The organism is Microbacterium sp. NPDC087665 (assembly GCF_044743285.1).
In the GTDB taxonomy this organism is placed as follows: Bacteria; Actinomycetota; Actinomycetes; order Actinomycetales; family Microbacteriaceae; genus Microbacterium.
On record NZ_JBIUWD010000004.1, the window covers coordinates 519,540 to 630,548 of the forward strand.

Consider the following 111,009-nt stretch of genomic DNA (forward strand, 5'->3'; position numbering starts at 1 on the left):
TCTCGATCGTGTCGCCCCGCACCCGGAAGTTTCCGCGCGAGAAGTCGACGTCGTTGCGGTTGTACTGCATCGCGATGAACTGCCGGATGAGGGCATCACGGTCATAGCGCTCCCCCACCTGCAGCGCGACCATCGCCCGCAGGTACTCTTCCGGAGCGCCGAGGCCATAGATGCAGGAGACGGTCGATACGACGATCACATCGCGGCGGCTGAGGAGGGAGTTGGTGGTGGAGTGGCGCAGTCGCTCCACCTCGGCGTTGATCGACGAGTCCTTCTCGATGAAAGTGTCGGTCTGAGGCACGTAGGCCTCCGGCTGGTAGTAGTCGTAGTACGAGACGAAATACTCCACCGCATTGTTCGGCATGAGCTCACGAAACTCGTTCGCGAGCTGCGCGGCCAGCGTCTTGTTGTGGGCGAGCACCAGGGTGGGGCGCTGTACCTGCTCCACGAGCCACGCCGCTGTCGCGGACTTGCCTGTACCGGTCGCTCCGAGGAGTACGACATCGGTCTCGCCCGCGTTGATGCGGGACGCGAGCTCTGCGATCGCCTTGGGCTGGTCGCCGGCGGGGGCGTAGTCGCTGATGACCTCGAAAGGACGGACACTGCGCGTGGGTTGCATGCTTCCAGCGTAGGCGGGACCTCGGACATCGGCGCCGTGTACGCCAGGAGCGTGACGCGCCGCACGGTCGGACGAGCGCTCCGCCCGGAGTCGTGCGGGTACCCGGACGCCCCTGGGGTCATCGGGAGCTGAGGCGCTCCCAGAGGGCATCGGTCTGCGCGTCGGTCTGCGCGATCGTTCCGGCGGTGTCGATCACGACATCGGCGATGGCGAGTCGCTGCTCATCGGGCACCTGTGCGGCGATGCGGTCACGTGCGGCCTGCTCGTCCATCCCGCGCAGCTCGACCAGGCGGCGACGCCGTTCGTCCTCGGGCGCGTGCGCGACGACGATCGTTTCCCAGGGATCGTCCACGCGCGCTTCCACCAACAGCGGGACGTCGTAGACGACGACCGCGGAAGGATCGGCCGCGAAGGCCTGCTCGAACCGCCGCTGAGACTCTTTCCGCACCGCCGGATGCACGATGGCGTTGAGCTGTGCGAGACGCTCCGGCTCGGCGAACACCTTCGCCCCCAGACCCGCTCGATCGAGCGTGCCGTCAGACGCGATGACCTCGGCGCCGAATGTGCTCGCGATGCTCTCGAGGACGGGTGATCCCGGCGCCTGAACGTCGCGGACGATCTGATCGGCATCGACGACGATCGCTCCGTGCGAGGCGAGGCGACGCGCGATGGTCGACTTCCCGGAGGCGATGCCGCCGGTGAGTGCGATGAGGGGCATGCCTCCATCCTGTCACGGCGGTACACGCAGAACGGGCCGTCACCCGAAGGTGACGGCCCGTTCTGGAGCGTGATGCTTACGCGTTGCCGCCCGAGAGCTTCTCGCGGAGAGCCGCGAGTGCCTCGTCGTCGGCAAGCGTTCCTGCACCGGTTGCTTCGCTGGAGAAGACCTGGCCGCCGAAGTCGTCACCGGCAGCAGCCTCAGCCTCGGCCGCCTTGGTGACCTGAGCCTTGTGCGCCTCCCAGCGAGCCTGGGCTGCAGCGTACTCCTGCTCCCATGCCTCGCGCTGGGCGTCGAAGCCGTCCTTCCATGCACCGGTCTCGGCGTCGAAGCCCTCCGGGTACTTGTACTCGCCGTTGTCGTCGTACTCCGCGACCATGCCGTAGAGCGCCGGGTCGAACTCGGTACCGTTCGGGTCGACGGACTCATTGGCCTGCTTCAGCGACAGCGAGATGCGGCGACGCTCGAGGTCGATGTCGATGACCTTGACGAACACCTCTTCGCCGACGGAGACGACCTGCTCGGCCAGCTCGACGTGCTTGCTGGAGAGCTCGGAGATGTGGACGAGGCCCTCGATGCCGTCTGCGACGCGAACGAACGCACCGAACGGAACGAGCTTGGTGACCTTACCCGGCGTGACCTGACCGATCGCGTGGGTACGGGCGAACACCTGCCACGGGTCTTCCTGCGTCGCCTTCAGCGACAGGGAGACGCGCTCGCGGTCGAGGTCGACCTCGAGGATCTCGACGGTGACCTCCTGGCCAACCTCGACGACCTCGGAGGCGTGCTCGATGTGCTTCCAGGACAGCTCGGAGACGTGCACGAGGCCGTCCACGCCGCCCAGGTCGACGAACGCACCGAAGTTGACGATCGACGAGACGACACCCTTGCGGACCTGACCCTTGTGCAGGTTGTTCAGGAACGTGGTGCGCGACTCCGACTGCGTCTGCTCGAGCAGCGCGCGGCGGCTGAGCACGACGTTGTTGCGGTTCTTGTCGAGCTCGAGGATCTTGGCCTCGATCTCCTGACCGAGGTACGGCGTGAGGTCGCGGACGCGGCGGAGCTCGATGAGCGAGGCCGGGAGGAATCCACGGAGGCCGATGTCGACGATGAGGCCACCCTTGACGACCTCGATGACGGTGCCGGTGACGACTCCGTCGTTCTCCTTGATCTTCTCGACGTCTCCCCAGGCACGCTCGTACTGCGCGCGCTTCTTGGAGAGGATCAGACGGCCTTCCTTGTCCTCCTTCTGGAGAACGAGGGCCTCGACCAGATCGCCGACGGCGACGACCTCGTTGGGGTCGACGTCGTGCTTGATCGAGAGCTCGCGCGAGGGGATGACACCCTCGGTCTTGTAGCCCACGTCGAGCAGAACCTCGTCGCGGTCGATCTTGACGATCGTGCCTTCGATGATGTCGCCATCGTTGAAGAACTTCAGTGTCTTCTCGACCGCGGCCAGGAAGTCTTCAGCAGATCCGATGTCGTTGATCGCGACCTGCTTGGTGGCCGGGGCGGTCGTTGCGGTAGTCATGTAGTGGGTTGTCCTTGTTGGAGGGAACTCGGGCTGGGAGCAGCAGCCGCGCACGGCCGATATCCTGCTTCACAGCGGATGGATTGGATTTCTCATCACTTGCGCACACGGATGCACGCCACAAGTGACGCTTCAGATTATCAGATGTTCGGATGCTCCGGGCATCGCTGTTTCCCGCACCGCGCTTCGCGTGTCCGGCCTCCGTGCCAGAATGACGTCCGTGACCGATCGCCTCATGCTGCTCGACACCGCCAGCCTCTACTTCCGCGCATTCTACGGAGTGCCCGACAGCGTGAAGGCGCCCGACGGGTCTCCCATCAACGCGGCGCGCGGCCTTCTCGACATCATCGCCAAGCTCGTCACCCTCTACGAGCCGACCCAGGTGATCGCCTGCTGGGACGACGACTGGCGTCCGCAGTGGCGCGTCGACCTGATCCCGAGCTACAAATCGCACCGCGTGGTCGAGGTTGTTCCCGGTGCACCCGACGTCGAGGAGGTCCCCGATCCGCTCGAGTCGCAGATCCCCCTCATCCGTCAGACCCTGGCCGCGCTCGACATCCCCATCATCGGGGTGGCCGAGCACGAGGCAGACGATGTGATCGGAACACTCGCCACACGTTCGACCATTCCCGTCGACATCGTGACGGGCGACCGCGATCTCTTCCAGCTCGTCGGTGACTCTCGTGGCGTGCGCGTGATCTACACGGCGCGCGGCATGAGCAATCTCGAGATCGTCACGGACGCGACGGTCGTCGCCAAGTACGGTGTGCTTCCCGGGCAGTATGCCGACTTCGCCACGATGCGCGGAGACGCATCCGATGGCCTGCCCGGCGTGGCAGGCGTGGGCGAGAAGACCGCCGCGACCCTGCTCCAGGCCCATGGCGACCTCGACGGCATCCGTGCAGCAGCCGAAGCCGGCGAGGGCATGAGTGCGGGCGTCCGCGGCAAGATCCTCGCTGCGTCCGACTACCTCGACGTCGCTCCGACCGTGGTCGCCGTCGCGACCGCACTCGACATCAGTGCTCCGGGCACCCGACTCCGCGCCCTCGAAGGAACCGACCTCGACGAAGCGACGTCGCTCGCAGATCAGTGGAACCTGGGCTCATCCATGACGCGGGCCATCGCGGCGATCACCCGCGTCTCCACAACGGCCTGATCTCACTCCGCCCAGGCGAGAAGCCGCTCGAGGCCCCACGTCGTCACGATCCGTGCGCTCGGGACTCCGGCTCGTTCCGCACGCTCGGCGCCGTGATCGAGCAGCGAGAGCTGCCCTGGAGCGTGCGCATCGGAATCGATCGAGAACAGACACCCGGCGCTCAGGGCGATGGCGATGAGCTCGTCGGGCGGATCCTGCCGTTCGGGCCGCGAGTTGATCTCGACGGCCACCCCGTGCTCGGCGCACGCGTCGAACACGGCGGATGCATCGAACTCCGATGCGGGTCGTGTACCTCGCTCCCCCTGAACCAGCCGGCCCGTGCAATGGCCGAGTACGTTGACGCGGGGGTGCGAGACCGCCGCGATCATGCGCTTGGTCATCGACCGGGCATCCATCCTCAGCTTCGAGTGCACGGATGCAACCACGATGTCGAGGGCGCCGAGGAGGGAGTCGTCTTGATCGAGCGCGCCGTCGTCGAGGATGTCGACCTCGATTCCGGCGAGCATCGTGAATCCTTCGCCCGATTCCGCTCGGACGAGAGGAATCTGCTCGCGCAAGCGTTCCGCCGACAGCCCGCGTGCGACACGGAGTCGAGGTGAGTGGTCGGTGATGGCTTGGTATTCATGGCCCTGCGCTCGGGCGGCGGCCGCCATCACCGCGATCGAGGTCGTCCCGTCTGACCAATCGGTGTGGGCATGGAGATCGCCGCGCAACTTCGCGCGCAGAACCGAAGTGCGCTCAGGCTCGACCTCTCCCCTCAGCTCGACGAGGTAGTCGGGCACCGCGCCGCTCTGGGCCTGCCGGATGACCGCGAACGTGGATTCTCCGATCCCGCGGCTGGCGCGCAACCGGTTCGGGTCAGCGCGCACGTCGTCGGGCAGATCTTGGAACGTCGCCGCCGCCTGCCGGAACGCCTTCGCCCGATAGCGGGACGCCCGCTCGCGCTCCAATAGAGAGGCGATCTCCAGCAGGGCGTCGACGGGATCCATGCTCACTCCGAGGTCGCGGCGAGTTCCCGGCTCACGCCGATCCATTCGTCGAGCTTCGCTGCGGCCCGCCCGTCGTCGATCGCCGCCTCGGCACGCTCGTACCCGCTCCGCAGGCGCTCGAGGATCGGGACCTGCACCTGGCCGGCATCCTGCGAGAGCTCGAACGCGACGATCCCGGCCGCCGCGTTCAGAAGAACGATGTCTCGTACAGCACCCTTCTCGCCGGCGAGCGTGCGCCGCAGAACCTCCGCGTTGTGCTCGGGAGAGCCGCCGATGAGATCGGCGAGATCGGCGACCGGGATGCCCAGATCGCGTGGGTCGAGATCGTGCTCGTGCACGTCGCCTCGCGTGACCTCCCAGATTCGGCTGTGCCCGGTCGTCGTGAGTTCGTCGAGGCCGTCATCGCCGCGGAAGACGAGCGCAGTCGCCCCGCGGGTGCGGAACACGCCGGTGATCAGAGGCACACGCTCGAGCTGCGCGACACCGACCGCGTTGGCTTCTGCGCGCGCCGGGTTGCACAGCGGTCCGAGCATGTTGAAGACCGTCGGCACGCCGAGTTCGGCGCGCACCGCGCCCGCATGCTTGAAACCGGGGTGGAACGCGCCGGCCCACGCGAACGTGATTCCCGTGCGATCGAGGATGGACGCGACGGCAGCCGGATCGAGAGAGAGCTCCAGACCGAGCGCACCGAGGACGTCCGATGATCCGGATGCGGAGCTCGCGGCCCGATTGCCGTGCTTCACGACGGGGATCCCCGTCGCGCCGATGATGATCGCGGCCGTCGTCGACACGTTGACCGTGCCGATGCGGTCGCCGCCGGTGCCCACGATGTCGAGCACGTCGGGCGAAACGGGAAGGGGAACGGCGGCTTCGAGGATCGCATCGCGGAATCCGACGATCTCGTCGATCGTCTCGCCCTTGGCGCGCAGGGCGATCAGGAAGCCGGCGAGCTGCGCCTGGGTCACGTCGCCGCGCATGATCTGCCGCATCGCCCAGGTCGACTCCCAGACGCTCAGGTCGCGGCGCTCCAGAAGAGTGGTGAGCACATCGGACCAGGTCAGGGATTCAGCCATGTGTGCGATCCTATCGGCGTTGGGAAAACGTCCATGATGTCGATGACGGATGCTCATCCGATACCTTCCCCCGATTTCCCGCGGATTCACCGACTATTCGCAGCGTTTTCTTAGGGTTACCTAAGTCAAACCCTGGCGAAACGGGACCCCCGGGTGCAAGAATCACCCCCGCCAATCGGCCATAATGGAAGGGTGACGACCTCAGCGACGTATGCCCCGGTGGCGAGAACCATTAAGCGGCCCAACCCGGTAGCTGTCGGCACCATTGTGTGGCTCGGCAGCGAAGTGATGTTCTTCGCAGGACTTTTCGCGATCTACTTCACCCTCCGCAGCACCTCTCCGGAGCTCTGGGCCGACCGCACCGAACTGTTGAACGTGCCGTTCGCCGCGGTGAACACCGCCATCCTGGTGCTCTCCTCGTTCACGTGCCAGATGGGCGTGTTCGCTGCAGAAGACCTGCAGCCGTACAAGCTCGCCAAGGGCCTGAAGAACGGCGCAGGCCGTCGCCGCCTGTTCGGCTGGGGCATGGTCGAGTGGTTCTTCCTCACCTTCGCCCTCGGCGCGATCTTCGTCTCCGGGCAGGTGTGGGAGTACGCACAGCTGGTCGCTGAAGGCATGCCCATCAGCGCAGACTCCTACGCATCCGCGTTCTACCTGACGACCGGCTTCCACGCCTTGCACGTCACCGGCGGACTGGTCGCGTTCCTCCTCGTCATCGGGCGCGCATACGCCGTCAAGAACTTCCGGCACAAAGAGGCGACGTCCTCGATCGTGGTGTCCTACTACTGGCACTTCGTCGACGTCGTCTGGATCGTGCTGTTCCTCGTTATCTACTTCCTGAAATAAGAGCGGAGCTGATCCCCGAGATGGCACGAGACAAGAAGCGCCGCTCTGGCGGTCGTCGCAGCCCACTGGCAGCGGCGGCCCTCATCGGAGCTGGCCTCATGATCACCGGCGCGGTGTATGCCGGCGCCTCCGCAGCATTCGCTGCGACCGACACCCAGGCAGCGACCACGCAGCTGACCGTGGAAGACGGCGAGAAGCTCTTCCAGGCGAACTGCGCCACCTGCCACGGCCTCGATCTGCAGGGAACGCCGAACGGCCCCAGCCTCTACGGTGTCGGTGAGCTGGCGACGGAGTTCCAACTGTCGACCGGACGCATGCCTCTGCAGATGCAGGGACCGCAGGCGCCCCAGAAGGCCCCGCAGTTCACGGAAGACCAGATCCTCGCGATCTCGTCCTTCGTGCAGTCCGAGGCCCCCGGCCCGACCTTCCCCGAGGAGCGCATCCTCGACGGTGAAGGCGATGTCGCCCACGGCGCCGAGCTGTTCCGCGTGAACTGCGCGATGTGCCACAACGTCGCCGCAGCCGGCGGTGCGCTCACCGAGGGCAAGTACGCTCCCGCGCTCACCGAGACCAGTGCTCTGCACATCTACGCGGCAATGGTCACCGGCCCGCAGAACATGCCCGTGTTCGGCGACATGAACCTGTCCAACGACGACAAGCGCGACATCATCTCCGCGTTGCTCTTCCAGCAGCAGTCCGTGCAGGTCGGTGGGTTCTCCCTCGGATCACTCGGACCGGTCTCGGAAGGCCTGTTCGTCTGGATCTTCGGCATCGGCGCGCTCGTCGCCATCACCGTGTGGATCACGGCGAAGTCCAACTGACGCTTATTCATCGAAGAGGAACGTACGAGGAGCACCATGGCACACGACGACGACTCGAAGGCTCTTGACAGGGCCTACCAGCCCTCTCCGGGGCTGGGCGTCGCAGTCAGCGACCCTGTGCAGAACCCGGGGCTGCCGCCGCACCGCGCGCGGATGACCGATAAGGATCCCCGCGCAGAGAAGGCCGCCGTCCGGACGGTCTACACCCTGTTCTACCTCTCGCTCGCGGGCAGCATCTGGGCGGTCGCCGCCTACATGCTCTTCCCGATCGAGAGTGGCGCACTCATCGACATCCGCCAGAACAACCTCTTCATCGGTCTGGGCATCGCGCTCGCGCTACTCTCCCTCGGCCTCGGAGCGATCCACTGGTCGAAGGCGCTGATGTCCGACAAGGAGCACATCGAGTACCGCCACCCCACGCGTGGCAAGGACTCGACGCGCGAGGCGGCTATTCAGGCTTTCGCCGAGGCGAACGAGGAGTCCGGTTTCGGACGCCGCACAATGATCCGCAACTCGCTCTTCGCAGCGGTCGTCGCATCGATCATTCCGGGTGTGACCCTTTTCCGCGGTCTCGCTCCGCACGCCACCCCGGAAGACCCCTACGCGGGCGACCCGGTACACCTTCTCAAGCACACGATGTGGGACGAAGGGATGCGCCTCGTCCGCGACCCGGACGGCACTCCCATCCGCGCTGCAGATGTCACCCTCGGTTCTGCATTCCACGTGATCCCCGCCGACCTGGCTGAGCTCAGCCACCACGACGGGTACCTCGAGGAGAAGGCCAAGGCCATCGTGCTGATGATGCGCCTCCGTCCGGAGCAGCTCATCGAGGCCGAGGACCGCAAGGACTGGTCGTACGACGGCATCGTCGCGTACTCGAAGGTCTGCACGCACGTCGGATGCCCCGTGGCACTGTACGAGCAGCAGACCCACCACCTCCTCTGCCCCTGCCACCAGTCGCAGTTCGATGTGACGGATCACGCCAAGGTCATCTTCGGCCCGGCCGCGCGTCCGCTGCCTCAGCTGCCCATCACCGTCGACGACGAGGGCTACCTCATCGCTCGCAGTGACTTCACCGAGCCTGTCGGCCCGAGCTTCTGGGAGCGCCATTGAGCACCGCAACGCTGTCCAAAGAGGACAAGGACAACAAGGCGCCCCTCGGCGGCCGATTCGTCGGCGCCGCGTCGAACTACATCGACGAGCGCACCAGCCTCTCCGGTTTCGTCAAGGAGCTCGGTCGCAAGATCTTCCCTGACCACTGGTCCTTCATGCTCGGCGAGATCGCCCTGTGGAGCTTCGTCGTCGTGTTCCTCTCCGGAACCTTCCTGACGTTCTTCTTCCAGGCGTCGATGGTCGAGACCCACTACACGGGTGCGTACGCCCCGATGCGCGGCATCGAGATGTCCGCCGCGCTCGAGTCGTCGCTGCACATCTCGTTCGATCTGCGTGGCGGTCTTCTCGTACGCCAGATCCACCACTGGGCTGCGCTCGTCTTCGTCGCCGGCATCGGCGTGCACATGCTCCGCGTGTTCTTCACGGGCGCGTTCCGCAAGCCGCGTGAGCTCAACTGGGTGATCGGCTTCGTGCTCTTCATCCTGGCTCTGGCCGAGGGCTTCACCGGCTACTCGCTCCCCGATGACCTGCTCTCGGGCAACGGTCTCCGCATCATCGACGGCATGGTCAAGGGCATCCCGCTCATCGGCACGTGGACCTCGTTCATCATCTTCGGTGGCGAGTTCCCGGGTACCGACATCGTCGGACGGCTGTACTCCCTGCACATCCTTCTGCTGCCGATGCTCGTCATCGCTCTGATCGTCGTGCACCTGATGCTGATGATCATCAACAAGCACACGCAGTTCGCCGGCCCCGGGCGCACGAACGACAACGTCGTGGGCTACCCGATGATGCCGGTGTACATGTCGAAGATGGGCGGCTACCTGTTCATCGTCTTCGGCACGATCGTGCTGATCGCGACGTTCTTCCAGATCAACCCAATCTGGAACTACGGACCGTACGACCCCTCCCCCGTCTCCGCAGGAACCCAGCCCGACTGGTACATCGGATTCGCCGACGGCGCTCTGCGTCTCGCACCGTCGAACTGGGATATCGTCTTCCTCGATCACACGCTGTCGCTCGGCATCCTCGTGCCCGTCGCGGTTCTGGGTCTGTTCATCGTCGCCGTCGCGATCTACCCCTTCATCGAGGCGTGGATCACGGGCGACAAGCGCGAGCACCACATCGCACAGCGTCCCCGCAACGCAGCGACCCGTACCGCCATCGGCGTGGCCGGCGTCATCTTCTACGCGGTGCTGTGGGCTGCGGCATCCTCCGACCTCATCGCGACGCACTTCATGCTCACGATGGAAGGTGTGATTCACGCCCTCCAGGCTCTTCTGTTCATCGGACCGATCCTCGGTTACTTCGTGACGAAGCGCATCTGCATCGCGCTGCAGAAGAAGGATCGCGAGATCGTCCTGCACGGATACGAGTCGGGCCGCATCGTGCGTCTCCCCGGTGGCGAGTTCATCGAGGTGCACCAGCCGGTCGACACCTACGACCGCTGGAAGCTCATCGACGTCGACGGATACGAGCCTCTCGTCGTGCGCCCGAACGCCAAGGGACGCATCTCCTGGACGGAGAACCTCCGATCCTCGATGTCTCGTTGGTTCTTCGAGGATCGACTCGCGCCGCTCACGCAGGGCGAGATCGATGCGGCTGATGCACACCAGCACCATGTCACCTCGCACAACGACGAGACCGAGACGGCCGAGATCCAGGGCGCTCACGAGCGCGCCGGATTCCCGGATGCTCCGCTCACCACGTCGGAGGATCACGTCGACGAGACGCCGAACACCCCGAGCACGGTGATCGCCACCGAGCCGGCGAAGAAGCCTCGTAAGAACAAGTCGGAGGACGGCGAGTAACGCCATTCCCCCGCATGAAAGGGCCCTGTCCACACGGACAGGGCCCTTTCATTTCCCCGTGGAAAGATGGGGGCATGACGTCTGCAGTCCGACTCATCCGTTCCGAAGTCCTCGCCGATGCGCCTTACGCTTACGCTGCCACCGCACCGGCCGGCTCCCGTCTCATCTTCCTCGCAGGCGCCTGCCCGTTGGAAGATGACGGTTCCACCACCGCACCCGGCGATTACGCCGCCCAGGCTGCCCGTTGCGTCGAGACCCTGACGGCAGCGTTGCATGCGTCCGGCGCCAACCTGGACGACGTCATCAGCACGCGCGTACTCGTCGCCTCCTCACACCAAGCAGACCTCGTCACCGCGTGGGACGTCATTCACGCGTCGTTCGGCTCTCACGACGTGCCGAGCACGCTTCTCGGGGTGACCGTGCTCGGCTATGACGACCAGTTGGTCGAGATCGAAGCGATCGCCGCGGTGAAGGACGACGAGCGATGAGCGGGGCGATTCGACACGCGGAGGCCTCCGACGCAGAGATGATCCAGTCGGTCGAGACGGCAGCGGATGCTCTGCTCATCGACGCTCTGGGGGCCTGGTCCTGGCCACCGGCGGGCGATGGCGTATCGCGCCTCGCCTCGCCGGGATTCCTCCTCGTCGTCGAAGAGGAGACCTCGCACTCCCCCGTCGGTTTCGTCCACGTCCTCGATGTCGATGGTCATGCGCACCTCGAACAGCTCTCCGTCGTCCCTTCCGCCGGCAGACAGGGACACGGTCGCGATCTCGTCATCGCAGCGCTCGAGGAGGCACGAGAGCGCGGCTACAGCCGAGTGACCCTGCGTACGTACGCAGAGGTGCCGTGGAACGCGCCGTTCTACGCTTCGTGCGGCTTCTTGGAGAGCATTCCCGAGACCCCCTTCCTGCGCGAGCTCGTCGACACCGAGTCGGCACTCGGTCTCGACCGCTACGGGCGCCGCGTGCAGATGACCGTCGAACTCGACCCCGCGGCTCGACGCTGACAGGAAAACGTGGGACGGCGTCCGTAAGACGGCGGTGACGACAGGCAGCGCACTCCTAGGCTGAGAGCATGATCGACCCAGCCGACTACTACGCCGCCAAACTCGCCTCTGAGACCGACGCCAGCGACGTCTACGCAGACATGCAAAGCGGAGCGCCCTTCGTCATCGTCGACGTGCGATCCGACGAGGCCTGGGCGCAGGGGCGCGTCGCGGGCGCGATCCACATGCACTACAGCGAGATCCCGGAGCGGGCGGCGTCAGAGATTCCCCCCGATGCACAGGTGGTCGTCTACTGCTGGAGCCCCGGCTGCAACGCCGGCGCGAAGGGCGCCCTTGCCTTCGCTCGACTCGGCTACTCCGTGCGCGAGATGATCGGCGGTTTCGAGTACTGGGTGCGGGAGGGCTACCCCGTCGAAGATGCCGACGGAATACACCGACGTCCCGTCGACCCGCTCACGGGCATCGCACGCATCCGCACACGCGCCTGACGACGATCACCCCACGACAACGAAGAAGGCCCCCGGGACGAATCCCAGCGGCCTTCTTCCGTGGTGAGGATCAGCGGGCGAAGTTGCCGCGGTAGTACTCGTAGACCCAGCCGACGATCGCGACGGCGAAGATCGCCAGGCCGATCGGCAGCAGGAAGTGACCAACAGCCAGCCCCACGACGAACACGCCAGCCGAGGCGGCGAGAACGATGGGCCACCAGGACCAGGGGCTGAACTCGCCGAGCTCGGGGTCACCATCGTCGATGTCCGACGTGAGGATGTCCTCCGGCAGCTCACCGCCCTGCGCGTTGTGCGTGCGGTCGAGGTAGAAGGCGACCATCGCGCCCATGAAGGCCGCGAAGAACAAAGCGGTCGTTCCGACCCACTCGATCCGCATCGCGAAGTTGTCGTCGGGCGTGGCGAGGATGTGCCATCCCGTGTAGACGACGCCGACGAGGGCGAAGAACGCGGTCAGGACCCACCAGAGAATGACGTTGTCGCGCATGGCTTAGTGAACCTCTCGCTCGCCGGGAGCCGTCGTGGCGAACTCCGCAGCCTCGGGGTGATTCAGGTCGAAGGCCGGGCGCTCGCTGCGGATGCGCGGGATCGACGTGAAGTTGTGACGGGGCGGCGGGCACGAGGTCGCCCACTCGAGCGATGCTCCATAGCCCCACGGGTCGTTGACCGTGACCTTCGGCGCCTTGCGTGCCGTAATCCACACGTTCAGGAAGAACGGCAGCATCGACGCACCGAGGATGATCGCACCGATCGTGGAGACCTGGTTCTGCCAGGTCCAGCCATCCGCTTCGGAGTAGTCCGCGTAGCGGCGGACCATGCCGTCGACACCGAGCCAGTGCTGGATGAGGAACGTCATGTGGAAGCCGATGAACAGCAACCAGAAGTGCACGTAGCCGAGACGCTCGTTGAGCATGCGTCCGGTCCACTTCGGCCACCAGAAGTAGAAGCCCGCGAACATCGCGAAGACGACGGTTCCGAAGACGACGTAGTGGAAGTGCGCGACGACGAAGTACGAGTCGGAGAGCGCGAAGTCCAGCGGCGGAGCCGCGAGGATGACACCGGTCAGACCGCCGAAGACGAACGAGACCAGGAAGCCCAGCGCGAACACCATGGGTGTTTCGAACGTAACCGACCCTCGCCACATCGTGCCGATCCAGTTGAAGATCTTCACACCCGTCGGAACCGCGATGAGCATCGTCATGAGGGCGAAGAACGGCAGGAGTACCGAGCCGGTCACGTACATGTGGTGAGCCCACACGGCGACGGACAGGGCGGCGATCGCGATCGTCGCGTACACGAGCGTCTTGTATCCGAAGATCGGCTTGCGGCTGAACACCGGGAAGATCTCGGAGACGATGCCGAAGAACGGCAGCGCGATGATGTACACCTCGGGGTGACCGAAGAACCAGAACAGGTGCTGCCAGAGCAGGACACCGCCGTTGGCCGGGTCGTAGATGTGCGCGCCGAGGATGCGGTCGGCGGCGGCGGCGAAGATCGCGGCAGCGAGCACCGGGAAGGCCATCAGGATGAGCAGGCTCGTGACGAGCGTGTTCCAGGAGAAGATCGGCATGCGCCACATCGTCATACCCGGTGCGCGCATCGTGATGATGGTCGTGATGAAGTTCACGGCACCGAGGATCGTTCCGAATCCGGAGATGCCCAGACCGACCATCCACAGGTTTCCGCCGACACCCGGCGAGAACGACGCGCTGGCGAGCGGCTGATAGGCGAACCAACCGAACGATGCCGCCCCCTGCGGGGTGAGGAAGCCGGCGACCGCGATGGTCGAGCCGAAGAGGAAGAGCCAGAAGGCGAAGGCGTTCAGACGCGGGAACGCCACATCCGGCGCTCCGATCTGCAGCGGGAGGATCGCGTTGGCGAACCCGGCGAACAGCGGCGTCGCGAACATCAGCAGCATGATCGTGCCGTGCATTGTGAACAGCTGGTTGTACTGCTCCTTCGTCGGGATGATCTGCATTCCCGGCGCGAAGAGCTCGGCGCGGATGACGAGGGCCATCACGCCGCCGAGGAGGAAGAAGAGCACAGAGGCGATCAGGTACATGTACCCGATGGTCTTGTGGTCGGTGGAGGTGATCCACTTGACGACGATGTTGCCCTTCTGCTCGACGCGCGAGGAGCTCATGAGAGCGGCCTGGCGTGCGGGCAGGGTCGTCGGGCGGGAGCGGTTCGCCTCGTCGGTGCGGGGTGCTTCAGTGGTCGACATGGCTTACTCCTCTCCTTCTTCGGAGTCGGTCTTCGGGGTGGTGCCGGGGAAGTTCGAGAGACGGTCGTACTCGTCGGTGATGTCTCCCGTGTTGCCCTTCTCCTTGAGCGACTCGACGTAGGCGTCGTACTCGTCCTGCTCGACGACCTTGACGTTGAAGAGCATCATCGAGTGGTACTCGCCGCAGAGCTCGGCGCACTTGCCTGCGTACTCGCCCACGCGGGTGGGGATGAAGGACCACGAGTTGTCCTTGCCGATGTACATGTCCTTCTTGTAAAGGAAGTCGATGATCCAGAAGGAGTGGATGACATCGCGAGACTGCAGGTTGATCGTGACCTTCTGGTCGACCGGGAGCACCAGCGTCGGCAGCTGCGACTGGTCGATGTTGCCGTCCTTGTCGGGCTGAGCCTGGATGCCCATGGTCCACACGGTGTCATCGTCGTCTTCGGCGTCGTACTGGAAGTCCCACGCCCACTGCTTGGCGATCGCCGTGATCTCGACGTCGGGGTCGTCCCACTTCGCCTCGATCTCCGTCTGGTCGCGAGCGGTGAAGAAGAACATTCCCAGCACGAGGATCAGCGGCACGATCGTGTAGAAGATCTCGATCGGCATGTTGTAGCGCATCTGCACCGGGAGGCCGGTCTGGCCCTTGCGGCGGCGGTAGGCGATCGCAGCCCAGGCCATGAGGCCCCACGTGATGACGCCGACAGCGAGGAGGACGATCCAGGAGTTGACCCACAGCGAGGACACTCGCTCGGTCTGGTTCGTGGCGGCGGGGCCGTCATCCACGAAGCCCGGAAGGTAGCCATTCAACTCGGTGGTGGTACATCCCGCTAGGGCCACGACTGCCACGACTCCCAGGGGGAGTGCGGCCCAACGAAGGCGGCGTTTCGAGGGCACGATGCACCTTTCAGATTGCGGACAGGGCACACCCAAGTCTAGGGCAACCTCACACCTGATTCATGCCAACCACGCAGGTTGACGAACCGTTTTCGATCAGTGGAAGCTGTCTCCACAGGCGCAGCTGCCCGCGGCGTTGGGGTTGTCGATCGTGAAGCCCTGCTCCGAGATCGTGTCCTTGAAGTCGATCGATGCGCCGTCGAGATACGGCACGCTCATGTTGTCGACGATGACCTCGACACCGTCGAAGTCGACGGTCTCGTCGCCTTCGAGGTAGCGCTCGTCGAAGTACAGCTGGTAGATCAGTCCCGAGCATCCGCCGGACTGCACGGCGACGCGAAGACGCAGATCGTCGCGTCCCTCCTGCTCGAGCAGGTTCTTCACCTTGGTGGCGGCGGCGTCCGTGAGGCTGATGCCGTGGGCCTGCGCGGGCGCAGGGGTCAGTGTGGTGTCAGAGGTCAGTGTGGTGTCGCTCATGTCGCTCCTTGTGACGGGCCGCAGTCGCACGGCTTTCCCCGCAATTCTACCGTCGCCCCCGGCGAAGTCGGCGAGATCGGGAGAGAACCGTGCGACGGACGGTCACAACGGCAGCGTGAGCGCGTTCATCCGAGCCAGGAGGAGCGCCTCGGTCGCCACCGCGTTGCGGAAGGTGTCGAGGTGGAGCGACTCGTTCGGGCTGTGGGCGCGGGAGTGCGGATCCTCGACGCCCGTGACCAGGATCTGCGCCTCGGGGAACTCGCGCACGAGGTCCGCGATGAACGGGATCGATCCCCCGACCCCCAGATCTACCGGCGCCACGCCGTAGCCGTCGCGCATCGCGTCCCTGGTCAATCCGACGGCCCAGCCGGAGGCATCGACGAGGAAGCCGTCGCCGAGGTCGACGTCGGAGAACGTCAGCTCGGCGCCGAACGGGGCGTGCGCCCGAAGGTGCCGCTCCAGAGCGTCGTAGGCATCCTGTCCGCTCTGGCCCGGCGCGACGCGCGAGCTGATCACGACGGTGACCTCGGGAAGGAGTGTGTTGGATGCGGCGTCGACACTGGTGGCGTCGATACCGATCACGGTGACGGCGGGCTTGTTCCAGATCCGGCTGAGGATCGTCCCGTCGCCGATCGGGGCGGTGCCCGGGAGCAGACCGGCCTCGTCACGCAACGTGGCTTCGGTGTACTCCGGCGTCGGGGAATCCCTCTGCACGAGTCCCTCGACGGCCACCGAGCCGTCGTCGTTCCAGAGCGTCGACAGCAACGTGACGGTCGCCATCATCGCGTCGGGCACCGCTCCCCCGAACATCCCGGAGTGCGATGCGTGGTCGAGCGTGCGGACGCGCATCGTGAAGCGGGCGTTGCCGCGCAGCGAAACTGTCAGTCCCGGTGTCACCGAGTCCCAGTTGCCCGAGTCCGCGACGACGATCGCATCGGCGCGGAGTGCCTCCTTGTTGTCGGAGAGGAACTGGGCGAACGAGCGGGATCCGTACTCCTCCTCGCCCTCGATGAACATCGCGATGCCGAGGTCGAGATCGTCTCCGATCACTTCGGACACCGCCCGGATCGAGGCGATGTGGGCCATGATTCCGGCCTTGTCGTCGGCGGCGCCGCGACCGTAGAGGCGTCCGTCGCGCACCGTCGGTTCGAAGGGCGGCGTCTCCCACAGCGCATCGTCACCGGGAGGCTGCACGTCATGGTGCGCGTACAGGAGGATCGTCGGACGCCCGTTGCGAGCCGCGCGCGTCGCCAGGACGGCGGGCTGTCCGTGCTCGTCGGTTCCGGGGATCGCCGCGCGGAGCACACGCACCTCGTCGAAGATCCCGGTGTCGCGGGCGAGAGCGGCCACCGCCTCGGCGCTGCGCTCGAGCTGCGTCTGGTCGAACGCCGGCCACGCCATCCCGGGGATGCGCACGAGATGCCCCAGGTCGGACAGCGCCGCGGGATTTCCGGTCGCCACCGCCTCGAGGATGTCGGCTTCGGGGGCAGGGGGAATCACAGCAGAGGTCATGCGAGTAATCTTAAGGTGATCCACCGTCAGCGAACCGAGGAATCTCGTGGCCACTACTCCTGTATCCCCGTCGACGAACGACGACGCCCCCGAGACGCCCGCCGTCGGAAAGGGGCGCGCAACGCCGAGCCGTGCGGAGCAGGAAGCTGCGCGCCGACGCCCGCTCGTCGCGAACACCAAGGAAGCCAAGGCTGCCGCCCGCGCCGAGCTCAACGAGCGACGCGCCCGCGCCCAGGCAGGAATGGCGGCCGGTGAAGACAAGTACCTCCCGGCACGCGACAAGGGACCGCAGCGCAAGTGGGTGCGCGACTACGTGGATTCCGGCTGGCATCCCGCCGAGTTCGTCATGGCCGTCATGGTCCTGGTGATCCTCGCGACGCTCGTGCCGTTCAGCACCCTGGTCTCGTACTACGCCTACCTCGTCATGATGGCGTACCTCGTGATCGCGATCGGCGGCATGATCCTTCTGGGCATGCGCGTGAAGCGCAAGGTCGCCGCCAAGTTCGGGCAGGAGCGCATGGAGCGGGGCCTTGGCTGGTACGCCGCGATGCGTTCGTTGCAGATGCGCTTCATGCGCCTCCCGAAGCCCCAGGTCAAGCGCGGCCAGTACCCCGCCTGAACCGACGTACAGAACGAAGACGCCTCACGCCCTGCGGGCTGTGAGGCGTCTTTCGTCTACCGGGGGATGCTCGTGCTCAGCGCTGCGCGAGCCCACGATTGATCTGCCGCGCCCACAGCGGGCCCCGGTAGAGGAACGCCGTGTACCCCTGAACGAGAGTCGCTCCGGCCGCGAGACGTTCGTCGACGTCTGATGCCGTCTCCACTCCCCCGACGGCGATGACGCAGAAGTCCTCGGGCACCGCGGCGCGGACGACACGGAGCACCTGAAGCGATCGCTCTTTGAGTGGGGCGCCGGACAGGCCGCCTGCTCCCGCCGCCTCGATGATCGCCGGATCCGTGCGAAGACCGTCACGGCTGATCGTCGTGTTGTGCGCGATGATGCCCGCGAGTCCCTCCGCCACCGCCATCTGCGCGATCGCCGTGATCTCCTCGTCGGACAGATCGGGGGCGATCTTCACCAGCAGCGGCGTGGAGCCCGACGCATCCCGCACGGCGCGCAGGAGAGGCGCGAGTGTCTCGACGGCCTGCAGCCCGCGCAACCCGGGCGTGTTCGGCGACGACACGTTGACCGCGAGATAGTCGGCGAGCGGGGCGAGGCGCGTTGCCGAGGAGACGTAGTCCGCGGTCGCGTCTTCGACGTCGACGACGCGGCTCTTGCCGATGTTCACTCCGATGACGGTGTCCGGCGCACCGCGACGCAGACGTGCCAGACGGCGGGCCGCGGCATCCGCCCCCTTGTTGTTGAAGCCCATGCGATTGACGACGGCGCGATCGGGGACGAGGCGGAACAGGCGGGGCTTCGGGTTCCCGTCCTGCGGGATGGCCGTGATCGTACCGACTTCGACGTGACCGAAACCGAGGGCGGCGAATCCCCGCACCCCGACAGCGTTCTTGTCGAAGCCCGCCGCGATGCCGAACGGCGAGGGGAACGTCAGACCCAACGCATCGACGCGGAGCGAGGGGTCGGGGGTCGTCAGAGAGCGCGTCACCCAGGCGAAGGGCGGCACTCCGAGCACTCGGATCACTGCCATGGCGGCATGATGGGCGAACTCGGGATCGAGGCGCGAGAGGACAGCGCGAAAGAGCAGCGGATACATCACTGCCAGATTACCTCTCGGAGGCGCTCGCCTTTTCGTGATCGGCGCGCAGATCGGTGATCGCCGACTCGAAGTCGTCGAGCGAATCGAATGCCTGGTACACGCTCGCGAAGCGGAGGAACGCCACTTCGTCGAGTTCACGCAGCGGACCGAGAATGGCCAGGCCGATCTCGTTCGTGTCGAGCTGTGAGACCCCGGTCTGCCGGACGGCCTCCTCGACGCGCTGCGCGAGCACGGCGAGATCTGCTTCCGTGACCGGCCGACCCTGGCACGCCTTGCGCACGCCCGAGATCACCTTCTCGCGGCTGAACGGCTCCATGACGCCGGACCGCTTGATCACGTTGAGGCTGGCCGTCTCGGTCGTCGTGAAACGACCACCGCACTCCGGGCACTGACGGCGGCGACGGATCGACAGACCGTCGTCGCTGGTTCGCGAGTCGATCACACGGGAATCCGGATGACGGCAGAAGGGACAGTGCATCTGACTAACCTACGCGGTGAATCGAGCTTCGATCGCCTCGCCGTGCGCCGGGAGCACTTCACTGTTCGCGAGCGCCACCACACCATCGCGAACGGCGGCGAGGGCGTCGCGGTCGTAGGAGATCACCTGCTGCGGGCGGAGGAAGGTGTAAGAACCGAGTCCCGGCGCGTACCGCGCCTGCCCGCCGGTGGGGAGCACGTGGTTGCTGCCGGCCATGTAGTCGCCGAGGCTGACGGGTGTCTGATCGCCCACGAAGATCGCTCCAGCGTTGGTGAACGCGGATGCCGCGGCCTCGGCATCGTGCAGGTGGAGCTCCAGGTGCTCCGGCGCGTAGGCATTGCTGAACGCCGTCGCCATCTCGCGGCCATCGACCAGGACGATGGCCGACTGCGGGCCGCTCAACGCGGCTGCAACGCGGGCGCTGTGCCGCGTCGCAGCGGCCTGTCGCTCGATCTCGGTCGCGACCGCCGTCGCCAACTCCGCGGAGTCTGTCACGAGCACGGCCGAAGCCTGCTCGTCGTGCTCTGCCTGGCTGACGAGATCGGCGGCGACGAGCCGAGCATCCGCCGACGCATCGGCGACGACCAGGATCTCGGTCGCACCGGCCTCGGAGTCCGTACCGACGACGCCGGCGACCGCGCGCTTCGCAGAGGCCACGTAGTTGTTGCCGGGGCCGGACACCACGTCGACCGGGTCGAGACCCACGGCGGGAACGCCCCATGCGAAGGCCCCGATCGCACCGGCACCACCCATGGCGTAGACCTCGCTGATACCGAGTAGCGCTGCCGCTGCGAGGATCGTCGGGTGGATCCGGCCGTCCTGATCAGCCTGCGGCGGCGAGGCGAGCGCGATCTGCGTGACACCCGCGACCTGCGCGGGGACGACGTTCATCACCACACTCGACGGATAGACGGCTTTGCCGCCGGGGATGTAGACGCCGACACGGTGGACGGGCTGCCAGCGCTGCACGATACGCGCGCCGTCACCGATCTGCGTCGTCCGCTCGGCGGGAACCTGCGCCGCCGACGCCAGGCGCACACGGCGGATCGCTTCTTCCAACGCCGCGCGCACCTCCGGCGCCAGGGACTCGAGCGCCTGGGCCAGGTGGTCGGCGGGCACGCGAATGTCGTGTCCGCTGACACGGTCGAACCGCTCCGCCTGGTCGCGGAGCGCCGTTTCCCCGAGTTCGCGGACGTCGTCGACCAGACGCGTGGCGGTGTCGAGCGCTTCTGCGCGCGCCTGGGTGGCCCGCGGCACGGCGGCGAGCATGTCTGCGGGCGAGAGCTCGCGCCCTCGCAGATCGATGGTTCGCACCGTCAACCCTTCGTGATGTCTGAGATGTCGTGGAGGTACCCGATGCGGCCGTCGTCGTGGCGTACCACGAATGCGCCGCCGCGATCTTCGATGACGAGCGCCCAGGCGTGCGGGCCGATGCGGAACAGGGGCGCGCCACGCTCATCGTGCACGTCACGTTCGGACGGCGCGAGGATCCAGAAGGGCTGCGCCACCGGTACGGGCTCGCGCGGATGCGTGGCCTCGGTGTCGATCACCGCATCGATTCGCGGCTCTGCGGCACTCTCGTCGTCCGCGACGACGTCCGTGACCTCATCCGGGTGGACCTGCGTCGGCGACGGCGAATCGATTGCGGCATCGGCGAGGAAGGACTCGATTTCACCGGTGTCCGAGATGATCTCCGGGTTGCGCGAACGTCGTGAGTACGTCGGGACATAGGCATCGTCGGAGGTCGACTGCTCGGTTCCGGTTCCTCCGCCCGACGCGTGGGCAGCGAGGGGCAACTGGTCGGGGATGTCAAAGCGCGCGATCTCATCGGTCGCGAGGTGGCCCGAGCGTTCGTCGTCGGCCACGAAGACCGGCGGAGCGGAGGTTTCCTCAGCCTCGACGACGGGTGCGGGGCTCTCTGCGGGAGCGAAGGACTCATTGGCTTCCGAGGCGGGCGCGGCGACGGTGCGCGGTCGCGCGACCACCGGGCGGACGGGGTTCGCGTTGCGATGCGCCAGTGTGACCAGGCGCCCGTGGAAGTCCTCTTTCAACGCCGGGATGAGCGGCGCGAACACGGTGAGAACCACCAGCACGAGAGCGACGAGGAGCTGCACGATCCCGGTCCAGTTCAACGTCCAGACGCCGAACTCGATGACACTCGCGATCGCGGCCCACAGGCTCGCCACCCAGGTGACAGCGGAGACCGAGAAGGCCACCGAGGCGAACTGGTCGATGCCGAGGGACCCGACACGGCGGATCCCCTCCGGGGAGAACCGTCGGAGCACGATCAGGAAGACCGCTGCGGTCGGAACGCCGATGGGGAGGATCCATTGGATTCCTGCGCCCCAGATCGACACTCCCCCGATGAGGGGGAAGAACGAGACGACGAAACCCACGAGCCAGGCTGAGACGATCAGCAGCTCTCGGAGGGTGAACCCGAGCACTCCCACCTCGGGCGTGACCTCGTCGTCGTAGAGGACGCCGTCGTCGTCGAGGAACGCGTCGTTCTCGGCATCCGCGTTTTCGGGGATATCGGTACTCATCGTCTTCCTTTCGTCATGATGCGCCACTGAACGCGCGCTTCCGACGCGTCCTGATCTTACCCGCTCAGCCCAGGCAGGCCGGTCCGAGCAGTGACTTGAGGTCACCGAAGAGATCAGCGGTCACCTTCACCGGCATCGGCACCTCGAACACCTTGGCCGTGCCGCCGCGGTGGACCCGGAGGACGACCTCGGTATCGCCGTTGTGGCGACGAAGAACCTCGGCGAGCTCGTTCATGACGCGCTCCGTGGCACGCTGCTCGGCGAGCACAAGCGCGAGCGGGCCCGCGGCGTCGAACGAGCCCACATCCGGAGCGAATGCCGATTGCGCATGGAGGTTGAGACCGTCGTCGCGTCGGGAGACTCTCCCCCGGACCGCGAGAATCGCGTCCTGCTGAAGGATGTGCTGGAACTCGGTGTAGGTCTTCCCCATGAACATCACGGTGACCTCGCCATTGAAGTCCTCGACCGTGATCATGCCGTACGGATTACCGCTCGCCTTGGCGACACGGTGCTGCACGCTCGTGACGAGTCCGGCGACGGTCACCTGATCGCCGTCCTGCAGGTCTTCCGAGTTGTTCAGGTCGTGGATCGAGATCGAGGCGTGCTTCGCGAGCGGCACCTCGAGCCCCGCGAGCGGATGGTCGGAGACGTACAGCCCGAGCATCTCGCGCTCGAAGGCGAGCTTGTCCTTCTTGGTCCATTCCGGGCGCACCGGGACCTTGGCGGGCGCCACCTCTTCGGTCCCGTCGTACAGGCTGTCGAAATCGAACCCGATCGCTCCCTGGGCCTCGTTGCGCTTGCGATCGACAGCCGCCTCGACGGCGTCTTCATGCACCTCGAGAAGCGCGCGCCGCGAATCGCCCATGGTGTCGAACGCGCCGGCTTTGATGAGCGACTCGACCGTGCGCTTGTTGGCGACGTGGAGCGGAACCTTGTCGAGGAAGTGATGGAAGGAGGAGAAACGCTCGTCTTTGCGGGCCGTGACGATCCCGTCGACGACGTTGCTGCCCACGTTGCGCACCGCGCCGAGCCCGAAGCGGATGTCGTCTCCGACGGCGGCGAAGAAGTTGATCGACTCCGAGACGTCGGGCGGAAGCACCTTGATACCCATGCGGCGGCACTCGTTCAGGTAGAGCGCCATCTTGTCCTTCGAGTCGCCGACGCTCGTGAGCAGCGCGGCCATGTACTCGGCCGGGTAGTGCGCCTTCAGATAGGCGGTCCAGTAGGAGACCACACCGTAGGCGGCGGAGTGCGCCTTGTTGAAGGCGTAGTCGGAGAACGGGAGCAGGATCTCCCAGAGCGCGTTCACGGCGCCGTCCGAATACCCGTTGGCGTGCATGCCCGCCTGGAAACCCGCGAACTGCTTGTCGAGCTCGGACTTCTTCTTCTTTCCCATCGCGCGGCGCAGGATGTCTGCCTGACCGAGCGAGAAGCCTGCCACGCGCTGGGCGATGGCCATGACCTGCTCCTGGTAGATGATCAGACCGTAGGACTCCTCCAGGATGTCGGCCAGCGACTCCGTGAACTCCGGATGGATCGGGGTGATCGGCTGCTGACCGTTCTTGCGCAGGGCGTAGTTGGTGTGCGAGTTCGCGCCCATGGGCCCGGGACGGTACAGCGCGATGAGAGCCGAGATGTCGCCGAAGTTGTCAGGCTTCATGAGTCGCATGAGCGAACGCATCGGCCCGCCGTCGAGCTGGAACACGCCGAGTGACTCGCCGCGGCCGAGCAGATCATAGGCACCGCGATCGTCGAGGGGAAGGTGCTCGAGATCGAGCTCTTCGTTCCGGTTCAGGCGGATGTTGTCGAGCGCATCGGAGATGATCGTGAGGTTGCGCAACCCCAGGAAGTCCATCTTGATCAGACCCAGAGCCTCGCACGACGGATAGTCGAACTGCGTGACGATCTGGCCGTCCTGCTCGCGCTTCATGATGGGGATGATGTCGAGAAGCGGATCGGACGACATGATGACGCCGGCGGCGTGCACGCCCCACTGCCGCTTCAGACCTTCGAGTCCGAGCGCGCGGTCGAACACGGTCTTCGCCTCGGGATCGGTCTCGATGAGCGCCCGGAACTCGCTCGCCTCCTTGTAGCGAGGGTGCGCGGAATCGAACATGCCGTCGAGCGGCATATCCTTGCCCATCACGGGCGGCGGCATCGCCTTGGTGAGTCGCTCGCCCATGCTGAACGGGAAGCCCAGGACGCGACCTGCGTCTTTCAACGCCTGCTTGGACTTGATCGTGCCGTAGGTGACGATCTGCGCCACGCGCTCGGAGCCATACTTCTTCGTCACGTAGTCGATCACTTCGCCGCGGCGACGGTCATCGAAGTCGACGTCGAAGTCGGGCATGGAGACACGGTCGGGGTTGAGGAAACGCTCGAAGATGAGGCCGTGCTCGAGCGGGTCGAGATCGGTGATCTTCATGGCGTAGGCGACCATGGAACCGGCACCGGAGCCACGCCCCGGCCCGACGCGGATGCCGTTGTCCTTGGCCCAGTTGATGAAGTCGGCGACCACGAGGAAGTACCCGGGGAAACCCATCTGCAGGATGATCCCGGTCTCGTACTCGGCCTGCTTGCGGACCTTGTCGGGGATGCCGCCGGGGTAGCGGTAGTGCAGACCCTCTTCCACCTCTTTGACGAGCCAGCTGTCTTCGGTCTCGCCGTCGGGCACCGGGAATCGCGGCATGTAGTTCGCCGCGGTGTTGAACTCGACCTCGCAGCGCTCCGCGATCAGCAGCGTGTTGTCGCAGGCCTCGGGGTGGTCGCGGAACAGCTGACGCATTTCAGCGGCGGTCTTGATGTAGTAGCCGTCACCGTCGAACTTGAAGCGGTTCGGGTCATCGAGCGTGGATCCGGATTGCACGCAGAGCAGTGCTTCGTGCGCATCGGCCTCGTGCTGATGCGTGTAGTGCGAGTCGTTCGTGGCGACCAGCGGGATGCTGAGATCTTTCGAGAGCCGCAGAAGATCGGTCATCACCCGTCGCTCGATGGAGAGACCGTGGTCCATGATCTCGGCGAAGTAGTTCTCCTTGCCGAAGATGTCCTGGAACTCGGCGGCCGCGGCTCTGGCCTGGTCGTACTGCCCCAGTCGCAGACGGGTCTGCACCTCGCCCGACGGGCATCCGGTCGTCGCGATCAGCCCCTTGCCGTACGTCTGGAGAAGCTCGCGGTCCATGCGGGGCTTGAAGTAGTAGCCCTCCATGCTGGACCGGGAGCTGATCCGGAAGAGGTTGTGCATGCCCTCGGTGCTCTGACTCCACATCGTCATGTGGGTGTAGGCGCCCGCACCCGAGACGTCGTCGCTCTTCTGGTCGGGCGAGCCCCACTGCACGCGCGTCTTGTCGCTGCGGTGCGTGCCGGGTGTCATGTACGCCTCGAGCCCGATGATGGGTTTCACACCCGCATTCTTCGCCGCGTTGTAGAACTCGAACGCCGCGAACGTGTTGCCGTGATCGGTGACCGCGATCGCCGGCATGCCGTAGTCGGCGGCCGCCTGTGTCATCGCGTTGATCTTCGCCGCACCGTCCAGCATGGAGTACTCGCTGTGCACGTGCAGGTGGACGAAGGAGTCGGATGCCATGGGTTCAAGTCTACTTTCGACCGACGACATCCGAGGCCGATGCTCACCCCAGATCGAGTCGCATCAGGACCCTCGGGAATCCGTCGAGCACCGAGCCGGTGTCGGCGACCTTCGCGAAGCCGGCGCTCTCGAACAGCGCCCGCGTCCCCACATACGCCATCGTCAGATTCACGCGCTCCGGGCCGTTGTCGACCGGGTACCCCTCGATCGCGGGCGCCCCCCGTTCGCGCGCGAACGCCACGGCGCCTTCGATCAGCGCATGGGTCAGCCCCTGCTTGCGATGCCCCGGACGGACGCGGAAACACCAGAGCGACCAGACGTCGGCCTCGTCGACGTGCGGGATCAGACGATTGGTCGCGAAGCTCGTGTCGCGTCGGGGGTGCACCGCTGCCCATCCGACGGGCTCTCCATCGAGGTAGGCGACCACCCCGGGCGGCGGGTCCTCCTGGCAGAGCTGACGCACACGATCGGCGCGCGCCGCGCCCCGTAGCGCGAGGTTCTCTTTGTTGCCGACCCGATAGCTGAGGCAGAAGCAGACGTTGGACGTCGGCTTCTTGGGACCCACCAGCGTCGCGACGTCGTCGAACTCGGTCGCCGGCCGCACCTCGATGTTCATGGCGCCAGTGTCGCTCAGCCCGGGGACATCCGCCAGAGCGACGCGCGGCTACTCGCCCCGCAGCACCGCCAGCGCGTGCTGGAAATCGTCCGGGTAGGGCGATTGGAACTGCACCCACTCCCCCGTGATCGGGTGCGCGAACCCGAGCTGGTGGGCGTGCAACCACTGTCGGGCCAGACCCAGCCTCGCCGACAGCGTGGGGTCGGCCCCGTAGAGGGGATCGCCCACGCACGGATGCCGATGGGCGGCCATGTGAACGCGGATCTGATGCGTACGGCCGGTCTCGAGGTGGATCTCCAGGAGAGAGGCACCGGGGAACGCCTCGAGGGTTTCGTAGTGGGTGACGGACGGCTTGCCATCGGGGATGACGGCGAACTTCCACGAGTGATTCGGGTGGCGTCCGACCGGTGCGTCGATCGTTCCCGCCAGCGGATCCGGATGCCCCTGCACGACCGCGTGGTAGATCTTCTCGACAGTGCGCTCCTTGAAGGCGCGCTTGAGGTTCGTGTAGGCCTCTTCGGTCTTGGCGACGACCATGAGGCCGCTCGTCCCGACGTCCAATCGGTGCACGACTCCTTGACGCTCCGCCGCGCCGCTCGTCGCGACCCGGAATCCCGCAGCAGCGAGGGCTCCGATGACGGTCGGCCCTTCCCAGCCGAGCGAGGGGTGCGCCGCGACCCCCGTCGGCTTGTCGACGACGACGATGTCGTCGTCATCGAAGACGATGCCGAGGTCCGGGACCGCGATCGGGATGATCCGTGGTTCTTCCTTCGGCTGCCATTCGACCTCGAGCCATGCGCCACCGCGCAGGCGATCGGACTTGTCGAGCGTCACGCCATCGAGGCGGACCCCACCGGCGATCGCCACGTCCGCGGCGAATGTGCGGGAGAAGCCCAGCAGTTTGGCGAGTGCGGCATCGACGCGCACACCCTCCAGGCCGTCGGGGACGGGAAGCGATCGCGATTCCACCGTCAGCGCGCGTCTTCCACCGCAGCAGCAGCCTCAGCGTCTTCGTCGGTCTCGACGGGAGCGTGATCGCGCTCCCGCGTTCCGTCGAACCGGAGGCCGAAGACGACGAGCAGCGCCACCGAGATCATGCCCGTGACGATGAACACATCGGCGATGTTGAAGATCGCCGGCATCATCCACGGCATCGAGATCATGTCGACGACATGACCGACCGGAAAGCCGGGGTCACGGAAGAGCCGGTCGCCCAGGTTTCCGAGGACGCCGCCGAGCAGGCATCCGAGCACGACGGCCCAGAGGCGGGACTTGAGCCCGAAGGCCTTCCAGACGATCACAGCGGCCACGACGGCGAGAGCGATCGTGAAGATCCAGGTCACCTCGGAGCCCAGCGAGAACGCGGCTCCGGGATTGCGGACGTAATAGAGCTGAAGGAACTCTCCGAGTACCGGAACCGGCTCCTGGTAGGGGAGGTTCTCGGTGGTGAGGTACTTCACAAACTGATCGGCGGCCAGCACGATCGCTGCGAGAATCGCAACGATCGCGCCGGCCGCCGACCGACGAAGCGGGAGACGTCGGGTCAAGACCTACGACCTACAGTCCGATCGCGGAGACAGGCGTCGAGTCCGTCGATGCCGACTTCTCGTCGAGGTCGCGGAGCTGACCCTCGATGTATCCGCGCAGCTGCGAGCGGTAGTCGCGCTCGAAGTTGCGGAGCTCGGTGATGCGCGCTTCGAGCGTGTTGCGCTCGCGCTCGAGACGAGCCGATTCCTCGCGCTGCTTGGCCTCGGCCTCGCTGCGGATGCGGTTCACCTCGTTCTCGGCGTCGGCGATGAGCTGGTTGCGCTTCGCCTCACCCTCGGCGACGTGCTCATCGTGCAGACGCTGCGCGAGTTCGATGATTCCGGCCGTGGCGGTGGCGGATCCGGACGGAGCCGGCTCCTGCGGTGCCTCGACGACGGGTGCGGGAGCGGCGACCTCGGCGGCAGGTGCCTCGACGGCCGGCTCGGCAGCGGGCGTCGCGCCAGACTCGTACGCGGCCAGCTTGGCCTTCAGCTCGACGTTCTCTTCGAGCGCCTTGCGCCACTCGATGACGATCTCGTCGAGGAAGTCGTCGACCTCGTCGGGGTCGAAGCCGTCCTTGAAGCGGACGTGCTGGAACTGCTTGGTGACGACGTCATCCGGGGTAAGTGCCATGATGGCTCCTCTTTCGATGAGTTCGGTTGCCAGTTTTTCGATATGGCATGGTCATGAAGTGGCGCGAACCCGGGGCGCGCACCTGGGAGCCAGCATAGTCCCCGCACCTCGCAGCCGCGATGTCGCGACACTCGGGTAAGGGAACTCGGCAGGCTCAGATGAAGAGGCGGACGATGTTCATCAGGATCAGCACGATGAGCATCGTGATCGCGAACCCGAAGTCCAACGACAGTGTGCCGATGCGCAGGGGCGGGATGATTCGCCGGAAGAACCGGATCGGCGGATCAGTGATCGTGTACGCCGCCTCTGCAACGACGAGTCCGAAGCCCTTCGGTCTCCACTCCCGGTTGAACAGGGGGATGTAGTCGAGGATCAGACGCGCGAAGAGCACGAAGATATACAGCAGGAGCACCAGATGAACGATGCTCGCTGCTATGGAGACCAGCTGCACGGGCTACGACTGGTCGAAGCCCGCGGACTCGGCGTCTGCGTGCGCGATTCCCCCGTGGCCCGACACTGCGATGTTCTCCGGCGAGAGCAGGAAGACCTTCGACGTCACGCGCTCGATACGACCGTAGAGACCGAGAGACAGACCGCTCGCGAAATCGATCAGTCGACGCGCATCCGCATCGCTCATCTGCGAGAGGTTGATGATCACGGGAACGCCCTCGCGGAAGCTCTCGGCGATCGTCTGCGCGTCGCGGTACTGCTTCGGGTGCACCGTCAGAATCTCGTTCACGGCGCCCACCGAAGGCTGTCGCACGGCGACGGGGCGACGCAGCGGGGTGACGGGAGCCGGAGCCGGCTCTTCACGGTCGCGGTCGCGGTCGCGCTCTCGATGAGCGCGGGCTGGCGCCTGCTGCTCTTCTTCATAGGCTTCTTCCTCGTCGGCGAGGCCGAGGTACACCATGGTCTTCTTCAGCGGGTTACCCATCGTGTCCTCCGGTTCGAACGATACGGGATGGTCTTTTTAGAGGTTAACCCCGGTCGGGGCGCGGGCCCGTGATTGCGGACCCGATTCGCAGGTGTGTCGCGCCGGCGGCGATGGCTTCGACGAAGTCGCCGGTCATCCCGGCGGAGATCCACTCGGCATCGGGAGCCACGGCACGCACGCCGTCCGACACGTCTCGCAGACGCGCGAAGGCGGATGCCGGCTCCTCATCGAGAGGAGCGACGGCCATCACTCCGCGCAGGCGCAACGACGGCAGCGAGAGGACGTGCTCCGCCAGGGCGATCGCCTGCGCGACGGGGACTCCCCCGCGTGCGACGTCTTCCGTCAGGTTGATCTGCACCAGGACATCGAGGACGTGGTCGTCGTCCGCGGCACGATGCAACGCATCGGCGAGCTTCATCCGGTCGACCGAATGCACCACGTCGGCGCTGCGTCGAATGGCGGAGGCCTTGTTGGTCTGCGCCTGCCCGATGAAGTGCCAGCGCAGATCGAGAGCCGAGAGCTCCTCCTGCTTCGCGGAGAGCTCCTGCTGGCGGTTCTCCCCCACCTCGCTCACGCCCAGGGCATGCAACTCGCGGACGAGCGATGCCGGATGGAACTTCGTGACGACGATGCGGGTGATCTCGTCGGGCTCGCGTCCGGCGAGGCGCGCGGCGTCGGCGATCTGTGCATCGATCGCCGACAGCCGCGCTCCCAGCTCGGTCACTTCAGGAATTCGGGGATGTCGATGTCGTCGTCGGCGAAGGCCGGCTCGATGCTCGTGGTCGCGACGCGCTGCGGCACCGGCTCGGCCTCGGTCTTCTCACCCGTCGACGCGGGATCCGGCTCTTCGGGGAGAGCGACCTCGGGCAGCGTCGTCGCCGCGGGACGCGACACGACCATGGGGTCGAGACGCAGCGTCGGCTCGCCGCTGTCGAATCCGGCGGCGATCACCGTCACGCGCACCTCGTCGCCGAGAGTGTCGTCGATGACCGTACCGAAGATGATGTTGGCCTCGGGGTGCGCCGCTTCCTTCACGAGGTCGGCCGCGTCGTGGATCTCGAAGATACCGAGGTTCGAACCACCCTGGATCGAGAGCAGCACGCCGTGCGCGCCTTCGATGGATGCTTCGAGCAGCGGGGATTCGACGGCGAGTTCGGCCGCCTTGATGGCACGGTCGGCGCCGCGGGCGGACCCGATCCCCATGAGGGCCGAACCGGCACCCTGCATGACGGACTTGACGTCGGCGAAGTCGAGGTTGATCAGACCGGGGGTCGTGATCAGATCGGTGATGCCCTGCACACCGGCGAGGAGCACCTGGTCGGCAGTGGCGAACGCCTCGATCATCGAGATGCCGCGGTCGCTGATCTCGAGGAGACGGTCGTTCGGCACCACGATGAGGGTGTCGACCTCTTCCTTGAGCTTGACCACGCCGGCCTCCGCCTGGCTCTGGCGGCGGCGGCCCTCGAACGAGAACGGCTTGGTGACGACACCGATGGTGAGGGCGCCGATCGATTTCGCGATGCGTGCGACGACGGGGGCGCCACCGGTTCCGGTTCCGCCTCCCTCACCCGCGGTCACGAAGACCATGTCCGCGCCGGTGAGCGCCTGCTCGATCTCTTCTGCGTGGTCTTCCGCCGCGCGGCGTCCGACCTCGGGGTCGGCGCCAGCGCCGAGACCGCGGGTCAGTTCGCGTCCGACATCGAGCTTGACGTCGGCGTCGCTCATGAGCAGCGCCTGCGCGTCGGTGTTCACGGCGATGAACTCGACTCCGCGGAGACCGAGATCGATCATGCGGTTGACGGCGTTGACGCCGCCACCGCCGACGCCGACGACCTTGATCACGGCGAGGTAGTTCTGGTTCTGGCTCATGGCCGGCCTCCGAGTTTTTCGAGCCTGGAAGTGGGTGAACCTTAAACCTCAACTAGAGGTGTAAAGTATTTCCCGGTATTGCGTTCTCTTGTTCGAAGGTATGCGCCGCATCCGCCTGCGCGCGCAGCGACACGGGCGTGTCGCCCGTTTCCCGCCGAAAGACGTCAGCCCGCGACCGACGCGTTCGGAGACGAGACGTCGATCGTGGACGCATCCGGCTTCGCCGCGAGCGTCTTGGCCAGCACATAGCCCTTGAGCGCGGACTCCTCCTCGCTCCCCCACACCACCGTGAGCCCGGTGGTGAGCGTGAGCGTCACGTCGTCGGCCGTCGTCGCGCGCACACCCGACAGCTGCGCCCGCACATCGGCGGGAAGCGAGCGGATGACCAGACCAGCGCTCTCGAACGCGGTCGAATCCACGCCACCGGCGATGTCGAGCAACGGCTGCCCCGCAGGCTGATCCGTGGTCGTGGCGAGTGCGACACCCGCGGCATCGACCAGTGTGTATCCGGCATCCGATCGGATCACTCCGACGGGTGTGCGTTCGACGATCCGCACCGTGAGATCGTGCGGGGGTCGCGCTTCGAGCGCATAGGTCTCGATGAGGGGGAATCCGACGAGGGCCGCTTTGATCTCGCTGCTGTCGACCAGAGCGAGCGGTGTGCCGATCTGACCGGCGAGGGCCGTCTCGAGCACGGCCGGATCGATCGTGGTGGCACCGACCACCGTGATCTTCTCCACCGCGAAGAGCGGGCTGTAGGCGGCAGCGACGCTGCCCCCGATCAGCAGCACCAGTGCGCCGAAGACGCTCCACCCGATGATCCGACGGCGCCGGGAGCGCTGAGTGAATCGGCGGATCTCCGCGCGCAGGGCCCTGCGACGTGCGCGCGCTGCCCTCCAGACCTCTCGCGTCGACGTGGGCTCGACGATCGATTGGTCCGCCGATGCCTGCTCAGCGGCGCCGTCGTCGATCGAGACGATCGACGCGTCGGTCTCGGGCGCCGAGCGACCGCGACGCGACGGACGATCCCCCGACGCACTCTCCGCGTCAGCCGGCTTCTCCCGGCTCTCCGGTAGCGGTGCGGGCCGGCGCATGGTTACGCCCCGTCGGTCCGGCGCAGAGCCTCGAGCACCTGCGGGATCATCTGGTAGACGTTGCCGCAGCCCAGAGTGATCACGAAGTCGCCCTCGGCCGCCACACGTGCGGTGTAGTCGGATGCCTGCTGCCAGTCGGCGACGAAGTGCACGTTCGACGGGTCGTGGAACGCACCGCTCACGAGCTGTCCGGTGACTCCGGGCACGGGGTCTTCGCGGGCACCGTACACGTCGAGCATGACCGTGTGGTCTGCGTAGGTCTCGAGGACGTCGGCGAACTCCTGGTACATGTGCTGGGTACGGGAATACGTGTGCGGCTGCTGGATCGCGATGATGCGCCCGGATCCCGCGATGCTGCGCATCGCCTCGAGCGCCGCGCGGACCTCGGTCGGGTGATGCGCGTAGTCGTCGTAGACGCTGACACCGCGTGCGATGCCGTGCTGCTCCAACCGACGAACGGTCCCGGCGAAGCCCTCGACGGCCCGCACTGCGTCGACGAGTGCGAAGCCGAGGGACTGGAGCACGGCGACGGCTCCGGCCGCATTGATCGCGTTGTGCACGCCGGGCACGGCGAGCTGCATGCGCACGCTCTCCCCACCGCGCGTGAGCGTCGCCGCCACGGGGCCGGAGGCCACGATCTCGGTGACGCGCAGATCGGCACCATCGGCCTGTCCGAAGGTGATCACGTTCGGGTGCGACAGTCCGGCGCTGACACGGAGCGCGCCCGCATCGTCGCTCGAGATCACGACGGCTTCGGTCGCGGCATCCGCGAATCGGATGAAGGCATCGTGGAACGCGTCCTCGGAACCGAAGTGGTCGAGGTGGTCGGGGTCCACGTTCGTGATCAACGCAACCGCCGTGTCGTACAGCAGGAAGGTGCCGTCCGACTCGTCGGCCTCGATCACGAAGAGGTCGCCGGAACCGGTCGAGCTCGAGGTTCCCAGCTGCTCGATCACGCCGCCGTTGACGAAGTGCGGGTCGGCTCCGAGCTCGCGCAGGGCCGTGACGATCATGCCGGTCGAACTCGTCTTGCCGTGCGCCCCGGCGACCGACACCAGCCGGCGAGAGCCGATGAGCCAATGCAGCGCCTGCGAGCGGTGGATGACGTGCAGTCCGCGTTCCTTCGCGGTGACGAACTCCGGGTTCTCGGGCCAGATCGCACCCGTGTGCACGACGGTATCCGCGTCACCGAGGTATGCCGCGTCGTGTCCCACGTGCACGGTCGCGCCCGCCGCTGCGAGAGCCCTCAGATTGTCGCTGTCCGCACGGTCCGAACCGGACACGCGGATGCCCGCATCGAGGAACATCCGGGCGAGGCCGCTCATGCCCGATCCACCGATGCCGATGAAGTGCGCAGAGGTGATCGTGTCGGGGATCGGAAGGGAGAGGTCAGGTCTGATCATGTCCAGCTCAGTCTAGTTCGAGGCGTTCAGAGCGCGGTCTACGAGCGCGATCACGTTCTCGGTGCCGTTGCGTGTCCCGACCGCCTGCGCGGCCTCCGCCATGCGCGCGATCCGCGCGCGGTCGGAGAGAAGAGGTACGACGATGCGACGCACCGCGTCGCCGTCGAAGGTCGCGTCGTCGAGGAGCTCTGCCGCACCGGCCGACACGGCGGATGCCGCGTTGAGGCGTTGCTCGCCGTTGCCCACCGAATACGGGATGTAGAGCGCGGGGATTCCCAGAGCGCTGATCTCGCTGACGGTCGCCGACCCCGACCGCGACACGATGAGGTCGGCGAGAGCGAACGCGAGATCCATCCGGTCCACGTAGCGACGCAGGGCGTATCCGTCGGCACCGGGGTCGGCGAGGTCGCTGCGTTCGCCGGTCACGTGCAGCAGCTGCCAGTCGGCGGCGAGGATGTCCTGCCACGAGTCGGCGAGTGCTTCGTTGAGTCTCTGCGCGCCGAGAGAACCGCCGAAGACGAGCAGGACGGGACGAGCGGCATCGAGTCCGAAGTGCGCGGCCGCCTCGTCTCGCGCGGCGACACGATCGAGCGCGATGACCTCACGGCGCAGCGGCATGCCGACGACCTCGCCACCGCGGAGCGGCGTGCCCTCGAACGCCACGCCCACCCCGGCGGCGCGACGCGCGCCGAGGACATTGGCGAGACCGGGCTTGGCGTTGGCCTCGTGCACCACGAAGGGGATGCCCTCGCGGCGAGCGGCCACGTAGGCCGGCGCGGAGGCGTATCCCCCGAACCCGACCACGACATCGATGCGGTGGGCGCGGATGTGCGCGCGCACCTGGGAGATGGCGCGACGGAAGCGCTGCGGAAACGCCAGGGCCTGACGGTTGGGCCGCCGAGGGAAGGGGACCTTGTCGACGATGAGCAGCTCATAGCCCCGCGCGGGCACCAGACGGGATTCCAGCCCCTCCGCCGTGCCGAGTACGAGGACGGTGGCCTTCGGGTCGCGTTCGAGAAGACCGTCGGCGACGGCGAGCAGGGGGTTCACATGGCCGGCGGTGCCACCGCCGGCGAGGAGGTACGAGGTCACTTGGTGACCCTACCCCGCCCTGCCTGGGGAGTCCGTCGCGCGGAGGATCGGCGGGTGCCGGCATCGCTCTCGGTGGCGGGAAGAGTGCGGGCGAAGGCGAGGAGCACGCCGCACGCCAGGAGCACGGCCAGCAGCGCCGTTCCGCCCTGGGACATGAACGGCAGCGGCACGCCCATGACCGGGAAGAGGCCGACCACGACGCCGACGTTGAGGACGGCCTGACCGACGATCCACACCGTGATGCCTCCGGCCGCGACACGGATGAACGGGTCGTCGGTCTTGCGGATGATGTGGAAGGCGCCCACCGTGAAGAACGTGAAGAGGGCCAGCACAACGATGCATCCGATGAGCCCCAGCTCCTCGCCGACGATGGCGAAGATGAAGTCGTTGCCCGGGGCGGGCAGCCACCCGTACTTCTCCTGCGAATTGCCGAGGCCGAGGCCGAAGATGCCACCGTTGGCCATGCCCCAGATGCCGTGGATCGACTGGTAGCAGTCGGTGTTGTAAAGCGCCATGTCGTCGCAGTTGGCGGTGATGCGTCGCATGCGGTCGGCGCTCGAGAGTGCGTAGGCGAGCACGGCCGCGACACCGAGGATCACCGGGATGATGAACAACCGGAGCTTCACCCCGGAGAAGAAGAGGCATCCCAAGAGGATCAGCACGAGCACCATGGCGGTGCCGAGGTCCTTTCCGGCGAGGACCGTGCCGATCGCGAGCGCGCCCACCGGCACGACGGGGATGAACACGTGGTGCCACGTGCCGAGCATGGCCTGCTTGCGCAGCAGGACGAAGCCGATCCAGAGCGCGAGGGCGAGCTTGAGGAATTCGGAGGGCTGCATCTGGAATCCGGCGATCTGGATCCAGTTGCGGTTTCCGCCGTCGGCGACGCCGAGCGGCGTGAAGACGAGCATCTGCAGCGCGACGGCCCCGAACAGCGCCGGCCATGCCAGCTTCTTGAGGAAGCGCACCGGAAGTCTGCTGATCAGGAACATCAGCGGGACACCGAGGAGCGCGAATACTCCCTGTCGCAGCGCGGCGCTCATCGGGTTCGCCCCGCTGGCGACCGCGGTCGCGCTCGTCGCGGACAGGACCATGACGAGACCGAAGATCGTGAGGAGCAGCGCGGTCGACGCGATCAGGAGGAACTCGGTCGACACCGGCGTGAACCGGTGTCCGAGCGAGACCCTGGCCGAGAGGCCGCCGGACTCAGAACGTGGAGGGCGTGCCACCTGAGTCATCGGCATTCCCCCGCTCGATCCAGTCCTGCACCGCCTCGGCGAAGCGATGTCCGCGATCCGCATAACTGGAGAACTGGTCGAAGGAGGCGGCTGCGGGAGCCAGCAGAACCGTGCCCTCGCCGTCGACGATCCCCGCCGCGATCTCCACGACACGATTCATGACTTCTCCAGTGTCGCCAGCATCCACCTCGAACACCGGCACCGTCGGCGCGTGTCGTCGGAATGCCGTCACGACGACATCCCGCTCGACCCCGATGACGACGGCCGCACGGGCCGTACCGCCGACGTCTGCGACGAGGTCGGCGATGTCGACGCCCTTCAGGTCTCCCCCGACGACCCAGACCGATCCGGGATACGCCCGCAGGGAGGATGCCGCGGCGTGCGGGTTCGTCGCCTTGGAATCGTCGATCCAGGTGATGCCCTCGTGGCGGGCGATGACCTGGATGCGGTGGGCGTCGAGCGTGAAGCCCTGCAGGGCTGCATGGATCGCCTCGGGTTCGACGCCCAGCGAGCGGGCCAGAGCGCTCGCGGCGAGGATGTTCTGCACCATGTGCGGGGCGGCCAGTCCGACGCGTTCGAGGTCTGCGATGGTGGTGAGTTCCAGCGCGCTCCGCGCCCGATCGTCGAGGAACGCCCGATCGACGAGCAGGCCCTCGACCACACCCAGGTCGCTGGGTCCGGGGACTCCGAGATCGAATCCGATCGCCCTGGCTCCGACAACGACCTCGGCGTCTTCCACCATGCGCCGTGTCTCTTCGTCGGCCTTGTTGTAGACGCACGCCACCCGGGTGTTGCGGTACACGAGAGCCTTGGCATCGCGGTACGCGGCCGCACTGCCGTGCCAGACGAGGTGATCGTCGGCGAGGTTCAGACAGACCGCGGCGTGCGGGAAGAGCTGCCCCTCGGGCCGGGACAGCCCGAGGTACCAGAGCTGGTGGCTCGAGAACTCGACGACGAGGACGTCGAAGCCGGCGGGATCGCGCACGGCATCGAGCACCGGAACGCCGATGTTGCCGCACGGTGCGGCGCGCAGTCCACCGGCGACGAGCAGCGATGCCGTCATCTGCGTCGTGGTGGTCTTGCCGTTGGTGCCGGTGATGAGCACCCAGTCGGCCGGGGTGCCGTCGTCACGCGTGACCTTGTCGCGCACGCGCCAGGCGAGTTCGATGTCGCCCCAGATCTCGATCCCCGCATCCTGCGCCCAACGGATCACAGGATGCGACGGCGAGAAGCCGGGAGATGCGATGACGACCTCGGGAGCGAAGTCCGTGAGGGCCTCCGGGACCGCTGCGAGCGACCCCAGCTCGAGGCGCGCGCCGATCACCGGCAGCAACCGCGCGTACTCCTCGTCGGCGGACTCGCTGAGGACGAGTACGTCCGCGCCCAGCTCCGTCAGCGTGTCGGCGACCGAGAATCCGGTCATCGACAGTCCGAGCACGGCGACGCGCAGTCCCCGCCAATCGGACGTCCAGCTGGTGAGTGCGCTCAGACGTTCGTCAGTCGACACGGGTCAGCCACTCGACGTAGAAGAGTCCCACCGCCGAGACCGCGAGCAGACCGGCGATGATCCACATGCGCACGACGATCGTGACCTCCGACCATCCGCGCATCTCGAGATGGTGGTGGAAGGGGCTCATCAGGAACAGGCGCTTGCCCCGGGTGATCTTGAAGTAGCCGCGCTGCAGGATCACCGATCCCGACGAGAGCACGAAGACTCCGGCGATCACGAGCAGCAGCAGTTCGGTGCGCGTGAGGATCGCGAGTGCCGTGATGACACCGCCGATCGCCATCGACCCGACATCTCCCATGAAGACCTTTGCCTTCGGCGCGTTCCACCAGAGGAATCCGATGAGGCCGGCGGCGAACGATGCCGCGATGATGGCCAGGTTGAACGGGTCTCGCACCTCATAACAGGCGCTGAGCGCGTCGACGTCGCCGCGGATGCACGACTGCTTGAACTGCCAGAAGGCGATCAGGCTGTATGCGCCCACCACGATCACACCGGCGCCCGCGGCCAGCCCGTCGAGACCGTCGGTGAGGTTCACGCTGTTCGACGTGGCCACGCCGATCACGGCGATCCACGCGAGGTACAGGGCCCAGCCGAGCACGACACCGAAGGCGAAGAGGTTCAGCCAGGTGATGTCGCGGAACAGCGAGATCGAGCCGCTCGCGGGTGTCTGATCGAAGTTGTTGGGGAAGTTGAGGGCGACGATGCCGAACGGCACGATGACGATCAGCTGGCCGATGACCTTGCGCCACCCCGAGAGTCCGAGACTGCGCTGGCTGCGCACCTTCATGTAGTCGTCGATGAAGCCGACCGCGCCGAAACCGACCATGAGCCAGATCACCAGGAGCGCCGATGCCGCCGGGACGCCTCCGCCGACGTAGACGCCGGTGAAGTACCCGACGATCGTGCCGAGGATGAAGATCACTCCGCCCATCGTGGGCGTGCCGCGCTTGGCCTCGTGGCTCGGGTTCTCGAGCGCCTCCGGGGTGCGGATGACCTGCCCCCAGCCCCACTTCCGGAAGAGCCGGAGGAAGACGGGAGTAAGGAAAAGGGTGAAGGCGAGCGATATCGCCGCCGCCATGATGAGGGACCTCACGAGAACAATTCTCCCAGACGATCGCCGAGATGCCGGAGGCCCACGGAGTTTGATGACTTGACGAGCACGCGATCTCCGTCGCGCAGCTCGGTGCGCAGGTACTCGAAGGCGGCTTCCTGGTCGGGCAGATGCACGGCCTCGCTGTCCCACGACCCCTCGCCGACGGCCGACAGATAGAGACGTCGCGCCTCCGGTCCGACGACGACGATGCGGCGGATGTTCAACCGCACCGCGAGCAGACCGATGCGGTCGTGCTCCTCGCCGGCACTCTCGCCGAGCTCGCTCATCGCACCGAGCACCGCGACGGTGCGCTCATCGGGCCCGGTGATCTGGGCGAGCGTGCGCAGAGCGGCCGCCATCGAGTCGGGGCTGGCGTTGTACGCGTCGTTGATGATGCGCACGCGGTCGTTGCCCATCGACTGCATCCGCCAGCGCTCGGCGATCTCGACGGTTTCGAGGCGCGCGACCGCGTCGGCGAGCGAGACGCCGAGCACGCGCGCGGCCGCGATCGCGGCCAGGGCGTTCGTCACGTGGTGGGCGCCCAGCACACGGAGATCGAGAGGGATTCTCTCGCCGTCCGACTCGATCACGCAGCGGGTGCCGGATGCCGTCACCTCGATGTCGTGCGCGCGCACATCGGCAGCAGCGCTCTGACCGAAGCCCACGACGTGCATGCCCCGCGACTGCGCCAGCTCGCGCATCGCTGCGACGCGGGCATCGTCGACTCCGAGCACCGCGGTGCCGGAGGCCCGGGCGGCGGCCACGAGTTCCGACTTGGCCTTCGCCGTCTCCTCGATGCCACCGAAGCCGCCCGCATGGGCGAGACCCACCATCAGGACGACGGCGACATCCGGTTCGACGAGACCCGCGAGCCTCGCGATACTCCCGGGGGCTGCCGCGCCGAATTCGCTGACGAGGAAACGCGTGCTCTCGGTCACCCGGAGCATCGTCACCGGGGCGCCGACTTCGTTGTTGTAGGAGTTGATCGGCGCGACCGTCTCGCCCTCGTCGGAGAGGATGCGTGCGAGGAAGTTCTTGGTCGTCGTCTTGCCGTTCGAGCCGGTGATGCCGACGATGCGCAGATCGCCGCGTTCGCGCACACGGCGCACGACCTCACGCGCGAGATCGGCGAGCGCGGCGACAGCATCCGTCACGACGATCTGGCTCACGGGCTCGTCGACGACGTGCTCGACGATGGCCAGCCGGGCGCCCGCCTTCGCGGCGGCGCCGACGAAGCGATGCCCGTCGGTCTCGGCTCCGGGCTTTGCGACGAAGACGGAACCTGCGGCCATCATGCGGGAATCCGTGTCGACGACACCGTCGACGACGGTCTCGGCCGAATCGGATCCGGAAAGGCGCAGCTCACCGCCGACAGCTTCGGCGATCTCAGCGAGCGACAGGGCGATCATGACATCTCCAGGCGCGGCTCTCGCCGGCTATTCGAACTTGGGCAGCAACTCGTCCATCGGAACGGAGGACGGCATCACGCGATAGGTCTTCATCACCTGCGTCATCGCCTTTTGGAAGGCGGATGCGGTTGCAGCGGACGATACAACCTTAGTCGGCTCGTCGAGGGTGACGACGACGACGTACTGCGGGTCATCGACCGGGGCGAAGCCCACCATGCTGGTGAAGTACACCCCGGCCTTGTAGCCGCCGTTGCCGTCGGGCACCTGGGCGGTACCGGTCTTGCTGGTCACGCGGTAGCCGGGAACCTGGATCCGCTCGGCGTTCCCGCCCTGCACGGCGACGTTCTCGAGCATGCGGGTGAGATCCGATGCGGTCTGCTCGGTGATGATCTGCTCGTGCTTCGGCTCGTCGGGTGTCGCGACGGTGCCATCGGCCTTCGTGCAGGACTCGACCAGTGAGAGGTCGATCTTCTCGCCGCCGTTCGCGATCGCCTGGTACGCACCGGCGACCTGAGCGGCCGTCACCGTGAAGTACTGGCCGAATGTCGTCGTGTACAGCGACTGGCTGTCCCACTCGCTCACGGGGTGCAGGATGCCGGAGACCTCGGTCGGGAACCCGATGGTGTCCTCCCCCACGCCGAATCGCTGCAGGTAGTCGTAGCGCACCTCAGGGGCGACCATCGTGCCGAACTTCGACAGCGCGACGTTCGACGAGTCGATCAGACCGCCGGCGAGCGTGTAGTTGTAGGCCGGGTGCGTGAAGGCGTCGTTGATGACGGCACCGTTCGGGAACGTCTCCTTCGAGGCGGCGCTCACGGTGGTGAGCGGAGTGACGCCCGCCCCTTCCATCACGGCCGCGGCGGTGATGGCCTTGAAGGTCGACCCGGGCTCGAAGTCGCGGTGGAAGATCTGGCTTCCCCATGAGGCGGGCGTAGCCCCCTCGAGATTGTTGGGATCGAGCGCGGGCCATTCGGCCGCCGCACGGATCTTGCCGGTCTTGACCTCGACGACGGTTACCGTGCCGCCCTTGGCACCCTGCGCCTGCGCCTCTTCGGCGATCATCTGCTGGAGGTACCAGTTCAGGTCGCTGTTGATGGTGAGCTGCACGGTTCCGCCGTTGACGGCATCGACGGTGCGTTCGCTTCCGGGGATGACGACGCCGTTCTTGCCCTTGCGATAGGTCTCCTCGCCATCGACCGGGGCGAGGCAGGAGCTGTCCATCTTCTCGATGCCGGCCTGGGCCTCACCGCTCCCGTCGAGGAATCCGACGATGTTGCCGGCGACGGCGCCGTTCGGATAGACGCGGGTCTCGCGCGATGGCATGTGGAGGTAGGGAAGACCGAGGTCTTCGAGTTCCATGTACTGATCGGTGCTCAGCGACGTCTTCAGCTTCACGTATTGGCTGTCGGGGTTGATGGCCAGGGCGTCAGAGACCAGCGCGCGAACCTCGTCCCCGGTCTGCCCGGTGATCGCCGCGATCTTCTCGGACGCTTCCGCCCAGGGCAGCGTCGGCTCCTTGTCTTCGAGGAGCATGATCACCTGGGGCGACAGCTCGGCGTCGTAGACGAGGACGCTGGAGGCGAGGACCGAGCCTCCGGAGTCGACGATCGTGCCACGCTGACCCGAGATCGTCTCACCGTGACCGAGGTAGCCCTGCGAGTCGGAGACGTGCTCGTTCGCGCTCACGACCTGGATGTCGACGAGGCGGACGACGAAGGCCCCCAGAACGGCGAGGATCACGGCGAGGGCGACGACTGTGCGTCGCCGCGGTCCGCGTGTGGCGCGTGTCGTCATGGGATCTCTCCGTCAGGTCGTTTCGTTCAGTGCGTGGTCGGGCTGGGAAGCCCGTCGGTGATGGCGGGAGGCAGGTCCTGGGCGGTGTCGGTCGCGGCGTCGTCGACCGCCATCTGGTCACCGGCGGCCGCATCCTCGACCGGAGGCGGCACGACCACGGCGTTGCTGACCGCGCCCGCGCCGTTCGGATCGACGGTGGAGTTCCAATCGGCTCCCGCTCCCGTGCCGAAGACCGCCCCATCGCTGAGGCGGAGGTACGAGGGGGATCCGGCGACGACCATGCCGAGACCGGCTGCGCTGCTCGCGAGCACCTGCGGCGAGCCGAGGCCGGTGAGCTCCTCCTGCAGGGCGTGCGTGCGGAGACTGAGATCGCGCTGCTGGGAGGTGAGTCCCGCGAGCGTGTACGAGTCCTGGGTGATGGCCAGCGACAGAGCGATCTGCAATCCGCCGATGAGCATCGCTCCCGCGAACGCGATCAGAGCGTAGGCGAGCTTCGGCTTGCGACGGACGGCGGGCTGGGTGACCGGCTGCAGGCGGCGCGTCGGAGCGGTGACCGGTGAGACCGGCCGTACCGGCTTGCGGACGGCGGCGGCTGGTGCACTCATGCGGACTCCCGGAGCTTCTCGGCCGCACGCAGTCGAACCGGGATCGCCCGCGGGTTGCGCGCACGCTCCTCGTCGCTCGCGAGCTCGGCGCCCTTGGTCAGAATGCGGAAGCGCGGTGCGTGCTCCGGCAGCTCGACGGGAAGGCCCCGGGGGGCCGTCGATGCGGAGGCCGCGGCGAACGCCTGCTTCACGAGGCGGTCTTCGAGCGACTGGTACGACATCACCACGATGCGTCCGCCGACCCCGAGGGCGTCCATGGCGGGCGGGATGGCGTCGGCGAGTACGTTGAGCTCGGCGTTCACCTCGATGCGCAGTGCCTGGAACACCCGCTTCGCAGGGTGACCGGCGCGCTGCGCTGCGGCGGGCGTCGCCGCCTGAAGGATCTCGACCAGCTCGGCGGATCGCGTGATCGGCTTCTTCTGGCGAGCCTCGATGATGAACCGGGCGTAGCGTCCGGCGAGCTTCTCCTCGCCGTAACGCTCGAAGATGCGACGGAGGTTGCCTTCGCTGTACGTCGCGATGACGTCGGCGGCGGTGGTCCCCCTGGTCTGGTCCATCCGCATGTCGAGCGGGGCATCCTTCGAGTAGGCGAATCCACGATCCGCCTCGTCGAGCTGCAGAGAGGAGACCCCGAGGTCGAAGAGGATTCCGGATGCGCCCTGTGCGTGCAGACCGATCTCGTCGTACACGGTGTGCACCAGGGTGATCCGATCGGCGAACCGCTCGAGCCGCTGACCCGCGATGCGCAGCGCATCCGTGTCGCGGTCGAGACCGATGAGGCGGATGTTGTCGAAACGCTCGAGGAACGCCTCGGCGTGGCCCCCCATGCCGAGGGTCGCGTCGACGAGCACCGCTCCGTCGGCCTGGAGGGCCGGAGCGAGCAGCTCGATGCAGCGTTCGAGCAGGACTGGGGTGTGAATGTCTCGGAGGTTCATGATCTTTCTCGGGTGACCTTCGGCTCTGATCCCCCTCCGCTTCGCGACCCGGCACCGGGGAAGTGTGTCGGGGCGGGAGCGGCGGGGCATCACAGCCGTGGTCAGAAGAGGCCCGGGATCACCTCCTGCTCCAAATCGGCGTAGGACTCCTCGCCGGCAGCGAGGTAGGTGTTCCAGCTCTCGGCATCCCAGATCTCGGCGTGTGCGCCGACTCCGGTGACGATGAGCTCTTTCTGCAGGCCCGCGTACTGACGCAGGTGGGTCGGGATGGTGATGCGGTTCTGGCTGTCTGGCATCTCCGCACTGGCACCGGAGAGGAACAGTCGCATGAAGTCACGCGCCTGCTTGTTCGCGAGCGGGGCCTGACGGATCCGGTCGTGCATCGCCTCGAACTCGGCCGTGCTGAAGACATAGAGGCAGCGCTCTTGACCACGTGTGACGACGATGCCGCCACCCAGGTCTTCGCGGAACTTCGCGGGAAGGATGACCCTTCCTTTGTCGTCCAGCTTCGGAGAATGCGTCCCCAGCAACATCAGCCATCACCCCCTCTCCGTCCGGCCAACTCGAGGTGCGCCCCACTTTACTCCACTTCCCTCCACATTCCTACGAAATCTCTGCATGGATATCAGCGCGCAGGCCCCAGCACATCTCAAGAACCGCATGATTCCGCGGTGGAGAGTGGTGGAGGGCAGGTGGAGGACAAGTGGAGGACCGCGCGCGCGTCAGCGGCTCCTCACCCCGGAAAGGGCATGAAAAAGGCCCGGATGCTCAAAGCATCCGGGCCTGGGAAGTACTGGTGGTCAGCTGGCGTCGTGCCGGCGATCCCAACGATCGTTCATTCGATCCATGAACGACGCCGAATCCTGGCGCTTGGCGGCAGGTCGCTCGGCCTCGACGAGGGGCGTCGTACGTCGCACCGGGGTGACGGCGAGCATGACGCCCGCGAGCATCGCGGCGAACCCGACGACACCCACGACGATTCCCCAGACATCGCCGAGGATCACCCCGGCGATCAGTCCCCCGACACCGGCGAGCACGAGGAGTGCGCCGTAGACGAGGTTCCGATAGCTCAAAGCGCGGTCGCCCGAAGGCGCACTCACGACGTCTGCGTCGTTGTGGAGGAGATGGCGTTCCATCTCGTCGAGCAGACGCTGCTCCTGTTCGGAGAGTGGCATTTCGTCCCCCTCGGGTATCGTGCGTTCCATTCTACGCGCGCGCAGCGGTCGGAGGCTAGCCGTTCGCCCACTCCTTGCTTTACGTATGCTGGGAGTCGTGCCCTCCCCCGCGCTCGTTACCGAAGCCGTCACCGCCCGTCTCGAACTCTTCGTCGCACGAATGCAGCACGAGTCCGCGGAGTACGGACCGGATGCCGCTGCCCTCATGCAGGCCGCGATCGACACGCTGGTCGGTGGCAAGCGGCTGCGCGCGCGGTTCTGCCACGCCGGCTGGCAGGCGATCGCCCGCGTCGACGATCGCCGTGCCACGGAGGACTCCGCCCTCTGGGACCTCTGCGCGGCCCTGGAGATCTTCCAGTCGGCCGCCCTCGTGCACGACGACATCATCGACAACTCCGACACGCGTCGCGGCCGGCCCTCCGCCCACCGAGCGCTGGAGAGTTCCCACCGATCGGCGCTCTGGGCCGGTGATGCCGAGCAATTCGGACGCTCGGCCGCCGTTCTCCTCGGCGACCTGCTGGTCGCGTGGAGCGACGACCTGCTCGAGTCGGGGCTGATCGAGCACCCGTGCGCCCACGGCGTCCGCACCGAATACGCCCGCATGCGCCGCGACGTCACCGTCGGCCAGTTCCTCGACATCGCCGAAGAGTCGGCCTGGCGGGTCAACGACATCGGCAGCCACGCAGAGCGCGCTCTGCGTGTGGTCTCGTTGAAGTCGGCGCGGTACAGCATCGAGCAGCCCCTCATCCTCGGCGCGACCCTCGCCGGCGCCGACGCCGCCCAGCTCTCGGCGCTCCGCGCATTCGGGCATCCGATCGGCATGGCCTTCCAACTGCGCGACGACGTCTTGGGAGTCTTCGGCGACGAGTCGGTCACCGGCAAGCCCGCAGGAGACGACCTCCGCGAAGGAAAGCGGACGGTTCTGATCGCCTTGACGCGCGAGAAGCTCGACGTCTCCGCGCGCACGGTTCTCGACGAGATGCTCGGCGACGACGAGCTCAGCGCCGAACAGGTCTCATTCCTGCAGGCGACCATCGTCGACACCGGAGCACTCGACCGCGTGGAACGCATGATCGCGGACTACGCGCACGAAGCAGACCGGTCTCTCTCCGGTGCGCGGCTCGACAATGCCGCAGTGGGCGACCTGCGCGATCTGGCCCGCGCGGCGACGGTTCGCTCGGCCTGACCGCCAGGCCGGTCAGGCCAGGGTGCGCGCGATGCGGCGGACCTCGCCCTTGTGGCCGGCGAGAAGCGCGGCGATCGGCGAACGGCCCATCGACTCCTCTTCGGCGAGCAGCCAGTCGATGACCTCGTCATCGCTGAATCCGGCATCCTGCAGCACGATGATCGTTCCGCGGAGCGAACTCAGCGGGCTGCCATCGACGATGAACATCGCGGGCACGGCGAACACGCCGGTGCGGCGGGATCCGACGAGGTAGTGCTCGTCGATCAGTCGGCGGACCTTTCCGAGCGGCTCATCGAGCGCCTCGACAAGATCAGGCATGGTCAGCCACTCGAGGGCAGGGGTCGCAGCAACGTTCTCAGACACGAAGCCCACTATCTCATCTCCGGCGGGACGGCGCATTTCAGCACTCCTTTCACATCAGTCACTTGCGTCACTTCTGTTGACTTCCGTTTACATCCGTGTCAGCGTGGCAGGGCTCGAAGGAGGCACATCGTGACACCGAGAACATCCGCGCGTCGCCTGCGATACGCATCTCTGGGACTGCCGGCCGCCGTGCTCGGCGCCCTGGCCGGTACGCTGGCCCCGGCTGCCGCAGGGGCTGACGTCGTCGCCACCACCGCGCCTCTGGATCGCCTGTCGTCCGCGTCGAACCGCGTCGCCCCGCAGCAGGTCGCACCGGCGACCTACACCGTCGTCGCCGGCGACACCGTCTCGGCGATCGCGGGGCGCTTCGGCCTCCGCACCGCCGACGTACTCGCCTGGAACGGACTCACCGCGCAGTCGGTGATCCAGCCCGGGCAGACGCTCACGCTCTCCGGCCCGGCGAGCGTCGCTCCTCCCGCTCCCGCAGCATCCACCGGCACCTACACGATCTCCGCGGGCGACACGCTGTTCGCCCTCGCGCAGACGCACGGCGTCTCGCTGGACTCCCTCCTCGGCGCCAACGGGCTCGATCGCAGTTCGATCATCTACCCGGGGCAGACGCTCACGATCCCGGGAGCATCCGCCGTCGCCCCTGCCGCCGCTCCCTCGGCGACGCCACCCCCACCGGCAACGGCATCCGCGCCGACGTCCACCTACACCGTGGTCGCCGGAGACACGCTCTTCGGCATCGCGCAGCGGCACGGCTCGACACTCGACGCCCTCCTCGCGGCGAACGGCCTCGACCGGGCATCCATCATCTACCCCGGGCAGAACCTCGCCCTGACCGGAACTCCACCCGCCGCCGCGGCGGCGGTCGTGCCTCCCGTCGGGCAGCAGTCCGCCGATCTCTCCGCCGAGCAGAACGCGAACGCCGCCCTGATCATCAGGATCGGCCGCGAACTGGGCGTCTCCGACCGGGGCATCGCGATCGCCCTCGCGACGGGAATGGTCGAGTCCGGGCTGCGCAACCTCGACTGGGGCGACCGCGATTCCCTCGGCCTGTTCCAGCAGCGCCCGAGCACGGGATGGGGCACTCCCGCGCAGGTGCAGGACGCCGAGCGCAGCGCGCGCGTCTTCTACGGAGGTCCGAGCGACCCGAACGGTTCGACCACGCGCGGACTCCTCGACATCCCCGGCTGGGAGACCATGCCCTTCACCGACGCGGCGCAAGCCGTGCAGATCTCGGCCTATCCCGACCGCTACGGGCAGTGGGAATCCGCCGCGTACCGCTGGCTCGGGCTCACCCAGTGACGGCTTTTCTGAAAACCGGTTGCGCCCCAGAGGTGAGGCGTTCCCGAGGCTTTCAGGCAGTTCTCCATAGAATTCTGACGTGACGTCCAATCAGCAAGCCGACCCCCTCATCGGGCGGCTTGTCGACGGTCGCTATCGCGTGCGTGCGCGCATCGCCCGCGGCGGCATGGCGACGGTCTACGTCGCGACCGACCTGCGCCTCGAGCGACGCATCGCGCTCAAGGTCATGCACGCGCATCTCAGCGACGACTCCGCGTTCCAGAGCCGGTTCATCCAGGAAGCCCGATCCGCGGCACGACTGGCCGATCCGCACGTCGTCAACGTGTTCGACCAGGGCCAGGACGGCGAGCTCGCCTACCTGGTCATGGAGTACCTGCCGGGAATCACGCTGCGCGAGCTGCTGCGCGAGCAGAAGCGGCTCACGATCCCGCAGACCATCACGATCATGGATGCCGCGCTCTCCGGTCTCTCGGCGGCGCACCGGGCGGACATCGTGCACCGCGACGTCAAGCCGGAGAACGTGCTGCTGGCCGAAGACGGTCGCATCAAGATCGGCGACTTCGGTCTCGCACGCGCCACCACCGCGAACACCGCCACGGGGCAGCAGCTCCTCGGCACCATCGCCTACCTCGCGCCCGAACTCGTGACACGCGGCACCGCCGATGCCCGCAGCGACATCTACGCGCTCGGCATCATGCTCTACGAGATGCTCGTCGGCGAGCAGCCCTACAAGGGCGAGCAGCCGATGCAGATCGCCTTCCAGCACGCGACGGAATCCGTCCCCCGGCCGAGCGCGCGAAACCCCGCCGTGCCCGAGCAACTCGATGAACTCGTGCTCTGGGCCACCGAGAAGTCCCCCGACGAGCGACCCGACGACGCGCAGCAGATGCTCGACCGGCTGCGCGAGATCGAGCGCTCGCTCGGCGTCTCCCCCGCCGCAGCCTCGGCGACACCCCCGATGCGCGCGGCGGCGGATTCCGGCGACCTCACCAAGGTGATGCCGACCACGATGGCGCTCGCCGATCCGACCGCACCCGTGCCGCAGGCCATCGACAATGCGACGATCCTGCGTCGCCGCGCATCGCGGCGACGTGCCCGCGGGGCGTTCCTGCTCACCCTCGTCCTGCTGCTCGCGGTTCTCGCCGGCGGCGTGGGCTGGTGGTTCGGCTCCGGACCCGGGTCCCTGGTCGCAGTTCCCGGCGTGGCGGGCCTGAGCTATCAGGAGGCGGCGGACACGCTCGTCGCCGATGGGTTCGTGCCGCAACAGCAGGACCAGTTCTCGATCGACATCGAGGCGGGCACCGTGATCGAGACCGATCCCGGTGAAGGGCAGCGCCTCGACAAGGGTGCGGCGGTGATGGTGATCGTCTCCGCAGGACCGGCCAGCCACACCCTCGAGCCGTTGAACGGCCGTTCCGAGAGCGACGCACGCGAGTACCTCGACGGGGTGCAGGTCAATGTGGCCGACGCGCCCGTCCTCCTCTTCTCCGACGCGCCGGAGGGCGTCGTCATCAACGCATACATCACGCCTCGGAACGGGGGCGAGGTCTACGTCTGCGGCGAGGGATGCGACGTCTTCGAAGACGACAGCGCCGAACTCTACGTCTCGGCCGGCGCCTTCCCCGACGTGTCGGGCATGTCGGTCGACCAGGCCACGACCACGCTCACCGACAAGGGACTCACCGTCACGGCAGAGCCCCAGTACGTGTTCAGCTCCGACGTCGCCAAAGACGAGGTGATCGGTGTCGCCGATCGCGCTGAAGAGGGCAACTGGCGACCGGGCGACGACGTGCAGCTGATCGTCTCGAAGGGTCCTGAGCTGTTCCCCGTCCCGGATGTCTCCGGCAAGACGTTGAACGAGGCCAAGCGGATCCTCGACGAGAACGGCTTCAAAGCCGCATACGCGGCCTGGGGCGATCTGCCAGGGTTCGCGGAGATGGCGAAGGTGACGGGACAGAACCCGGGCACCGACAAGTCGCTCCCCCGCGGCGGCACGGTCAACCTCTCGATCCAGCTCTCCGGCTGATCCTCGCGCGGGCCGAGCATCCTCGGCCGCACAACACGGGCGCACAATACGGCCGCAGTGCACGCCGCGCCGCACATGAAGAAGACCGCACCTCCGGGTCATCCCCGGGGTGCGGTCTTCTTCGTGCGGTGCTGCGCATACTGCGCAGGAGCGGTCAGCGCTTCTCCAGCTCCTCGGCGACCAGGAAGGCCAGCTCGAGAGACTGCATGTGGTTCAGACGCGGGTCGCAGAGGCTCTCGTAACGGGTCGCCAGAGCGGCCTCGTCGATGTGCTCGGAGCCGCCGAGGCACTCGGTGACGTCGTCACCCGTCAGCTCGACGTGGATCCCGCCCGGGAACGTTCCCACAGCGCGGTGGGCCTCGAAGAAGCCGCGCACCTCGTCGACGACATCGTCGAAGCGACGCGTCTTGTAGCCGGTAGGCGTGGTGATGCCGTTGCCGTGCATCGGGTCGGTGACCCAGAGCGGCGTGGCGCCCGAATCACGGACCGCCTCGAGCAGCGGGGGCAGTGCGTCGCGGATCTTGCCGGCACCCATACGGGTGATGAAGGTCAGGCGACCGGGCTCACGGTTCGGGTCGAGCTTGTCGATCAGCTCGAGAGCCGTCTCGGGCGTCGTGGTCGGTCCGAGCTTGACGCCGATGGGGTTGCGGATCTTCGAGAAGTAGTCGACGTGCGCGCCGTCGAGGTCGCGCGTGCGCTCCCCGATCCACAGGAAGTGCGCCGAGGTGTTGTACGGCTGGTCAGTGCGCGAGTCGATGCGCGTCATCGGACGCTCGTAGTCCATCAACAGGCCTTCGTGGCCGGTGAAGAACTCGACGCGCTTGAGCTCGTCGAAGTCAGCGCCCGCCGCCTCCATGAAGTTGATGGCCCGATCGATCTCGGCTGCCATACGCTCGTAGCGCTGATTGGCCGGGTTCTGGGCGAAGCCCTTGTTCCAGGAGTGCACCTCGCGCAGATCCGCGAACCCACCCTGCGTGAAGGCACGGATGAGGTTCAGTGTGGAAGCGGCGGTGTGGTACCCCTGCAGCAGGCGCCCGGGATCGGCCTGACGGGAAGCCTCGGTGAAGTCGTAGCCGTTGACGATGTCGCCTCGGTAGGCGGGCAGCGTGACGTCGCCACGCGTCTCGGAGTCGCTCGAGCGCGGCTTGGCGAATTGCCCGGCCATGCGCCCCATCTTCACGATCGGCATGGATGCGCCATACGTGAGCACGACGGCCATCTGCAGCACCGTCTTGATGCGGTTGCGGATCTGGTCGGCCGTCGCACCGGCGAAGGTCTCGGCGCAGTCACCGCCCTGCAGCAGGAACGCGCGACCGGAAGCGGCACGGGCGAGACGGTCACGGAGGTTGTCGACCTCACCGGCGAAAACGAGCGGCGGCATCGCGCCGATCTGCCGCGAGACCTCGGCGACGCGCTCGGCGTCGGGCCAGTGAGGCTGCTGCTTGATCGGGAGCGAGCGCCACGCGTCCAGGGCGTCGATATCGTGCGGGAGCATCCCCCCAGCCTAGTGGGCGCGAACGACGCGCTCGGCGTCAGGAGCCGCGTGTGACGCGCGGGGGAATCCGGTCCTTCACGGTCGACGCGTAGACGTCGTCGTACCGCTGCTCGCCCAGCCGCTGGAGCGCGACCATGATCTCGTCGGTGACCGATCGCAGGATGTAGCGGTCGTTCTCCATGCCTGCATACCGGGAGAAGTCGAGAGGCTCACCGATGACGATTCCCACCCGGACGATGCGCGGCACCTTGTGCCCGATGGGCATGGCCGTGTCGGTGTCGACCATGATCACGGGGATGACCGGCACCTTCGCCTCGAGCGCCATGCGCGCGATGCCCGTGCGCCCACGGTAGAGGCGCCCGTCGGGACTGCGGGTGCCCTCGGGGTAGATGCCGAGGAGGTCTCCTCCGCCGAGCACCTGCAGTCCGGTATTGAGGGACGCCTCGGATGCTTTGCCGCCGGAGCGGTCGATGGGGATCTGCCCGGTCGCCTTCATGAAGAACTTCGTCGCCCGCCCCTTCAGGCCGCGTCCGGTGAAGTAGTCGCTCTTGGCGAGGAACGACATCGACCGGTCGATGACCAGCGGGAGGAAGATCGAGTCGGCGAACGAGAGGTGGTTGCTGGCCAGGATCGCCGCACCGCTCGCGGGCACGTTGTTGCGCCCCACGATCCAGGGGCGGAATATCGCCTTGACCACGGGGCCGATCACCACGTACTTCATCAGCCAGTAGAACATCGTGGTGAGTCTAGCGCCGCGTGCGCGTCATGCCCCGAACTTCGCATGAACGATCGACCATCTCGCGACCGAGTATCACCTGGTGTGCGACTGGGTATCATGCCCTAGACTCGGGGGAACCCGTGCCCGACCGGTACCGAAGGAGCTGCCGTGGTCCAGTTTGAAGTCCCCGCGATCGTCCCCGCCGACCCTGACGCGAACGTCGCCGACCTCCTGGCCGCGCGCGTCCAGGCCACCCCTGATCGAGCACTGTTCTCCGTGCCCGACCGCGACGGATGGCGCGACATCTCCGCCGCCGACTTCCAGACCGCGGTCGTGGCGCTGGCGAAGGGACTCGTCGCCAGCGGCATCCAGCCCGGCGAGAAGGTCGGATTCCTCGCACGCACCACCTACGAGTGGACACTCGTCGACTTCGCCCTGTTCTACGCAGGCGCCGTCATGGTGCCGATCTACGAAACGAGCTCGCCCTCGCAGATCCAGTGGATCATGGAAGACTCCGGCGCCATCGCGCTGATCCTCGAATCCGCCGAGCACTTCTCCCGCGTCGATGAGATCCGTGGAGATCTTCCCCTCATCCGCGAGGTCTGGCAGCTGCACCTGGGGGCGATCGACGCACTCACCGCCAAGGGCGCCGGCGTCGAGGACGCCGAGATCGAGCGGCGCCGCAAGATCGCCGTCGGCTCCGACATCGCGACCCTCATCTACACGTCCGGATCCACCGGCCGCCCGAAGGGCTGTGTCCTCACGCACAGCAACTTCGTCGAGCTGTCGCGCAACTCCGCCAAGGCGCTCGACGCCGTCGTGCAGACGCCCGGCGCATCGACGCTGCTGTTCATCACGACCGCGCACGTCTTCGCGCGGTTCATCTCGATCCTCGACATCCACGCCGGCGTGCGCACCGGACATCAGCCCGACACCCGCCAGCTGCTTCCCGCCCTCGGTTCGTTCAAGCCGACCTTCCTCCTCGCGGTCCCCCGCGTGTTCGAGAAGGTCTACAACTCGGCCGAGCAGAAGGCCGAGGCGGGCGGCAAGGGCAAGATCTTCCGCGCGGCGGCCGACGTAGCGATCGAGCACTCCAAGCTCGTCGAGGCGGGCACGAAGATCCCGTTCGGCATGAAGCTGAAGTTCGCGCTGTTCAACAAGCTCGTCTACAGCAAGCTGCGCGAGGCGATGGGCGGCAACGTCGCGTACGCCGTCTCGGGTTCCGCTCCCCTCGGCTCGCGCCTGGGGCACTTCTTCCACAGCCTCGGCGTCGTCATCCTCGAGGGGTACGGTCTCACCGAGACCACGGCTCCCGCGACCGTGAACCTCGCGGACAAATCGAAGATCGGCACGGTCGGACCGGCCCTGCCCGGCGTGGGCGTGCGCCTCGCCGACGACGGAGAGATCGAAGTCCGCGGCGTCAACGTCTTCAAGGAGTACTGGAACAACCCCGAAGCGACCGCAGAGGCGTTCAGCGAGGGCGGGTGGTTCCGCACCGGAGACATCGGCAGCTTCGACTCCGAGGGCTTCCTGACGATCACCGGGCGCAAGAAGGAGATCATCGTGACCGCGGGTGGCAAGAACGTCGCCCCCGCCGCGCTCGAGGATCCGATCCGCGCCAACCCGATCATCGGACAGGTCGTCGTCGTCGGCGACCAGCGCCCCTTCATCTCGGCTCTCGTCACGCTGGACTCCGAGATGCTGCCCACGTGGCTCGGGAACAACGGCCTCCCCACCGACATGTCGCTCGCCGACGCGTCGAAGAACGAAGCCGTGCACGCCGAGATCCAGCGGGCCGTCGACGCGGCGAACACGCGGGTGTCGCGCGCCGAGTCCATCCGCAAGTTCACGATCCTCGAGTCCGAGTGGACCGAGGCATCCGGGCACCTCACGCCGAAGCTGTCGATCAAACGCAACGTCATCATGAGTGACTTCGCCGACGAGATCGCGGCGATCTACGACGAGCCGGTCACCACGACGAACGTGTCGATCGGCGGCTGAGCCCGCGCCACTCGAAGAACGCCCCCGACATCCGGATGTCGGGGGCGTTCTTCGTCGTGCGGACCGCCAGGGCGGTCAGACCGAGTCCGTGCTCAGAACCAGCTGCTCTCGCGCACCTCGCGCATGGCCGCGCGTCGGGTCTCCGCGTCGAGACGCGACAAATAGAGCATGCCGTCGAGATGATCGGTCTCGTGTTGGAGCGCCTGCGCGAGCAGCCCCTCCCCCTCGAGCACGACCGGGCTCCCGTCGAGATCGATTCCCTCGACGCGCGCCCAGGGGTGGCGCAACGCATCGTGCCAGAGCCCGGGCACCGAGAGGCACCCCTCCCCGGTGGGAACCGGTTCGCCGCGCACCTCGGTGAGCACCGGGTTGATGACGTAGCCGATGTCACCGTCAATGTTGTAGCTGAAGGCGCGCAGGGCGACGCCGATCTGCGGAGCGGCGACGCCCGCGCGCCCCGGCAGTTTCACGGTGTCGACCAGGTCGTCCACGAGAGCGCGTGCGCCGTCATCGAGCTCGGTGATCGGCGCACACACGGAACGCAGCACGGGGTCGCCGAAGATGCGGATCTCGCGGACGGTCACGCGGATGCCTCCGCACGCAGACCCTCGACGAGCAGAGCGGCGAGCTCACGGGCGGCCAGCCGCGTCTCCGGCTGCAGGTTGGCGAACACGATAGCTCCGCCCGCGGCGATCTGCGCGTCGTACGGCATCTGCACGACGCGACGCACGCGCGTGCGGAAGTGCGTCTCGAGCTCGGTCACGCGCACGAGAGGAACGCCCGGCGTCGAGTGGTTGAGGACGACGATGGCGTTCCGCGCCTGATCGGTGTAGCCGTTGGTCTCGAGCCACGTGAGGGTCTCGGACGCCAGCCGCGCCTGGTCCACGCTGAGGCCGGAGACGATCACGATCTGGTCGGCCAGGTCGAGCGTGGCCGACATGACCGAGTGCACGATGCCCGTTCCGGTGTCGGTGAGCACCAACGAGTAGTAGTGAGCGGCGATGCCGGCGACATCGCGGTAGTCGCTGTCGCTGAACGCTTCGGCGATGTGCGGATCGGTGTCGGAGGCGAGCACGTCGAGCCGCGTCGCATCACGGGCGACGATCGCCGAGACGTCGTGATAGCCCTTGATCTCGTCGCGGATGCGGACGAGATCGCGCACGGACTTCGTGTGGTGCGTGCGCACGATCCGATCCGCCAGCGTGCCGCGGTCAGGGTTCGCGTCGACAGCGATCACCCGGTCGTCACGCGCATCTGCCAGTGCCATCCCGAGCAGAGCGGTGATCGCGGTCTTCCCGACGCCGCCCTTGCGCGAGAGCACGGGAACGAACCGGGCGCCGCCCATGAGAGGAGCGGCGATCCGCGCCGTCAGTGCCTTGCGCTCGCGCGCCCGACGTCCGTCACCGATGTTGATCCGGCGTCCGGAGATCGAGTACAGCAGGTGGCTCCACGCGCCTTCGGGCTCCGGCTTCGTCAGCCGATGAGGGTCGAGCAACCGGTCGGAGGTGAGCAGATCCGCCGACTCCCGCGCAGAATCACCGAGTTCGTCGAGGCGCTTCGCGGCGGGGATCGATGCCGCGCGCGCTGCGGCGCGCGGGTGCTGCGGCGCAGCGGACTGCGGGGTCGAAGACTTCTCGGTGCTCGGGCTGTTCACGGGAGCGACCTCCTGAGAGACGGCGGTGGAGACGGATGGCGACACGGGGGTCGGCGCGGACTCCTCGACGGGAGGTGCCGCGGGAGTCGGCGTCGGGACGGGCGCCGGTGCGGGATCGGGCACCGGCATCGATGCAGGAGCGGGCTCGGGCTTCGGTGCGGGATCGGGCTTCGGTGCGGGCACCGGCTTCGATGCAGGAGCCGGCTTCGGTGCGGGCGAGGGCTTCGGTGCGGGCTCGGGTTTCGCGGCAGGAGCGGGCTTCGGCACGGGAATCGGCTCGGCTGTCGGCGTCGCTTCGGCTCCCGCCGTCGGCGTCGGTTCCGTTGCCGGCCCGGGGGTCGAGGTCACAGCAGCGGCGACGTACTCGCGCGCCGCGCGAAGAGTGACGGACTTCGTCGAGAAGCCGTCGTCCTGCCCGTCATCGCTGCGGGATGCCTCGGGCTTCTCATTCACGGACGCAGACGCAGGAATCGTATCGGGAGCCGCGGCCTCCGCCACGGCGGGCGCTTCGTCCATCACGAGATCGGCGACGACGGATTCATCGATCTCACCGTCGATGATCGCCTCGTCGCTGAGGTCGTCGTCTTCCTGCTGGGGAAGCACGACGCTCACCTGAGCGGTCCCGCCGATGATCCCGATTCCGGTGGTCGCCACCGACGCAGTGTCGTCGAGCACCCCCATCGAGTCGTCGTCGTGAGGGTCAGCGGTGTTCTTCGGGGTCACGGTCTCGCTCCAAGCTTGTCCGGACGAGGGCACACGAAGAATGTGCGGCCCCCGCCCGGACAAGGTTAGTGCGCGGGACGGATCACGACCAAAAGATCTCCGGCATCCACCTGCTGCGTCGCAGCGATCGCATGGCGCTCGATGACGCCGTCGACGGGAGCGGTGATCGCCGCCTCCATCTTCATCGCCTCGATCGACGCGATCGGCTCTCCCGCGCGCACGGATGCTCCAGCCTCGGCTTTGAGCGTGACCACGCCCGAGAACGGGGCGGCGACCTGACCCGGCACCGAGGTGTCGGCCTTCTCGACCTCGTGGGCGTCGACGGACACGGAGCGGTCGCGGACGAAGACGGGACGCAACTGCCCGTTCAGGGTCGTCATCACCGTACGCATGCCCTTGTCATCCGCTTCGCCGATGGCCTCCAGCCCGACGTAGAGCTGCACACCCCGGTCGATCTCGATGAGGTGCTCCTGCCCCGCCACCAACCCGTACAGGTAGTCGTTGGTGTCGAGGACCGAGAGGTCGCCGAAGAGATCGCGCATCTGGCTGAACTCGCGCATGGGCGCGGGGAACAGCAGGGTGTTGAGCCGCGCACGACGTGTCGTGCTGTCGCCGGCCAGAGCCGCCTCGTCGTCGGCGGTGATGTCCGTGAGCCCGGTGCGCACCGTGCGCCCCGCGAGCACCTTGGAACGGAACGGCTCCGGCCACCCGCCGGGCAGATCGCCCAGCTCGCCCGCCATGAAGCCGACGACCGAATCCGGCACGTCGTACTTCTCGGGGTTCGCCTCGAAATCGGTGGGATCCGCCTTGACCGCGGCGAGGTGCAGGGCCAGGTCGCCCACGACCTTCGACGACGGCGTCACCTTCGGCACCCGGCCGAGGATGCGGTCGGCTGCGGCATACATGTCTTCGATCAGCTCGAAGTCGTTCGCGAGACCGAGCGCCTTCGCCTGCTGGCGCAGGTTCGAGAGCTGCCCGCCGGGGATCTCGTGGTGGTACACGCGACCCGTGGGTCCCGGAAGACCCGACTCGAATGGCGCGTACTGGCGTCGCACCGCCTCCCAGTAGGGCTCGAGGTCCGAGACCGCGGCCAGTTCGATGCCGCTGTCCCGATCCGTGTGAGCGAGCGCCGCCACGAGAGCCGACAGCGAGGGCTGGCTCGTCGTGCCGGACAGAGGCGCCGAGGCTGCGTCGACGGCATCGACGCCCGCGGCACTCGCCGCGAGGAGCGTGGCGAGTTGGCCGCCCGGGGTATCGTGCGTGTGCAGGTGCACGGGCAGATCGAATCGCTCGCGCAGCGCCGTGACCAGCTTCGCGGCCGCGGCGGGGCGCAGGAGCCCCGCCATGTCTTTGATCGCGATGATGTGCGCGCCGGCGTCGACGATCTGGTCGGCGAGCCCGAGGTAGTAGTCCAGCGTGTAGAGGTCCTCGGCGGGATTCAACAGGTCGCCCGTGTAGCAGAGCGCGACCTCGGCGACGGCGGTCCCGGTGCGCCGCACCGCCTCGATCGCCGGGCGCATCTGCTCGACGTCGTTGAGTGCGTCGAAGATCCGGAAGATGTCGACGCCGCTCGCGGCGGCCTCCGCCACGAACGCGTCGGTCACGGCAGTGGGGTACGGGGTGTAGCCGACCGTGTTCCGCCCGCGCAGGAGCATCTGGATCGCGACGTTCGGCAGAGCCTCCCGCAGTTTGTCGAGACGCTCCCACGGGTCTTCGCCGAGGAATCGCAGCGCGACGTCGTAGGTCGCACCACCCCAGGCCTCGACGGAGAGGATCCCGGGTGTCAGCCGCGCCAGGTACGGCGCCGCGGCGACGAGATCGCGGGTGCGCACGCGCGTGGCGAGCAACGACTGGTGGGCGTCGCGGAACGTGGTGTCGGTGATCGCCAGAGCCGTCTGGGCGCGCAGCTCCGCGGCGAAGCGTTCCGGCCCCAGCTCGAGCAGACGCTGTCGCGACCCGGGCACGGGCTCCGCGTCGAGGTCGATCAACGGCAGCTTGGTGCGCGGGGCGACCGCTCCCGGGTGGGCCCCGTGCGGCTTGTTCACCGTGACGTCGACGAGCCAGTTGAGGATCTTGGTTCCGCGGTCCTTCGACACCCGCCCGCGCAGCAGCTCGGGCCGCTCGTCGATGAAGGAGGTGCTGAGGTCGCCCGCGATGAAGGATTCGTCATCGAGCAGGGCCTGCAGGAAGGGGATATTGGTCGACACCCCGCGGATGCGGAACTCGGCCAACGCCCGGCGAGCCCGCGCGACAGCCGCCGGGAAGTCGCGGCCGCGGCAGGTGAGCTTCGACAGCATCGAGTCGAAATGGGGGCTGATCTGCGCGCCCTGGTGCACGGTTCCGCCATCGAGACGGATGCCGGCGCCGCCGGGCGACCGGTAGGTGGTGATCTTGCCCGTGTCGGGGCGGAAGCCCTGGGTCGGGTCTTCGGTCGTGATGCGGCACTGCAGGGCGGCACCGCGCAGCTGGAGGTCTTTCTGCTGCAGCCCGAGGGTTGCCAGGCTCTGCCCGGATGCGATGCGCATCTGGCTCTGCACCAGATCGACATCCGTCACCTCTTCGGTGACGGTGTGCTCGACTTGGATGCGCGGGTTCATCTCGATGAAGACGACCTCGCCCGTGCGCTCCCCCGCGGTCTCGAGGAGGAATTCCACGGTGCCCGCGTTCTCGTACCCGATCGACCGGGCGAACGCCACTGCGTACCCGTGCAGGGCCGTCCGGACGTCGTCGTCGAGGTTGGGAGCGGGAGCGATCTCCACCACCTTCTGGTGGCGGCGCTGCACCGAGCAATCGCGCTCGAACAGGTGCACGGTCTCGCCGGTCTTGTCGGCGAGGATCTGCACCTCGATGTGCCGGGGCCGGAGCACCGCCTGCTCGAGGAACATCCGCGCATCGCCGAACGCGCTCGCGGCTTCGCGCATCGCCTCGGCCAGCGCCGGAGCCAGCTCCGCCGCGGTCGCGACGCGCCGCATGCCGCGACCGCCGCCTCCGGCGACGGCCTTGGCGAACAGCGGGAACCCGATCTCCTCGGCCTGGGCGACGAGCAGCTCGACGTCGTCGGATGCCTCCGTCGAGCGCAGCACCGGCACTCCGGCTTCGATCGCGTGCCTCTTTGCCTCGACCTTGTTGCCCGCCATCTCGAGCACCGCGGCCGGTGGACCGATGAAGACGATGCCGTTGGCGGCGGCCTTCTCGGCGAGTTCCGGATTCTCGGAGAGGAAGCCGTACCCGGGGTAGATCGCGTCGGCACCCGACTCGAGCGCGACGCGGATGATCTCATCCACATTCAGGTACGCGCGCACCGGATGCCCGCGCTCGCCGATCTCGTACGCCTCATCGGCCTTGAGCCGGTGCACGGAGCCCCGGTCCTCATGCGGGAAGACCGCAACGGTCCTGGCTCCCACTTCGTAGGCCGCGCGGAAGGCACGGATCGCGATCTCGCCGCGGTTGGCCACAAGGATCTTCTGGAACATGCACACCTCTGGGAGCTCGACGCGCGCGCTGATGCACGCACATGGGGCGGGGCTGAGTGTTCCCCCAGACTAGGGCAAGGTAACGTGGAGTCCGTGCACGTACTCAGCGTCAGCTCTCTCAAGGGAGGCGTCGGCAAGACGACCGTGACCCTCGGCCTGGCCTCTGCGGCCTTCGCCCGGGGCGTCCGTACTCTTGTCGTCGACCTCGATCCGCAGTCCGATGTGTCCACCGGCATGGACATCCAGGTGGCCGGACGACTCAACATCGCCGATGTCCTGGCGAACCCGAAGGAGAAAGTCGTCCGTCAGGCGATCACCTCCAGCGGATGGGCGAAGGTTCATCCGGGCACGATCGACGTTCTCATCGGCAGCCCGTCCGCCATCAACTTCGACGGACCGCATCCGAGCGTCCGCGACGTCTGGAAGCTCGAAGAGGCGCTCGCTGCCGTCGAAGCCGACTACGACCTCGTCCTGATCGACTGCGCCCCGTCGCTGAACGCCCTGACGCGCACCGCCTGGGCTGCCAGCGACCGCGTCATGGTGGTCACCGAGCCCGGGTTGTTCTCGGTCGCAGCCGCCGATCGCGCGCTGCGCGCGATCGAAGAGATCCGTCGCGGCCTCTCCCCCCGTCTGCAGCCTCTGGGCATCGTCGTCAACCGGGTGCGCCCGCAGTCGATCGAGCACCAGTTCCGCATCAAAGAGCTGCGCGACATGTTCGGGCCGCTCGTGCTCTCCCCCCAGCTTCCCGAGCGCACCTCGCTGCAGCAGGCTCAGGGTGCCGCCAAGCCGCTGCACATCTGGCCCGGCGACTCCGCTCAGGAGCTCGCGGCCGACTTCGACCAGCTGCTCGACCGCATCATCCGCACCGGACGCATCGCTGTGGCCGAGAGCGGCCCGCAGGCCTGACCGGCACGACACGTCGCACAAGAAACGGCCATCCTCCTTCGAGGGTGGCCGTTCTTCGTGAAGATCGGGCGGAACTCAGGCGGAGCGCTTGGCCCGGCGGTTCGCCAGCTCGTCGACGGGGTCGGGAGCGGTGGCGTCGAACTGCACCAGCGTCGATTCGACCTCGCGGAGCACCTTGCCGACGGCGATGCCGAAGACGCCCTGCCCACGGCTGACGAGGTCGATGACCTCGTCGTTGGAGGTGCAGAGATAGACGGACGCACCATCGCTCATCAGCGTGGTCCCCGCCAGATCGCGGATGCCCGCGCGGCGAAGCTCTTCGACGGCGGTGCGGATCTGCTGCAGCGAGATGCCGGTGTCGAGCAGGCTCTTGACGAGCTTCAGGACCAGGATGTCGCGGAAGCCGTACAGTCGCTGCGAGCCGGAGCCGCTGGCGCCGCGCACCGTCGGCTCGACGAGTTCGGTGCGAGCCCAGTAGTCGAGCTGGCGGTAGGTGATACCGGCCGCACGCGCGGCGACAGCACCGCGATAGCCGACCTCGTCGTCCATCGCCGGAAGTCCGTCGGTGAAGAGGAGTTCGGGTACGAACCGCGGGTCGCCTGTGAGCTCATCCGCATTCATTTCAAATCCTCCCTGGAACGGTTACCTCCACGGTAGAGCAGTGCCCGGGGAGCAGCAATGACATCCGCCATGCGGCGAAGGTGTGTCGCAATCAGTTCGTTACGAAAGCACGCGCGCAAGCGCGTCCTTGATGAAGAGACCGCGGACTTCGTCGATCTTCGAGGCCAGTTCGGGGGCCAGTTCGCTCGCCTTGGCACGCGACGCGTTGTCGGTGCGCCGCAGGAGTCCGGACAACGTGGACTCGATCAGTGAGACCTCGCGCTCGGCACCCTGACGCAGCGAACGGAGGTGGCGGGGCTCGATCCCGTGACGGTCGAGCGCGACGAGGCCGCGCAGGAGCGCCACGGTGACTTCGGGGTAGCTCTCCTGGGCGGTGATCACCCCGGTGCTGATCGCGTCGTTGAGGATCTGCGGGCCTGCGCCGGCCGCAGCGAGCAGCTCGTCACGACGGTAGCGACGCGGCGTCGGGGTGATCGAGGGCGGCGGCGCGAAGCCCGTGGCCTCGGCTCCGGCGGCGTCGAGCTGATCCCGGATCACGCTCAGGGGAAGGTAGTGGTCGCGCTGGAGGGTGAGCCCCAGACGGAGCCGCTCGATGTCGGCGTTGGAGAACTTGCGATAGCCCGACTCGGTGCGAGAGGGGGTGACGATTCCCTGCACCTCGAGGAACCGCAGCTTGCTGGAGGTCAGGTCGGGGAACTCGGGCGTGAGACGCGCGAGCACCTGACCGATGCTCAGAAGGCCCGCGGACGCCGGGCGTTCACGGGCGGGGGAAGCCGCCATCACTCGCCGGCCGCGACGCGGTCGAGCGGGGAGGCGAAGAAGTTCATCCGGAACTTTCCGACGCGCACCTCGGAGCCGTCGATCAGCGGGCTGCGGTCGAACCGCTCCCCATTGACGTAGGTGCCGTTGAGCGAGCGCTGATCGATGATCTCGAATGCGGTTCCGGTGCGGGTGACCTCGGCGTGACGGCGAGAGACCGTCACGTCGTCGAAGAAGATGTCGGCTTCGGGGTGACGACCCACGGTCGTCACGTCGGTGTCGAGCAGGTAGCGAGCACCTGCGAGCGCACCGGAGCGCACGAGCAGCAACGCAGAGCCCGAAGGCAGTGCTGCGATCGCGGACTGCTCCACATCGGTCAGTTCCACGCCGAACGGCACGAATGACAGATCGGAATCGTGCCCGAACGTCTGTGTCACGTCGTGTTTTTGCTCGCCGGAACGATGAATTGCCGCGTCTCCGGCTGATCGGCTTTCGCTGTCTGTCACGTTGCCCTCCTGATCGTCCAGACTAACGGATACGGCGACCCCCGCGGGAGCCGGATTCACACTCAGCCATCCCACACCGGAGATTCTTAGGCTGTACACGTGCAGACCACAGCAATCAGACGTTCCGCCGCCCCCGTCGCCCTCGCCGCGGCCCTCCTCGCGGCCTTCCTCGTTCTCTTCTCCCCCGTCTCGGCATCGGCTCACGATGCGCTGACCTCCTCGTCTCCCGAGGCCGACGCGACGATCGACACGCTTCCCGGCGAGATCACTCTCACCTTCAGCGCGGAGCTGATCACGGGCGAGGGCGCGACCGAGATGGTCGTGACGGATGCCGATGGCGTATCCGTCACCGATGGCGCCGCCGTCACCGCGGGGTCGGTCGTCACGCAGCCGCTCGTCGCAGAAGCCGCGGCCGGCACATATCACGTGGTCTGGAAGGTCGTCTCGAGCGACGGGCATCCGACCTCCGGCGAGTACTTCTTCTCCGTCACCAACAGCACGGTCTCGACTCCGACCGCCGACCCGGATGCCTCGGAGTCGGCGGCGCCTACCGGAGCACCTCTCGACGAGATCGCCCCGTCGCCCACGACGACCGCCACCGAGGCGCCCGCCGTCTCCTCCCCGTCGGGGCTGGTCTGGCTGTTCACGATCCTCGGCATCGTGGTCTTCGTCGGAGGTCTCGGGGCAGCCATCTGGCTGCTCGTACGCTCGCGGCGGAAGGCGGGCGGAGCCGATTCCGACCCGTCCTCAGAGCGATAGGCTTGACGCATGCCTCATTACGACGTCGTCATCCTCGGTGCAGGTCCTGGTGGATACGTCGCTGCGGTTCGCAGCGCGCAGCTCGGCCTGTCCACCGCCATCATCGAGGAGAAGTACTGGGGTGGTGTCTGCCTCAACGTGGGCTGCATCCCCTCCAAGGCCCTCCTCAAGAACGCGGAGCTCGCGCACACGCTGAACCACAAGGCCGATTTCTTCGGTATCTCCGGTGAGTTCACGATCGACTACGGCAAGGCCTTCGATCGCAGCCGCGTCGTCGCCGACGGCCGCGTCAAGGGCATCCACTTCCTGATGAAGAAGAACAAGGTCACCGAGTACGACGGCCGCGGCACGTTCACGGGCCCGAAGGCGATCTCGGTCGCCAAGTCCGACGGTTCGACCGAAGAGGTCACCTTCGACAACGTGATCATCGCCACCGGCTCGCGGGTGCGCCTGCTCCCGGGCGTGCAGCTCAGCGACAACGTCGTGACGTACGAAGAGCAGATCATGAGCCGTGAGCTGCCGAAGTCGATCGTCATCGTCGGCGCCGGCGCCATCGGCATGGAGTTCGCCTATGTGATGACGAACTACGGCGTCAAGGTTACCATCATCGAGTTCCTCGACCGCGCGCTCCCCAATGAGGATGCCGACGTGTCGAAGGAGATCACCAAGCAGTACAAGAACTACGGCGTCGACATCCTGACCTCCACCAAGGTGGAGACGGTCGTCGACAACGGCTCCTCGGTCACCGTCACCTACACCGCCAAAGACGGCCAGCAGAGCTCGATCGAGGCCGACAAGGTGCTCATGTCGGTCGGCTTCGCCCCGAACATCGAGAACTTCGGTCTCGACAAGACGGGTGTCACGCTCACCGAGCGCGGCGCGATCGACATCGACGACCACATGCGCACCAACGTCGAGGGCATCTACGCGATCGGCGACGTCACCGCGAAGCTGCAGCTCGCACACGTCGCCGAGGCTCAGGCCGTCGTCGCCGCCGAGACCATCGGTGGCGCGGAGACCCAGACGCTGGGCGACTACCGCATGATGCCGCGCGCGACGTTCTGCTCGCCCCAGGTCGCCTCGTTCGGTCTCACCGAGCAGCAGGCGAAGGACGAGGGGCGCGACATCAAGGTCGTCAGCTTCCCGTTCATGGCCAACGGCAAGGCGCACGGTCTGGGCGAGCCGGTCGGCTTCGTCAAGCTCATCGCGGATGCCGAGCACCTCGAGCTCATCGGCGCCCACATGATCGGCCCCGACGTCTCCGAGCTGCTGCCCGAACTGACGCTGGCTCAGAAGTGGGACCTCACCGCTCTCGAGCTGGCCCGCAACGTGCACACGCACCCGACGCTCTCGGAGGCCCTGCAGGAGGGCTTCCACGGCCTCGCGGGTCACATGATCAACTTCTGATCACCTCACATCGAAGGTCCGGTCGCGTTCTCGCGGCCGGACCTTCGTGCGTCATGGTCGGGGGTCCGGATGTTCCCATCGCAGCTGCACGCGAAAGGGGAAGCCCCTCCGCGCCTCCCACCCGATCGGCGCGATATCTGCGAGCTCAGCGGCCGTGTAGGAACGACGGATGCTGATGAGCCCATCCGTGCGGATGAAGGAACCCGCCAGCAGGTTGTCGGCGAGGACCGCCGTTCCTGCGGCGTAGAGCCGGTACGCAGTGCGGCTACGGGCGATGTCGTGGTGCACCACCAGTCCGCCGGGCGCGACGATCCGTTCCGATTCGGCGAGCAGAGCCGAGACCTCATCGGGCCCCAGGTGATGCAGCAGATGATTCGACAGCACGATGTCGAACTGCTCCCCCGCGGCCACCAGGTCACCCGTCCGTTCCCGGCGGTATCGCGCACCGGCTCCGGCGTCGTGCGCCTCGGCCCACCGCATCGCCCGCTCGTCGGGGTCGAGCGCGGTGATCTCCGCGGCGAACCCGTCGTGACGCAGACGCGTTGCCAACGACCGGCAGAGGTCGCCGCCGCCCGCCCCGACGTCGAGGATGCGCACGCGACGGCGGCGGGCGTGCGGGCGAACGTCGCGACGATAGATCATGCCGGGACGCGAGACGACCGCGTTGACCATCTGGAACCGTCGATAGGTCTGCTCGAGCATCCGCAGGTCGGCAGCGGGATCGTCCATCAGCTCGACCGCCTCGGCGGCGCGCACCGACAGGTCAGGCATCGTCGTCGCGGGGAGCCTCGACGGTCATCAGGGCGCTCTCGGCCGTGAGCCCGGGCCCGAACGCCATCGCAGCCACTCGGTCGCCCCGCTGCGCCCCCTCCTCTTCGAGGATCCGCTTCAGGACGAACAGGATCGTGGCGCTGGACATGTTGCCGTTCTGGCGCAGCACCTCACGGGCCGGGCGCAGCTGCGTGTCGCTGAGGTGCATGCGCTCCTGGATCCGGTCGAGGATGCTCCGCCCGCCCGGATGGATCGCCCAGTGCTGCACCCGTTCGCCGATCGTGCCCTCCTCGAACGCCATCGACATGTCGTGCTCCTGCACGTAGAGCGGTCGGAGAGCACCGATGATGGCCTCGCCGATGATCTGGGGCACGGCCGTGGAGAGGATCATCTCGAAGCCCGTGTCGCCGATCGTCCAGGCCATGTCCTTCTCCCCTTCGGGAGCGATCGCCGTGTGGAACCTGTCCAGCTGGAGACCGCGCACCGGCGAGGGCAGCGAACGGGCCGTGACGATGCCGGCGGCCGCCCCGTCGGCGAACAGCGACGTCGCGACGATCGTGTCGGGGTCTTCCGACGAGCGCAGGTGCAGGGTGCACAGCTCCACGCTCACGATCAGGACCACGGCGTCGGGGTCGGCCGCGCAGAACTGGCTCGCCGCACGAAGAGCCGGCATCGAGGCGTAGCAGCCCATGAACCCGAGGTGGTAGCGCTGCACGCTGTCGGACAACCCCAGCGCGCGGACGATCTCGTACTCGGGCCCCGGCGCATGGAATCCCGTGCACGAGACGGTGATGACGTGCGTGACGTCGGATGCCTGGATGTCGGGATCGGATTCCAGGGAGCGCTGAGCGGCCGTCACGAACAGGCGGGTCGCCTCGGCCACGTACAGGTCGTTGCGCACCTTCGTCCCGGGCGCGAGCAGTCTGCCCGTCGCGGAGTCGAAGAAGACCGGCGACTCCGACTCGCCGGTCAGAGCGAGCTCTTCGATCACGGTGTGGCGGGTGTCGATGCCGGAGCCGTTGAACGAGGCGGTCACGATCCGCTGGGCCAGACGCCCGAGATCGGGTTGCTGCGCGAAGATGTCGCGTACGGCGCTCTGCTCGAGGAGGGTGTCCGGGACGATCGTCTGCAGGGACCGCAGCACAGCTGGTCGACTCATGGTGTCACTCAAGCACTCGCACGCGTGATCGGGGAAGGGGGTTGCGGGTGCCGTCCGGCTCTGCGAAGGGTCAGAAGCCCAGCGCGCGACCGAGCTTCGACCCGGATTCGGAGTTCCGCCCGCCCGCGGCGCGGACCGCCTGCTCGACAGCCGCGAAGAACGTTTCCCGCCCGTCGGCATCGGCGGGTGCTGCCGCTCCGAGCTCCATCTCCCACTCCCGCCACTCGCGTTCCACGCCCTGGCGGAGATCGGTGGCGCGAACACGGTCGTCGACGAATTCGGCGACGACGCCGTCGGGTCCCGTGAGCAGGTAGGCGGTGCGATCGTTGCGGATGCGGGCCAGGGGTGTGAGCGGTTCGGTGGTCCAGCGGGCGATCGCGGTGGCGACGGCATCCGGAAGATCGTCCCCCTCGGCGAGGGGCCATCCGAGTTCGAGACGACCGTCTCCCTCTCGGGGACCCTTCACATGCCAGCCCTCGTCGGGCCCGCCGGTCCGGCGCCGCAGCGCCACACCGGAGCGGGACAGCGCACCGTCGGCGGTGTCGAAGTACTGCGCATCCAGCGCACGCGCCTCGCCGTCGGTGACGGCATCCACGCCCGGGATCGCCTCCCATACCGGGAGCGGCGTCGTGACGTCGACGTCGTACTTGCGCTCGACCTCGACGGTGCGCGAGGGTTCAGTCATCGTTGGATGTGAGGTCCTCGAGCGACTCGTCGTACCAGTAGTCGATCTCGGTGGGGCCGTCGTCGGCTCCCGTGTTCTGCGGCTCGCCGCGGCGGTTGTAGACCACCTGCGTCTCGCTGTAGGGGACGATCAGCTTGTCGTCTGCGTCGTCGAGAGGAATGATCTGCCCGTCGAGCGGGCCGCCGTGAAGTCGCGCGAGTGCCATGTGCTCACCCTATCCCCGCTCCGCCGGGATCGGGTGCGGCGCGGCGCGAGCGGCGCTCAGGTGATCAGGACGCCGAGGAATGCGCCGATGATCATCCAGGGGCCGAAGGCGATGCGGGTCGAGCGCGTCGCCCGATGCAGCGCCATGAGCGTCAGGGCGTAGAGCGACCCGAGTACGAATGCCGCCGCCGCTCCCACGGCGAGCGCGGTCCAGCCGTGCCATCCCAGGACGAGACCGATGACGGCGGCGAGCTTCACATCGCCGCCGCCCATGCTCGAACGGTTGAGGAGGCGCAGCATGGCGTAGAAGCCGCCGAGGATCAGCATGCCGAGGAGCGCACGGATCGATGGCGTCTTCTCCGCCGACGCGAGCGCATCGATGATCGCCAGAGCCAGAAGCGCGGCGAGCGTGGGAAGGACGATCCGGTTGGGCAGTCGGTGCGTGCGGGCGTCGATGACGATGAGCCACCCGCCGAGGCCGAGCAGCGCGAGGTGGACGAGCACGACGAGGGCGGAGCGCAGATCCATCCCGGAAGGCTAGAAGATCGCCGGATGCTCCGGGACGCACTGTGGATAAGTGCGCTCCCCCGTCGGCCTCGAGCATCGTGAGCCAATGTCCGATGTACGAATTAGTGTCATCTTCAGTACTTGATATATTCGAATATATCTTCGAGGATGGACACATGGGGATCGGGCTCGATGCGGTGACCGCGCTCTCTCCGACCAGCGACAATCGCGCCGGAGAGGTGCTTCGCCTGCGCCGGGAGATCAGTCGGATGCAGCGCCGTCGCAGTGACCAGGCGCTCTTCCCCCTCGACCCCGCACTGTCCTCGCTGCTGCCGGACGACGGGCTGCTGGCCGGCACCGCCTACTCGCTCTCCCCCTCTCCGAGTCTCGTCCTCGCCCTGTTGAGCGCGGCATCGCAGAAAGGGCACTGGTGCGCGGTCATCGGCATGCCCACGCTCGGAGTGGAGGCCGCCGCCGGATTCGGCATCGATCTCGATCGACTGATCCTCGTCCCGGAACCGGGAGACCGCTGGTTCGCTGCGACCTCGGCCCTCGCCGAGGTCGTCCCGCTCATCGCGGTCCACCCCGGCTCGCGGATGCGCGAGGCCGACATCTCCCGCCTGAGCGCACGCCTGCGCGACCGCGGATGCACCCTGCTCGTCACCGGCGTCTGGGCGCAGAGCGAGGGGTCCATCCGCGTGCACGACCCGCACTGGAACGGACTGGGTGCGGGGTGGGGTCTTCTCTCCGACCGCACGGTGACCGTGACCGCTCAGACCCGGCGTCGGCCTCTCGCCGCCAGTATCCGTGTGCGGCTCCCCGGCAGCAATGGCGCCCTCGAATCCGCTGCCGCCGAGCTCACCGCCCTCCCCTCCCTCACCACGCGTCCCGCCGATCCCGCGCCCGAACTCCTGCGCTGGGCGGAGGCAGGATGAACGAGCCCCTGCGCGTCCTCGTGCTGTGGTTCCCCGACTGGCCGCTGCGCGCGGCTCTCGGTGGGCCGCCCCCGCATCCGCCGACGGCGCTCATGCAGGCGAACACGGTCACCGCGTGCACGGCCTCCGCACGCGAGCACGGCGTTCGCGCCGGGCAACGCCGCCGAGAAGCGCAGGGGCGCCTCTCTTCACTGCAGGTTCTCCCCCACGATCCGGCCCGTGACGAACGCGCGTTCCTCCCCGTCCTCCAGCTCATCGAGAGCCATGCCCCCGGCGTCACCCTGCTGCGCCCCGGCCTCGCCGTTCTCCGCGCGCGCGGCATCTCGCGCTATCACGGCGGAGAAGACCGCGCCTCTGCCGCGCTCGCCTCAGTCCTCGCCGAGGCAGGCTTTCCGGAGGTGCGCATCGGCGTGGCCGACGGCCCCTTCACCGCGGAGATCGCCGCGCGGGGTCCCTCCCCGTGCACGGTTGTCCCCGCCGGCGGAGCGAAGGACTTCCTCGCCCCGTTCCCCGTGCAGGTGCTGCGCGACGAGCAGATCACCGGTCTCCTCCTCCGCCTCGGCGTGCGCACGCTCGGTGAGTTCACCGCGCTCCCCGCCGTCGATGTGCGCGACCGCTTCGGCGAGCACGGCGCCCGGCTGCAGGCGCTCGCCGCCGGTGCGGACTCCCGTCCGCTGTCACCGCGCCCTCCCGACCCCGAGTTGGCACGGCAGATCGAGTTCGAGGCTCCTCTGGGCGGTGCCGACCAGGTCGCCTTCGCCGTGCGGCAGACGGCGGATGCCGTGCTGCTGGGCCTCGGTGAGGCGTCGACCGTGTGCACCGAGGTGCGGATCGACCTCACCGATGACAACGGGCACGTGTTCTCCCGCACGTGGCTGCATCCGACCTGCTTCGACGCCTCGGATCTGGTCGATCGCGTGCGATGGCAGCTGGAGGCGCTGGCCGCGGAGAATGCGAAGGCTCCCGTCGACGAGGCCCGGGCATTCGGCGGCATCGTCGCAGTGCGGATCCTTCCTGTTGCGGTCGATGATGCCGCCCATCACCAGCCGGGCCTCTTCGGGTCGGGCACCGACGAGCGGCTGCACCATGCGGTCTCGAGGGTGCAGACCATGCTGGGGCATCAGGGCGTCGTCACCGCGGCCCTCGCGGGCGGACGGTGGCTCGCCGATCGTCAGGTGCTCACCCCGTGGGGCGAGCGTGCCGTGGCACCCCGTGATCCTGCTCCTCCGTGGCCGGGCAGCCTCCCCGATCCGCTTCCCGCCGAAGTCTTCCGTCCTCCGCGCCCCCTCGGTCTGCGTGCCGCGGGGGGAGACACGATCAGCATCGACGAGCGGGGGACGCTCTCGGCTGCGCCCGCCTTCATCGACGGCACCGGAGTGCTCGCCTGGGCAGGCCCCTGGCCCGTCCACGAACGCCGCTGGGCGGCCGGAGGCGGTAAACGGGGGCACCGCTTCCAGGTCGTCGACGACCAGGATCGCGCGTGGCTGGTGTTCTGCACGGGCGACCGCTGGTGGGCCGAGGGGCGGTATCGCTGATGGGCTTCCACAACCCTCCTCTGAAATGGAACGACCTGGAGCGCACTCTCAGCGGTATCGAGCCACCGTCACCGGCCAGTGCCGAGCCCCGGAGCCCTCGCGTCGACCCCGGCCCGGTGAGCAGACGCCGCCAGAAGGCCACCCCTCTCGACATCCCCCGGCCGGAAGACGCCGTGCCCTACGCCGAGCTGCATGCGCATTCGTCGTACTCCTTCCTCGACGGCGCTTCCTCTCCCGAGGCGCTCCTGACTGAGGCGGAGCGCCTGGGCCTGACCGCTCTCGCCCTCACCGATCACGACGGCTTCTACGGCGCTGCGCGCTTCGCAGAGGTGGCCGACCTCATGGAGGTGCGCCTGCAGACGGTGTTCGGGGCCGAGCTGTCCCTCGATCTCCCCGGACCGCAGCGGGGCATGCCCGACCCCCTGGGCGAGCATCTGCTCGTACTGGCCCGGGGAATGGAGGGCTACCACCGCCTTTCCGGTGCCATCACCGCCGCTCAGCTGCGAGGTGGCGAGAAGGGGCGTCCGGTGTATGACCTCGATGAGCTCGCGGCGAGCGCCGGCGATCACTGGACGATCCTCACCGGGTGCCGCAAGGGCGGGGTGCGGCAGGGGCTGGAACGCGGGGATGCCGCGACTCCTCTGCGCCGTCTCGTCGACCTCTTCGGGGCCGATCATGTCGCCGTCGAGCTCTTCGATCAGGGCGACCCGCAGGACACCAGGAGGAACGACACCCTCGCGGAGCTCGCCAGGCGGATGCATCTGCCCGTCGTCGCGACGAACAACGTGCACTACGCCACCCCGCAGCAGGCCCCTCTCGCCGAGGCGGTCGCCGCCGTCCGTGCGGTGCGCAGCATGGATGAGCTCGACGGGTGGTTGCCCTCGCACGGTGCGGCGCATCTGCGGAGCGGTGCAGAGATGACCGCGAGGTTCCAGCGCTACCCCGGAGCGATCTCGTCGGGGCTCGAGCTGGCCGCGGCATCCGCCTTCCCCCTGCGTCTCGCCCGTCCGGCACTGCCGCAGCAGAAGGTGCCGGAGGGGCACACGCCGATGAGCTGGCTGCGAAAGCTCGTGTGGGAGGCGGTGCCGGCCAAGTATCCGCGCATCGGCGCCGACGGGCGCAGCCGCATCGAACGCGAGCTGAACGTCATCGAGGAGAAGGATTTCCCGGGCTACTTCCTGATCGTGCACGGCATCGTCGCCGAGGCGCGCAGACGCGGCATCCTCTGCCAGGGGCGCGGGTCCGCCGCGGCGAGCGCAGTCTGCTACCTGTTGGGGATCACCGCGGTCGATCCGATCCTCTACGGTCTCCCCTTCGAGCGGTTCCTCGCGACCACCCGGCAGGAGGAGCCGGACATCGACGTCGACTTCGATTCCCGGCGCCGTGAGGAGATCATCCAGTGGGTCTACGGCGAGTACGGCCGCGAGCGCGCAGCGCAGGTCGCGAATGTGATCCAGTACCGACCGAAGAACGCCGTGCGCGACATGGCGAGGGCGCTCGGGCATTCACCGGGGCAGCAGGATTCGTGGTCGCGACAGGTCGACGGGTGGAGCGCGGGCCTCGAGCCGGCCGATGGCCATGACATCCCCGAGAACGTGCTCGCCTATGCCGGCGAGCTGATGAAAGCGCCCCGGCATCTGGGCATCCACTCCGGCGGCATGGTCCTCACGGCGCGTCCGGTGGGCGAAGTCGTGCCGGTCGAGCATGCCCGCATGGAGAATCGCACGGTCATCCAGTGGGATAAAGACGATTCCGCCTTCATGGGGCTGGTGAAGTTCGATCTGCTGGGATTGGGGATGCTCGCGGCTCTGCAGCACTGCTTCGACATGATCCACGAGGCCACCGGCGAGGTCTGGACGCTCGAGACGCTTCCCAAGGAGGAGCCCGGGGTCTACGACATGCTCTGCCGTGCGGACTCGATCGGCGTGTTCCAGGTGGAGTCCCGCGCGCAGATCGGCCTGCTCCCCCGGCTCCAACCGCGGAGCTTCTACGACCTGGCCATCCAGATCGCCCTCATCCGCCCCGGGCCCATCCAGGGTGGGGCGGTGCATCCGTTCGTACGCCGCAAGATCGCGAAGGACAGGGTCGATGAAGAGAACCGCGAGCGTGCGGCCCGGGGCGAGGAGCCGGTGGACTTCCCCATCCCCTACCCGCACAGCGACCTCGAACCGATTCTGAAGCGCACCCTGGGCGTGCCCATCTTCCAGGAGCAGCTCATCCAGATGGCGACGGCCGTCGGCGACTGCACCGCCGATGAGGCCGACCTGCTGCGCCGAGCCATGGGGTCCAAACGAGGGCTCGAGAAGATCGAGAAGGTGCGTTCGAAGCTCTACGCCGGTATGGCCAGGCGGGGCCTCGACGAGGCGGCATCCGATCGCATCTACGCCCAGATCCAGGCATTCTCGAATTTCGGATTCGCCGAGTCCCACTCGCTGTCGTTCGCGCTCCTCGTCTATGCCAGCTCCTGGCTGAAGCTGCATTACCCGGCCGCCTTCCTCGCCGGCCTGCTGCGCTCTCAGCCGATGGGGTTCTACTCCGCGGCGACCCTGACCGCGGATGCACGTCGTCATGGCGTGGAGGTGCGGCGGCCCGACCTGCAGGTGTCGGGGGCGACCGACACGCTGGAGCCGCTCTCCGAGACGACGGAGAGGCGTCCGACCGGACGGGATTCCTGCGGGGTCATGCCGCAGCCCGCGACCCTCCGCTTCGATCGGGATGCCCCGGATGAGGCGGCGGCCCATCGGCGGGACGGCGGCTATGCCGTGCGGATGGGGCTCAGCGGGGTGCGTGGGATCGGCGTGCCGATGGCCGAGAAGATCGTCAGCGAGCGCGAGGCGCACGGCCCCTACCGCGATCTGAACGATCTGGTGCGGCGCACGGATGCCACCGCGGCGCAGCTGGAGGCGCTGGCGACGGCCGGGGCCTTCGCCTGCCTCGGCCTGGAACGGCGGGAGGCGATCTGGCTCGCCGGCGCCGCGGCCGACGATCGCGCCCGCTTTCTCCCCGGGACCACGGTCTCCGTGCAGCCTCCGTTGTTCGCCGATCAGACCAGTTACGAGCGGTTGTCCGCCGATCTGTGGGCGACGGGCGTCTCCATCGATGACCACCCGATGACGCACTTCCGGGATGCCCTGCGGGAACGCGGCGTGCTCACCGCCGATGACCTCCGTCATCAGGAGGTGGGTCGACGCATCGAGGTGGCCGGTCTCGTCACCCATCGGCAGCGTCCGGCCACGGCGGCCGGCGTCACCTTCGTGAACCTCGAGGACGAGAGCGGCCTGGTCAACATCGTGTGTTCGACCGGAGTCTGGAACCGTTACCGCCGCGTCGCCAGGGATTCCCCCGCGCTCATCATCCGCGGCATTCTGGAGCGCTCGGAGGAGGGCGTCATCAATGTGCTCGCGGATGCCTTCGAAGACCTGCGCACGGGCCTCTCGCACCGCTCCCGGGACTTCCGGTGAGCGGTGGAGCATTCACCAGAAGCGTTCCGGCTCTTCGGGCGGGGGCCGGTCGGCTCCGCCCCAGCGGTCGGCTTCGGCCTTCGCGGCGTCGGCCGCGGCATCCGCGTCGCGGAGGGCCACCTTCGCGCCCACCGCGCCGGGCCCGGTGGCGTCGATGCGCAGTTCGGTGCATGCGCCGGTCGCCGAGACGCTGATCGTGCAGTCGAGGACCCGGCCCAGCCAGCGGACGAGGTCGACGCCGTAGCCCTCTTCGGCGATGCGGTACCGGATGTTCGTCTCGAGGTCGACGAGGGTCACGATGACGGCCTCGCCGGAGAGCGGATCGAGCCGTTCCGTCGCCTCGACGCGGTGTCCCTGCGCGATGGCGATCTGTCCCGGCATCACGATCGATCTGTCCATGTATCCACCTTAGGAAGCATCATCCGCGGAAGATAGACATGGCTCCAGATCACGATTTTCAAAATTCTTTGTCCCCCAAATGGCGGACATGACTTTTTGGGGATACTCTGCTATGTGTAGCGGGGGCTACAAGGCTGAGGACTGGGGAATCAGCCACGAGAGCAGCGAGATTTCATCGCCGCCTCCCCTGCCGTCCGGGAAGGACGGGGAAGCCCTCTCGAGGAAACCTGTTTGGGGCAGACGACTCGAGAGGGCATCATCCCGCTCGCTTCTGGTCGAGCATCCGCTGCCTGACGTCCTTGCGCAGAACCTTCCCGATCAACGATCGCGGAAGGTCGTCCATGGGAACGATCCGGCGCGGCACCTTGTAGGCGGCGAGTCGGGTGCGGCAGTAGTCGCGCAGCGCTTCCATCTCGATGGCGGCGGAGGCATGCAGCACGACGGCAGCCGCGACCATCTCGGCCCCGTCTCCGCGCGGGAGGGAGACGACCGCGGCATCCTCGACATCCGGGTGCGAGCGCAGCGCCTCCTCGACCTCGCTGGGTGAGACGTTGAACCCGCCCGTGATGATGAGTTCCTTGCGACGATCCACGACCGTCACGAAGCCGTCCTCCGACACGGTGACGATGTCGCCGGTGCGCACCCACCCGCCCTCCAGGAGGGTTTCCGAGGTCTCCTGCGGGCGTCCCCAATATCCGGAGAAGACCTGCGGGCCGTGGATGAGCAATTCTCCGGGCTCACCGGATGCGACGTCGACGGAGAGATCGTCGGGGTCGACCACGCGGATCGTGGTGCTCGGGAACGGGATCCCCACGGTTCCGGGTCGACGCGTGGGGCCGACCGGGTTTCCGAGAGCGACCGGAGAGGTCTCGGTCATCCCGTATCCCTCGACGAGCAGACCGCCCGTGGCCTCCTCCCATCGGGCGACCGTGGAGACGGGCAGGCTCATCGCGCCCGAGATCGCGAACCGGACGGTCGAGAGATCCAGGCCATCCCGGGATGCCGCTCTCGTCAGGCGGTCGTAGATCGGCGGCACGGCGGGCAGGAAGGTCGGCGGGCTCTTGCGCAGCGCCTTCGCGACGAGTCCGACATCGAACGTGGGGAACAGCACCAGCCGCGCCCCGATGCTCATCGAGAACGTCAGGCACAGGGTCATCCCGTAGGCGTGGAACAGCGGCAGCACCCCGTAGACCGTCTCGGCGCCCTCCTGCAGACCGGGCAACCACGCCCGCCCCTGCATCGCGTTGGCTCGCAGGTTGCGGTGGGTGAGCATCGCCCCCTTGGGCTCGCCCGTCGTGCCGCTCGTGTACTGCAGCAGTGCGACGTCGCTCAGCTTCGGAGAGGGTGCGCGCTTCGCGAGAGGGCGATTGCGTACGAGGCGCTCCCACTCCATCGAGCCGCGATGCTTCTTCGGCGTGGCGGTCAGAGAGTTCCTCGCCGTGCGCGCCCGAGGGATCGGAAGTCGCAGAGCGAGCCGTTGCGCCGTGGGCATCGCCCGCGTCATGTCGACCGTGATGATGCCCTCGGGGCGCACATCCGATGGGAAGTCCGCGACGGTGTCGGCGACCTTGTCCCACACGATCGCGAACCGTGCGCCGTGGTCCTCGAACTGGTGACGCAGCTCCCGAGGCGTGTACAGCGGATTGTGCTCGACGACGATCGCTCCCAGGCGCAGCACGGCGTAGAACGCGACCACGTGCTGAGGGCAGTTGGGCAGCACCAGCGCGACACGGTCGCCCTGAGCGACGCCGAGACGGCGAAGCCCCTCCGCTGCGCGGCGCACCTGATCGGCGAGGTCGGCGTAGCTGGTCGTCGCTCCGAAGAACTCGAGCGCGGTTCGCCGGGCATGCTTCTTGGCGCTCGCCGCGAGCATGTCGGGCAGCGTCTGGGTGATCTCGTCGATCTCCGGCGGCACGTCGCGGGCGTACGAGGCGAGCCACGGCTTCGCTTCGGACAGTGGTGTGTGGTCCATGCGGTCCTCCTCTGCTCGGGCGCAGTGATCTCAGTCTACGAATCGGCGGGAATGAGGATGCTGTGCACCGGCGCCGCGGTCGGAGAGTATCCGCACCTCGAAGGTCACGGTTGGGCTGTCAATCGCTTCGAGATCGGGAATCTCGGTATATCGGTGATAGACAGACGACAGGTGCAGACCTGTTGACGTCTGTTGATGACGATGCCCTCCCTAACGGAAGGTGCGTCATGCGCCAGGTACGTGCTCGCCTCCTCACTCTGTCCTTCGTGGCAGCACTCGTGCTGGTCGCCGCACCCGGTGCCGCGACTGCCGACACCACGATCGATGGCCCGATCGACCTCGGTACCGCTGCACCCTTCGGCGTGCTGGGGGCGTCCGCCGTCACCAACACGGGCCTCACGGTGATCAACGGCGACGTGGGGGTCAGCCCGGAGACATCGATCACGGGCTTCCCGCCCGGAGTCATCAACGGCGATGTCCACGCCACCGACGAGATCGCCGCGCAGGCACAGGCCGATCTGACCACCGCCTACAACACCGCCGCGGGTCTCACACCGATGGCCTCCGGACTCGGAGATCTCACGGATGCCTCGCTGGTCCCCGGCGTGTACGCGGGAGGAGAGCTCTCGCTGACGGGCTCCCTGACGCTGGAGGGCACGGCCGAGTCGGTCTGGATCTTCCAGGCGGCCTCCACCCTGACGATCGGCGCGGGATCGAACATCATCATGGCGGGCGAGGCCAGCGTGTGCAACGTCTTCTGGCAGGTCGGCACGTCGGCCACGATCAGATCCGGCGCGCAGTTCGTCGGCACCGTGATGGCGAACGTCTCGGTCACCGCGTTGACGACGGCCTCGGTGGAGGGCCGCCTCCTCGCTCGCACCGGAGCCGTCACGCTCGATACGAATCTGATCACCGCCCCGACCGAGTGCGACACGCCTCCGGGAACGGTGACCTCGAGCCCTGAGATCACTTCAGGATCGCCCACCGCCGGACAGGTCGGCACCGACTACACGTACACGATCACGGCATCCGGAACGCCCACCCCCACCTACACCGTCACCGAGGGTTCGCTGCCTCCCGGGCTGACCTTGGACTCCACCACCGGCGTCATCAGCGGACGGCCGACGACAGCCGGTACATATACGGTCACGGTCGTCGCGAGCAACGAGGCATCGCCCGATGCCGTGGCGTCGTACGACATCGTGATCGGTGCGGCAGCGGTGGCCGCTCCGCTTCCCGGGACGGGGGCGGCGGAGTTGGCCGAGAGCGGCGGCGCGACAGGTATGTGGCCGTTAGCCGCGTTCGCTGCCGTTGTCGCCGGCGGGATGCTGGCGCTGCGGCGTCGACCCGCGCGCGGCGTGAACGCCTGATCAAGAGCACGTGAAAATCCCCTGAGTGAGGCCCTCGGTCTATCGCGGGATGACGCATCGCCCTGACCGCCGACGGCGAACAGGCACCCGCTCTCCCATGACCCCACGGGCTGGCCCCAGCGTCACGCGCCGATCCAACTTCGAACGTCGTTCCACACGGACGTCAGGGCATCCTCGAGCGCGAGATCAGCCGGCCCTTCCAGCCATCTGTCCACCGCAAGCTCGAAGCAGGTCACGGCGAGGGCTGCCAACGTTCGCGCCTGCTGACGGTCGAGGTCGCGTTCGCGCAACGACTCTTCGATGGCACGCGCGAGGTAATGACTGCGGAGTAGGTCACGCTCGCGCAGCGCTGGCTCGCCGTGAACGATGCTGCGTCGACGCGCGATCTGTTCGCGCCAGCCCTGGATGCCCCGGCATGCGGCTGTGAGCCCTTCCCGCACGGCGACGACCCCACTGCGTTCCGGCGGGACGGACTCCATGAAGTCGCTCACCACTTGAGGAAATTCGCGATCTCGGAGGAACAGCACATCGCGTTTGTCGGAGAAGTGACGAAAGAACGTCCGCGTGGTCAGCCCCGCCGCCTCGGCGATCTGGGGAACGGTGGTCCCCGCGTACCCCTGTGCTGCGAACAGAGCCATCGCCGCAGCTTCCAGCCGCAATGCAGCATCCGGTGACCATCGAGGCATAAGACCATGATGACACGAACTGTCGTAAGATGACTTGACGACACGAAATGTCATCGAAGAACGGACGAGTATGAGCGACAACACTGCGGCGTGGATCGATTCTCCCTATGCGGATGTGATCATTCGAGAGGCCCCGATGCCGAAGCCCGGACCGGGACAGCTGTTGCTCGAGGTGCGCGCGGTGGCGGTGAATCCGCTCGATGCGATCATCCAGTCCAACGGCACCGTCATGTACGGATGGCTGCAGTACCCGGTGATCCTCGGGGAAGACGTCGCGGGCGTCGTCGTCGAAACCGGTGCGGGCGTGAACGAGTTCGCCATCGGAGATCGCGTCGTGGCGTACGCAATCGGCCTGGAGAAGGGCCGGGACGCCGTCGCTGAGAGCGGTTTCCAAGCCTACGTCGCCGTCGACGCAAGCCTTGCGGCCATCCTCCCGGCCACTATCGCCTTCGAAGATGCCGCTGTCCTACCGCTGGCGTTATCAACAGCGGCGGCCGGTCTCTTCGAGAAGGACCAACTCGGACTGGACTACTCCCGACTCGGGAACGCGGCACACCGCGCCGAGGTCGTCGTCGTGTGGGGCGGCGCCACAGCCGTCGGAGGCAACGCGATCCAGCTGGCCCGAGCAGCCGGCTATCGGGTCATCACGACGGCCTCTGCGAAGAATCACGACCAGATGAGGCGGTTGGGAGCAGAAGGCGTCTTCGATTACCACGACCCCGAGGCTGCAAATCAGATCATCGAAGAGATCGGCGGCTCCGTGGTGGCGGGCGTTCTCGCCGTCGCGGTGGGATCGGCCGAGCCCTGTCTGAGGATCGCGCGTGCGACCAGTGCCACGAAGATCGCAATGGCGAGTCCGCCCGTCTCGTTCTACGAACAACCTCGTCGTCGCGGCCTCTCCCTCGCACGCATCCGCCTTTTCATGAAGCTCGGAACGCGAACTGCACTCCTGCAGCTGCGCAGCCGCGCCCGCGGCATCAAAGCATCATTCATCTGGGGAAGCGCCATCGCCACCTCCCCCGTGGGTCCCGCCATCTGGGGTGCGTACCTTCCCACCGCGCTCGAATCGGGCAGTCATCGCCCCTACCCGCAAGCCCACATCGCGGGACACGGCCTTCCAGCGATCCAGGATGCCATCAACACCCTTCGCCGCGGCGTATCCGCACAGAAGCTCGTCATCGCCCTCGCCCAGGCACCGTTGGACTCATGACCAGTTCATGGTGAACGAGACGCGGCATCGGGGCGCACACGGGCTTGCGGCGGTTCGAGAGCACGGATGGCGTGCCGCTGCTCGCGCGAGAAGAGAGCTCAGTCCGTCGAGGCTCGAGGTGAATCAGCGCCGCGCAGGAGCTGTCGCACTCCCCACTCGTATCGTCGGTCTTCGTCCGGCTCGAAGATACGTGCGGCCACCCGCAGCATCGTCGGTCGATCGGCGTTGAGCTGCTCGAACAGGCTGCGCCGGTCGACCTGATGAGGTTGATCCGCAGCGGACTGCTGTTCGATAACGGACCCCACCGTGAACCGCACCAGGTTGAACCAGGAATCCAACGCATCACCGGGATCGTTGACGCCGCTGCGCAGGAGCAGAGGCACTGCCGCTTCACTGAGGTCGAGGACGTGCGGCCCGAGCGCGAAGGTGCCGGCGAAGACCCTGCCGCCATCGCGACGGGCGAGCAACGACGTGCGGAACCGAGCCAACAGCGTGAAGAGCTGCTCGGAAGGATCGCCGTCGCCGACCGCGACATCTCCCATCTCGGCGACGATCGCATCCGCCATGGCCTCGAGGAGATCCTGTTTCGAGCGGAAATGCCAGTAGAGAGAGGGCGCCTTGACGTCGAGACGGGTGGCGACCGCTCGCATGCTGACGCCCGCCTCACCCCCTTCATCGAGCAGGTCCAGCGCGGCATCGACGATCTCTTGACGGTCCATCTGCATCCCTCCGCTTGACAGCCTAACACCGTTAGGGCAATACTCCCGATATGACTAACGCTGTAAGGGAACAGGCTTCAGGCTACGACATCGCCATCGTGGGAGGCGGTCCGGTGGGTTTCTGGTTGGCTGCCGAAGCGGCCCTCGGCGGAGCGCGCGTCGTGCTGCTGGAGCGACGACGCGAGCGGGTCACCCAGTCGCGCGCGTTGACGATCCACGGGCGCACGCTGGAGACCTTCGGATTGCGCGGACTCTCGTCGCGTTTCCTGGAAGTCGGGCAACCGATGCCGACCTGGCACTTCGCGGGTCTGGATACGCGCCTGGACTTCTCACCGTTCGATTCGCCGCACCCGTTCACGCTGTTCATCCCGCAGTCGCGCACCGAGGCCATCCTCGAGGCACACGCGCTCGAGGTCGGCGTCGAGGTGCGGCGCGGCGCGCTCGTCACGGCGGTGGAAGACCGCGGCGATCGTGTCGATCTCGCACTGGACGACGGCACGGCGGTCTCGTCGCGATGGGTGGTTGGCACGGACGGCGCGCGGAGCATCGTGCGTCGAACCGCGGGTATCGACTTCCCGGGGTTGCCTGCCACGGACTCCATCGCGATGGGCGATGTCGTACTCGACCTTCCTGCCGATGCGCCGCTCGGTGGCGGCGAGAACGAGTTCGGTGGGGCGAACATCATCCCGTCCGGTGACGGCGTCCATTCGCGAGTCATCGTCTTGGACACCGCGCGCCGTCACGTACCGCAGCATGAGCCCCTCACCCTCGAAGAGCTGAGCGAGTCGCTGCGGCGGACCACCGGCAGCGACTTCGGCGCACGCGATGCTTCCTGGCTGACCCGCTTCACCAACGAGACCCGGTTGGCCTCCACCTACCGCGCGGGCAGGACCCTCTTGGCCGGAGACGCCGCCCACATTCACGCACCGATGGGCGGTCAAGGACTGAACGTGGGAGTGCAGGATGCGATGAACCTGGGCTGGAAGCTCGCGCTGACCGCGACCGGCCGGGCCTCCGAGGACCTCCTCGACACGTACGAGAGCGAGAGACGACCCATCGGAGAACGACTGTTCGCCAACACCGTCGCCCAGTATCAGCTCGTATCTACCTTCACCCCCGCGAACGCCTCCCTCCGCGATGTCGTCAGCGGCCTGCTCGCGGTTCCGGAGGCCAACCGCGCCATGGCCGGAGAGGTGTCCGGCTTCTCGATCTCCTACCCCGAGCCGCTGGCTGCGGATGCGGAGGCGGATTCCTGGGCGGGACGACGGATTCCCGACCTGCCGCTGACCGACGGTTCATCGGTGCACCGCGCACTGTCCGACGGACACTTCGTCCGCGTGAGTGTGCCGGGTCATCCGCCCCTCTCGATGCCCGCCTTTCTCAGCAAGGCGCCGGTCGCCGATGTCCAGGCGGTGCGGATCCGCGCCGACGACCTTCCCCCGGCCGGGTCGATCATCGTCCGCCCGGACGGGTACGCGCTCGCTGGAATCAGCGACGCTCCGACGGCAGACGGAATCCACCGATGACCGTCCACCGGTCGAACCCCGCCGCCCTGCACGGGGCGCCCGGGTTCATCAGCCAGGTCGTCCAGGCGACCGGACCGCTCGCCTTCGTCTCCGGGCAGGTCGCCCAACGGGTGGATGGCACGTGGGCGGGGATCGGCAACCACCGGGAACAAGCGGAGCAGATCGCGCGAAACATCGACGTCACGCTTAATGAACTCGGCCTCTCCCGAGACGCCATCGTGAAAGAGACCGTCTATGTCGTCGACTATGCCCCCGCACTACTCCTCGACGTCGTCGGTCCGCTTCGTGACGGGCGCAGCGAACCACCCGCAAGCACGCTGATCGGCGTCCCCGCCCTCTTCGCACCCGAGGCGCTCATAGAAGTGGAACTCGTCGTCGCCCTGGAGCCGTGACCGCACGCCGCGCGGTCCTCCACTGCCGACACGAATCCGCCCCCTGCCGAATGACCGACGGAGCACCCCCATGCCCACTTTTCCCGCACTGGTCGGCACGCTCGCCCAGACACTGAGCGGCCACTCCGCCCACGTTCTCGATACCGCGAAGCCCGCGCCGGGCTTCCTCGACGTCGAGTTCCGGGCGAGCCCGCCCACAGGAGGCTGGCAACCCGGCCACGAGATTCAGATCATGGCGACCTCAACCCAGGCACGCCGCTACACCGCCTACCGCGTCACCGGGCATGACCGGCTCTGCATCCTCGTCGCTCTCGACGCCGACGGACCAGGAACTGCCTGGGTAGGCCGGCTGAGCAGAGGAGAAGACGTGACGTTGGTCGCCACTAAGCACCGACCGCTGCGACTTCCTCCCGCCCCACGCCTCATCCTCGGCGACGGATCAGCACTCGGCACCATCGACGCTTATGCTCGCGGCGTCCCATCATCGATCGTGGCGCTCGAAACCGCTCCGAGTTCCGTCGCTGCGTTACGGGAGAGGTGGCCCCAGTATCAGTTCCTCCCCGCCCACACGGAGCCGGGAACGGCGATACAGGCGTGGCTCGAAGAAGCTGCCGCGGACGACCGCCTCGCCGGAATCCACGGCGCGCTGCTCCTCGGACACGCAGGCTCCCTTCAGCAGCAGCGCCGGATGCTCGTGGGCCACGGACTCCTCGACCGCCGAGCCGTCACGACCAAGACCTACTGGGCGACCGGACGGGCAGGACTGTGATGCCGTATACGGATGACTGAACAGCTTGCTGCCGGACACGACAAAGCCCTGCAGTCTACCCTGGGATGACGCTCCGGAGGAGTCGCGGAGCGGATGGGAGCGGTCCGTGCCGGTCGGACGCACGCAGTCCGTCGATCACGAGCGCCGCGTAGCGCCGCGCGGTACGAGTGCGCTCCGCCTCCGTCGTGCGTGAGAGTCCACGCGCAGCGAGCAGGACGATCAGGAAGTCGTCCAGGACGAAGTCGGCGCGCAACGCGCCGACTTCGATGGCACCACGAGCGACGGTGACGATCCCCCGCACTGCCTCCTCGCGCTGTGCTCGAAAGTCGACGGCATCGGGGTAGGCGGAGAGGAATGCGTCCGTGAAGCCCTGGTTCCGGACGTTGAGAACCATTACCCGCTCGATGATGCTGCGGAAACCGCGCCACGGGTCGGTGTCTGCGACGGCGTCGGCAACGATCGAGTGACAGGCCTCGAGCTCGTCCACGAAGGCAGCACGGATGAGATCAGCCTTCGTGGGGAATCTCCGGTAGAGGGTGGCCGGCCCCACGCCGGCATGCCGGGCGATCTGTCGCATCGTCACCTCCAGCCCGTCGGTCCCGAACAGCTCGCGCGCCGCAGCGATGACGCGGTCGCGGTTCTCCTTCGCATCGGAGCGCAGGTCCTGAGGCAGTGTCGCAGGCATGTGTCTCACTTTAGTCAAGTGGACGCAGGCGTCCGTTACGTTTCGGTGGGCGGGTCCGAACCCCCGCCGCGAAACGGAGTGCACCCATGCGCGCAGTGATCATCCGGACCTTCGGCGACCCGAGTGGGATGGAGGTGACGGATCTTCCCGTCCCGACGCCCGGAGTCGGCGAGGTGCTCGTTCGATCGGAGGCGATCGGCGTCGGCGGGGTCGACGTCGTGATCCGTCGAGGCGGGATCGCCGAAGCGACTCGCGAACCGGGAATGATCCTGGGAAGCGAGGCGGCCGGCGTCGTGACGGCGACCGGAGCCGATGTCGATCCCGCGTGGGTCGGCCGCCGCGTCTGGGCCTTCACGGGGATCTCGGGCGGGTACGCCGAGTACGTGATCGCTCGCGCCGATGAAATCGTCGCACTGCCATCCGAACTGACGTCCGTCGAGGCCGTGACCCTCGGTGGCGCTGCCCCTGTCGCGCATTTCGCGCTCGAACGCGCCCGCTTCGTCGAGGGTGAATCCGTGCTCGTGCGGGGAGCCGCCGGGAGCATCGGGCTGGCCGCTGTCGAGCTGGCTGCTCGGGGCGGCGCCTCGGCCGTGGCCGTCACCACGTCGTCCCCCGAGCGTGGGGAGCGACTGCGCACGTTCGGCGCCACACACGTGCTCGATCGCGCCGGAGCGGGCGATCCGGGGGCCCCGGCCGAGTTCGACGTCATCCTCGACATCGTCGGTGGCGCAGAACTCCCCCGTTTCATCGAGCGGCTCGCGCCCAATGGTCGCCTGATCGCCGTGGGTGTGGTCGGCGGATTCCCTCCCGCCGACTTCGGCACGGCGCTTCTCGCCGGCTTCCGCCGATCGATCACCTTCGGAACGCTCAGCCTCGACACCATTCCACGCGACGAACTCATTCGTGTGCGAGGCGAGATGTTCGACGAGACGGTTCGCGGCATCCTCTCCCCTGTGGTTCACGACACCCTCGCGCTGAGCGCCGCCGCCGAGGCGCACCGACTCATGGATGCCGGTGAGGTGTTCGGGCGTATCGTGCTCGTGCCCTGAGCAAGTTGTCGCGGCCTGGTCGCAGCTCACGTCGTCACCTGGGACATGTATGCGATGACGGTCGGCCCGATCGCTGAGGGTAGAGAAAAAGCCCCGGAGTTCCGCATGATCTTGCGGTTCTCCGGGGCTTTGTGGTCGGGCTGACAGGATTTGAACCTGCGACCCCTTGACCCCCAGTCAAGTGCGCTACCAAGCTGCGCCACAGCCCGTTGTTCTGCACTCTCGCGCAGGCAACTCCACTATCTTAGCCGTTCCTGAGAGCGTCCGCGAACCACGGCGTTGCGTGTGTCGGATGCCCGGCGTAACGTGCCGCGCATGACGACGATCACGACCGAGGCGGCGACCATCGCCCGCTGGGACGACGTGCAGCACGCACTTACGGGTGGCGGCGACGGCGCGAGCTGTCAGTGCCTCTGGCCGGTGCTCACCAACAAGGACTGGCAGCAGACCACGACTCCCGAGCGCACCGAGATGTTCCGCGAAGAGATCGATGCCGGTCCCCCACCGGGCCTCGTTGCTTACGTCGACGGCGAGGCCGCCGGGTGGATCCGCATCGGGCCCCGCACGCGCCAGGCGCGACTCCCCCGCACGCGCATGATCGCTGCCGCCAGCACCGAGCCGTTCGACGATGAGTCGGTGTGGGCCGTGACGTGTTTCGTGGTGCGTCGCGAACATCGCGGCACGGGGTTGAATGCAGAGTTGCTCCAAGCAGCGGTCGACTACGCGCGCGCCTCGGGGGCGCGACTCATCGAGGGCTATCCTGTCGACACGCGCGGCGAGAAGCAGCGCAGCAACGACCTCTTCCACGGCACGCTCGGCACATTCCTCGCCGCAGGGTTCGAAGAGCGTGTGCCGCTCAAGCCGGGGCGCGCGCTCGTCGCCCTCGATCTGTCGGCGTGAGCGGACGGACGACTAGCGTGAAGACATGAGCGACGAGCATCCGATCATCGAAGACCCCGCCCTCGGCACCTTCCTTCGCGCCACGACGGAACTCACCGACGGCACCGTCCTCACGCACGACTGGTACGCGGGAACGCTGACGGTCGAAGGCACCGAAATCGAGCTCATGCTCGAGGGCACGTCGGCAGACGAAGCCGCCGCGCTCCTCCCCCGACTGCGCGAGGTCGTCGCCGACCTCGCGACGATTCGCCGCGTCGCATCGGATGCCGTCGTCACGACCTTCAGCCAGGGAGAACCCGCGCCGCACGAACTCGACGACGCGGCATCCGATCTGGTGCTCGACGCGATCGAGGCGACATCCGAGGGCACGGTCGTCTTCCATCTCAACGACAGCTGCGGCACGCACTTCCCCGAGGGCTACTGGCCGGCCGCGCACCTCGACCGTGACGGCACCGTCGCCCACGTCACCGTCGAATCCTGACACGTCGGCGCCCGTCCCACGCCGACCGTACGATGGGGACATGCAGCGACGCGTCCCGATCCCGACCCTGGTGTGGACATTCGCTCCCTACATCATCGTGTCGGTCGCGCACGTGATGTTCCTGACGACCGGCAGCCCGCTCGCCGGACCGACGAAGATCGCCCTCATGCCGTTGCTGGCGCTCCCGGTCATCGCGCTGGCGAGGCGGATCGCTCCGCGCGGCGCCATCGTGCTGATCCTGGCCGCCCTCCTGTTCTCCTGGCTCGGCGACAGCGTCGGCGCGTTCTTCCCGACCGCTCCGGAGCTGCCGCTGATGCTCGGCTTCTTCGGTATCGCGCATCTGGCATACATCGCGCTTTTCGCCCGCTATCTCGCTCGGCGACGGATGCCCTGGTGGGCGCTGGTCTTCGCGGCATGGTGGCTCGGGATGGTCCTCGCTCTCGGCCCACACACCGGCGATCTGCTCATCGCCGTCGCGGTCTACGGAATCGTGCTCGGTGCGACGGCGGCGTTCGCCACCCGCTGCCACCCCGCCGCCATGGTGGGAGGAGTCTTCTTCCTCGTCAGCGACACGATCCTCGCCTTCCGTCTCTTCCTTCCGGACGCTGTGTCCCCCTGGGGCAGTGCGGTGATCATGCTCACCTACACGCTCGGGCAGGGACTGATCGTCGCCGGTGCGCTGCTGGCACTGACCCGAAAGAAGGCGTCATGAGCTCAACCGTCCGGGTCGACAGCTGGCTGTGGGCCGTGCGCGTGTACAAGACGCGATCGGCGGCGACCACTGCATGCCGCGCCGGGCATGTGCGAGTCAACACCGACAAGGTGAAGGCGGCGCAGGCCGTGAAGATCGGAGATGAGGTACGTATCCGCATCTCCGGGTTCGACCGCATCCTCATCGTCAAGCAGCTCCTCGTCAAGCGCGTCGGGGCCCCGCTGGCGGCACTCGCCTACGACGATCGCACGCCCGAGCGCGAGCCGCAGGCCGCCCTCGGAATGCGCGACCGCGGCGCCGGGCGGCCCACGAAACGAGAGCGACGCGAGATCGATCGTCTGCACGCACGATCCGAACCAGAATCGGACGACTTCTTCCGCTGACCTCTTTCCAGATTCGAACATATGTTCTAAACTGGGATCATGCAGCCGACCGAAGACCTCTCCCTCGACATCGAGGAACGTCGTCGACTGCTCGATGAGTGGGTCGCCGTACGTCGTCACATCGCGCGCCTCGAGGCGCGCGCCGCAGCGCTCTTGAGTGAGCGGATCGATGAGCACGAGGCGGATGTTCGGGCCCACCCGTTCCATCGGGATTCGTTGTACCGCTCGATGGTCGCGGAGTATTCGGCGGCGGGTCACCTGTCGAAAGGCAGGGTCGATTTCGACTTCGCCGATGCTCTCGCCCTGTCGACCCGGCTTCCGACCGTGCAGGAGTCATTCGCCGGGGGTGCGATCACCTCGGGTCACGTGCGCGAGATCTGCCGGGCTGCGGCGATCGTCACCGAGGCAGTGCGCAACGGACGGGCGGATGCCGGGGTGCTCGCGCTCTACGAGACCGCGGTGCTCGTGGTCGCCGAGAGCGACACCGCTGCACGAACCCGAACGCATGCGCGCCAGGTGGCCGCCGCGCTGGCCGGCGAGACGCTCACGGAGCGCCACACCAGGGCAGCCGACGAGCGCTGCGTGCATGTGCGATCACTCGACGACGGGCTGGCGCTCCTCACCGCCGTCCTCCCCGAGTCCCTCGCGGTGTCGATCCAAGACCGCATCACGCAGATGGCTCGGCGCATCGTGCAGACGCGCGATGAGCGCATCCCGGCTCTCGGCCCGGCCGAGGGCGCGGACTTCGATCCCGATGTCCTGGTGCGCCCGGAAGACATCGCGCTCGATGACCCGCTCGCCGGAGTGATCTTCGGCGATTCCACGACCTTCACCACCGATCCGCTCGCCGAGCATCCGAGCGCGCACCGTGAAGTGATGCACGGCCTGGTCGATCCGCTCGTCGATCCGAGCTCGAGCCCCGACGTCGAGCGCCTTCCCGGCGACGCCCGTACGCTTGAGCAGATCCGTGCCGACCTCTTCACCGATCTCCTCCTCGCGTCCGAGCCGAGCGAGGCGCTCGGAACCGGACTCGACCGCATCCAGGCACGCGTCCAGGTCACGGTCGCCGCGACGACGCTCGCCGGCCTCGACGACCGTCCCGCCGAGCTCGACGGGCACGGCCCGCTCGATCCCGACATCGCCCGGGCTCTCGCAGGACGCCACACCGGGTGGAGTCGACTCTTCCTCGACTCCGACGGCATGGTCACTGAGACAGACACGTACACACCCACCGAAGGAATGCGTCGGTTCCTCCGCGCTCGCGATCAGCATTGCCGCTTTCCCGGATGCCGCATGCCCGTGCACCGGTGCGACATCGACCACAACCACGACCATGCCCAGGGCGGCCGAACACGACTCGACAATCTCAGCTATTTCTGTCGCGGGCATCATGCGCTCAAGCATCCGGATGTCGGCAGTGATCATCGGTGGTCGGCGCGGGCGCTCCCCGATGGATCGATCGAGTGGTCGAGCCCTCTGGGCCGGCGCTATCCCGACCATCCGTCCCGACGAGTGATGTTCGTATGAGGCGAGCGGTGCGGAACCGCGCTCAGCTGCCGCTGCTCGCGGGCTGCAGCAGCGCCAGAAGCCAGCCGGCCGATCGCACCTGCGCCGAGCCCGACCCTGACCCCGACCCTGTGCGTTCGATGCGTCCTGCGAGCTCACGGTCGCTCGTCACGCCGACGACGGACTCACCGGGCGCGAGCCGCCGCTCGACCTCGGCGACGATCTCGTCGTCGCCCGCGGCATCCGCTCGCACGATCGACACCGTTCCCGCATCCGCTTCGACGGCGCGAGCCTGCCCCTCCACGACGAGCGAGACGTCCGGGAACCACTCGGTGGCACCGAGGCCCAGCTCCGCCGCGGCGATACCGACGCCATCGAGACGATCGGCCAGACGCGCTGTCGCACCGGCACGGTCTTTCCACCATCCGTCGGGCACAGAGCCGACGACGTTGGCGGCATCGACGACGAGCCGCACGCGCTCGGCGAGCAACCGACGCAGTTCGGGCCATGACGCCGCGAACCCGGGGTGCAGAGGTCGAGCGTCGACCTCGTCGATCGACACCCATTCGAGCGCGACGCTCTCCGGATCGCTGATCACCGGGTCGAAGGGCGTCTGCACATCCGCCACGACGGTCGTGTACGTCCATACGCCGAGATCGAGCACGCTCGTGAAACGCGGGCGCACGGCTCCGTCGGGCACACCGGCTTCTTCCTGCGCTTCGCGCAGCGCCCCGGCGATCGCGCCCTCACCCTCGTGCAGCGCACCTCCGGGCAGCCCCCACGTGCCGCCGAAATGGCTCCAGGCGACGCGGTGCTGCAGCAGCACGCCACGCTCCGCATCGACCGCCAGCAGCCCGGCAGCGCCGAAGCGCCCCCAGTACCGCTCCCCGGTCGGCGCGACCACCCAGGCGTCGCCGGGATCGCGCGGCCCTTCCGGGCGACGCGGCTCACCGGGGGCTGGAGGAACGATCGTCACTCCCCCAGCCTGTCACAGCCTCGTCCGATCAGCGCCGAACCGGTCATAGAACGAAAACAGCGGGCGCCCCCGAAGGGAACGTCCGCTGTTCACGAAACCTCGTCTCAGCGCTGACGCTTCTCACGCACGCGCATGTTGATCACGATCGGGGTTCCTTCGAAGTAGTACAGCTCGCGCAGGCGACGCTGGATGAACCGTCGGTAGCCCGGGTCGAGGAATCCGGTGGTGAACAGCACGAACGTCGGCGGGCGGGTCGATGCCTGCGTACCGAAGAGGATGCGCGGCTGCTTGCCGCCGCGGAGAGGGTGCGGGTGCTCGGCGACCAGCTCTGCCAGGAAGGCGTTGAACTTGCCGGTGGGGATACGGCGATCCCAGTTCTCGAGCGAGGTCTCCAGCGCCGGAACGAGCTTGTCGAGGTGACGGCCCGTCTTCGCGGAGATGTTCACGCGGGGCGCCCACGCCACGTGCGCGAGGTCCTGCTCGATCTCGCGCTCGAGGTAGTGGCGACGATCCGCATTCTCGAGGTCGGTGTCGTTGAGACGATCCCACTTGTTGAATGCGAGAACCAGCGCGCGGCCGGACTCGAGAACGAGGTCGATGATGCGGATGTCCTGCTCGCTGATCGTCTCCGAGACGTCGAGCACGACGACGGCGACCTCGGCCTTCTCCAGTGCCGCCGAGGTACGGAGCGACGCGTAGAAGTCCGCACCCTGCGCCATGTGCACACGACGGCGGATGCCGGCGGTGTCGATCAGACGCCAGAGCTTGCCACCGAGTTCGACGATCTCGTCGACGGGGTCGCGCGTGGTGCCGGCGAGGTCGTTCACGACCACGCGCTCCTCCCCCGCCGCCTTGTTCAGCAGGGAGGACTTGCCGACGTTCGGACGACCCAGGATCGCCACGCGACGCGGACCACCGATCTCAGCCTTGGCGACCGCGGAGATCTCCGGGAGTTCCTTCAGCAGCGCGTCGAGAAGGTCGGCGACACCACGTCCGTGGATCGCCGAGACGGGGTGCGGCTCACCGAGACCGAGGTTCCAGAGAGCGGCGGCCTCGGGCTCCTGGCGCACGTCGTCGACCTTGTTCGCGACGAGGAACACCTTCTTGCCGCTCTTGCGCAGCAGCTTCACGACGTGCTCGTCGGTCGACGTCGCACCGACCATGGCGTCGACCACGAACAGCACGACGTCGGAGAGGTCGATCGCGATCTCGGCCTGCGCCGCGACCGAGCGGTCGATGCCGCGCGCGTCGGGCTCCCAGCCACCGGTGTCGACGAGGGTGAAGCGGCGATCCGCCCACTCCGCCTTGTAGGTGACACGGTCGCGGGTCACGCCCGGGGTGTCCTCCACGACGGCCTCGCGGCGACCGAGGATGCGGTTGACGAGAGCGGACTTGCCAACGTTCGGGCGCCCCACGATCGCGACGACAGGGAGGGCCGGAAGGAACTGGATTCCGTCCTCTCCCAGCTCGACGCCCGCGAGAAGCGCAGCATCCTCTTCGTCCAGGTCGTAGTCGGCGAGGCCACGGCGCAGCGTTTCCGCGCGCTGCTCGGCGAGTTCTTCGTCGAGCGCCTCCATCTTCTCGGCGAGGTGGTCAGGGCCGCCTTCGTATTCGTCGTCAGCCACGGTGTGCTCCTCGGAGTTGCTCGATCACCGTGAGTACGGCGTCGATGGTCTGGGGGAAATCGAGTTCCGTCGAATCGACGACCTCGACGCCTTCTGCGGCGTTGAGGAAGTCGACAACGGTGCTGTCGGATGCGTCGCGTTTGTGCAACGCGGCGGCGACAGCATCCGCATTCTCACCGGCGAGTTCGCCGGCGCGGCGTGCGGCCCGTACTTCGGGGGCCGCGGTCAGAAGGATGCGAACGAGGGCGTCCGGTGCGACGACCGTCGTGATGTCTCGTCCTTCGACGACGACGGCCGGGTACGGCGCCTCTGCCACCAGCCTACGGAAGAGTTCGTTCACCTGCGCACGCACAGCCGGCACGCGAGCGACACCGCTCACCGCATCGGACACGCGAGGCTCCCGGATCGCGTCGGTGATGTCGACTTCTCCCACCCGCACGGTGCGGTCGTCGGGGTCGAGTCCGAGCTGCAGAGGGAAGTCGGATGCCGCGGCGAGAACCGCCTCGGCATCGGAGGTGTCTGCCCCGCGATCGAGCACGTGCCAGGCCAGAGCCCGGTATGCGGAGCCGGTGTCGAGGTAGCCGAAGCCGCATCGACGGGCGACGGCCTTCGAGACGCTGGACTTGCCGGACCCCGCAGGGCCGTCGATCGCGATGAATTCAGCCGGCCCCGACGTCGCCGTCTGAGCCGCACCGGTGGAGATGTCAGTCATTGGTGTTCCCCGCAATCCGCCAGCCGCGGGCCTGCAGACCCGAGACGGCTCCCTGCAACGCGGCGGGCTCGACGCTGATCTCGGCCAGGCCGAACTGGGCGCCGGGCGAATGCTCGAGACGAAGGTCTTCGACGTTCACGCCGAGTTCGCCGAGCTCGCCGAAGAGACGTCCGAGCTGGCCCGCGGTGTCATCGATCATGACGACGAGCGATTCGAAGCGCCGGTTCTGGCCGTGCTTGCCGGGCAGACGCTCGACACCGTCGTTCCCGTGCCGGATCGTCTCGGCGACCACACGTCGCGCGCCGACCGCATCGGGCGCGCGCAGGGCGTCGGAGACGTCGCGAAGGTCGTCGGCCAGGGCATCGAGGATCTCGACGACGGGCCCGGCGTTCGCGCCGAGGATCTGCACCCAGAGTTCCGGGGCGGATGCGGCGATACGGGTGGTGTCGCGCACGCCCTGCCCCGACAGTCGGAGCGCGCCCTCGTCGGCAACGGCGAGGCGTGCCGCGAGGAGGCTGGCGATGACCTGGGGCACGTGCGAGGTGAGCGCGACGGAACGGTCGTGCTCCTCCGGCGTCATCTCCAAAGGCATGGCACCCACGTCGAGGGCGAGCGCTTCGACGAGAGCCAGATCGGACGCTTTCGTGTCGCCGTCGCGGCAGACCACCCACGGACGGCCGATGAACAGGTCGGCGCGCGCGGAGATCGCACCGCCGCGCTCGCGCCCGGCGAGCGGGTGCGAACCGATGTAGCGGGTGAGGTCGACTCCGCGCTCCCGCAGAACGCGGAAGGGCTCGAGCTTCACGCTCGCGACGTCGGTGACGACGGCACCCGGAAAGCGGGCGAGCTCGGCCTGCACGACATCGGCGGTGACGTCGGGCGGAACGGCCACGACGATCAGCGAGGGGCTGTCGTCGTCTGCTTCGATCCGCCCGGCTCCGTAATCGACGGCCAGACGCAGCTGGGCGGGCGACGAATCGGTCAGGACGACGTCGATGCCCTTCGCCCGGAGGGCGTGCCCGACACTCGCGCCGAGAAGGCCTGCGCCCACGACGCGGACGGTGCCCGACAGGCGCGGGGCGACGACGGATGCCGTTCGCACCGGGGGCGCACTCGTCGTGTCGGTCACTCGTTCTCCTGTTGTTCGCCAGGCGCCTCGGCGACCGCGGAATCACGGCGCGACAGAGTCAGAAGCGCACCGAGTTCGATTTTACTCAGTTCGCGCGTCTTTCCCGCAGGGAGCCCTCCCAGGTGGAGCGGGCCGAACTGGCGACGGACGAGCTCGGTGACGGGATGCCCGACCGCGGCGAGCATCCGACGAACGATCCGGTTGCGTCCCGAGTGCAGGGTGAGCTCGACGAGACTCGACCCCTGCGACGTGTCGAGCAGTCGCGCCTTGTCGGCGGCGATCGTGCCGTCTTCGAGGTCGATCCCCTTCGTCAGCTTCGCGATCGCCTGCGCGGTGACCGTTCCCTCGACCTTGGCGATGTAGACCTTCGTCACTCCGAACGACGGGTGCGCGAGCACGTGCGCGAGCTCGCCGTCGTTCGTGAGGATGAGCAGACCACTGGTCTCGGCATCCAGACGCCCGACGTTGTAGAGACGCTCCTCGTACTCGTCGGTGAAGCGGCGCAGGTCGGGGCGCCCGTTCTCGTCCTTCATGCTGCTGACGACTCCCGTGGGCTTGTTCAGCATCACGTAGCGCTTCGAGACGTCGAGCTGGATGGCGGTGCCGTCGACGTCGACGAGGTCGACCTCCGGGTCGATGCGCCGGCCGAGCTCCTCCACGACCACGCCGTTGACGCGGATGCGCCCTTCGACGATGTACTGCTCGACGACGCGACGTGACGCGACTCCCGCGGCGGCCAGCACCTTCTGCAGACGGACGCCCTCGGGCGCGGCGAAATCAGTCATGGATCGTTCCTTCCTTGCATCCGACGACGATGCGTGCGCTGAGCGCCCTGCGGTCCGTCATCGGATGGTTCCTTCGTCAAAGCCATCGGCACCGTCGTCGAGCAACGGCGAGATCGGCGGTAGCTCATCGAGCGAGTTGATCCCGAGGTGCTGCAGCAGCGCATCGGTCGTTCCGTAGTTGATGGCGCCGGTCTCGGAGTCGGCGAAGAGCTCGGTGATGAGTCCGCGGGCCAGCAGCGTGCGCACGACCGAGTCCACGTTCACGGCGCGGATCGACGCGACCTGGCTGCGGGTGACCGGCTGCTTGTACGCGATCACGGCGAGCGTCTCGAGCGCCGCCTGCGAGAGGCGCGCCGGAGCCTGACCGCCGACGAACTCAGCGATCAGGTCGTCATGGTCCTCGCGCACGTACAGACGCCAGCCCCCACCCACCTCACGCAGCTCGAATCCTCGACGGGGCCCTTGCCCCTTGCCGTCGTAATCGTCGACGAGCGTCTCGATCGACTGCCGTACGGCCGGCACCGGAGACCCGACGGCCGCAGCGAGGGCGACCAGGCCGATCGGCTCGTCGATGATCAGCAGAATCGCTTCGATGCGTTCGGTCAGTGGAGCGTCGAGCGCGCTGTCGTCCGCACGGGTCTCGGTCGAGCCGTCGGTCACGTCATCGGTCATAGTCGGCCCCCAGGGTCGCCAGTGTCTCGTCCGACCAGGAGTCGGCTGCCCAGCGCAGCGTGAGCTCGCCGAGCGGTTCCAGTTGTTCGAAGGAGAGCGCCGCATGGCGGTAGAGCTCGAGCACCGAGATGAAGCGCGCCACGACGATGCCGGGTTCGCTCACTCCCGCCACGAGCTCGCGGAAACTCAGCGCCTCCGTACCCCGCAGAAGGGTCACGACGATCGCCGCCTGCTCACGGATGCTGACGAGCGGAGCATGCAGGTGATCGAGTCCGACGTGCGGGATCTCCTTCGGGGCGAACGCCAGAAGTGCCAGGGCGGCGAAGTCGTCGGCGGTGAGCGACCAGACCAGCTCCGGGGTCTTCCGCCGGTGCTTCTCGTCGAGACGGACCGCCCGCACATGACGGCGGTCTTCGCGCTGGAGGCATCGCGCGAACCACGCCGACACCTCTTTGAACGCCCGATACTGCAGCAGACGGGCGAAGAGGAGATCGCGCGCCTCGAGCAGGGCCACAGCTTCGGCATCCACCAGCTCACCCTGGGGCAGCAGTCCCGCGACCTTCATGTCGAGCAGCGTCGCCGCCACGACGAGGAACTCGGATGCCTGATCCAGCTCCTCGTCGCCGTCGAGTTCCCGAAGGTACGCGATGAACTCGTTCGTGACGGCGCTGAGGGAGATCTCGGTGATATCCATCTCATGCTTCGAGATGAGATTCAGGAGCAGGTCGAAGGGTCCGTCGAAGTTCGACAGCGAGACCCGGAACCCGGGCTCGGGTGCCGCGGTTTCAGGTACGGCGATGTCTGTGACCGCGATTTCGAGAGCGCCCGCAGGCTCGAGAGTGGCGTCAGGCTCAGGCGACGGCACCACGGGCGACCAGCTCCCGCGCCAGTCGCAGGTACGCCTGTGCGGCGGCGTGCTCCGGCGCGAACTCGGTGATGGGCACGCCCGAGACCGATGCATCGGGGAACTTCACGGTGCGGCCGATCACGGTTTCGAGCACGTCGTCTCCGAACGCCTCGACCACGCGCTCGAGAACCTCGCGCGAGTGGAGCGTGCGGGGGTCGTACATCGTCGCGAGCAAGCCGTCCATCGTGATCGACGGGTTCAGCCGGTCGCGCACCTTGTCGATCGTCTCGATCAGCAGCGCCACACCGCGAAGGGCGAAGAACTCGCACTCGAGCGGGATGATGACTCCGTGCGCGGCAGTGAGAGCGTTCACCGTCAGCAGACCGAGCGACGGCTGGCAGTCGATGAGGATGACGTCGTAGTCGCCCGCGACCTGGCGCAGAACACGGGCGAGGATGGTCTCACGTGCGACCTCGTTGACGAGGTGCACCTCGGCTGCGGAGAGGTCGATGTTCGCCGGCAGCACGTCGAGGTTCTCGACACCGGAGTGCACGATGGCATCGTATGCGTCGCGCTTGGTGTCGAGCAGCAGGTCGTAGATCGTCGGCACGTCGTGCGTCTGGATGCCCAAGCCGGCGGAGAGAGCGCCCTGCGGGTCGAAGTCGACGGCGAGCACCTTACGTCCGTACTCGGCGAGAGCCGCGGCGAGGTTGATGGTCGTCGTCGTCTTGCCGACGCCGCCCTTCTGGTTGCAGAGGGCGATGATGCGCGCAGGGCCGTGCGACGTCAACGGTTCGGGGGTCGCGAACCCGTGATAGGGGCGACCGGTGGGTCCCATGGGAATGCCGTCGGCTTTCTGTGCCTTCGCCCTGGACTTTGCCGCTTTCTCAGCCACCGATTCTCCTGCTCCTTCGTGCTTGATCGATTCTAGCGGCAGGCCCCTCCCTCGGTGATTCGGCGCGCGGCGCGTGCTCAACCGCCGCGCAGCGCCGCGACGGGTTCGATGCGCGCGGCTCGGCGTGCCGGATACCAACCGGATGCCCAACCGACGACGGCACCGAGGACCGCTCCGGCCACAGCGACGAGCGGATCCGCGACCGGCGCCCAGCCCTGCACCGCGGCGACGACGATCACCGCGATCACCCCCACCGCCGAACCGATGATGCCGCCGATGAAGCCGATCACGACGGATTCGACCATGAACTGCGCACCGATCTGACGACGGGTGGCACCGATGGCGCGCCGCAAGCCGATCTCCCCCGTTCGCTCCATCACCGACAGCAGGGTCACGTTCGCGATTCCCAGGCCTCCGGCGAGCAGGGCGATCACCCCGAGGATCAGGAACACGACGTTGACGTCGGCCTGCACGTTCTGACTCAGGTCGGAGGATGCTGCCGGCGCACGCGCCTCGAGCGAATCGGGGTCATCGGGCTGCAGGGCGAGCACCGACTGCTCGGCCACCTGGGGGCCCGCGCCGACGGCGATGTGGATCGCGAGTTCGGAGGGAGCGGCGAGGCCGAAGTCGGCCCGCGCCGAGCCCTGCGGGATGATCACGGAGTCGAGGAGCTCTGTGCGCCGGTCGATGTCGTCGATGATGCCGATCACGGAATATGCGACGCCGGCGATGAACACGGAGGGCTGCGAATCGACACGGTTGATGCCCATCCGCTCCGCCGCTCGCGCACCGAGCACGGCGACGCGGTCGGAGCGTGCGTCGTGTCCGTCGTCGAAGAAGCGCCCGGTGACGAGCGTGGCGTCGACGACATCGGGGAGATCCTGTGTCGCGGCGAACAGCCGCGGCGAGGCCGTGATGGGTGCAGACGGGTCGTTCACCGGCACGGCCGTGATCGTCTCGCCTTCGGCGAGCTCGACCTCGCCCAGAAGGGCGGCGCTGTCGACTCCGGCGAGCAGCTTCACGCGCTCGGGCGAGTCCCACGGGAGGCGTCCAGCCGCCACGGTCTTGTTCTCGCCCCCGGATTGAGCCTTGGCCGCGGTGACGACGACCTGGGTCGCCGCGATGCCGTCGAACTGCCGGGCGATCTGCGCGGCCGCCGTCTGCGCGAACCCGAGCGTCGCCACGAGCGACGCGATGCCGAGCACCGTCCCCAGGATCGTCATGACGAGACGCGCCGGCCGCGAACCGATGTCCGCCGTCGCTTCCGCCACCAGATCCTGGAACGTGAACCGGTCGGCATGCTTCACGGCGGGCAACAGGGTCGAGGCGCCCGTGCCGGATCCGGGCTCGCCGGCTTCGTGCTCTCCGGCTCCGGGCTCGCCGACTTCGTGCTCGCCGGCTCCGGGCTCCGAGGTCTCCGTCTCGGGCATCACGTCGTCGAGCTTCCGGCCGCGGCGGCGGAGCAGACGCTTCACAGCTCGCTCAATCGGCCGTCGGCGATGCGAATGGTGCGACGCGCTCGACGGGCGACGGCATCGTCATGGGTGATGACGATGAGCGTGAGACCGTCATCGTTCAGCTCCTCGAAGAGCTCCATGACTTCTCCGGACGTCCGTTGGTCGAGGTTTCCGGTCGGCTCGTCCGCGAGCAGGAGCTTCGGGCCGCTCACCACGGCGCGAGCGACCGCGACGCGTTGACGTTCGCCGCCCGAGAGCGAGCTCGGGAAGAAGTCGATCCGATGGCCGAGGCCCACTCGACCCAGAGCCTCGCGCGCCCGCGACTCGCGTTCGCGACGAGGAACGCCGCTGTACAGCATCGGCATCAGTACATTGTCGAGCACCGTGCGACGCGGAAGCAGGTGGAACGACTGGAACACGAACCCGATGAACCGGGCGCGCACCGCCGCACGCTCGTCGTCGGACAGATCGCCCGTGAGCGAACCCGCGAGCCGGTACTCCCCCACACTCGGTCGATCCAGCAGGCCGAGCAGGTTGAGCATCGTCGACTTTCCCGAGCCGCTCGGGCCCACGATCGAGATGTAGTCGCCTGCGGCGACGTTCATCGTCGCCGCCTTGAGCGCCTGAACCTCCGGCGGACCGGGGAAGGAACGGGTGACATCGCGGAGTTCGACGAGCGGCTGATCCGGCGTCACCGCCCCACCACCACCAGATCGCCCTCATCGAGTTCCCCGTCGGTCGGCGTCACCTCCACCGCACCCTTCGCAGCGAGTCCGGTCTCGACGACGACGATCCGTGTCTTGGCATCCTCCCCCTCGCGGGGATCGGACTCCACGACCTCGACGCGCGATTCACCGCCCGGGCCCGCGGTCAACGCCGCGAGTGGGACGGACAGCACGTCGCCCTCCGTCGCTCCGACGGCGATCTTCACCCGCACGTTGCTGCCCTGCAGCTGCGTGATCTGTTCCGGCGTGAGGGGATCCGGCTCGAGGAGAACCTCCCAGCGAGCCTTGGCATCCTTGCCGGGCTTCAACTCCGAGATGACGGCGCGGTGTTCGGTACCGTCGGGGAGCTCGAACGTCGCTTCGGCGCCGACCGTCAGCAGACGGGCGTCGGCCTCGGCGGCCGCACCGGTGAGACGCACCGTCGCACCGGAGACCGTCATCGCCGCACCGGAGAGTACGGTGCCGCGCTCGACGCTGACGGCGTCGACCCGTCGCGGCAGCTCGGTGAGGTAGAGCACCTCGCTCGCGGGCAGGAACGGCAGCACCTTCTGCTGAGCTTCGGCCAACGCCTCGTTCGCGCTCGTCACCGCGGCCCGCGCCGTCTCGAGAGCGGACTTCTCCGGCCCGGTGTTCTTCGCGGCCCACAGCTGATCACGCTCGAGTCGCGCGGCCTGAAGGTCCCAATCCGCTTGTTGCACACCCTCGCCCGATGCCTGGGCCGCAGCGAGCGCCTGCTCGGCCTGAGCGACCTTCACATCGGCTTGGAAGCTCTCCACCTTGCCGGGGCCTGCACCCGCTGCGGTCAGGGCCTGTTGCGCCTGGGTGACCCCGCTCTGCGCGGAGCGCACTCCCTCCTCCGCGCTGCGCAGTGCATCGGAAGCGCCCTCTTCCGGGGCGGGCACGGGGTATCCGGCCTGCGCGTACAACTGGGCCACGGCGTTCGCGGTGGCCTGGTCGAAGACGTTTGAATTCACGTCACCGGCGTCGATGCCGACGCTGACCAGCGCCTGCTTGAGCTGGATGACATCCGGTCCCGAGACGCCGAACCGCAGGGTGCGATACGCCGGCAGCTCGCCGGGCAGCACGATGACCGGTCGGCCGACGACCTCCAGGGCGATCGACAGCGGAGTGAGGGTCGCTCCGACCGCGGGCACCTGGCCTGTGACGACCGCCGCGCCGTCGACGGCCGAGGTGTCGAGCTTCACTTCGACGGCATCCGCATATCCGACATCGGACCGCAGCGTGACGTCATTGCTCAGGGGGCCGAACTCGGCGGGGACGGTGACCAACCCCGCGTCGGGTGCGTCTGCGCTCGACGCATCGGGCGAAAGCAGGAAGCGACCGACCAAGAGACCCGCCACCAGGCAGACCACCGCGGCGAGCGCGACGATCCACAGTGTGCGGTTGCCCCGAAGGACACGCCCCCACCCGCTGACACGGGATGTATCGGCCTCCGGCTCGGACTCCTCCGCGTCGCTCTCTTCCTCGGAAGACGTCTCGAGGAGGGTCGTGGTGGCGTCGTGATCGAGCGGGTCGGGCGGCAGATCGGTCGTGGGCTTATCGTCGTCGCGCATCACTTGCTCTGCTCGGCTGCCGACTTGAACGCCTCGAGCTCCGCCTTGTTGTCAGCGACGAACTTCTCCTCGAGGGCGAACTGGATCTCGAGCGACTTCTTCGCGTAAGAGGTCTTTTCGCGGCACCCGAGGTCCACGAGGGCCAGCTCGATCTCGCGCTCGCCGAGTTCCTTCATGGCGGCGCTCTCGTTCGGGTCCTCGAAGTCGGCAGACTCCGTGTCGACGGGCTCGGAGCCGTCACCGTACGCCGCGTCGTAAAGCGCAGTCTGCTCGTCGATGATGGACTGGATGGCGTCCTGCTGGGTCGTGAAGCCGGGCTCCCCCGCATCGTCCATGCACGCCGCCCACGCACTGTTCAGCTCGGAGAACTCGGGCGAGGCCTGCGACGAGGTCCAGAACTCCTCCATCTTGGTGCGGAGATCGGCGAACTCCTCCGACTGGAACGGGTCCGCGTTCTCACCCTCGACCTCGTGCTGCGCCCAGCCCTGGCATCCGGCGTCTTCCCAGCGGTACTCGTAGCTGCCGTCCTCGCCCATCTCCTCCTCGTCCGGAGTGGGGCCGTACAGAGTCTCGTAGAAAGCGGTCTGCTCCGATTCGGACAGCGACTCGACGTAGTCCTGATTCGGGTCGACGTATTCCTCCTCCGTCGCCTCCTGCTGCTTCTCGGCGAACGGGCTGTTGATCATCCCGTAGCCGTACTTCTCGACCCACTCGCGCTTCTCGGGCTCCCAATCGCCCTCGGCGCTGGTCATCATCCCCGAACCGTTGTCGGTGTTCGGCGCGTACTCGAAACCTTCCTCGGACATGCACTTCGCCACGAGCTCCTCGGTCTGCGCCTGACGCTCCTCGGACAGCTTCTGCTGCTCCTCCGGCGAGAGGTCACCGCCGTATGCGGCCGACAGATACTTGTTCAGCGGGGAGTCTTCATAGCTCAGGTCGCCCCCGGAGGACGGGCCGCTGCAGCCGGCGAGGACGAAGACCATGGCGGTCGCCGCGAGCGCGGCAAGAGGACCGGTGGAACGCATGAGAGAACTCCTTTGTGCAATCGGCCGAGGCCGGAAGTATCCACAGTAGAGAGTCGGGAGCGATCCTCGCGTCCCCCGAAAGGATGACAAAACGCGAAAGAGCTCAATCGGGCGGACCACGTCAGCTGCCCTGTTCGAGCGTCGTCCAGCCCGCGCTCGCCGCGTCGTGTGCGTCGTCGGATGCTGCTGCGCATCCGGCGAGAGTGACGATCAGGGGCGCGACCGCGACGGCGGCGAGAGGACCGGTGGAACGCATAAGAGAACTCCCTGGACGATCGGGGGCAGAGCTCTCACCGTAGGCAGTCGCGCAAGACTTCGCCCTGGTCCTGCGCCGTATTTTGGGTCGACTCGGAGGCTTCCGGCATACCGCCGTTCCTGTCATCGCACGTCGCGCCTCAGCGTGCGCGAGGGTGCGACGTCGCGTAGATATCGCGCAGGGTATCGACGGAAACGTGCGTGTAAATCTGCGTCGTCGCCACGGATGCATGGCCGAGGAGCTCTTGCACGACGCGCACGTCCGCACCACCCTGCAGCAGATGCGTCGCGAACGAATGGCGCAGAGTGTGCGGCGACACCTCGCTCGTGATCTGCGCACGCTCGGCGGCGGACCGGATCACGAGCCAGGCGCTCTGCCGGGACAGGGGCGCTCCGCGGGCACCCAGGAACAGCCTCGCCGAGGCGCGCCCCTTTGCCGCGAGCCCCGGACGCACTCGGGTCAGATAGGCATCGACCGCCGCGCGCGCAAACGATCCCACCGGCACGATGCGTTCTTTCGATCCCTTGCCGCGCAACCGCAGGACATCGCCGTGAGACAGATCGTCGACATCGAGCCCGACCGCCTCCGAAACGCGAGCGCCGGTCGCGTAGAGCAACTCCAACAGAGCGCGGTCACGGATGCCGAGCGGCTCCTCCGACGACGGAGCATCGAGAAGACGCTCCACCTGATCGATCGTCAACGCCTTCGGCAGCCGCCGGGGTGCTTTCGGAGGACGCAGGCGCCCGCTCGGATCGTCCTGCTCGATCCCCTCCCGCGCGAGAAAGCGATGCCACCCGCGCACCGACGACTGCAGCCGCGCCAGGCTCGTCGAGGCGGGCGGCGGCACCGCCGTCGACCGCTCCGCGATGAAGCGGCCGATCACCGCGGGTGTCACGTCCGCCGTGTCGGTGATGCCCTCCGCCAGAAGCCAGTCGACGTACCCGCCGAGGTCGCGGCGATACGCCGATACGGTGTGCTCGCTCAGGCCGCGCTCGATCGTGACGTGACGCAGATAGGCGTCGAGCGCGCGGGCGAGCAGCATCCTCAGGCCCGGTCGCGCAGCCTCAGCGTCGCCGCCATCACGCCGATGCCCAGAATGCCGTTGCGCATCCGTCCGTCGAGCACCGCGTCGACGGCCGACTGCAGCGGCACCCACTCGACGCGGATGTCGGCCTCTTCGTCTTCACGCGCGTGCGCTTCCGGGGCGGGTGCGAGCCCGGCCGCCAGGAAGATGTGGATCAGCTCGTCGTTGCCGCCCGGGGTCGTCCACGACGCGACGAGCGGCTCCCAGTGCTCGGCGACCAGGTCGGCCTCTTCGGCGAGTTCACGACGTGCAGCCTCGAGCGGCTCCTCCCCCGCGATATCGAGCAGACCGGCGGGCAGCTCCCAGTCGCGATGGCGGATCGGATGCCGGTACTGCTGGATCAGCAGCACTCGGCCTTCTGCATCGAGAGCGAGAATCGCGACCGCGCCGGTGTGCGCGACGTACTGGCGACGGATCTCGCCGTCGCCGTACCGCACCCGATCATCGCGCACGTCCCAGACGACCCCCTTGAAGCCGAGATCGCTGCTCACGATCTCGGGCTCGAAGGGTTCGTCGCGCAGCATCGCCGCCGAATCGTCAGTCATCGGCACTGACATCGAACAGCTCGCTTGCGCGGTGGCGCTCGATGGCCGCGCCGACCAGGCCACGGAAGAGCGGGTGCGGATCGGTCGGACGCGACCGCAGCTCCGGGTGCGCCTGCGTGGCGATGTAGTACGGGTGCACGTCGCGCGGCAGCTCGACGTACTCGACGAGGTCGAGCTCGGGGTTGAGTCCCGAGAACACCAGGCCCGCGTCGGAGAGGCGATCGCGATACGCGTTGTTCACCTCGTAGCGGTGGCGGTGACGCTCGGATGCCTGCGGGGCACCGTAGAGCTCGCTGGCCAGGGAGCCCTCCGCCAGCGCAGCCTGGTACAGGCCGAGGCGCATCGTGCCGCCGAGGTCGCCGCCGTCGAGGATCTCGATCTGCTCGGCCATCGTGGCGATCACGGGCTCGGAGGTCTCGGGGTCGAACTCGCTGGAAGACGCGCCCTCGATGCCGGCGACGTGACGGGCGTACTCGATCACCATGCACTGCAGGCCGAGGCAGAGCCCGAGGGTGGGGATGCCCTGCTCGCGTGCGAAGCGCAGCGCGCCGAGCTTGCCCTCGATACCGCGGATGCCGAAACCACCGGGTACGCAGATGCCGTCGAGCTGGGACAGCTGCTCCTGTGCGCCCTCGGGCGTCTCGCAGAGGTCGGAGGGGATCCAGCGGATGTTGACCTTGGTCTCCTGCGCGAATCCACCGGCCTTGAGGGCTTCGGTCACCGAGAGGTAGGCGTCCGGAAGGTCGATGTACTTGCCGACCAGCCCGATCGTGACCTCGTGCTTCGGGTTGTGCACGGCGTGGAGCACCGTGTTCCACCGGGTCCAGTCGACATCCGCGGCCTTCTGGTCGAGCCCGAGTCGCCGGACGATGTAGGAGTCGAGGCCCTGCTCGTTCAGCGTCGACGGGATGTCGTAGATGCTCGGCAGGTCGACGGTGTTGATCACGCCCTCGACATCGACGTCGCACATGAGCGCGATCTTGTTGCGGTTGCCCTCGCTGACCGGGCGGTCGCTGCGGAGCACCAGCGCGTCGGGCTGGATGCCGACCTGGCGGAGGGCGGCCACCGAGTGCTGGGTGGGCTTGGTCTTCTGCTCGCCGGATGCCCCCATGAACGGCACGAGCGAGACGTGCACGAAGAAGACGCTGTCGCGGCCGAGCTCATGGCGCAGCTGACGAGCGGCCTCGAGGAACGGCTGCGACTCGATGTCGCCGACCGTGCCGCCGACCTCGGTGATGATGACATCGGGACGCGGCTCTTCGGTCGCCTGCAGACGCATACGACGCTTGATCTCGTCGGTGATGTGCGGGATGACCTGCACGGTGTCGCCCAGGTACTCGCCGCGGCGCTCACGAGCGATCACCTGCGAGTAGATCTGGCCGGTCGTGACGTTCGCCGCCTCCGACAGGTTGATGTCGAGGAAGCGCTCGTAGTGACCGATGTCGAGGTCGGTCTCGGCTCCATCGTCGGTGACGAACACCTCACCGTGCTGGAACGGGTTCATGGTGCCCGGATCGACGTTCAGGTACGGGTCGAGCTTCTGCATCACGACGCGCAGACCGCGGGCGGTGAGCAGGTTCCCCAGGCTCGCAGCGGTGAGCCCCTTACCCAAAGACGAAACGACACCGCCCGTCACAAAGATGTGCTTGGTGGTGTCGTTATTGGGTCCCGCAGAAAAAGAGTTCATCACGGGCTTTTATCCTAACAGTTCGCTCAGCCGCCGAGGCTGAGAAGTTCTCGGGCATGGGTGAGAGCGGCATCGGAATCGGTGAGGCCAGACAGCAGGCGGGCCATCTCGGCTTCCCGATCGACCCCCTCCAGACGGCGCACACTCGACGCGGTGACCGCGCCATCATTGGATTTCACGACGGAGAGGTGGTTCGTCGCGAAAGCCGCGACCTGGGCGAGGTGAGTGACGGCGATGACTTGCGACTTCTCTGCGAGTCGGGCGAGTCGTCGTCCGACTTCGATCGCCGCGGCTCCTCCGATGCCGGCGTCGACCTCGTCGAAGACGAACGTCGGTACGGGATCGGTGCCGGCGATCACGACCTCGATCGCGAGCATGACGCGCGAGAGTTCTCCGCCGGACGCCCCCTTGGCGACGGAACGCGGTTCTGCGCCGGGGTGCGGAGCGAGCAGGATCGCCACGTCGTCGCGCCCGTGGGCGGTCTCGGAACCGGCGGAGACGGCCACTTCGATCCGCGCATCCGGCATCGCGAGCGCGTGCAGCTCTTCGCTGACGGCTTCTCCGAGCTTCACCGCTGCGCACGTTCGCGCAGCGGTGAGCTCTGCCGCGTGCGCATCGAGCTCGAGGCGCACGGCATCGCGTTCCGCGCGGAGCCGCTCCAGACGTTCCCCGTCGTCATCGAGGTCGGCCAGTCGCTGTGAGCCGGTCTGCCAGACGGCGAGGGCCTCGTCCAGTGAACCGTGCGCTCTCGTCAGAACGCTCAGGGCGGCGCGACGCTCTTCGACGGCCGCGAGCTCGTGGGGTCCTGTCTCGTCGAGATCGGCGAGATACGCGGAGAGAAGGCCCGCGATATCGGCGAGGCGATACCCGACATCCGCGATGCTCGCAGCGATCTCGGCGAGTTTCGTGTCGGATACCCGTTCGAGCACACGCCGCGCTTCCGCGACGAGGGCCGAGGCATCCGGTTCGCCTTCTTCGTTCGCCAGGGCGCCGTGGGCCACCGAAGCGGCGAGGCGCAGTTCCTCGGCGTTGGCGAGGCGCTCGGCACGCTCGGCGAGTTCTTGGTCCTCCCCCGGTTCGGGGGCCGTCGCCTCGATGAGCGCGAGCGCCTCCCGGAGGCGGGCCGCTTCATCGCCTCGGCGGTCGCGGTTCTCACTGATCTCGACGATCTCGGCGTCGAGACCCCGCCAGCGATCGAACGACGCCGCATAGGCCTGCAATGCCCGCGCGATCGGAACGCCGCCGAAGCGATCGACCGCATCGCGCTGAGCGGCGGCCGATCGCAGACGGAGCTGGTCGGACTGCCCGTGCACGACGACGAGTTCCTCGGCCAGGGCCGAGAGCACACCGGCGGGCGCGGCTCGGCCTCCGACGCTCGCACGGCTGCGCCCCTCTGCACTCAAGGTGCGGGAGACGTAGAGCTCGGCTCGCCCGTCGTTCACGGGCTCCAGTTCGCCCCCGGCATCCGCCACGATCTCGGCAATCGTGCCGCTTTCGGGAACGATCCAGACGCCCGCGACAGAAGCCTGCGCAGCGCCCGCTCGTACGGCACCGGAATCGGCGCGCTGGCCGAGCAGCAGACCGAGTCCCGTGACCACCATGGTCTTGCCCGCACCCGTCTCACCCGTGATCGCGGTGAATCCTGGTCCGAGGGGCAGAACCGCGTCGTCGATGACGCCGAGCCCCTGCATCCGCATCTCTTCGATCATGCCTGCGCTCCCGGTTCCTGTCCGCGCCACCCGGCGACGGGCAGTTGGAACTTGCGCACGAGACGGTCGGTGAAAGCGCTGGGGTGCAGCCGGGCCAGGCGCACTGGGCGAGAAGACCTGCGGGCGACCACGCGCGCGCCGGGCGGGAGCTCGTGCGAGCGCCGGCCGTCGCACCAGAGGATGCCCGAGCCGTCGGTGCGCTCGAGCATCTCGATCGCCACCGCGGCATCCGGGCTCACAACCAGCGGCTTCGCGAACAGGGCATGCGCGGAGAGAGGCACCACGGCGATCGCCTCGACGCGGGGCCAGATCACCGGGCCGCCGGCGGAGAAGTTGTACGCCGTCGAACCGGTGGGAGTGGAGATGACCATCCCATCGCATCCGAAGCTGGAGAGCGGACGCCCGTCTATCTCGAGGACGACCTCGATCATGCGCTCGCGGCTGGCCTTCTCGACGGTCGCCTCGTTGAGCGCCCACGTCTCGTAGACGACGTGACCTTGCGCGTCTTTCACCCGTACCGAGAGCGCCAGACGCTCCTCGACCTCGTAATCCCGCGCGATGACGCGTCGAACCGCGTCGTCCATATCGTCGCGATCGATCTCCGCGAGGAAGCCGACGTGGCCCATGTTGATGCCGAGAACCGGTGCCCCGCTGTCGCGGACCAGTTCGGCAGCGCGGAGAATCGTGCCGTCGCCGCCGAGAACGATCGCGAGTTCCAGATCGGTCGGTGCGACCGTCTCGCCGAGCACATCGACGTCGGCGAACACGGCATCGACCGCCGCCAACTCGGTGCGGTCGTCAGGGGCGAGAACCGGTCGGGCTCCGGCGCTGCGGAGAGCCTCCACTACGCGCCTCGCCGCTGCCACGGTGTCGGCGCGCCCTGCATGGGCGACGACCAGGATGCTGCGCTCGTTCATCGTCCTCCTGCCAGTGCGTTGATGCGGTCCAACCATTCTGTCGGATTGCTGCCCCGCCCCGGCGCGAGATGCACGAGGTACTCCGCATTCCCATGGGTACCGAGGATCGGTGAAGGAAGGATGCCCCGCATGCCGAGGCCGGCATCCCATGCGCTCCAGACCGTGCGTGCGACGGCATCGGCTCGAGTGGCGGGGTCGGTGACGAGCCCCCCGCGGACCGCCGTGCGGCCGACCTCGAACTGCGGCTTGACCAGAAGCACGACGTCGGCATCAGGGGCCGCGATGCCGACGACGGCGGGAAGCACGTGCTCGAGTGAGATGAACGACAGATCGCCGACGATCACGTCGGGGAGTGCGTTCTCGCCGGTCGCCTCCGCGAGATTCGTCGGCGTCATGTACCGCACGTTGTAGCCCTCGACCGAGACGACGCCCGCATCGGCGGCGACCGTCGGAGCGAGCTGCCCGTGGCCGACGTCGACCGCCAAGACCTTTCGCGCTCCGCGTTCCCGGAGAACCTGCGTGAATCCGCCGGTGGACGCCCCCATGTCGAGCGCCAGACGGCCCTCGACAGGGATCGAGAAGCCGTCAAGACCGGCGATGAGTTTATGAGCCGCACGTCCGACGTAGTGATCGGACGCGGCGACCGTGAGTTCCGTCGTATCGAGGACTGCGGTGGAGGCCTTCACGACGGGCCTGCCGTCGACCGAGACGAGGCCTTCGGAGATGAGGGTGGCGGCGTGGCTGCGCGAACGGGCGAGTCCTCGGGCAGCGAGGGCGGCGTCGAGACGCGTCATCGGGGCCCTGGGGTCTCCCGCTGGTCGAGCTTGGCACCGCTCTCCAGGCGTCGCGACAGCTCGTCGTGCAGCGCCGAATACGCATCGGCGCGCGCGGCGAGCGGTTGGCCCTCGATCAGGCGCAGACGACTCCACAGACCATCGGTCGGCGTGCTCGTCGTCTCTTCACTCACGGTTCTACTGTACGCGGGGCTCCCGACACGCGTCGTCGCCACGGCGAACTCGCTCAGGGACGGTGGAAGGGATCGGCGTACAGGCGCTCGGGCACGCGAAGAACGAACACCGGGGTACCGGATGCCCAGATCGCGGCGGCGCCGGCGCGCAGCAGGTCGATCTGCTCCCCCGATTCGGCGATGATCTCGACGTCGGCTCCGCGCACGCGCACGGCAGCACCGTTCACGTGGAAGATGCCATCGCGCTCGATCACCTCGGGATACGGCTGGTGCAGTTCCCGCAGATCACTCAGGATGTAGGTCGGACGCGACCCTTCCGGCGCCGCGAGCACGTGCTTCGGTCGGTCGATCCCCGTGAGGACCAGTACCGAATCGATGCCGACGCGGGATGCGCCCATGATGTCGGTATCGAGCCGGTCCCCGATGAAGAGGGCCTTCTGCGCGCCGAAGCGAGCGAGTGCCTCTTCGAAGATCGGTGCTTCCGGCTTTCCTGCGACCGTCGCCAGGCGGCCGATCGCCGTGTGGACGGCCGAGACGAGCGTGCCGTTGCCGGGCGCGACGCCGCGCTCGCGCGGGATCGTCCAATCGGTGTTCGTCGCGATCCACGGGATGCCACCCTCGTCCTCCGGAAGTTGGAGGGCGAAGGCCGCCTCGGCGAGATCGGTCCACGCCACCTCGGGCGCGAACCCTTGCACGACAGCGCGCGGAGAATCTTCGGCGCTGCGCGTGACGGTGTAGCCGGCCTTGTTGAGCTCGTCGACCAGCCCGTCGCCGCCGACGACCATGATCGTCGCCGGCGCCGGCACGATGCCGGCCAGAAGGCGCATGGCGGCCTGCGGGCTCGTGACGACATCCTCTGCGGCGACGTCGAGACCGAGGCTCGTCAGGTGCGCCGCCACCGACGCATCCGTGCGCGAGGCATTGTTGGTGATGTAGCCGAGTCGCGCATTCTGCGCGGCTGCGTTCAGGCTCTCCACCGCATGCGGCAGAGCGCCCGGCCCGGCGTAGACCACCCCGTCCAAGTCAGCGAGCAGTGTGTCGACGCCGTCCAGAGGGGTCACCGCTGCACGCCTGCGCGAGAACAACGCCACTACGCCTCCGTGTTCGAAGGGTCGTCGTCGGACTCCCCCAGGAGTTCGCGCACCTCATCCTCGACCGACGGCTCCGCCTCCGCAGCGGAATCGTCGTCGTCAGAGTCCTCATCGACGGATTCATCATCCGAGGAAACCTCATCGACGGCATCAGCATCAGCGGATGCATCAGCATCAGCGGATGCATCGACGACGGGCGTGGCGGTCGCCGTCTCATCGTCCGCGAACTCGTCGTCGGCGAACTCGCCTTCGATGAGTCCGTCTTCGATGAAGATCTCCTCGTCTCCGGCTTCGTCCACGCCGAGGGCTTCCGCAGCCACCTCGGCACGGTGCGACCAGAAGGACGCCTCTTCGTCGCGCCCGAGGTCCTCGAGCACTGCGGCCCGGGCGGCGAAGAGCGCGGGGCTCCACTCGAAGGCACGGTCGGGATCGAGCTCGGGGATCTCGAGTTCTCCGAGGGCGAGTTCGAGATCGCCCTGGTCGAGCCGGGCTCCCGACATCGCGATCGCCAGAGCAACGCGAACGGGCGTGGACAGCGCGGAACGGTCGACGGCGCGACCGGTCTCGAGTGCGCGATCGGGCCGACCGATTCCACGCTCGCTGTCGACCATCAAGGCGATCTGGTCGTCCTTGCCGGAAATGCGACGGTACGTCCGCAGCTCCCGAAGGGCCAATGCGAAGTCATGAGTCGCATACGCCGTAATTCCCAGCGTCTCGCGAACGATCGCGATGCGACCGGCGCGACGCGACGCAGCAAGTGCGTGCTCGTGAGCGAGTGCGGGGTCTTCGTCAATGAGCCTCGAAGCCATAGCCAGGCGCCGAGCGACGTGCTCCGCGTTCTCCTTGCTCAGGGTCTTCAGCTCATTGCGCGCAGAAGTGTGGAGGTCGCGTTCGGTGACCTCGTCTGGAATAAGCGGTTCATCGAAGTGCGGACGCTCCTGTGCGGCATGCGCGGGTCGCTCGCGATCCGCTCCCCCGCGCTGCGGGTACGAGCGTGCACCGGAACGGCCATTGTCATCGCGACGCGGGGCCCGATCTCTGTCGAATCCGCCCTCACGACGGGGAGCATTGCCACCGTCGCGGTTGTAGCCACCTTCACGACGCGGCGCACTGCTGTTGTCGCGGCTGTAACCGCCGCCTTCGCGACGCGGGGCACTGTTGCTGTCGCGGTTGTAACCGCCGCCTTCGCGACGCGGGGCACTGTTGCTGTCGCGGTTGTAACCGCCGCCTTCGCGACGAGGGGCACTACCACCGTCGCGGTTGTAGCCACCCTCACGACGGGGAGCACTGCTGTTGTCGCGGTTGTAACCGCCGCCTTCGCGGCGGGGGGCACTGTTGCTGTCGCGGTTATAGCCACCCTCACGACGAGGGGCACTACCACCATCGCGACTGTAGCCACCCTCACGACGGGGGGCACTGTTGCTGTCGCGGTTGTAACCGCCACCTTCGCGACGCGGGGCACTGTTGTTGTCGCGGTTGTAACCACCCTCACGACGCGGAGCACTTCCGCCATCGCGGTTATAGCCACCCTCACGACGAGGCGCACTGCTGCTGTCCCGGTTGTAACCGCCACCTTCACGACGCGGAGCACTTCCACCATCGCGACCTGTGTTCGGCCGACCACCGGAAGGGCGCTGACTGCGCGATCCACTGTCGTTGTCGCGACGCGGACGGCGCTCTTGCTCTTCCGGCATGATGATTCCTATCCCTGTAAACGCAAAATGGCCACCCAGCGTTGGGTGGCCATTTCACTTAAAAGAAGTCCGGCGGTGTCCTACTCTCCCACAGGGTCCCCCCTGCAGTACCATCGGCGCTGTGAGGCTTAGCTTCCGGGTTCGGAATGTAACCGGGCG

At 67.5% G+C, this 111,009-nt stretch carries 107 protein-coding genes, 1 tRNA gene and 1 rRNA gene (1 of these 109 cut by a window edge); 30 read left to right on the top strand and 79 right to left on the bottom strand.

Translation table 11 applies throughout. The annotated features are described in order from the left end of the window. From uvrB to rpsA, 3 genes are all read right to left on the bottom strand, one after another. A protein-coding gene (uvrB, locus tag ACIOSY_RS12390; RefSeq protein WP_400853605.1) for an excinuclease ABC subunit UvrB crosses the window boundary here: on the bottom strand, window positions 1–619 show its start. Its footprint begins 1,454 nt before the window's first position; 619 of the gene's 2,073 nt are visible here — the first part of the coding sequence; it begins with the start codon at window positions 617–619; the stop codon falls past the left edge of the window. Between the two features lie 118 nt (window positions 620–737). Then, window positions 738–1,337 (bottom strand): dephospho-CoA kinase, encoded by a 600-nt coding sequence (coaE, locus tag ACIOSY_RS12395; protein ID WP_400853607.1) that lies wholly within the window; start codon window positions 1,335–1,337, stop codon window positions 738–740. A 76-nt stretch (window positions 1,338–1,413) separates the two neighbouring features. Next, window positions 1,414–2,868 carry a 30S ribosomal protein S1 gene (rpsA, locus tag ACIOSY_RS12400; RefSeq protein ID WP_400853609.1) on the bottom strand — a complete coding sequence of 485 codons (1,455 nt, stop codon included), beginning with the start codon at window positions 2,866–2,868 and terminating at the stop codon, window positions 1,414–1,416. A gap of 220 nt (window positions 2,869–3,088) precedes the next feature. Here rpsA and ACIOSY_RS12405 point away from each other — a divergent pair, with 220 nt between their 5' ends. Next, window positions 3,089–4,024, top strand: coding sequence for a 5'-3' exonuclease H3TH domain-containing protein (locus tag ACIOSY_RS12405; RefSeq protein WP_400853611.1), 936 nt, complete (start codon window positions 3,089–3,091; stop codon window positions 4,022–4,024). A 2-nt stretch (window positions 4,025–4,026) separates the two neighbouring features. Here the strand turns inward: ACIOSY_RS12405 and ACIOSY_RS12410 are convergent, their stop codons facing one another. Further along, window positions 4,027–5,013 (bottom strand): PHP domain-containing protein, encoded by a 987-nt coding sequence (locus ACIOSY_RS12410; protein WP_400853613.1) that lies wholly within the window; start codon window positions 5,011–5,013, stop codon window positions 4,027–4,029. A gap of 2 nt (window positions 5,014–5,015) precedes the next feature. Beyond that, the gene (gene trpD, locus ACIOSY_RS12415; protein ID WP_400853615.1) at window positions 5,016–6,086 is read right to left on the bottom strand and encodes an anthranilate phosphoribosyltransferase; all 1,071 of its coding nucleotides are present in this window, start codon (window positions 6,084–6,086) and stop codon (window positions 5,016–5,018) included. 288 nt (window positions 6,087–6,374) lie between these two features. Between trpD and ACIOSY_RS12420 the strand changes: the two genes are divergently transcribed. From ACIOSY_RS12420 to ACIOSY_RS12450, 7 genes are all read left to right on the top strand, one after another. Next, window positions 6,375–6,932, top strand: a complete 558-nt coding sequence (locus ACIOSY_RS12420) for a heme-copper oxidase subunit III (protein ID WP_400853847.1) — start codon at window positions 6,375–6,377, stop codon at window positions 6,930–6,932. Between the two features lie 20 nt (window positions 6,933–6,952). After that, window positions 6,953–7,753 (top strand): c-type cytochrome, encoded by an 801-nt coding sequence (locus tag ACIOSY_RS12425; RefSeq protein WP_400853617.1) that lies wholly within the window; start codon window positions 6,953–6,955, stop codon window positions 7,751–7,753. A 36-nt stretch (window positions 7,754–7,789) separates the two neighbouring features. Further along, window positions 7,790–8,866 (top strand): Rieske 2Fe-2S domain-containing protein, encoded by a 1,077-nt coding sequence (locus ACIOSY_RS12430; protein WP_400853619.1) that lies wholly within the window; start codon window positions 7,790–7,792, stop codon window positions 8,864–8,866. Further along, window positions 8,863–10,677, top strand: a complete 1,815-nt coding sequence (locus ACIOSY_RS12435; RefSeq protein ID WP_400853621.1) for a cytochrome bc complex cytochrome b subunit — start codon at window positions 8,863–8,865, stop codon at window positions 10,675–10,677. Before ACIOSY_RS12430 ends, ACIOSY_RS12435 begins: the two co-directional genes overlap by 4 nt. Window positions 10,678–10,751: 74 nt before the next feature. Continuing rightward, the gene (locus ACIOSY_RS12440; protein WP_400853623.1) at window positions 10,752–11,165 is read left to right on the top strand and encodes a RidA family protein; all 414 of its coding nucleotides are present in this window, start codon (window positions 10,752–10,754) and stop codon (window positions 11,163–11,165) included. After that, on the top strand, window positions 11,162–11,683 hold the full coding sequence (locus tag ACIOSY_RS12445; protein WP_400853625.1) for a GNAT family N-acetyltransferase: 522 nt from the start codon (window positions 11,162–11,164) through the stop codon (window positions 11,681–11,683). The genes ACIOSY_RS12440 and ACIOSY_RS12445 overlap by 4 nt, the downstream gene beginning before the upstream one ends. Before the next feature lie 68 nt (window positions 11,684–11,751). Continuing rightward, window positions 11,752–12,171 carry a rhodanese-like domain-containing protein gene (locus ACIOSY_RS12450; protein WP_400853627.1) on the top strand — a complete coding sequence of 140 codons (420 nt, stop codon included), beginning with the start codon at window positions 11,752–11,754 and terminating at the stop codon, window positions 12,169–12,171. Window positions 12,172–12,241: 70 nt separating this feature from the next. Here the strand turns inward: ACIOSY_RS12450 and ACIOSY_RS12455 are convergent, their stop codons facing one another. The 5 genes from ACIOSY_RS12455 to ACIOSY_RS12475 form a co-directional block, all read right to left on the bottom strand. After that, window positions 12,242–12,676, bottom strand: a complete 435-nt coding sequence (locus ACIOSY_RS12455) for a cytochrome c oxidase subunit 4 (RefSeq protein WP_400853629.1) — start codon at window positions 12,674–12,676, stop codon at window positions 12,242–12,244. Between the two features lie 3 nt (window positions 12,677–12,679). Beyond that, window positions 12,680–14,413 (bottom strand): cytochrome c oxidase subunit I, encoded by a 1,734-nt coding sequence (gene ctaD / locus ACIOSY_RS12460; protein WP_400853631.1) that lies wholly within the window; start codon window positions 14,411–14,413, stop codon window positions 12,680–12,682. 3 nt (window positions 14,414–14,416) lie between these two features. Beyond that, the gene (gene coxB / locus ACIOSY_RS12465) at window positions 14,417–15,313 is read right to left on the bottom strand and encodes a cytochrome c oxidase subunit II (protein ID WP_400853633.1); all 897 of its coding nucleotides are present in this window, start codon (window positions 15,311–15,313) and stop codon (window positions 14,417–14,419) included. Between the two features lie 96 nt (window positions 15,314–15,409). Continuing rightward, window positions 15,410–15,790: an iron-sulfur cluster insertion protein ErpA gene (erpA, locus tag ACIOSY_RS12470; protein WP_400853635.1), complete on the bottom strand. Its 381-nt coding sequence runs from the start codon at window positions 15,788–15,790 to the stop codon at window positions 15,410–15,412. Between the two features lie 102 nt (window positions 15,791–15,892). Further along, complete coding sequence (locus ACIOSY_RS12475; protein ID WP_400853637.1) at window positions 15,893–17,302, bottom strand: dipeptidase; 1,410 nt, start codon at window positions 17,300–17,302, stop codon at window positions 15,893–15,895. 46 nt (window positions 17,303–17,348) lie between these two features. On the opposite strand from ACIOSY_RS12475, the gene ACIOSY_RS12480 reads away from it, so the two are divergent. Further along, window positions 17,349–17,921, top strand: coding sequence for a DUF3043 domain-containing protein (locus ACIOSY_RS12480; protein ID WP_400853639.1), 573 nt, complete (start codon window positions 17,349–17,351; stop codon window positions 17,919–17,921). 76 nt (window positions 17,922–17,997) lie between these two features. On the opposite strand, the gene ACIOSY_RS12485 is transcribed toward ACIOSY_RS12480, so the two are convergent. The 25 genes from ACIOSY_RS12485 to ACIOSY_RS12605 form a co-directional block, all read right to left on the bottom strand. Further along, window positions 17,998–19,020 (bottom strand): quinone-dependent dihydroorotate dehydrogenase, encoded by a 1,023-nt coding sequence (locus ACIOSY_RS12485; protein WP_400853641.1) that lies wholly within the window; start codon window positions 19,018–19,020, stop codon window positions 17,998–18,000. A gap of 10 nt (window positions 19,021–19,030) precedes the next feature. Further along, window positions 19,031–19,501, bottom strand: a complete 471-nt coding sequence (gene nrdR / locus ACIOSY_RS12490; protein ID WP_400853643.1) for a transcriptional regulator NrdR — start codon at window positions 19,499–19,501, stop codon at window positions 19,031–19,033. Window positions 19,502–19,510: 9 nt separating this feature from the next. Further along, window positions 19,511–20,815, bottom strand: a complete 1,305-nt coding sequence (hisD, locus tag ACIOSY_RS12495; RefSeq protein ID WP_400853645.1) for a histidinol dehydrogenase — start codon at window positions 20,813–20,815, stop codon at window positions 19,511–19,513. Between the two features lie 2 nt (window positions 20,816–20,817). Beyond that, a complete protein-coding gene (locus tag ACIOSY_RS12500; RefSeq protein ID WP_400853647.1) occupies window positions 20,818–22,044 on the bottom strand; it encodes a hypothetical protein in 1,227 nt (408 codons plus the stop codon). Window positions 22,045–22,108: 64 nt separating this feature from the next. Further along, complete coding sequence (gene dnaE / locus ACIOSY_RS12505) at window positions 22,109–25,627, bottom strand: DNA polymerase III subunit alpha (RefSeq protein ID WP_400853649.1); 3,519 nt, start codon at window positions 25,625–25,627, stop codon at window positions 22,109–22,111. A gap of 43 nt (window positions 25,628–25,670) precedes the next feature. Then, window positions 25,671–26,243: a GNAT family N-acetyltransferase gene (locus ACIOSY_RS12510; protein WP_400853651.1), complete on the bottom strand. Its 573-nt coding sequence runs from the start codon at window positions 26,241–26,243 to the stop codon at window positions 25,671–25,673. 48 nt (window positions 26,244–26,291) lie between these two features. Next, window positions 26,292–27,212, bottom strand: a complete 921-nt coding sequence (locus ACIOSY_RS12515; protein ID WP_400853653.1) for an RluA family pseudouridine synthase — start codon at window positions 27,210–27,212, stop codon at window positions 26,292–26,294. 2 nt (window positions 27,213–27,214) lie between these two features. After that, complete coding sequence (lspA, locus tag ACIOSY_RS12520; protein ID WP_400853655.1) at window positions 27,215–27,790, bottom strand: signal peptidase II; 576 nt, start codon at window positions 27,788–27,790, stop codon at window positions 27,215–27,217. 10 nt (window positions 27,791–27,800) lie between these two features. Further along, window positions 27,801–28,403, bottom strand: coding sequence for a DivIVA domain-containing protein (locus ACIOSY_RS12525; RefSeq protein ID WP_400853657.1), 603 nt, complete (start codon window positions 28,401–28,403; stop codon window positions 27,801–27,803). A 154-nt stretch (window positions 28,404–28,557) separates the two neighbouring features. After that, complete coding sequence (locus tag ACIOSY_RS12530) at window positions 28,558–28,854, bottom strand: YggT family protein (protein WP_400853659.1); 297 nt, start codon at window positions 28,852–28,854, stop codon at window positions 28,558–28,560. Between the two features lie 3 nt (window positions 28,855–28,857). Beyond that, window positions 28,858–29,337, bottom strand: coding sequence for a cell division protein SepF (locus tag ACIOSY_RS12535; protein ID WP_400853661.1), 480 nt, complete (start codon window positions 29,335–29,337; stop codon window positions 28,858–28,860). Between the two features lie 43 nt (window positions 29,338–29,380). Continuing rightward, window positions 29,381–30,061, bottom strand: coding sequence for a YggS family pyridoxal phosphate-dependent enzyme (locus tag ACIOSY_RS12540; RefSeq protein ID WP_400853663.1), 681 nt, complete (start codon window positions 30,059–30,061; stop codon window positions 29,381–29,383). Further along, window positions 30,058–31,206: a cell division protein FtsZ gene (gene ftsZ, locus ACIOSY_RS12545; protein WP_400853665.1), complete on the bottom strand. Its 1,149-nt coding sequence runs from the start codon at window positions 31,204–31,206 to the stop codon at window positions 30,058–30,060. The genes ACIOSY_RS12540 and ftsZ overlap by 4 nt, the downstream gene beginning before the upstream one ends. A gap of 164 nt (window positions 31,207–31,370) precedes the next feature. Continuing rightward, the gene (locus ACIOSY_RS12550; protein WP_400853667.1) at window positions 31,371–32,300 is read right to left on the bottom strand and encodes an FtsQ-type POTRA domain-containing protein; all 930 of its coding nucleotides are present in this window, start codon (window positions 32,298–32,300) and stop codon (window positions 31,371–31,373) included. A 2-nt stretch (window positions 32,301–32,302) separates the two neighbouring features. Then, entirely contained in the window at window positions 32,303–33,703 is a 1,401-nt protein-coding gene (gene murC / locus ACIOSY_RS12555) for a UDP-N-acetylmuramate--L-alanine ligase (RefSeq protein WP_400853669.1), read from the bottom strand. A 12-nt stretch (window positions 33,704–33,715) separates the two neighbouring features. Continuing rightward, window positions 33,716–34,795, bottom strand: coding sequence for a UDP-N-acetylglucosamine--N-acetylmuramyl-(pentapeptide) pyrophosphoryl-undecaprenol N-acetylglucosamine transferase (locus tag ACIOSY_RS12560; protein WP_400853671.1), 1,080 nt, complete (start codon window positions 34,793–34,795; stop codon window positions 33,716–33,718). Further along, window positions 34,792–36,033: a putative lipid II flippase FtsW gene (gene ftsW, locus ACIOSY_RS12565; protein ID WP_400853673.1), complete on the bottom strand. Its 1,242-nt coding sequence runs from the start codon at window positions 36,031–36,033 to the stop codon at window positions 34,792–34,794. Before ftsW ends, ACIOSY_RS12560 begins: the two co-directional genes overlap by 4 nt. Continuing rightward, a complete protein-coding gene (gene murD / locus ACIOSY_RS12570) occupies window positions 36,002–37,540 on the bottom strand; it encodes a UDP-N-acetylmuramoyl-L-alanine--D-glutamate ligase (protein ID WP_400853675.1) in 1,539 nt (512 codons plus the stop codon). Before murD ends, ftsW begins: the two co-directional genes overlap by 32 nt. Then, complete coding sequence (mraY, locus tag ACIOSY_RS12575) at window positions 37,530–38,636, bottom strand: phospho-N-acetylmuramoyl-pentapeptide-transferase (protein WP_400853677.1); 1,107 nt, start codon at window positions 38,634–38,636, stop codon at window positions 37,530–37,532. The genes murD and mraY overlap by 11 nt, the downstream gene beginning before the upstream one ends. Next, window positions 38,633–40,045: a UDP-N-acetylmuramoyl-tripeptide--D-alanyl-D-alanine ligase gene (murF, locus tag ACIOSY_RS12580; protein ID WP_400853679.1), complete on the bottom strand. Its 1,413-nt coding sequence runs from the start codon at window positions 40,043–40,045 to the stop codon at window positions 38,633–38,635. Before murF ends, mraY begins: the two co-directional genes overlap by 4 nt. Window positions 40,046–40,072: 27 nt before the next feature. After that, window positions 40,073–41,839 (bottom strand): peptidoglycan D,D-transpeptidase FtsI family protein, encoded by a 1,767-nt coding sequence (locus tag ACIOSY_RS12585; RefSeq protein ID WP_400853681.1) that lies wholly within the window; start codon window positions 41,837–41,839, stop codon window positions 40,073–40,075. Window positions 41,840–41,865: 26 nt separating this feature from the next. Then, window positions 41,866–42,444: a hypothetical protein gene (locus ACIOSY_RS12590; protein WP_400853683.1), complete on the bottom strand. Its 579-nt coding sequence runs from the start codon at window positions 42,442–42,444 to the stop codon at window positions 41,866–41,868. After that, window positions 42,441–43,379, bottom strand: coding sequence for a 16S rRNA (cytosine(1402)-N(4))-methyltransferase RsmH (rsmH, locus tag ACIOSY_RS12595; protein ID WP_400853685.1), 939 nt, complete (start codon window positions 43,377–43,379; stop codon window positions 42,441–42,443). Before rsmH ends, ACIOSY_RS12590 begins: the two co-directional genes overlap by 4 nt. A 101-nt stretch (window positions 43,380–43,480) precedes the next feature. After that, on the bottom strand, window positions 43,481–43,912 hold the full coding sequence (gene mraZ / locus ACIOSY_RS12600) for a division/cell wall cluster transcriptional repressor MraZ (RefSeq protein ID WP_400853687.1): 432 nt from the start codon (window positions 43,910–43,912) through the stop codon (window positions 43,481–43,483). A gap of 267 nt (window positions 43,913–44,179) precedes the next feature. Beyond that, complete coding sequence (locus ACIOSY_RS12605; protein ID WP_400853689.1) at window positions 44,180–44,554, bottom strand: DUF3040 domain-containing protein; 375 nt, start codon at window positions 44,552–44,554, stop codon at window positions 44,180–44,182. Between the two features lie 85 nt (window positions 44,555–44,639). On the opposite strand from ACIOSY_RS12605, the gene ACIOSY_RS12610 reads away from it, so the two are divergent. Further along, complete coding sequence (locus ACIOSY_RS12610; protein WP_400853691.1) at window positions 44,640–45,740, top strand: polyprenyl synthetase family protein; 1,101 nt, start codon at window positions 44,640–44,642, stop codon at window positions 45,738–45,740. Between the two features lie 12 nt (window positions 45,741–45,752). Here the strand turns inward: ACIOSY_RS12610 and ACIOSY_RS12615 are convergent, their stop codons facing one another. Further along, entirely contained in the window at window positions 45,753–46,112 is a 360-nt protein-coding gene (locus ACIOSY_RS12615; protein ID WP_400853849.1) for an Rv2175c family DNA-binding protein, read from the bottom strand. A 120-nt stretch (window positions 46,113–46,232) separates the two neighbouring features. Between ACIOSY_RS12615 and ACIOSY_RS12620 the strand changes: the two genes are divergently transcribed. Both ACIOSY_RS12620 and pknB read left to right on the top strand, forming a co-directional pair. Beyond that, on the top strand, window positions 46,233–47,414 hold the full coding sequence (locus tag ACIOSY_RS12620; RefSeq protein ID WP_400853693.1) for a LysM peptidoglycan-binding domain-containing protein: 1,182 nt from the start codon (window positions 46,233–46,235) through the stop codon (window positions 47,412–47,414). A gap of 79 nt (window positions 47,415–47,493) precedes the next feature. Further along, a complete protein-coding gene (gene pknB, locus ACIOSY_RS12625; protein ID WP_400853695.1) occupies window positions 47,494–49,440 on the top strand; it encodes a Stk1 family PASTA domain-containing Ser/Thr kinase in 1,947 nt (648 codons plus the stop codon). A 154-nt stretch (window positions 49,441–49,594) separates the two neighbouring features. On the opposite strand, the gene ACIOSY_RS12630 is transcribed toward pknB, so the two are convergent. Together ACIOSY_RS12630 and ACIOSY_RS12635 are read right to left on the bottom strand one after the other, a co-directional pair. Continuing rightward, on the bottom strand, window positions 49,595–50,935 hold the full coding sequence (locus ACIOSY_RS12630; protein WP_400853697.1) for a class II 3-deoxy-7-phosphoheptulonate synthase: 1,341 nt from the start codon (window positions 50,933–50,935) through the stop codon (window positions 49,595–49,597). Window positions 50,936–50,972: 37 nt separating this feature from the next. Next, window positions 50,973–51,671: a lysophospholipid acyltransferase family protein gene (locus ACIOSY_RS12635; protein WP_400853699.1), complete on the bottom strand. Its 699-nt coding sequence runs from the start codon at window positions 51,669–51,671 to the stop codon at window positions 50,973–50,975. Window positions 51,672–51,821: 150 nt separating this feature from the next. Here ACIOSY_RS12635 and ACIOSY_RS12640 point away from each other — a divergent pair, with 150 nt between their 5' ends. Further along, window positions 51,822–53,654: an AMP-dependent synthetase/ligase gene (locus ACIOSY_RS12640; RefSeq protein WP_400853701.1), complete on the top strand. Its 1,833-nt coding sequence runs from the start codon at window positions 51,822–51,824 to the stop codon at window positions 53,652–53,654. A gap of 92 nt (window positions 53,655–53,746) precedes the next feature. On the opposite strand, the gene def is transcribed toward ACIOSY_RS12640, so the two are convergent. The 3 genes from def to ACIOSY_RS12655 all read right to left on the bottom strand — a co-directional run bounded on the left by def (window position 53,747) and on the right by ACIOSY_RS12655 (window position 59,504). Continuing rightward, complete coding sequence (def, locus tag ACIOSY_RS12645) at window positions 53,747–54,238, bottom strand: peptide deformylase (protein WP_400853703.1); 492 nt, start codon at window positions 54,236–54,238, stop codon at window positions 53,747–53,749. Continuing rightward, a complete protein-coding gene (locus ACIOSY_RS12650) occupies window positions 54,235–56,031 on the bottom strand; it encodes a MinD/ParA family protein (protein ID WP_400853705.1) in 1,797 nt (598 codons plus the stop codon). The genes def and ACIOSY_RS12650 overlap by 4 nt, the downstream gene beginning before the upstream one ends. A gap of 65 nt (window positions 56,032–56,096) precedes the next feature. Continuing rightward, entirely contained in the window at window positions 56,097–59,504 is a 3,408-nt protein-coding gene (locus ACIOSY_RS12655; RefSeq protein WP_400853707.1) for a pyruvate carboxylase, read from the bottom strand. A gap of 93 nt (window positions 59,505–59,597) precedes the next feature. On the opposite strand from ACIOSY_RS12655, the gene ACIOSY_RS12660 reads away from it, so the two are divergent. Further along, complete coding sequence (locus ACIOSY_RS12660) at window positions 59,598–60,410, top strand: ParA family protein (protein ID WP_400853851.1); 813 nt, start codon at window positions 59,598–59,600, stop codon at window positions 60,408–60,410. A 75-nt stretch (window positions 60,411–60,485) separates the two neighbouring features. Here ACIOSY_RS12660 and ACIOSY_RS12665 read toward each other — a convergent pair whose 3' ends face one another. From ACIOSY_RS12665 to ACIOSY_RS12675, 3 genes are all read right to left on the bottom strand, one after another. Then, the gene (locus tag ACIOSY_RS12665; protein ID WP_400853709.1) at window positions 60,486–61,031 is read right to left on the bottom strand and encodes a MerR family transcriptional regulator; all 546 of its coding nucleotides are present in this window, start codon (window positions 61,029–61,031) and stop codon (window positions 60,486–60,488) included. Between the two features lie 99 nt (window positions 61,032–61,130). Next, the gene (locus tag ACIOSY_RS12670; protein WP_400853711.1) at window positions 61,131–61,811 is read right to left on the bottom strand and encodes a MerR family transcriptional regulator; all 681 of its coding nucleotides are present in this window, start codon (window positions 61,809–61,811) and stop codon (window positions 61,131–61,133) included. Further along, window positions 61,811–62,296: an FHA domain-containing protein gene (locus ACIOSY_RS12675; protein WP_400853713.1), complete on the bottom strand. Its 486-nt coding sequence runs from the start codon at window positions 62,294–62,296 to the stop codon at window positions 61,811–61,813. The genes ACIOSY_RS12670 and ACIOSY_RS12675 overlap by 1 nt, the downstream gene beginning before the upstream one ends. 99 nt (window positions 62,297–62,395) lie before the next feature. Between ACIOSY_RS12675 and ACIOSY_RS12680 the strand changes: the two genes are divergently transcribed. Both ACIOSY_RS12680 and lpdA read left to right on the top strand, forming a co-directional pair. Continuing rightward, window positions 62,396–63,055, top strand: coding sequence for a copper resistance protein CopC (locus ACIOSY_RS12680; protein ID WP_400853715.1), 660 nt, complete (start codon window positions 62,396–62,398; stop codon window positions 63,053–63,055). A gap of 9 nt (window positions 63,056–63,064) precedes the next feature. Beyond that, window positions 63,065–64,462, top strand: coding sequence for a dihydrolipoyl dehydrogenase (lpdA, locus tag ACIOSY_RS12685; RefSeq protein WP_400853717.1), 1,398 nt, complete (start codon window positions 63,065–63,067; stop codon window positions 64,460–64,462). Window positions 64,463–64,513: 51 nt separating this feature from the next. Here the strand turns inward: lpdA and ACIOSY_RS12690 are convergent, their stop codons facing one another. The 5 genes from ACIOSY_RS12690 to ACIOSY_RS12710 form a co-directional block, all read right to left on the bottom strand. After that, complete coding sequence (locus tag ACIOSY_RS12690) at window positions 64,514–65,233, bottom strand: methyltransferase domain-containing protein (protein ID WP_400853719.1); 720 nt, start codon at window positions 65,231–65,233, stop codon at window positions 64,514–64,516. Further along, window positions 65,226–66,392, bottom strand: coding sequence for a type III polyketide synthase (locus ACIOSY_RS12695; RefSeq protein ID WP_400853721.1), 1,167 nt, complete (start codon window positions 66,390–66,392; stop codon window positions 65,226–65,228). Before ACIOSY_RS12695 ends, ACIOSY_RS12690 begins: the two co-directional genes overlap by 8 nt. A 70-nt stretch (window positions 66,393–66,462) precedes the next feature. Further along, window positions 66,463–67,077, bottom strand: a complete 615-nt coding sequence (locus ACIOSY_RS12700) for a CYTH domain-containing protein (RefSeq protein ID WP_400853723.1) — start codon at window positions 67,075–67,077, stop codon at window positions 66,463–66,465. Then, window positions 67,070–67,282 (bottom strand): response regulator, encoded by a 213-nt coding sequence (locus ACIOSY_RS12705; RefSeq protein ID WP_400853725.1) that lies wholly within the window; start codon window positions 67,280–67,282, stop codon window positions 67,070–67,072. The genes ACIOSY_RS12700 and ACIOSY_RS12705 overlap by 8 nt, the downstream gene beginning before the upstream one ends. Before the next feature lie 56 nt (window positions 67,283–67,338). Then, window positions 67,339–67,809, bottom strand: coding sequence for a prepilin peptidase (locus ACIOSY_RS12710; protein WP_400853727.1), 471 nt, complete (start codon window positions 67,807–67,809; stop codon window positions 67,339–67,341). A 155-nt stretch (window positions 67,810–67,964) separates the two neighbouring features. Between ACIOSY_RS12710 and ACIOSY_RS12715 the strand changes: the two genes are divergently transcribed. From ACIOSY_RS12715 to ACIOSY_RS12725, 3 genes are read left to right on the top strand one after another with little or no spacing between them, the layout of a single operon-like run. Next, window positions 67,965–68,723, top strand: a complete 759-nt coding sequence (locus tag ACIOSY_RS12715) for a hypothetical protein (protein ID WP_400853729.1) — start codon at window positions 67,965–67,967, stop codon at window positions 68,721–68,723. Beyond that, window positions 68,720–70,258 (top strand): DNA polymerase Y family protein, encoded by a 1,539-nt coding sequence (locus ACIOSY_RS12720; protein WP_400853731.1) that lies wholly within the window; start codon window positions 68,720–68,722, stop codon window positions 70,256–70,258. The genes ACIOSY_RS12715 and ACIOSY_RS12720 overlap by 4 nt, the downstream gene beginning before the upstream one ends. Further along, entirely contained in the window at window positions 70,258–73,719 is a 3,462-nt protein-coding gene (locus tag ACIOSY_RS12725) for an error-prone DNA polymerase (protein WP_400853853.1), read from the top strand. The genes ACIOSY_RS12720 and ACIOSY_RS12725 overlap by 1 nt, the downstream gene beginning before the upstream one ends. A gap of 12 nt (window positions 73,720–73,731) precedes the next feature. Here ACIOSY_RS12725 and ACIOSY_RS12730 read toward each other — a convergent pair whose 3' ends face one another. Next, the gene (locus ACIOSY_RS12730) at window positions 73,732–74,118 is read right to left on the bottom strand and encodes a hypothetical protein (protein WP_400853733.1); all 387 of its coding nucleotides are present in this window, start codon (window positions 74,116–74,118) and stop codon (window positions 73,732–73,734) included. Between the two features lie 256 nt (window positions 74,119–74,374). Continuing rightward, complete coding sequence (locus ACIOSY_RS12735; RefSeq protein WP_400853735.1) at window positions 74,375–76,090, bottom strand: long-chain-fatty-acid--CoA ligase; 1,716 nt, start codon at window positions 76,088–76,090, stop codon at window positions 74,375–74,377. A 266-nt stretch (window positions 76,091–76,356) separates the two neighbouring features. Here ACIOSY_RS12735 and ACIOSY_RS12740 point away from each other — a divergent pair, with 266 nt between their 5' ends. Next, window positions 76,357–77,460: an ice-binding family protein gene (locus ACIOSY_RS12740; RefSeq protein ID WP_400853737.1), complete on the top strand. Its 1,104-nt coding sequence runs from the start codon at window positions 76,357–76,359 to the stop codon at window positions 77,458–77,460. Between the two features lie 122 nt (window positions 77,461–77,582). On the opposite strand, the gene ACIOSY_RS12745 is transcribed toward ACIOSY_RS12740, so the two are convergent. Further along, entirely contained in the window at window positions 77,583–78,098 is a 516-nt protein-coding gene (locus ACIOSY_RS12745) for a TetR/AcrR family transcriptional regulator (RefSeq protein ID WP_400853739.1), read from the bottom strand. 118 nt (window positions 78,099–78,216) lie between these two features. Between ACIOSY_RS12745 and ACIOSY_RS12750 the strand changes: the two genes are divergently transcribed. Beyond that, a complete protein-coding gene (locus ACIOSY_RS12750; protein ID WP_400853741.1) occupies window positions 78,217–79,356 on the top strand; it encodes a zinc-binding alcohol dehydrogenase family protein in 1,140 nt (379 codons plus the stop codon). Between the two features lie 98 nt (window positions 79,357–79,454). Here ACIOSY_RS12750 and ACIOSY_RS12755 read toward each other — a convergent pair whose 3' ends face one another. After that, entirely contained in the window at window positions 79,455–80,075 is a 621-nt protein-coding gene (locus tag ACIOSY_RS12755; RefSeq protein WP_400853743.1) for a TetR family transcriptional regulator, read from the bottom strand. A gap of 50 nt (window positions 80,076–80,125) precedes the next feature. Between ACIOSY_RS12755 and ACIOSY_RS12760 the strand changes: the two genes are divergently transcribed. The 3 genes from ACIOSY_RS12760 (at window position 80,126) to ACIOSY_RS12770 (ending at window position 82,762) form a co-directional block, all read left to right on the top strand. Next, entirely contained in the window at window positions 80,126–81,601 is a 1,476-nt protein-coding gene (locus tag ACIOSY_RS12760) for an FAD-dependent monooxygenase (RefSeq protein WP_400853745.1), read from the top strand. After that, window positions 81,598–81,993, top strand: coding sequence for a RidA family protein (locus ACIOSY_RS12765; protein WP_400853747.1), 396 nt, complete (start codon window positions 81,598–81,600; stop codon window positions 81,991–81,993). Before ACIOSY_RS12760 ends, ACIOSY_RS12765 begins: the two co-directional genes overlap by 4 nt. A 70-nt stretch (window positions 81,994–82,063) precedes the next feature. Further along, entirely contained in the window at window positions 82,064–82,762 is a 699-nt protein-coding gene (locus ACIOSY_RS12770) for a hypothetical protein (protein ID WP_400853749.1), read from the top strand. Window positions 82,763–82,817: 55 nt separating this feature from the next. On the opposite strand, the gene ACIOSY_RS12775 is transcribed toward ACIOSY_RS12770, so the two are convergent. Further along, window positions 82,818–83,447, bottom strand: coding sequence for a TetR/AcrR family transcriptional regulator (locus ACIOSY_RS12775; RefSeq protein ID WP_400853751.1), 630 nt, complete (start codon window positions 83,445–83,447; stop codon window positions 82,818–82,820). Between the two features lie 86 nt (window positions 83,448–83,533). Here ACIOSY_RS12775 and ACIOSY_RS12780 point away from each other — a divergent pair, with 86 nt between their 5' ends. Then, a complete protein-coding gene (locus ACIOSY_RS12780; RefSeq protein WP_400853753.1) occupies window positions 83,534–84,496 on the top strand; it encodes an alcohol dehydrogenase catalytic domain-containing protein in 963 nt (320 codons plus the stop codon). A gap of 132 nt (window positions 84,497–84,628) precedes the next feature. Here ACIOSY_RS12780 and ACIOSY_RS12785 read toward each other — a convergent pair. Then, window positions 84,629–84,705: transfer RNA gene (locus tag ACIOSY_RS12785), tRNA-Pro, on the bottom strand. A gap of 106 nt (window positions 84,706–84,811) precedes the next feature. Here ACIOSY_RS12785 and ACIOSY_RS12790 point away from each other — a divergent pair. From ACIOSY_RS12790 to ACIOSY_RS12810, 5 genes are read left to right on the top strand one after another with little or no spacing between them, the layout of a single operon-like run. After that, the gene (locus ACIOSY_RS12790) at window positions 84,812–85,396 is read left to right on the top strand and encodes a GNAT family N-acetyltransferase (protein WP_400853755.1); all 585 of its coding nucleotides are present in this window, start codon (window positions 84,812–84,814) and stop codon (window positions 85,394–85,396) included. A gap of 25 nt (window positions 85,397–85,421) precedes the next feature. Continuing rightward, window positions 85,422–85,877 carry a hypothetical protein gene (locus tag ACIOSY_RS12795; RefSeq protein WP_400853757.1) on the top strand — a complete coding sequence of 152 codons (456 nt, stop codon included), beginning with the start codon at window positions 85,422–85,424 and terminating at the stop codon, window positions 85,875–85,877. Window positions 85,878–85,917: 40 nt separating this feature from the next. Then, entirely contained in the window at window positions 85,918–86,589 is a 672-nt protein-coding gene (locus ACIOSY_RS12800; RefSeq protein WP_400853759.1) for a lysoplasmalogenase, read from the top strand. Next, a complete protein-coding gene (locus tag ACIOSY_RS12805; RefSeq protein ID WP_400853761.1) occupies window positions 86,586–86,972 on the top strand; it encodes an RNA-binding S4 domain-containing protein in 387 nt (128 codons plus the stop codon). The genes ACIOSY_RS12800 and ACIOSY_RS12805 overlap by 4 nt, the downstream gene beginning before the upstream one ends. Window positions 86,973–87,011: 39 nt before the next feature. Then, window positions 87,012–88,499 (top strand): DUF222 domain-containing protein, encoded by a 1,488-nt coding sequence (locus ACIOSY_RS12810; RefSeq protein WP_400853763.1) that lies wholly within the window; start codon window positions 87,012–87,014, stop codon window positions 88,497–88,499. 22 nt (window positions 88,500–88,521) lie between these two features. Here the strand turns inward: ACIOSY_RS12810 and ACIOSY_RS12815 are convergent, their stop codons facing one another. The 24 genes from ACIOSY_RS12815 to rrf form a co-directional block, all read right to left on the bottom strand. Then, window positions 88,522–89,454, bottom strand: coding sequence for an NUDIX domain-containing protein (locus ACIOSY_RS12815; protein ID WP_400853765.1), 933 nt, complete (start codon window positions 89,452–89,454; stop codon window positions 88,522–88,524). Window positions 89,455–89,558: 104 nt separating this feature from the next. After that, entirely contained in the window at window positions 89,559–91,031 is a 1,473-nt protein-coding gene (gene der, locus ACIOSY_RS12820) for a ribosome biogenesis GTPase Der (protein WP_400853855.1), read from the bottom strand. 40 nt (window positions 91,032–91,071) lie between these two features. Then, on the bottom strand, window positions 91,072–91,791 hold the full coding sequence (gene cmk, locus ACIOSY_RS12825) for a (d)CMP kinase (RefSeq protein ID WP_400853767.1): 720 nt from the start codon (window positions 91,789–91,791) through the stop codon (window positions 91,072–91,074). After that, window positions 91,784–92,920: a prephenate dehydrogenase gene (locus tag ACIOSY_RS12830; RefSeq protein WP_400853769.1), complete on the bottom strand. Its 1,137-nt coding sequence runs from the start codon at window positions 92,918–92,920 to the stop codon at window positions 91,784–91,786. Before ACIOSY_RS12830 ends, cmk begins: the two co-directional genes overlap by 8 nt. Then, window positions 92,917–93,705 (bottom strand): pseudouridine synthase, encoded by a 789-nt coding sequence (locus tag ACIOSY_RS12835; protein WP_400853771.1) that lies wholly within the window; start codon window positions 93,703–93,705, stop codon window positions 92,917–92,919. Before ACIOSY_RS12835 ends, ACIOSY_RS12830 begins: the two co-directional genes overlap by 4 nt. Before the next feature lie 57 nt (window positions 93,706–93,762). Continuing rightward, window positions 93,763–94,377 (bottom strand): SMC-Scp complex subunit ScpB, encoded by a 615-nt coding sequence (gene scpB / locus ACIOSY_RS12840; protein WP_400853773.1) that lies wholly within the window; start codon window positions 94,375–94,377, stop codon window positions 93,763–93,765. Further along, window positions 94,367–95,191, bottom strand: coding sequence for a segregation and condensation protein A (locus ACIOSY_RS12845; protein ID WP_400853857.1), 825 nt, complete (start codon window positions 95,189–95,191; stop codon window positions 94,367–94,369). Before ACIOSY_RS12845 ends, scpB begins: the two co-directional genes overlap by 11 nt. Window positions 95,192–95,228: 37 nt before the next feature. Beyond that, window positions 95,229–96,062: a ParA family protein gene (locus tag ACIOSY_RS12850; RefSeq protein WP_400853859.1), complete on the bottom strand. Its 834-nt coding sequence runs from the start codon at window positions 96,060–96,062 to the stop codon at window positions 95,229–95,231. A 134-nt stretch (window positions 96,063–96,196) separates the two neighbouring features. Continuing rightward, window positions 96,197–97,594, bottom strand: a complete 1,398-nt coding sequence (locus ACIOSY_RS12855; protein ID WP_400853775.1) for an ABC transporter permease — start codon at window positions 97,592–97,594, stop codon at window positions 96,197–96,199. Next, on the bottom strand, window positions 97,591–98,271 hold the full coding sequence (locus tag ACIOSY_RS12860; protein ID WP_400853777.1) for an ABC transporter ATP-binding protein: 681 nt from the start codon (window positions 98,269–98,271) through the stop codon (window positions 97,591–97,593). The genes ACIOSY_RS12855 and ACIOSY_RS12860 overlap by 4 nt, the downstream gene beginning before the upstream one ends. Continuing rightward, window positions 98,268–99,875 carry a hypothetical protein gene (locus ACIOSY_RS12865; RefSeq protein WP_400853779.1) on the bottom strand — a complete coding sequence of 536 codons (1,608 nt, stop codon included), beginning with the start codon at window positions 99,873–99,875 and terminating at the stop codon, window positions 98,268–98,270. The genes ACIOSY_RS12860 and ACIOSY_RS12865 overlap by 4 nt, the downstream gene beginning before the upstream one ends. Continuing rightward, window positions 99,875–100,900: a hypothetical protein gene (locus tag ACIOSY_RS12870; protein WP_400853781.1), complete on the bottom strand. Its 1,026-nt coding sequence runs from the start codon at window positions 100,898–100,900 to the stop codon at window positions 99,875–99,877. Before ACIOSY_RS12870 ends, ACIOSY_RS12865 begins: the two co-directional genes overlap by 1 nt. 121 nt (window positions 100,901–101,021) lie before the next feature. Beyond that, the gene (locus ACIOSY_RS12875; protein WP_400853783.1) at window positions 101,022–101,156 is read right to left on the bottom strand and encodes a hypothetical protein; all 135 of its coding nucleotides are present in this window, start codon (window positions 101,154–101,156) and stop codon (window positions 101,022–101,024) included. 139 nt (window positions 101,157–101,295) lie between these two features. Continuing rightward, the gene (gene xerD / locus ACIOSY_RS12880) at window positions 101,296–102,198 is read right to left on the bottom strand and encodes a site-specific tyrosine recombinase XerD (RefSeq protein WP_400853785.1); all 903 of its coding nucleotides are present in this window, start codon (window positions 102,196–102,198) and stop codon (window positions 101,296–101,298) included. Window positions 102,199–102,200: 2 nt separating this feature from the next. Beyond that, window positions 102,201–102,785 (bottom strand): NUDIX domain-containing protein, encoded by a 585-nt coding sequence (locus tag ACIOSY_RS12885; protein WP_400853788.1) that lies wholly within the window; start codon window positions 102,783–102,785, stop codon window positions 102,201–102,203. Then, complete coding sequence (locus ACIOSY_RS12890) at window positions 102,778–104,472, bottom strand: CTP synthase (protein ID WP_400853790.1); 1,695 nt, start codon at window positions 104,470–104,472, stop codon at window positions 102,778–102,780. Before ACIOSY_RS12890 ends, ACIOSY_RS12885 begins: the two co-directional genes overlap by 8 nt. A 26-nt stretch (window positions 104,473–104,498) precedes the next feature. Further along, complete coding sequence (gene recN / locus ACIOSY_RS12895; RefSeq protein WP_400853792.1) at window positions 104,499–106,181, bottom strand: DNA repair protein RecN; 1,683 nt, start codon at window positions 106,179–106,181, stop codon at window positions 104,499–104,501. Continuing rightward, window positions 106,178–107,098, bottom strand: a complete 921-nt coding sequence (locus tag ACIOSY_RS12900; protein ID WP_400853794.1) for an NAD kinase — start codon at window positions 107,096–107,098, stop codon at window positions 106,178–106,180. Before ACIOSY_RS12900 ends, recN begins: the two co-directional genes overlap by 4 nt. Continuing rightward, window positions 107,095–107,892, bottom strand: coding sequence for a TlyA family RNA methyltransferase (locus ACIOSY_RS12905; protein ID WP_400853796.1), 798 nt, complete (start codon window positions 107,890–107,892; stop codon window positions 107,095–107,097). The genes ACIOSY_RS12900 and ACIOSY_RS12905 overlap by 4 nt, the downstream gene beginning before the upstream one ends. Beyond that, window positions 107,889–108,065, bottom strand: coding sequence for a hypothetical protein (locus ACIOSY_RS12910; protein WP_400853798.1), 177 nt, complete (start codon window positions 108,063–108,065; stop codon window positions 107,889–107,891). Before ACIOSY_RS12910 ends, ACIOSY_RS12905 begins: the two co-directional genes overlap by 4 nt. Before the next feature lie 53 nt (window positions 108,066–108,118). Then, window positions 108,119–109,156 (bottom strand): HAD-IIA family hydrolase, encoded by a 1,038-nt coding sequence (locus ACIOSY_RS12915; protein ID WP_400853800.1) that lies wholly within the window; start codon window positions 109,154–109,156, stop codon window positions 108,119–108,121. After that, window positions 109,156–109,965 (bottom strand): hypothetical protein, encoded by an 810-nt coding sequence (locus tag ACIOSY_RS12920; protein WP_400853802.1) that lies wholly within the window; start codon window positions 109,963–109,965, stop codon window positions 109,156–109,158. The genes ACIOSY_RS12915 and ACIOSY_RS12920 overlap by 1 nt, the downstream gene beginning before the upstream one ends. 47 nt (window positions 109,966–110,012) lie before the next feature. Then, window positions 110,013–110,756, bottom strand: coding sequence for a hypothetical protein (locus tag ACIOSY_RS12925; protein ID WP_400853804.1), 744 nt, complete (start codon window positions 110,754–110,756; stop codon window positions 110,013–110,015). Between the two features lie 161 nt (window positions 110,757–110,917). Further along, window positions 110,918–111,009 (bottom strand): 5S ribosomal RNA (gene rrf, locus ACIOSY_RS12930); the annotation flags it as partial.

What these genes read in the sequence shown, in the direction of transcription:
- ACIOSY_RS12925 (WP_400853804.1), bottom strand. Translation starts at nt 110,756, where the DNA reads ATGGTGGAAGTGCTCCGCGTCGTGAAGGTGGCGGTTACAACCGGGACA.
- ACIOSY_RS12875 (WP_400853783.1), bottom strand. Translation starts at nt 101,156, where the DNA reads ATGCGTTCCACCGGTCCTCTCGCCGCCGTCGCGGTCGCGCCCCTGATC.
- nrdR (WP_400853643.1), bottom strand. Translation starts at nt 19,501, where the DNA reads ATGCACTGTCCCTTCTGCCGTCATCCGGATTCCCGTGTGATCGACTCG.
- ACIOSY_RS12420 (WP_400853847.1), top strand. Translation starts at nt 6,375, where the DNA reads ATGTTCTTCGCAGGACTTTTCGCGATCTACTTCACCCTCCGCAGCACC.
- ACIOSY_RS12430 (WP_400853619.1), top strand. Translation starts at nt 7,790, where the DNA reads ATGGCACACGACGACGACTCGAAGGCTCTTGACAGGGCCTACCAGCCC.
- ACIOSY_RS12765 (WP_400853747.1), top strand. Translation starts at nt 81,598, where the DNA reads ATGACCGTCCACCGGTCGAACCCCGCCGCCCTGCACGGGGCGCCCGGG.
- ACIOSY_RS12525 (WP_400853657.1), bottom strand. Translation starts at nt 28,403, where the DNA reads ATGGCACTTACCCCGGATGACGTCGTCACCAAGCAGTTCCAGCACGTC.
- ACIOSY_RS12800 (WP_400853759.1), top strand. Translation starts at nt 85,918, where the DNA reads ATGCAGCGACGCGTCCCGATCCCGACCCTGGTGTGGACATTCGCTCCC.
- ACIOSY_RS12780 (WP_400853753.1), top strand. Translation starts at nt 83,534, where the DNA reads ATGCGCGCAGTGATCATCCGGACCTTCGGCGACCCGAGTGGGATGGAG.
- ACIOSY_RS12770 (WP_400853749.1), top strand. Translation starts at nt 82,064, where the DNA reads ATGCCCACTTTTCCCGCACTGGTCGGCACGCTCGCCCAGACACTGAGC.
- ACIOSY_RS12755 (WP_400853743.1), bottom strand. Translation starts at nt 80,075, where the DNA reads ATGGACCGTCAAGAGATCGTCGATGCCGCGCTGGACCTGCTCGATGAA.
- ACIOSY_RS12535 (WP_400853661.1), bottom strand. Translation starts at nt 29,337, where the DNA reads ATGGGTAACCCGCTGAAGAAGACCATGGTGTACCTCGGCCTCGCCGAC.
- scpB (WP_400853773.1), bottom strand. Translation starts at nt 94,377, where the DNA reads ATGACCGATGACGTGACCGACGGCTCGACCGAGACCCGTGCGGACGAC.
- ACIOSY_RS12900 (WP_400853794.1), bottom strand. Translation starts at nt 107,098, where the DNA reads ATGAACGAGCGCAGCATCCTGGTCGTCGCCCATGCAGGGCGCGCCGAC.
- ACIOSY_RS12890 (WP_400853790.1), bottom strand. Translation starts at nt 104,472, where the DNA reads ATGAACTCTTTTTCTGCGGGACCCAATAACGACACCACCAAGCACATC.
- ACIOSY_RS12730 (WP_400853733.1), bottom strand. Translation starts at nt 74,118, where the DNA reads ATGGACAGATCGATCGTGATGCCGGGACAGATCGCCATCGCGCAGGGA.
- rsmH (WP_400853685.1), bottom strand. Translation starts at nt 43,379, where the DNA reads ATGAACCTCCGAGACATTCACACCCCAGTCCTGCTCGAACGCTGCATC.
- ACIOSY_RS12655 (WP_400853707.1), bottom strand. Translation starts at nt 59,504, where the DNA reads ATGTTCCAGAAGATCCTTGTGGCCAACCGCGGCGAGATCGCGATCCGT.
- ACIOSY_RS12920 (WP_400853802.1), bottom strand. Translation starts at nt 109,965, where the DNA reads ATGGCTTCGAGGCTCATTGACGAAGACCCCGCACTCGCTCACGAGCAC.
- ACIOSY_RS12695 (WP_400853721.1), bottom strand. Translation starts at nt 66,392, where the DNA reads ATGAGTCGACCAGCTGTGCTGCGGTCCCTGCAGACGATCGTCCCGGAC.
- lpdA (WP_400853717.1), top strand. Translation starts at nt 63,065, where the DNA reads ATGCCTCATTACGACGTCGTCATCCTCGGTGCAGGTCCTGGTGGATAC.
- ACIOSY_RS12745 (WP_400853739.1), bottom strand. Translation starts at nt 78,098, where the DNA reads ATGGCTCTGTTCGCAGCACAGGGGTACGCGGGGACCACCGTTCCCCAG.
- xerD (WP_400853785.1), bottom strand. Translation starts at nt 102,198, where the DNA reads ATGCTGCTCGCCCGCGCGCTCGACGCCTATCTGCGTCACGTCACGATC.
- ACIOSY_RS12475 (WP_400853637.1), bottom strand. Translation starts at nt 17,302, where the DNA reads ATGACCTCTGCTGTGATTCCCCCTGCCCCCGAAGCCGACATCCTCGAG.
- ACIOSY_RS12795 (WP_400853757.1), top strand. Translation starts at nt 85,422, where the DNA reads ATGAGCGACGAGCATCCGATCATCGAAGACCCCGCCCTCGGCACCTTC.
- ACIOSY_RS12705 (WP_400853725.1), bottom strand. Translation starts at nt 67,282, where the DNA reads ATGGCACTCGCGCGACTTCACGGCGGCCCGCTCGACGGGCAGATCATT.
- ACIOSY_RS12760 (WP_400853745.1), top strand. Translation starts at nt 80,126, where the DNA reads ATGACTAACGCTGTAAGGGAACAGGCTTCAGGCTACGACATCGCCATC.
- coaE (WP_400853607.1), bottom strand. Translation starts at nt 1,337, where the DNA reads ATGCCCCTCATCGCACTCACCGGCGGCATCGCCTCCGGGAAGTCGACC.
- ACIOSY_RS12805 (WP_400853761.1), top strand. Translation starts at nt 86,586, where the DNA reads ATGAGCTCAACCGTCCGGGTCGACAGCTGGCTGTGGGCCGTGCGCGTG.
- trpD (WP_400853615.1), bottom strand. Translation starts at nt 6,086, where the DNA reads ATGGCTGAATCCCTGACCTGGTCCGATGTGCTCACCACTCTTCTGGAG.
- ACIOSY_RS12440 (WP_400853623.1), top strand. Translation starts at nt 10,752, where the DNA reads ATGACGTCTGCAGTCCGACTCATCCGTTCCGAAGTCCTCGCCGATGCG.
- ACIOSY_RS12865 (WP_400853779.1), bottom strand. Translation starts at nt 99,875, where the DNA reads ATGCGCGACGACGATAAGCCCACGACCGATCTGCCGCCCGACCCGCTC.
- ACIOSY_RS12850 (WP_400853859.1), bottom strand. Translation starts at nt 96,062, where the DNA reads ATGGGACCCACCGGTCGCCCCTATCACGGGTTCGCGACCCCCGAACCG.
- ACIOSY_RS12715 (WP_400853729.1), top strand. Translation starts at nt 67,965, where the DNA reads ATGGGGATCGGGCTCGATGCGGTGACCGCGCTCTCTCCGACCAGCGAC.
- ACIOSY_RS12410 (WP_400853613.1), bottom strand. Translation starts at nt 5,013, where the DNA reads ATGGATCCCGTCGACGCCCTGCTGGAGATCGCCTCTCTATTGGAGCGC.
- ACIOSY_RS12610 (WP_400853691.1), top strand. Translation starts at nt 44,640, where the DNA reads ATGCTGGGAGTCGTGCCCTCCCCCGCGCTCGTTACCGAAGCCGTCACC.
- rpsA (WP_400853609.1), bottom strand. Translation starts at nt 2,868, where the DNA reads ATGACTACCGCAACGACCGCCCCGGCCACCAAGCAGGTCGCGATCAAC.
- ftsZ (WP_400853665.1), bottom strand. Translation starts at nt 31,206, where the DNA reads ATGAGCCAGAACCAGAACTACCTCGCCGTGATCAAGGTCGTCGGCGTC.
- erpA (WP_400853635.1), bottom strand. Translation starts at nt 15,790, where the DNA reads ATGAGCGACACCACACTGACCTCTGACACCACACTGACCCCTGCGCCC.
- der (WP_400853855.1), bottom strand. Translation starts at nt 91,031, where the DNA reads ATGGAGGCGCTCGACGAAGAACTCGCCGAGCAGCGCGCGGAAACGCTG.
- ACIOSY_RS12690 (WP_400853719.1), bottom strand. Translation starts at nt 65,233, where the DNA reads ATGCCTGACCTGTCGGTGCGCGCCGCCGAGGCGGTCGAGCTGATGGAC.
- ACIOSY_RS12450 (WP_400853627.1), top strand. Translation starts at nt 11,752, where the DNA reads ATGATCGACCCAGCCGACTACTACGCCGCCAAACTCGCCTCTGAGACC.
- ACIOSY_RS12635 (WP_400853699.1), bottom strand. Translation starts at nt 51,671, where the DNA reads ATGTTCTACTGGCTGATGAAGTACGTGGTGATCGGCCCCGTGGTCAAG.
- ACIOSY_RS12750 (WP_400853741.1), top strand. Translation starts at nt 78,217, where the DNA reads ATGAGCGACAACACTGCGGCGTGGATCGATTCTCCCTATGCGGATGTG.
- ACIOSY_RS12720 (WP_400853731.1), top strand. Translation starts at nt 68,720, where the DNA reads ATGAACGAGCCCCTGCGCGTCCTCGTGCTGTGGTTCCCCGACTGGCCG.
- ACIOSY_RS12835 (WP_400853771.1), bottom strand. Translation starts at nt 93,705, where the DNA reads ATGACTGATTTCGCCGCGCCCGAGGGCGTCCGTCTGCAGAAGGTGCTG.
- ACIOSY_RS12870 (WP_400853781.1), bottom strand. Translation starts at nt 100,900, where the DNA reads ATGCGTTCCACCGGTCCTCTTGCCGCGCTCGCGGCGACCGCCATGGTC.
- ACIOSY_RS12665 (WP_400853709.1), bottom strand. Translation starts at nt 61,031, where the DNA reads ATGAATGCGGATGAGCTCACAGGCGACCCGCGGTTCGTACCCGAACTC.
- ACIOSY_RS12905 (WP_400853796.1), bottom strand. Translation starts at nt 107,892, where the DNA reads ATGACGCGTCTCGACGCCGCCCTCGCTGCCCGAGGACTCGCCCGTTCG.
- ACIOSY_RS12630 (WP_400853697.1), bottom strand. Translation starts at nt 50,935, where the DNA reads ATGCTCCCGCACGATATCGACGCCCTGGACGCGTGGCGCTCGCTCCCG.
- ACIOSY_RS12810 (WP_400853763.1), top strand. Translation starts at nt 87,012, where the DNA reads ATGCAGCCGACCGAAGACCTCTCCCTCGACATCGAGGAACGTCGTCGA.
- ftsW (WP_400853673.1), bottom strand. Translation starts at nt 36,033, where the DNA reads ATGACTCAGGTGGCACGCCCTCCACGTTCTGAGTCCGGCGGCCTCTCG.
- ACIOSY_RS12605 (WP_400853689.1), bottom strand. Translation starts at nt 44,554, where the DNA reads ATGCCACTCTCCGAACAGGAGCAGCGTCTGCTCGACGAGATGGAACGC.
- ACIOSY_RS12445 (WP_400853625.1), top strand. Translation starts at nt 11,162, where the DNA reads ATGAGCGGGGCGATTCGACACGCGGAGGCCTCCGACGCAGAGATGATC.
- ACIOSY_RS12550 (WP_400853667.1), bottom strand. Translation starts at nt 32,300, where the DNA reads ATGCGCCGGCCCGCACCGCTACCGGAGAGCCGGGAGAAGCCGGCTGAC.
- ACIOSY_RS12510 (WP_400853651.1), bottom strand. Translation starts at nt 26,243, where the DNA reads ATGAACATCGAGGTGCGGCCGGCGACCGAGTTCGACGACGTCGCGACG.
- ACIOSY_RS12790 (WP_400853755.1), top strand. Translation starts at nt 84,812, where the DNA reads ATGACGACGATCACGACCGAGGCGGCGACCATCGCCCGCTGGGACGAC.
- ACIOSY_RS12455 (WP_400853629.1), bottom strand. Translation starts at nt 12,676, where the DNA reads ATGCGCGACAACGTCATTCTCTGGTGGGTCCTGACCGCGTTCTTCGCC.
- ACIOSY_RS12485 (WP_400853641.1), bottom strand. Translation starts at nt 19,020, where the DNA reads ATGTATCCGCTGCTCTTTCGCGCTGTCCTCTCGCGCCTCGATCCCGAG.
- ACIOSY_RS12735 (WP_400853735.1), bottom strand. Translation starts at nt 76,090, where the DNA reads ATGGACCACACACCACTGTCCGAAGCGAAGCCGTGGCTCGCCTCGTAC.
- ACIOSY_RS12775 (WP_400853751.1), bottom strand. Translation starts at nt 83,447, where the DNA reads ATGCCTGCGACACTGCCTCAGGACCTGCGCTCCGATGCGAAGGAGAAC.
- ACIOSY_RS12585 (WP_400853681.1), bottom strand. Translation starts at nt 41,839, where the DNA reads ATGACGACACGCGCCACACGCGGACCGCGGCGACGCACAGTCGTCGCC.
- ACIOSY_RS12700 (WP_400853723.1), bottom strand. Translation starts at nt 67,077, where the DNA reads ATGACTGAACCCTCGCGCACCGTCGAGGTCGAGCGCAAGTACGACGTC.
- ACIOSY_RS12725 (WP_400853853.1), top strand. Translation starts at nt 70,258, where the DNA reads ATGGGCTTCCACAACCCTCCTCTGAAATGGAACGACCTGGAGCGCACT.
- ACIOSY_RS12590 (WP_400853683.1), bottom strand. Translation starts at nt 42,444, where the DNA reads ATGAGTGCACCAGCCGCCGCCGTCCGCAAGCCGGTACGGCCGGTCTCA.
- murC (WP_400853669.1), bottom strand. Translation starts at nt 33,703, where the DNA reads ATGATCAGACCTGACCTCTCCCTTCCGATCCCCGACACGATCACCTCT.
- dnaE (WP_400853649.1), bottom strand. Translation starts at nt 25,627, where the DNA reads ATGGCATCCGACTCCTTCGTCCACCTGCACGTGCACAGCGAGTACTCC.
- ACIOSY_RS12500 (WP_400853647.1), bottom strand. Translation starts at nt 22,044, where the DNA reads ATGAGTACCGATATCCCCGAAAACGCGGATGCCGAGAACGACGCGTTC.
- ACIOSY_RS12670 (WP_400853711.1), bottom strand. Translation starts at nt 61,811, where the DNA reads ATGGCGGCTTCCCCCGCCCGTGAACGCCCGGCGTCCGCGGGCCTTCTG.
- ctaD (WP_400853631.1), bottom strand. Translation starts at nt 14,413, where the DNA reads ATGTCGACCACTGAAGCACCCCGCACCGACGAGGCGAACCGCTCCCGC.
- ACIOSY_RS12885 (WP_400853788.1), bottom strand. Translation starts at nt 102,785, where the DNA reads ATGACTGACGATTCGGCGGCGATGCTGCGCGACGAACCCTTCGAGCCC.
- mraZ (WP_400853687.1), bottom strand. Translation starts at nt 43,912, where the DNA reads ATGTTGCTGGGGACGCATTCTCCGAAGCTGGACGACAAAGGAAGGGTC.
- murF (WP_400853679.1), bottom strand. Translation starts at nt 40,045, where the DNA reads ATGATCGCCCTGTCGCTCGCTGAGATCGCCGAAGCTGTCGGCGGTGAG.
- cmk (WP_400853767.1), bottom strand. Translation starts at nt 91,791, where the DNA reads ATGACTGACATCTCCACCGGTGCGGCTCAGACGGCGACGTCGGGGCCG.
- ACIOSY_RS12425 (WP_400853617.1), top strand. Translation starts at nt 6,953, where the DNA reads ATGGCACGAGACAAGAAGCGCCGCTCTGGCGGTCGTCGCAGCCCACTG.
- ACIOSY_RS12710 (WP_400853727.1), bottom strand. Translation starts at nt 67,809, where the DNA reads ATGGATCTGCGCTCCGCCCTCGTCGTGCTCGTCCACCTCGCGCTGCTC.
- recN (WP_400853792.1), bottom strand. Translation starts at nt 106,181, where the DNA reads ATGATCGAAGAGATGCGGATGCAGGGGCTCGGCGTCATCGACGACGCG.